This window comes from Allorhodopirellula solitaria, assembly GCF_007859855.1.
GTDB lineage: Bacteria > Planctomycetota > Planctomycetia > Pirellulales > Pirellulaceae > Rhodopirellula > Rhodopirellula solitaria.
The window spans coordinates 357,539-472,881 of record NZ_SJPK01000003.1 but is presented as its reverse complement, the minus strand read 5'-3'; the positions used below and the strand labels follow the sequence as shown (position 1 = coordinate 472,881).

Here is a 115,343-nt window from a genome sequence, read left to right as displayed (position 1 = left end):
GATCTCGCCGCGCCGCCTCGGTCAGCGGATAGTTTTCGCGGTAGTGTTTCCGTAGACGAGATCGCAGATCGCGGTAGGACTGGTTCGCCCCAGCGGTTTCAATGCGAGAGTGCTCATCAGGCGGTACACCCTGGCTCGTGAGTTGCCCGCCAATCCAATCGGTCGCCTCGCTCATGACGACCTTCAGACCATTGCGTAACGCCGCGATCGCTGCGGCGCAGCCACCCAAACCACCACCGATGATCACCAAATCCGCCGAGTACTCCCGCTGATACGCGGACGTTGCCGGCGAGCAAAAGCTTGCGATCGCGCCTCCAGCAATCGTGGAACAAAACTGACGCCGCGTGCGATATTTCTGACTCATGCAATCTTCCACTACTGGCCTTCAAAAATTGGTGTGTCCCCAAACAGTTCCAAACAGTTCTTGCCGAGCGGGGCGTCTTCGGCGTCAGCCTACTCAGGCCACCTCAACGGCGTTTGCGTTGATCCAATCGCTCACCGGCGGGAATGCGTATAGGCAAATTCAAACCTCCACTCGCCGCCAGTTCCTCGAACATCTGATTCCGCAAGGATTCGATCTGATCCTGGTATGCCGGCACATCAATCAGGTTGTGACGTTCGATCGGGTCGGTTTGCAAATCGTAGAAGCTGTCGCGATCCCAATCGCCATGGTAGTAAACGTATTTGTAGCGGTCGGTTCGAATCGCCAGCGTGGTCGGCGTCGCTGGGAAATTCCACTCCCAGTGGTACTCGTACAGAATATGGTCGCGCCACTCCGGGGGATCGCTCGCCGCGTCCCGCCACAGTGGCTGCATCGAGCGACCGTCGAACTTCATTTCCTCGGTCGCCTCGAGGCCGCACAGGTCCAACACCGTCGGCGCGATATCGATGTTCTGAACCAATTGATCGATCTGCGTGCCGGCAGCGATGCGACCGGGAGCGAGCGCGAGCATGGGGACACGGATCGACGTTTCAAAGGCATCTCGTTTGTCGTAGAACCCGTGCTCCCCTAAATGGAAGCCGTTATCGCCCATGTAGATGACGATCGTGTTTTTCATTTCTCCAGCCTCGTCCAATGCCTGGAGGACACGACCGATGTTCTCGTCCAAACCATGCACGGTTTCGCAGTAGTTATGAAACAGTTCATCGAAGTCTGGGACAGGGTCTTTGTCAAAGGCTCCGGTTTCCATGTGATCGATGCCGTGGATACTGTATCGACGATCGAGCACCCACTGCGGTTGAGTGCGATAGTTACGATGAGTGTTTGCCATCGTCTCGGGATAATCGATCGTTTCGTCCTGGTAGAGTTGCGAGTTACGCGGACTCGGCTGGAACGGGTAGTGGACCGCTTTGTAGGATAGGTACATCAAAAATGGGTCTTCCTCAGAGCGATCTTGCTGCAACCAATCCAAAGCCACATCAGTCAGTACATCCGTGGTGTAGCCGTTAAAGTTCTGCCGAGTTCCGTTGATATTCAGAGTGGGATCAAAGTACTGGCCTTGCCCCTGGAAACTGGCCCAAAAATCGAACCCGGGTCGCGGCCCATCATCATCGTGCCCCATGTGCCATTTCCCGATAAACGCCGTCGTATATCCCGCGTCCTGGAGGTGCTGCGGAAAGAACTGCGTGCCCTCCGGGATCGGCCGTTGATTGTCGACCACCCCATGATGGTGCATATAGCGCCCAGTCAAAATCGATGCCCGACTCGGCGAGCACAGCGATGTGCTGACGAACGCGTTGCGAAAACGGGCCCCCTCCTTGGCCATCCGGTCCAGATTCGGTGTCTGCAAAAATTCCGGACAGGATTCCACACAGCTCATGAAGTCGAAGCGATGGTCGTCGCTGAGAATAAAGACGACATTGGGACGCTCGGCGACAGCGTGCGGAAGGCCGACCGACAACGAGACCGCCGCCAAGATCAAAGGAACAAGTAGTCGCATTTCAGGAAATCACGTGGAAGGATTGGAACTGGGGGGTAAAGTCGATTGACGAAGGCTCAACGAGGGCGGTCGCAGGGGAAGGTTAGCAACACACGATGAATAAGTGTCGGTTTTAGAAGTGGACGAGGCGACGAGTCCTGCGGCTTTGGACTCGTCGCCTCGTCCACTACGACAGAAATTGATCGTGCGTTGCTAAGTCGCCAGAAAATCAGGGAGCACTCGTTTCGTGATAGTCTTCCCCCTTGAGGCTACGCACGACTGACTCTTGCCAGCCTTCGAGTTGCTCCTTCATGGCGGCGACGCGGTCGGGCATGTCGCTAGCGAGGTCGTGTGCCTCAGCCACATCTGCCTCGAGATCATACAACTCGTAGCGAAAGTCGTCCTTCTTCTTGTTCCAGCGACGGTGCAGCTTGTAACGGTTGTCAATCCAAGCGGCGTTACCGATCAGTCCGCGCTGAGCGAACTCGTCCAACTGATCATTGATCCGACTGTGGCGGTCCGCCTCATCGTTAATCAGCTTCTGTGCTTTCGCTCCTGAAGATTGCTGTTCCCCGAGCACTTCGAGCAGACGGGTACTCTTCATGCTCTGCCCCGAGGCAAAGTTCGCCCAAAACCCCATCGGCTTCGGACGCACCGAAGATGTCTGGCCGTCGATCCATGGCAGCAGGCTAATCCCATCGAGCGGTTCGGGCTGGGCAGCTATTTCGACGCCCGCGATATCGATGAGCGTCGGATAGATATCGGAGGTATTGGCGGGAACCGAGCTAACCCGATGCTGGGGAATTCTCGCAGGCCACTGAATGATTGCCGGCACGCGTATTCCGCCTTCGTAAAGCGTGCTTTTGCGGTCACGCAGCCCGCCTGACGAGCCAGGACGACTGCGATTCTTTGGACCTTGCGGTCCATTGTCGCTCGTGTACCAGAACAAGGTATTGTCATCGACATTGAGTTCCCGGAGCTCGTGGCGAAGCATCCCAACACTCCGGTCCATCGCAGTGATTTCACCGTAGTAGTGCTGCGCCGCCTTGGGTAGGTCGGCGTACAACTGGCGATCCTTCTCGAGTGCAACGTGAGGAGAATGAGGAGAGCCGAACCAAATCACCGCCAAAAAGGGCTGTTCCTCTTGGGTGCAGGAGCGTATGAAGTCAATCGCCGCCCTCGCTGTCACCTCCGACCCTTCGCCGCTGGTGCTGACGACGCGACCATTGTGGCTCATCAGTGGATCCAGGTCATAAAAGTTCGGACTGGAGAACCACTCGTCGAACCCGGAGGCCCCCGGACTGACGTCGCTGTCGGCGTTGACAGACCCGAGGTGCCATTTCCCGAAATGCCCGGTCGTGTAACCGGCTTGTTTCAACGCTTCTGCGATCGTCACCTCCTGCGGCCTCAGTGAGTTGCCCCACTCGAAACACCCGAAACGGTTCGGGTTGCGCCCCGTCATCACGCTGCCGCGGGTTGGAGAGCAGACCGGAGCGGCGGAATAGAAACGATCCAATCGCAACCCTTCCGAAGCCATCTCATCGAGGACGGGCGTCTTCGCAACCGACTTTCCGTAATAACCCACATCGCCCCAGCCTTGGTCGTCCGCCATGCAAAGAACGATATTGGGGAGCGCCGACTGTGTCTGCTCGGCAGCAGACGATTGCAGGTTTGTTGAAAGGCAAAGGATCGCGAGAAATGCGAAAGCTCGCATCGTAACACTCATGCTTTTACTCCGGATTGGGTACGGGGACTCTGACGTATTTGTACCAGATCAGATGAGCCCCGGTGCCATACCTGAAGCAACTCGCGATCGTCGGGGGAGGCGTTTCTGGGGGAGGCGTGCCAGACCTGACGCTCGTCCGCAAGTGGGCCCCCGTGCACTTAACCTCATGGGATTCAACGTTTTAAAACTAGAAAGCTGTGGTCAAGAGATTCTAGCCAGCGTCAGAGGGTCGTACCGCGTTCTGTAGTTCTTGGCGGTATTCGTGTAGAATGATGTCTATCCATCCCTCGCTGCTCCTGCCCCGATTTTTTCTAATGCTTCGTGAGCCCGCCGCTGCGTTCCTGTCCGTTATCACATGGACACTGATGTTCGTACACCTCGGCGCTGCCGAACCAGCTACGCCAACGGTCGACTTCAATCTCCAAGTCCAACCGATTCTCTCGGACCGTTGTTTTCCCTGCCATGGACCGGACGTGGACAATCAGGACTCTGATTTTCGAGCGGACAGCCAGGAGAATTTGTTCGCGGATCTTGGCGGCTACGCTGCCGTGGTGCCCGGCGATCTGGCGGCGAGCGAATTGCATGCTCGCATTCACGCTGACGAATTCGATGGTCGGATGCCGCCGCCGGACAGCAACCGGGTGCTCAGCGAAGAAGACAAACGCATTCTGGATGCGTGGATCGAGCAAGGGGCGCCCTACGCCGAACACTGGGCATTCACGCCGCCGACGTCTGCGGAACCTCCCGCCGAGGTTTTTGATGATCTGAAAAAGAATCCGCGGTGGGACGATGAAACACGGTCACAGTGGACCGTGAACCCGATCGATGCGTTCATCGCTAGGAAACTCGACGAGGCCGATCTGCCGCCTTCCGCTCAAGCCTCTCCAGCGACGCTACTCAGACGGGCTGCCTTGACTCTGACGGGTATGTTGCCCTCTGAATCCTTGCAGGAGTCGTACTTAGCCGATCCAACGGATGCTGCCTACGAGGCGGCTGTCGACAAATTGCTAGGCTCGATGGCATTTGCTGAGCGACAGAGTTTGCGTTGGCTCGATGCGGCTCGGTATGCCGATACCGACGGCTACCAGAACGACAACGGGAGGACGAATTGGCCATATCGAGATTGGGTCACCCAAGCCTTCCATGAAAACATGCCGTTTGACGAATTCACGATCCTGCAGATTGCAGGGGACATGCTCCCTGATGCGACGGATTCCGATCGACTCGCGACGGCATTCAACCGCAATCATCGCCAAAATGCAGAAGGTGGCGCTCTCGCCGAAGAGTTCTTTGTTGAGAACGTGATCGATCGTGTTGAGACGACGGCCACTGTTTGGCTGGGCCTGACTGCTGGCTGCTCTCGATGCCACGATCATAAATTTGACCCGATTAGCCAACGCGAGTTTTTCTCGCTCTACGCTTACTTCAACAATATTGGCGAACGCGGCATCGGCCCTGGGACCAAAGCCAACCCGACGATGCAGTCTTACTCGCCCTTGGCGGACATCCCCGACGACTTGCTCGCCCGGCGCCGAGCCGCTGAGCAAGCAATCGCCGATGCACGCGGGTCGCTCGACGAGCGCATGGACGAATGGACTCAGTCGGCGGTCGCTGAAATGGGGGTGCGGTCGGACCAATGGGCTACCGGAGAAATTGCCTCTCAGAAGCTGATTGGTAAGGGGCAACTCAAGGTCAACGATGACCAGACGTTGTCGTACAAGGGCAGCGACTCACGAAACGTGACCTACCAGATCGACATCGACGCTGCCGACAAACAAGTTTCCGCAATCATGGTCGAAGCCTTGCCTGAGAAGCGTTTTGGCAAACCACGACAACTCGCACCGAGCGTCAATGGCAACTTTGTCCTAACGGACTGGAACGTCCTCCTCAATGAAAAACCTATCGAGATCGCGTCCGTTGCCGCAAGTTTCGAGCAAGACGGTTTCCCAATCGCCGATGCCATTGACGATGATCGCAAGTCAGGATGGGCCGTGTCTGGGCCGGGAGTCACGTCAGAACCTGTGCAAGCGATCGCGTATTTCGCCGAACCACTGACGGTGCAGGCGTCCGACACGCTCACTGTCGAACTCTACTTTGGCAGCGTCTACGCCGGACATTCCATCGGCAAGCTACAGCTGAGCCTCACGCAGTCTCCCGACAGCGAAATCCCGCAAGGTTTTGGGTTGGATGCCAAAACCTTGGCCGCGATCGGCAAACCGGCCGACAAACGGTCTTCCCAGGATCGCAAGCTGATTCGATCTCACTATGAAAAGATCGACCCACGACTGCGTGCGGCGGTCGCCGAGAACGAAGCAGTGGACAAAGAATTCATGCAACGCGGTATCACCCGCGCCACCGTGATGGTGATGGATGAACAGGACGGCCAACCGGCTCCCGCCTATCTATTGGAACGAGGTGCGTACGACGCACCGGACACCTCGGAAGCTCTGCCACGCGAGGTCCCGGCGGCTCTGCTCCAAAGTGATGATTCGCCGCAACCCAAAGATCGACTGGAGTTCGCCCAGTGGTTGGTTTCCCCTGAGAATCCCTTAACTGCACGCGTCACTGTCAATCGCATGTGGCAGGACCACTTTGGCATGGGACTCGTCAAAACGGCTGAAGATTTTGGTCTGCAGAGCGAACCGCCAAGCCATCCCGAACTACTGGATTGGTTGGCACTGGAGTTCATCCGATCAGGCTGGGATGTACGGGCGATGCATCGCCTGATTGTGACGAGCCAGGCATACCGGCAATCCTCCCACACCAACGAAAAACTCAACGCGGTCGATCCTCAAAATCGACTTTTCGCCCGTGGTCCACGATACCGAGCCGATGGATTCATGATCCGTGACGTCGCACTCCAAGCCAGCGGTCTATTGTCGAAAAAGCGAGGAGGCCCCTCGGTCAAACCCTACCAACCCAAAGGATTGTGGGCGGTCGTCGCAGCGAGTGTGGGCACGAAGTACAACACCGATTCCGGCGACGACCTGTACCGCAAGAGCATGTACACGTATTGGAAGCGAGCGGTGAACCCACCACGGCAAACGATCTTTGACGCGGGGGGACGCGAAGTGTGCAACGTGCGTGTCCGCCGCACCAATACGCCACTGCAGTCGCTCGTGCTGATGAACGACCCGACTTTCATCGAGGCCGCGAGAAATCTGGCCCAAAACATCCTGCAAGAGCCCACCGATGAACCTCGCGTTCAATTGGCGAGCATGTATCGGCGGGCGATGGCTCATCGGGCGAGCAGTGAGACGCTCGATGTGCTCGAAGATAACTTGGGATACTTCCGCGAGCACTACGCATCTCGGCCCGATCAGGCTGCGAAGCTGTTGGCCGTCGGCGAGTCGGCTCGCGATGAGTCCATCGACGTCAACGAGCACGCTGCAATGACAGCAACCGCACATCTGATCATGAACTTGGATGAGTTCATTTGCATTGAGTAGTTATTGGCACTGCGCACGTCCCGATCCACACTGATTTCTTATTTTCCCGGTAACCAATCCCATGAACGCACTTTTGCATGACCATCGATTGCACCTCACCCGGCGCCGTTTCTTCGGTCGATCCGCCTCAGGTGTCGGCATGGCCGCCTTGGCTTCGATGCTGGGCGAGAATGCAAATGCTGCGACTGGACCGGAATCCTCTCCAGCCTCGCAAATACCGCCACCGAGCGGAACGATGCGAGAGTTCGATACGCCGCCGAAAGCAAAACGGGTGATCTACCTGTTTCAGAGCGGCGCACCCTCGCAGCAAGAGCTATTTGATAACAAACCGGCCTTGCAGCAGCATGAGGGAAAAGACCTTCGCGACTATATCGATATGAACCAACGCATCACTGGGATGACGGCGGGGCAGAAGTCGTTTCCAATGGCTGGGTCTCGCTACCAGTTCGCCAAGCATGGCCAGTGCGGTATGGAACTGGGGAGTGAGTTGTTGCCGCACATCGTGACGCTTGCTGACGACATGTGCCTGATTCGATCGATGCACACCGAGGCGATCAATCACGATCCCGCCATGACATTCTTTCAATCGGGCAACCAGCTGCCCGGTCGACCGAGCTTGGGGTCTTGGTTGCACTACGGACTCGGCACGCTCAATAACAACCTCCCCACATTCATCACCATGGTCTCGCGGGGAACGGGACGACCGAACTGCCAACCGCTCTACGACCGACTGTGGGGGAGTGGTTTCCTGCCATCCAACTACGCGGGTGTCAAACTGATGAGCGTGGGAGATCCAGTCCTCTACTTGAGCAATCCAGACGGCTTCGATGCAACCGCTCGCCGCCGGATGCTCGACGACCTGGCGAAACTCAACCAAACGAAGCTCGATGAGTTCGCAGACCCCGAAATCAGCACGAGAATCAAGCAGTACGAACTGGCCTACCGAATGCAAACCTCGGTCCCCGAGCTGACAGAATTTTCCGATGAACCGCAGCATGTGCTCGACAGCTATGGGCCCGACGTGATGAAACGGGGGACCTATGCTTACAACTGCCTACTGGCACGGCGATTGGCCGAGCGTGATGTGCGATTCGTGCAGTTGTTTCATATGGGATGGGACCAGCACTTCACGTTGCCCAAGCAGTTGCCCGGCCAGTGCCGCGATACCGACCAACCGACCCGGGCGCTCGTCAATGACCTGAAACAACGCGGCATGCTCGACGACACGCTTGTTGTTTGGGGCGGAGAGTTCGGGCGAACTTCTTATTGCCAGGGGACATTGAATGCACAAACCTACGGTCGTGACCACCACCCACGTTGTTTCTCACTGTGGATGACAGGGGCCGGGATCAAACGCGGACTGACCTACGGGGCAACCGACGAACTCTGCTACAACATCACGGAAAACCCCGTCCATGTGCATGATCTGCACGCCACCATGCTGCACTTGCTCGGTATCGACCACGAGCGATTAACCTACCGTTTCCAAGGCCGCGACTTCCGCCTAACCGATGTACACGGAACGGTCGTCAACGACATCCTAACCTGAGCTCACGCTCGCGAGCCCAACGGCCGCCCCGGGCATTACCTCCCTACCGTGAACGTACTCGTTCAGTATTCACGGCGGCGGCCAATCAGTTCCTCAGATCGGTCACGAAGGTTCCGGCTGAGCGACCGGTTCGAGGCCGCTCTCGGCCTCCGGTGCAGCCTCGGCCTCCGGCGCGGACTCAGCCTCCGGGGCGGACTCGGCGGTTGGTACGGGCTCAGCATCGGCTGTCCCCTCCGCGTCTCCATCGGTGGCCGGTGGCGATTCGTCGGAACCCTCGGCCTGCTCTTCGGCGGCCGGCGTCTGGCCACCTTTCTCAGCCTCGATCAGGGCAACTTCCAGATCGTTGATGATTCTCGGGTTGATGTGTTTGGCCAGCAGCTCGCGGGTCTCGCTGAACATCTCATCGACTTTACGCGTTTGGTTGGCGTTACGACCGATCGCTTTGAGGAACATGGTTTGCTTAACGCCCATGTCGTTAGCGATTTTCTCGTTCGACGGTTCGTTTCGCAGCGTTTCGAGCAGTTCGTCAGCCGCCTTCAGATTGCCTTCCTTGATCCGCATGTTGATCCGGGCTTTGAACAGTTCGCGAACGGCGACGAGATCGATAATCGCGTTTTGCACACCGCGAATATAGGATTCGGCTTGCAGCCGCATGTCATCACCGGCGAGGTCTGCGACGACCTGTTCGTGGTGACCAGGGACGATTGGCAGTCTCGCGAGAATGGCACCGCCGTTCTTGACATAGAGCAGTCGCAATGGTCGGTCGATCTTTTCTACATTCAATCGCCCGTTCCAATCCGTGCGTCCGACAAAGGTCATGCTGGTGCTATCGAGTTCTTTACCGTGTAACTCGTAACCGATCAACGGTTGGTCAGGCTCACCTTTAGCATGCAAACGCAGCGTCGTGGTGTCTCGACGCGGCCGCAAACGCAGAGCCATGCGGTGGGTGCGATTATTCTTGCGTCCCTGCAGCGTCGTCATCCGGCCCGAATAAAAATCCATCTTGACGGAATGTTTGTCCTCTTCGGTGACATACAGATAGGCAAAATCGAGCGGCCCGATGGTCAGAGGTCGTCCCTTGCGGTTGTCTTTCCGGACCAAGGGCACCAGCACTTCGCCGACGCGAACGTGAATGGGGGAGTCTGGGTCGAGCGCCAACCCAGCAGCGCGAACCAAACCCGTGGCGTTATTCTTTCCCGCGTTGTCGATACGGACAACGGGAGAGAAGGCATCCCGGACCGCGACACCGACGGACATCGCCACTTCGCTCCGCGACACCATCTCGTGGTGCACCACGTCACCGAAATGCTGCATCAGTGTATCGAGTTCCATAACATCGACAGTGCCCGGGGCGACCTTGGTTTGCAGCCGCACGACATAGATTTTGTCAAAGTGTTTGATCGCCTCGATGACCTGTCCTTGGAGCGGTGGGACGATGAGTTTGGCTTCGGGTTCGCTCAGCGAATCGGCCATCCCTCGCGACACCAAGAGCGCCTCGGTTGATTCATTTTTCCATAGATCTCGCAAAGCAACAGCGTCACCCTGGATGGGTCTCAGTTTATCCTTCCACGCAAACTTTGCTGGCGTGGATTTGGACTCTGGGTCTTCTTCGATGCGGCGGAGCACGTCCTGAACCCGCCCCTGTGTCCCGGGAATCCCTTGGAGGAACCGTCCGGCGTCGGAAGCGAAATGGACACGGACCGAATCGGGGTGGTCTCGTTTGAGCGCGATCACCGGGTCGGCTGCGGCAATGGAATCGAAGGTGATCGAGGCGAGATCACGGCGGGCAATCGACGCCACTCCAGGCGGGGCGTCGGCGACCACGGTCCGCCACACCGAACGAAAATCGCGATCGAGGTACTTCATCAAGTCCACCTCGATCGATTGAGCATCGATGCGGGGATCATCTGACGCGACCCAAATCAGCACGCGATAAGGAGAGAAGTCAAAAGGAGGTGGCTCCTCGGGACGCTCTTCGATTTCTGCAAGTAAATCGGTCTGCTCGGCACCATCGCCCGGAGCCGAGGGACCGCCAGTCGCCGGGGTCTCCGTGGACTCCGTATCGGCGGCAGGATCGAGCGCCCGGGATCGGGTGGATCCAAAGAGCGTGAGGGTCAGAAGAACGGCCAACAAGGCCAAAGGTGCTTGGCGATTCATTGGCTCAACCTCCATTTCTCAGCGTTCTGATATAACGAAACCACATCCGATCCGACGCCGAGTAGATTGCGATTGTAGGCGTAGGAATCCACCAGCTGCCAGAGCGGGATAATGGGCAGTTCGTGGTGCACGATGTAGTGCAAATCGAGCAGGCGGTCGCGAGCATCCTTCCAGTTTTTCGATTCTTCCAACCGTCGCAGTCCCAGTCCAACGAGTTGGTCGGTGCTTCCCGCCATGCCCTCGGGCCCGAGGACGCGTCGGGCATCAATGATCGGTTCCCAAACGGCAGCGGCAACATAGGCGAGGTCTGCCGTGCCCGGCTCGGGGAACGCCATACCGACAGGCAACTCGACCAACTCTATCTCGAGATCCAACAACTCCCATTGGCTCTTGATTGCTTCACAAGCGGACCGCGAAAGGTTCTCCGGTGGGTGAGCGAGACGGATCGGCTTGAGCTCGGGCACCGGTTCTTCTTTACGGTTTGCTTGCCCTTCGAGCGTATTGGCGTTCATCGTCATGAGGAGCTTGGCCAACCGCGGTTCATAGCGACGCGGCGCGATCGATTGGTCGTACGCGTAACCGAGCGGATCGTTCTGTTCGATCCCAGCGGGAAAGGGCCCCGAGAGCACGCGGCAGCCGGGAACCTCGAGACCTTCGAGCAACTCACCGCCGAGAATGTCGTTGCGATTGGTGCCGTAGACGAGGGCGCGGCGGAAGGCGCGTTCGGCCAAGTAGACGTGGTCGCTACAAGGGACGAGCATGTGTACGCTCGGCAGGGGATACTTCGCTACTCGAATGTTACGATTGCCTTCGAGACGAACCGCATCGGCGGGGAACAATTGATCGAGCACATCGACCTCCCCTTTGAGCAGTTTGGCGACGCCGTCGGCAGCGCTCTCGGTACGGATCTCGACGATTTCTCGTGGCTGGGTCGCGGTCCGCTGCTCACCCACCAAGGTGTACCGCACCACGTCCCCTTCGATCACGTCGCGGCGATAGTCGCCCGTCGGCGATCCAGGCTCGCCACCGAACCAACTGCCGTCGACCGTCATTTGAATCAGTGCAGACGGCAGCACATTGGGACGGCGGAGGAGACAATCGATCTGTTTGGGACCGTCGAGTCCGATCGCCTGAATCGCCGCTGCCCATGGTGAGAAATACATCGCCGAACTGGGATCCACTCGCTCGGCCAAACGATCGGCGATCAGGAATCCATTGATATCATTGAGCGGTGGCTCGAGCTTTTCCGGTTGCAGCAGCATGGTGAAATCCTGGCGATCGGCGCTCTGTTCGGTCTCCCCAAAGAGGAACTCGTACTCACCGCCTTCGGGACCCGCCCCCTGCATTTCAAAGAGCACGCGATAGAGCAGCCGGCCGGCCCGCCGGGCCGCCCAATTGTCCAATCGGGTTGGATCGGGGTCCTTGGCCGTTTGCAACACGCCGACGTTCACCAGCGGATAGATTTGATCGATCTTGCGAACGAGTTCCTGGCCGTTGGGAATCGACGGTTTGAGGTGAATGCTCTCACGGGAGAGGCGGCGAGCGGTTCGGAAGTCTTCCTTTTCCAGAGCAGCGATCGCAGCATCCTGTCGCTCCTGAGCCATCTCGAGAAACGTTTGATTCCACTTCGTGATCGATGCCAAGCTCTTGCCGCGATAATCACTCTCCAACCGCGCCAAAAGCTGCTGCGCCAGTTCGAGTTTATTCTCATCCATCAACTTCTGCATCAGACGATCGGTCATCATGCCGATCCCCGTCATCACAGCATCACTTTTGTACTCCGGTGCATAACGGTGTAGTTCTTCGAGCATCGCCAACGAGGGCCCCACCTCGCCGTCCTTGAAGCGACTGCCCGCATCGCGGAGCAGGAACTCCGAGCGCAGCGTTCGCAGATTCGGGCGATTGGGATAGTCACGGATCAACACCGATAGAAAAGGATAAGCACCAGTGAAGTCGCCTGCCTTGATCCGATCAGCGGTCTCCCGTTCGAGGCGTTTCTCCCAAAAGTCGATCGATTCAATCTCATCCCACTTGGCAACGAAGTCCTTCGATTCGATTCCGTTGATGCGAAATTTGAGTTGTCCCTTGGGGTTGGCTGGCATGGTTCGACCCGGCAGATCAAGCAACCGCGCCTTCACCCAACCGCCCCCGGCGGCCTCTGTGAAGAAGATGAGGTCATGCGGATCTTCCTGGAGCAATTCCAGACCGGGATCTTCGGGGCGTCCGACTTCGGCGTAATTGATGATCTCCGCGTGGGCTGGCGCAGACATTGCCGCGACAACGCAGGCGAGACCGATCCAGCGCAGGGATCTCCGAAACGTCACTGAAAATCTCGAGCGAGCGGGACGGGAACTGTATCCCGTGGCCGATTTTGTGGGGGAGGCGTTGCAGATCATGATCAGTTTTCGCCTGGGATATTGGTGATGTAGACCACGCCCTCAGCACCGGGGACGAACAATTGGTTCCCCGCCGGCAATGGGCTGGCCGACAGGGGTTGGCCGAGCTCGATCGTGCCGAGGACCTCGCCTGAGGCCGGGCTGATCGCGGCGAGCCAACCGTCGGCTCCCGTCAAAATCCAACGACCTTGGATCGACACCACATCGTCGACAGGCAACCCCTCGACAGGCATCGGAGTTTGAAACGCCTGCTCTCCATCGGCTGTGAATGCTCGCAGGACAGCATCGTTGGTGATCAGCAGAGCGAGCTCCTCACCATCGTCGGTCGTCGCGAGCGTCGGCCCCCATTGGATGCGGCCGTCGAGCAGTTTCTGGAATTTCTGGCCCAGCTCCTCCTCCTCGTATCCGACCAGGAAATCCGCCGCCGGGCCGCTGACGCCGCCGACAAAGACATTCCCAACGCCGATCGTATCGCCCAAGAAAGGAGAGGGCAGGTCGATACTCGAAAGCTTCCGGATCTGATCGCCCACGCGAATGCGATAGAGCTGGTTCCGGCTATCGGTCAGCAACACCTGATCGGCATCGCTGCTGGCGCGAACCGGTGTCGACCAAGAAACCTTGTTCTCGGGATCGGGATCGCTCGCCGGTTGGAAGGGAGCCCCCTTGGAGGCACCGGTTTCCCAGTTCATCAGCACGACGCGGCCTGAGTCCAAGGGCATCAACATACCATCGCCGCTGAAAATCCCCACACCAACTGGTTTCGGGTCAGAGAGATGGTAGGTGACCTTCCGCAATAACTCGCGGCGGCGGGTGGGGTCGTAGACCATGGATTCATTCGGCTGTGACTCGTTGAGCAGCACCCAACGCTTCTCATCGATCGCAATCGGTTTCGTGAAGTTCATCGAGATCGAATTCGCACCTGGATTCTCGATTGGCCCTTGAGTCGAACCGCTCTTGAACGATTCCAGGTCGAGCTGGAAGAGGGCCCCCTGGCTGGTCACGGCATGGAACCCTTCGTCGGCTTTGACCAACATCGAGATCGGGGTACCGACATCGGTTCGCCAGATTTCTTCACCCGTTTTCGGGACTGCGCCGGTCACTCGAATTGCAGAGGTGCCCCGCAGGATTCTCGCGTGGATCAAAATATCTTCCATCGCCAGCGGTTGGCCGATGAAGCGATCGCCTTCCTCCTTGCCCCAATCGAAGACGACACGACCAGTATTAATCTGCAACTCATAGCGACCGACACGCGTGCCGGTGATCCACATCTGGCTGCGGCCGACGGCCATGTCAGTCAGTGTGGGTTCATTGTAGGAGGCGACCTGCTCGGCAATTTTAGAAACCTGTTCCCCTTCAGCGGTGGGTTCAATGTCAAACACGGCGACCTGACCACGATCGGTCAGGACAATCATCCGCCGCTGCTGGATGACGGGCGGCACGAGCACGTTTCCGGTCAAGCGGAATGGTTGCTGAGCAACCTTCAAATCGCCGCCCTGTTCGTTCATGCGGAGGACGTGCAGGTTCGCATAATCAGCCCCCGCATTCTCGATCACAAACAGGTGCCCGAGCAGAGCGACCGGGGCGACGGCAATCGTCCCCTCTTCGTGACCGGTGTAAAAACTCTCAATACTCTTGCCGGTCTTCGAATCCAGCACGTACAGATTGCTGTGATCACCCGGCAAGTAGATGCGGTTGAGCTTGGCATCGATTCCCGCCGGCGCACTGATGGTCTGCGGCAATTGCGTGACCCAATTCGTATCTCCGGTTTCTGCATCGAGTGAGATCAATCGCCCTGAGTGAACAGAAATCAGAATCGAATCCTCCCCCGCGACCGGTTCGACGAAGGTTTCTCCGATTTCCGCTCGCCATTGCAGCTCACCGTCTTTGCCACGATAGCTCTGCACCTCGTTCTTGTTCAGGTCTGACAGCAACACCGACCTGCCGTTGTCGAGCCGAATCGGGGTATGGTCTTCGCCGTAACCGGTGAACTTGCGCCACAACAACTGGCCATCGTAGACAGAGAATGCGAGCACACTGCCGCCCGCTCGCAGATAGTAGACCTCATCCTGCAGCCCTGGGATCGACGGTTTCACTTCGACCCGGTTAGTCAGCACGATCGACTTCAAGGAGCCTTCGTCGATAGGCGTGGTAATGGGCTCGGGCTCATCCTGGGAGAGCGATACCAGTGTTTCCTGGATCGTACTGGCCTCTTCGACGAGGACGGTCAAACGCGGGTCGACGGCAAGCTCGGGGAAATCTCGCAGCAGCAACTTGCGGAGGTCGTAGGCTTCTTTGGTGTTCTGCGACGCCAGAGCCTCCTTCATGGCCGCTTCGGTCTCGTCCAACCGAATATTGCGAACGATATCGCGTTTAACTCGGTTGCGCGCTTCGGTAACCTGCAGGAGACGTCCTTCCATCGTCGTCTTCATCGACGTCAACATGTAATTGGGATTGTCGATCAGCTTCCATTGTTCATCGAGTTGATCGAGCAGACGCTGTTTCTCGGTCGTTTCGGTCGCCTTGCCGGCTTCCACGGCAATGTTCTCCGCGATGTCGACCAACAGCCCCCCCAGGTTCCCGCGTTCGTCATTCATCGCGGGCTCATCGATGATCCGGGGCAAAACCTCCTTCGCTTTCCGCAGACCTTCGGTGGGGTCGGTCATCTCCGCACTGCGGTAGATCTCGGTCATTCCGATCCGGGTCCGCGCCAACGAAGAGTACTGGTTGTCTTCCCCGTATTGAGCCAAGAAAGAGATGTATGCGTCTTGAGCCGGTTGATAGCTTTGGCTGTCGTACTGCTTGTTAGCCGCATCGATCACATCGTCGGCACTCGCTTTACTCAGGATAAAATAGAATCCGTATCCCGCGATGGCTAAAAAGCCAATGATGCCGAGGTAGCCGTAGATTTTGAACGAATCCCAGACCGACTTGTGCTCCGGCGGCGCAACCCGGGCGTTGGGCCGCTTGGGACGCGGGCGTTCGCGAGCGGCATCCGCTTCGACGGGAGCCGCCTCGACCGGTTCCGCTTCGACCGCCATTGCCTCCACTGGCTCAGCGTCAATCGGCTCGGCGTCGAAGACTTCATCGACCATCATCACGTCGTCGTCGCCGCCGATCGAGGTCAAGTCGTCGTCGCTCTCGACCGCTTCGGCAGCATCCTCATAGTCGGCACTGCGGATTTCTCCAATCAGCTTAGACGCTTGGAAACGGGTCAGTTGCCCATTATCAACGAGCAGCTTGGCGACCGCTTCGGGTGTCACCCGAGCCCCACCCTCGGTCAGTTGTTCGCGGAGGGCTTCGATAATTTCTTGGTCGAGCAACCCGCGTCGTTCCAAGAGGTCAATCAGTTCGTTAGCAAGCATATAAGAAAATTATTAGCTGTTTGCTGCCAGCTACTAGCGCCTAGCTAATAGCGACTAGCTCCACAGGCGAAGAGGATGAAAAGAGGGAGTTGTCGGTTGTCAGTTGTCGGAAGCTAGCAGACGTGGACTAATCAAAGCCATCGACCTCAGCGACCTGGATTTCTTGGAAACCAGCGATGGTGCCTGCGTCCATGCCATCGACGAGCATTTGCAATTTGGCGTTCTCGTGCACCTTAATATCGAGCCGCATGCCGTCCTTGTTCGCCCCGATCGCCTGCTTGAGGGCGCTGACGAGGTTTTGTTTGCCGGGCGTCTCCCGCTCCCAATCCGCTGCGAGGACCAGAAAACTGCCGTTTTCCTCGATCTCCAGTTCGATCGGGTCGAGTTCCTCAGTGGGTTCTTCGACATTGGACATACTCGGTAAATCCGAGTTTTGCTTCGGCATCTTGATCGATTTCTGCAGGCTGAAGCTAGCCGTCACCATGAAGAAAATCAGCAACAGGAACGTCACATCGACCATCGGCGTCATGTCGAGTTCGCCGTCATCGCGTTTCTGACGCGGCGGGAGAGCATCGTCTTCGTCGTCATGCAGGAGGGCCGAGGGCGGGTGCTCAGCATGATGCGAAGTGACCGCATTGGCTGGCTGCTGGTTCGGCCCCTGGCTGCCCGACAGATTCTGGGCTGGCACGCCGCTGGGTCGCGGTATCGAAGGTGTGTCGGCGACCGATGCAGATGCCTCGCTAGCGACGGGGATCGCCTCGGCCACCACCTCGCCCTCGTCTGCCTCTTGATCGGCGGGCTCATGCAGCTCCGCCTCCACGGCCGCTGGGATCGTCAGCGGCTGGTCGCATCCGGGACAACGGATCGTCCGGCCAGCCAACCTCTCGTTGACCTTGCGGCGCATGTCGCACGATGGGCACTGGACACTGATCGACATTCGAATGGATTCCCTCTGTTACTTTTCTTTGACGGCGATGTAGGTGAACTGCATGTCGGTGAATTCGTCACCGATGATCTTTTGGACCCGGGTGACTTCAGAGACTTTCACCTCACCGTCCCCCAGCAACATCACTTGATCTTTATTCTTGCTGATTGATTTTTCGAGTTCGTCGGTGACGTACTCCACGATCTCGGTTGCCTGTGCCTCTTCGTCCTTGCTGAACTCGCTCTGGTCGCGTCGCTTCAAAATCGCGGGCGAGTCACCGCCACCGGGTTCGATGAAAATGATGGCAGAATCCTTGGCCGAGACGGCCAGGCCGTTTTGGGCTTCGGGAATGTTGCCGGTCTGGGAGGGGTCCATCTTCGACGCGACCACAAAAAAGATCAGCAACAGGAAGGTGATGTCGATCATCGGTGTGATGTCCATCTCCTCTTCGTCGCGTTTTTTACGCGGCGGGACGGCATCCATTTCGTCGTCATCGTCTTCGATCAATGCATTGCTCATGTTGGGCTGGCTCTACATGGTTTCCGTGACGGTGGCTTGTTCGGTGCCGCCGTCGGTTGCCGCCGCGGCAGGACGCTTAGCGGCGACCGCCAAACCCTCTTTGAAGGCTTCGAAGAACCGGGTCAACCCCGAGCCGACGAGGTCTTCCATCTTCGCGATGCGAATATTAACCGAAGCAACCAGAATCATCAGCGGGATGGCGATCGCCAGACCGCTGGCCGTGGTCACCAGGGCGACTTGAATATCGCCTGCCAGCGCCGATGGTTCGACGCTCTCGGCGGTGGCGAGCGTCTTAAACGCCCCCATCATCCCAAAAACCGTCCCGAAAAGACCGATCATCGGTGCACTCTTGATGACCGTGCTGACCCAACTCAAACGATATTCCAGATCGCTCATCACGTCCCGTTGAAAACGGTCCATCATGATCTGGCGGGCCCGGCGATAGCCTTCGCCTCGATTGTCGATGGCCATGTGCATCATCTGTGGAATCGCCCGGACGTCGCCCTCGCAGTATTCCTCAACGCCTTCAAAATCACCGACTTTGAGCATCTGCTCACAATCGTCCATGAAGGCGTCCTGTTGCTCTTCGGTCTTGAATCGTTTCTGAGCGACACGGGTCCAAACGATGACAATTTGATACAGCCCCCACAACGCCACGATCGCCAACGCACCGTAGGTGGAGTTGGAGATCATTGTGTAGAGGTCAGCGGCAGCGAGAAGTAACAAGGTCAAGTCCTACGGAGGGTTCTAAGAAGAGGGGTCAGGGTCCAGAACGTGATTCGGCTCTGGATGCCTAGCGGTTGGTTCGGTAACGTTGCTCGGTCACTTCAAAGGCAAACCCACTCCCGGCGGGTTTGCTCTGAAAGACGGTCTTGGCGATCTCGGTAACGCTTTGATGCCCTTTGCTACGGGCATACTCTAGTTCAGTGTGGGCCAGTAGGTTTTCCAAATCCGGCGGAATGAACTTGAGAATTTGCCGCCCGCCGGTCTGGATCCCGGCCTGACCGAGAAGCTGGATATCATAGCTCTTCAGAGGACTGGCTGTCGTCCACATGAAATACAGTCTTTTCTCGGACTCACTGTCGTCGCTGTGGCGTGACTGCGGGCGGGTGGAGAGATTCGTGGCGTAATCGACACCCTGGGTCCCTCCGCCGATGGAGCCGAGTTCGATTTTGTAGAAATCGAGTTGCTGCGAATAGGCCTTGATGTTTTTAGCTGAAAAATTCAGTTGCCAGCGTTCAAATCGCGGCACGATGTCTTCGCCCTCGCCTTCGGGCCCCGGCGGTCGACTGTCGCCCTTGCCCGACCCCGACGTGCTCGCCGAGGCGTTGGTATTCATCGTATCGAGCGAGGCCGCCACGCTGCTGACCGCATCGGTGACCGCTTCGATCGTGTCCTGCAGCGTCGGCTCGGTCAACTCCTCGACCTCCTCGGCTCCCGGCGGCTCGAAATCACGCTCAAAACCTTCCGCGTTGTCAGCCCGACCCGCAGCTTCCTCGATAATCGGCGCGATCGGTTTGACGCGGACCGGCATCCGCATCGTCAGCCAAACGACAAACAGCATGAACACGAACACGCCGAGAAACAGCATCACCGCCATGAAGAACGAGGAGACCGAATCAAATTTGCTGGTACGCAGCGCCTCTCGCTCAGCCAAACGTTTCGCTTGGACCGGGTTGAGCTGCGCCGCCGAGCCGTTATCCGAAGAGCCGGAACCGCCGCCTTTTTCGCGGCGCTTAGCATCCTCGGGTTCAACGAATTCGACGCTGTCCGAGTTGGAATCTGGGGGTGCGGCCGTGCCCATGAGAAGTCGCTTTAAAAAAAAGAGTGTGGGGCCGATTGACGTGAACCCACATGATAGCGTAGTTTCCTACTTAGTTGAACAAGAAAGCCAACCGAAGGCAGTTTCCAAACAGCTTGGAACCTACCCGGGCGGCCCATTGTGATGGTTAGATAGCTCAGTTGGTAGAGCACGGCCCTGAAAAGGCCGGTGTCCGCGGTTCGAGCCCGCGTCTAACCACTTCTTTCTTCTCCCTGCCTGCTGCGGCTCCGGCTTTCGCCGTCGAACCGCAGCCTCAGCGGCAGTCACGCTCTTAGCGTTTTCCGATCGCCGTCAAGTAGCGGCGAAGCTCGTCACGAACCTTCGGGTAGAGCAGCACGAGCCCGATCATGTTGGGGAACACCATCGCGAAGATCGCCGCATCGGAAAAGTCGATCACCGACCCGAGTGAAATAGCGGCGCCGATCACAATCACCAAGCAAAACAAAAGCTTGTACGTCAGGTCGGCCACGATGCCGCGGCCGAACAGATACTTCCAGGATTGCAATCCGTAGTAGGACCAAGAGATCATTGTCGAGAACGCGAACAAGATGATCGCGATCGTCAAGACATAGCGGAATCCAGGCAACTTGGCGTCGAATGCGGCCGACGTCAAATCGACGCCACCGAGTCGAACGCCGTCGACAATCACATTTTTAGATTCAACGGCCCCCCATACGAACGAGTCGTCGGCGTTGAAGAACACGATCACGATCGCCGTCATCGTGCAGATCACCACAGTATCGATGAACGGTTCGAGCAGTGCGACGATTCCTTCCGAGGCCGGGTAGCGTGTCTTGACCGCGGAGTGAGCGATCGGGGCCGATCCCGCACCGGCTTCGTTGGAGAAGGCCGCACGCTGAAACCCCTGCACCATCACGCCGACCAAACCACCCAGAGCAGCGTTGGGAGTGAACGCCCCACTGAACATTTGCGAGAACGCCCAGGGGACCTTGTCCCAATTCATGGCGATGATGACGACCGACGCAAGAAAATAGATGATCCCCATCAATGGCACGATCTTTTCCGTCACTTGAGCGATGCGTTTGATCCCGCCAATGATGACAAATCCCACCAGGACCGCGATCACCAGCCCGATCAGCACCCCGGACGAACCGTTGGGCGAGAGCCCCATCAGCGATTGGATCTGCTGAGTGGCTTGGTTGGACTGAAACGCATTGCCACCGCCAAAGGATCCCCCGATGCAGAACAGCGCGAATAACGATGCGAGCACCTTTCCGGTCCGACCGGCACCCATTTCGGACAGCCCGCGTTGCAGGTAGTACATCGGACCGCCGTAGACGACGCCATCCTCGTCGACATCCCGGTACTTCACCCCCAGCGTGCATTCCACAAACTTGGTAGACATCCCGAGCAGACCACAGACAATCATCCAAAACGTCGCTCCCGGGCCACCGGTCGCTACCGCGACGGCAACGCCAGCGATGTTGCCGAGCCCAACGGTCCCCGAGACCGCCGTCGCGAGCGCCTGAAAGTGCGTCACCTCGCCAATGCATTCGTCTTCCTCCTCTGGGTCGGCACCTTCCGCCTTCTCCGGAACGGCTTGCTCGACGTCATCGAACTTGCCCGCGACGACCTGGAACGCGAGCGGAAAGAAACGGATGTTGGGGAACACGAACGCGATCGTGAAAAACGCGGCCCCGCCGACAAGCAGCAGCAGCACGAAGGGTATCGGCCCGACGACCGGAAGGGGCACTTGGAAAAAGACGATCCCGCCCCACGTGTCGGCCACCGGTTTGAACCACTCATCAATGGTCTGATCCAATCCGCTTGCAGCGGGCTCTTCGCTGCCGACCGCGGGGTCGGCTGCAGCGGGGTCGGCTGCAGCGGGATCGGTGACGGCAATTTCGATTTCGCCGGTTGCGGCTGGAGGCGGCGGGTCCTCTGGGGATTGCCCCCAACTCACTGGGGACCCAACACTGAGCAGGATCCCCATCAGCAGGAACAGGAGCACGGGACGACGGCTAACAATTACGGGAGATGTCATAAAAGTGAGAACGTGAGAAAGGTGGTAAGTGCAATTCGGATCGGCCTGTATGGGGGTCGGGACCGCTGACTGGGCGGAAGGATAACATAAACTCGGGTCACGTTCCTCTTGAACGCCTTCCTGGGATGACTCCATCGCCCAATCCCATCATGCCAACGCGCGGCAGAGCGAGGGGAGTAAGGATCTGATTTTTCTAGCGTTTTTCTGAATGTTTTTTTCGCAGGGGCGGTTTCCACGGTCGATGCATCGACCGGCAAGCCCTACAACGGTAAGGGCATTTCGCAGCCACGACCGCCGACCCCATCACGGAAATGAACGAGTCAGCCGACGCCCAGGACCCCGATCAGCCATCCACCGACGCGAGCCCCCCTCCCACGCTCGATGTAGCAGACCCGGGCCAGCCGAGCGATCCATCATCGCAGGATCCCAGCGACCCGCGCGAATCGAGTAGCTCAGGCGAGCAGTGGGGCAGTCGAATCGGGGTGATCCTGGCCGTCGCCGGGAGCGCCGTGGGACTAGGAAACTTCCTGAGATTCCCCGGCCAAGCCGCCCAGAATGGCGGCGGTGCCTTCCTACTGCCGTACTTTATCTCGATGCTCGTCATTGGCGTCCCACTGTGTTGGGCGGAGTGGACGATGGGACGCTATGCCGGGACACGCGGGTTTCACTCCGCCCCCGGGATCTTCAGCGTCGTCTGCCGCACGCCCAAAGCTCGCTACCTAAGCGTTTTTGCACTGCTAATCCCGCTGGTCATCTACATGTACTACCTCGTGATCGAGGCCTGGTGCTTGAGCTATGCGTGGAGCTATCTGACCGGCGACTTGATGCTCGGCGCCGATCCCGATGCCTACAGCGGGTTCTTCGATTCGACCGTCGGAAAGAGCGAGGACGGGTCCGTCTTCGGCCAGAGTTCCTCGTTGCTAATTTTTGTCGGCATCACTTTCGCGCTGAACCTGATCTTGATCTACCGGGGGATTGCTGGCGGCATCGAGACTTTCTGTAAGATCGCCATTCCCTTGATCGTCGTCTGTGCGCTGTGCGTGCTGGTCCGCGTGCTAACGCTGCCTAGCGAAAAAGTCGTCGCGGGACTTGGGTTCATGTGGAACCCACAACCGGAGGCGCTGCTGAATCCGAAAACCTGGTTGGCGGCATCTGGCCAGATTTTCTTTAGCTTGGCCGTCGGATTCGGCGTCATCATCAACTACTCCAGCTACCTGACCAAGAAAGACGACGTCGTACTCAGTGGATTGACCGCGTGTAGCATGAACGAATTCTTCGAGGTCTGCTTGGGTGGTTTGATCACGCTGCCCGCTGCCTTCATGTTCCTCGGTGCCAGTGTCGCGACGTTCAGCACCTTCGGGCTGGGCTTCAACGCGCTGCCGAACGTGTTCGCTCAAATGCCAGCAGGGCAGTTCTTCGGATTTCTGTGGTTCTTCATGCTGTTCCTCGCCGCGATCACCAGCAGTCTATCGATGCTGCAACCGGTGCTGGCTTTCCTCGAGGATGGTTTCAACCTCAAGCGTCACGTCTCCACCGCCGTGCTCGGGATCATGGTGCTCGCCGGGGCCCTTTATGTGATCTATTACTCGGCCGGCTTGAAGGCTCTCGACACGCTGGATTTCTGGGTCGGGACGCTGCTGATTTTTGTGCTCGCGATGATTCAAGCGGTGATCTATGGGTGGGTTTTCGGGATTGAACGGGGTGAACGTGAAGCTCATGTGGGCGCACACATCCGCATCCCGCACATCGTGCAGTTGCTCTTGAAGTACGTCGTCCCTGTCTACCTCGGCGCTATTTTCATCGCGTTCTGTTACCTCAAGGTCCCGGGATCGACCGACCCGGAGACGGGCGAATACATCCCCGGCTACTGGGATCTCATCATGGACGATTCCGTCGTCCGCATGTCGATCCTGTTTATTTTCGCCATGATGGGCTTGCTGCTGGTACTGATTCACTTCGCTGGCAAGAACTGGATCCGCCAAGGAAGGTTCGATTACCTCCATGCCCCGCACCCAGCCCAAACCGACCGCCCCACTGATTCAGGAGAGACCCCGTGATGATGAGTGCCCTAGAGTGCCTACTGGCACTTGGACTAACGCCTGAAGAAATGGCTGAAAATCAGATGACGACGGCTGGCTGGTGCGTGATGACGATCTCGATCACGGCGGTGCTCTCCCTGTTGACCTACTGCTTGTACACCACCCTCTCTCTGCCGCCTCCTCAAGCGGACACCGATGAGCAACTCACCCGCCCGCCAGCCAACACCGAGAACGAGTGATGACGCAGCGATTGTGCATTCTCAACGTCGTGGGGCTGACCCCCGACCTCCTGCGGCACGCACCGCGCCTTTCACAAGCTGGCACCGCGCGGCCGTGGACCAGCCCCGTGCCCGCGGTGACCGCGACGAGCCAGGCGACGATGCTAACGGGACTCCCTCCACGGGATCACGGCATCGTCGGCAACGGTTGGCTGTATCGCGACACCCAGGAGATTCGCTTCTGGCAACAATCACGCACGTTGATTCAAGGCGAACTCTTTTACGAACGCTATGAAACAGCCAAGATGTTTTGGTGGTTCAATCAGGCGACAACGGCGAAGCACGGCGCCACGCCCAAGCCGCACTACGGATGTGACGGTAGCAAGGTATTCGACGTTTTGGACTGGACCGGCTGCCAATTGACCGAGCGGCTTGGTGCGTTTCCGTTTTTCGCCTTCTGGGGGCCAGGTGCGGGGATCGCCGCGAGCGACTGGATCGCCGACGCTACCGCTGTTGTTCTCCGCGAGAAACAGCCTCAGCTGACGCTTTGTTATCTACCGCACCTGGACTACGATTTCCAACGTCTCGATCACCAGGACCCCGCCCGGGTTGCCGAAGTCGATGCTGCCGCCGGCCGCGTGATCGATGCCGCCGAGGCCACCCAAACCCAGGTCGTCGTGGTCAGCGAATATGGACTGACGAGCGTGCAGCGGCCGGTGCACGTGAACCGAATCCTGCGTGCCAACGGCTATCTCCGCACGAGAATGGGACCCTTCGGCGAAGCCTTGCTGGTCGGCGATTGTGACGCCGTGGCGGTCGCCGATCACCAGGTCGCCCACGTCTATGTCCACCGCCCCGAACTCCTTGACGAGGTCGCGGGGTTATTGCGTAACACGCCCGGCATCGCCGAGGTCGTGCACCCGGCGGAACTCGATCTCGACCACGCCCGCAGTGGGGAACTGATTGCATTGGCCGATCCCGATGCCTGGTTTACCTACTACTACTGGGACGATGACCAGGCTGCCCCCGACTTCGCCCACACGGTCGACATCCATCGCAAACCCGGCTACGACCCCTGCGAGTTGTTCATCACCAGTCGCGCTCGAGCCGCAGCAAGATTACTGCAAAAGAAGCTCGGCATGCGCTACAAAATGGATGTCATCCCGCTCGACGCGACCCTCGTTCGTGGTAGCCATGGGTTGCTCGCGAGCGACCCAGGGAGCGGTCCCCTCGTGATTGGCCCCGGTGAACCGCCTGCCTGCATGACCGGCTTCGCAGACTACGTCCACACGCTGCTGTAAAAAGAGAAAACCTACGCGGTTTGCGTAAATTCATGGCGATTGATGGTTCCACCTTGCTGCGGCGCAGTTACACTGTTGGCATAGCCCGTTGAGCTTGCCTGAATTTGCGTCTGGATGGGGTGCGTGGGGTAATGGGATTAGCATGTAACGGCTGCGTATTTCAGCGTTCCTCGCGCCCCATCCAGCCGCAATCAGCAACTCCGGGTTACTTCTTTCCGCTCTTGAGAGCAAGGCGGACGTGCCCGCAGGGTTGGCTGAGAAAACCGCCTTGACCAACCGCTCAGCGATCGGGCGTGTGCCGCTCCCAGCCTGTCTTCACCCCTGTTGGTCCAGGTTTTGCGTATGATGGTGTGAGCAAGTCCGAAAGCTGCCGAATTGGCACCGCCGGGTCTTGCTCGCCCCGATCTTTCTCCTCGTTCGAGCGCTACCATGTTGATGTACCTGTTGTTTGTCATTCCACCGTTTTTGCTAGGGCTCTATGCCCAGTGGAAGGTGAAATCGTCGTTTGCTGCGATGAGCGAGGTTCCCGCCCGCATGTCAGGAGCCACGGCGGCCCGCAAGATGCTCGATGCATCGGGATTGCAATCGGTGGCGATCGAACAGGTTCCCGGCGAGCTATCGGACCACTACGACCCGCGTGCGAAAGTCCTGCGTCTCAGCCCCGACGTTTACAATGGTCATTCGATGGCCTCGCTTGGAGTGGCCTGTCACGAAGCCGGCCATGCGTTCCAAGACGCGCAAGGCTACGCCCCCTTGGTGGTCCGCAACATGGCCGTACCCGCGGCCAATTTTGGCAGTGGAATCGGTGCGGCGATGCTGTTCGCTGGTGCTATCTTCTCCTACCCGCCGTTGATGTGGATCGGCGTGATCGGATTCTCTGCCGTCGTGTTTTTCCAGCTGGTCAACTTGCCCGTTGAATTTGACGCCTCGAGTCGAGCCCGCGAACACTTGGTCAGCGCTGGTTTGATTACCGCTCAAGAGGAACAGTATGTCGCCAAGGTACTCAACGCGGCCGCGTTGACGTATGTCGCTGCGACGTTGCAGTCGATCATGACGCTCGCCTACTACCTCTTTATCCTACTGGGTCGTCGTGACTGAACCTGATTCGGTCTCGCCCGCTTCCCCAGTCGACTACTTCTCCGCGCTTGATCCACCCGAGTCTTTACAGACAAAGGCGGACGGCCCCTCGGGGAAGCTACCGTTGAGCGATGAAATCCTGCGGCAATGGACCAGCGGTGATCTGTTTGGGTTGACGCAGAGTGTCGGCATGGGTTTCGACCCGCGCCGTGTCCTCGGTGATCAGTATCTCGTGATGAGTACCCAGGGCGGTGTGCGCAACCCTGATGGCACCCCGGCGGCCCTCGGCTACCACACCGGGCACTGGGAAGTCGGCATTCTCGTCCGCGCCGCGGCGGAGCAGATCGAGACGCATGGTGGCGTGCCCTTCGCAGCTTTCGTGAGCGATCCTTGCGATGGCCGCACGCAAGGCACGCACGGCATGTTCGATTCGCTGCCTTACCGCAACGACGCGGCAATCGTGATGCGGCGGTTGATCCGGTCTCTTCCCCAACGAAAAGGCGTGATCGGAATCGCGACTTGTGATAAGGGATTGCCAGCCATGATGATGGCCTTGGCGGGCACCGGGCAGCTTGCCAATGTGCTCGTACCGGGCGGCGTGACGCTGCCGCCGACCTCGGGAGAGGATGCTGGCAAAGTCCAGACGATTGGCGCTCGCTACTCGCGCGGGGAGATGTCTTTGGAAGAAGCGTCGGTGGCGGGTTGCCGTGCCTGTGGTACCCCCGGCGGTGGCTGCCAGTTCCTCGGCACGGCGGCGACCAGCCAAGTGGTTGCCGAGGCGTTGGGGATGACGGTTCCCCACGCGGCACTGTCACCGAGCGGTCAGCCCATCTGGACCCGCATGGCGCGAGATTCCGCGTCCGCAGCGGCCTCCATGCATGCCCAAGGGATGTCGATGCGTGATGTGCTGACACCGGCGGCGTTCGAGAACGCGATGCGAATGCATGCCGCCGTCGGCGGCAGCACCAACCTGCTGTTGCACATCCCTGCGATCGCTGCGGCAGCCGGTGTCGCCCGACCGACGGCCGATGATTTCTCTCGCGTCAATCAGCAGGTGCCCCGCTTCGTAGACTGCCTGCCCAACGGCCCCGTCGGCCATCCGACAGTGCGTCTTTTCCTGGCCGGGGGCGTGCCCGAGGTCGCATTGCATCTGCGTCGCGCAGGGTTGTGGAACAGCGACGCCAAAACTGTCAGTGGGATGACCTGGGACGAGCTTCTCGACCAGTGGGAGGCTTCGCCACGCCGCGCTGTTTGCCGAGAGCGTCTGCAGCTCGCCGACGGCGTCGACCCAGATGATGTGATCATGCCGATGGCTCGCGCGAAAGCCGCGGGCCTAACCAGCACCGTCTGTTTCCCCAAGGGCAACCTCTGCCCAGAAGGCTCGGTGATCAAAGCGACCTCGATCGATCCCACCGTGATCGATAGCGATGGTGTCTATCGCAAAAGCGGCCGGGCCCGGGTCTTTACCAGCGAACGCGATGCGATTGCGGCCGTCAAAGGGCAATCCGACCAACCGATTCAGTCCGGTGAAGTGATCGTCCTGATCGGACGTGGGCCGATTGGATGCGGCATGGAGGAAACCTATCAGATCACATCGGCGCTGAAGTACCTCTCCTTCGGCAAGGAAGTGGCATTGATCACCGATGCCCGCTTCTCGGGAGTCAGCACCGGAGCCTGCATCGGCCACGTCGGCCCGGAAGCACTCGCCGGCGGCCCCATTGGACGCGTTCGCGATGGCGATCTGATTGAAATCGAAGTCCATCGTGACACGCTCGAAGGGCACGTTAATCTGATCGCACCGCATGACGGTGGCGACCCCATGGAGACACTGGCGACGCGAGGCCCGCATCCCGACTTGCAAGTCGATGCGGCCATCCCGGACGACACCCGGCTATGGGCCGCACTGCAGCAAATCGGCGGCGGCACTTGGGGTGGCTGCGTGTACGACGTCGATGCGATCCTCGCCACTCTCGAAGCGGGCAAACGGGCACTCGGCGGAAAAGACCAATCGTGAATTCCGACCGCTTGCCGGCGTCCCCCGTCCCTCACGCCGTGAAGCATTTTTCTCTTGCATAAAACGTACTTGCTACCACTACGGGCGGGACGCCCACGCACCGGTACGCGGGCGTCCCGCCCGCATGTATGAATCACGATGAAAATGCTCCACATAGCGTCACCCAATCCCCCTCTAATCGACTATGAATATTGACGACCCGGTCGCCTACACGCCCACCTCCATCGAACGCAGCGGCAACAGCGGTATTCGCATCGTCTGGAGCGACGGCCAATCGACGCAGTGGACCGCCCAGCAGCTCCGCGATGCCTGCCCCTGTGCGACCTGCCGAGAGAAACGCGGCAAGCTGCTTGGCGAAGAAGAGGAGGAGGAGGAAACACCAAAGAGCAAACCCATCGGCCTGCCCGTGCTCAGCGCCGCCGAAGCACAACCGATGCGGATTGAAGGCATGCAGCCCGTGGGCACCTACGCCTACAATATCTCCTTCAGTGACGGTCATCACTCGGGATTGTTTACCTTCGCCCGCCTGCGCCGCGAAGAATCCGAAGGAACACGGGAATCATAAGTGACGCACGACGGTTCGCTGTCCCAAGGGAGAGTGACGTACTCGACACTTTTTGAGTCCTCGTTGGTTACCCCAAGGTTGTGCTGCTCTTGAGCACGGGTATCAACAGTGCCATGACGACGGCGAGCACCATGATCGCCATAATCAATAGCATGATTGGCTCGAGTAGGCGTACAAATAGATCGAGTCGCCGGAAGGTGCGTTTCTCCAATGAGTCAGCAATCTCGGGCAGAACTCGGTCGAGCGAATTGCTCTCTTCACCGACGCGGATCATCTCGACGACCGCCATCGGAAAATAGCCCGAATCGCTAAACGGCTTGGCGAGGCTCTCGCCCGAACGAATGTTTTCAGTGGCGTCGCCAATGGATTGACTGAGCAAGCGATTGCCGGTGGCACTTCGGCTGATATCAAGCGACTTTAGAATGGGGACACCATTGCCCAGCAGGGTGCCGAGCACGCGGCAGAACCGAGCCACCGAGAGGTTCATCAAGATATCGCCGAGAACCGGGATTTTCAGTTTCCAGCGGTCCAGCCGATCCTTGCCCGCCTCGGTCTGCAAGTGCATGCGTATCGCAAAGAATACAGCGATCAATGCCACAATGATCCAGATGCCATAGCTCTGCAGAGTATGGCTGAAAACGAGCAACCATTCGGTGGCAGCAGGCATCTCACCCTTCTTTCGCAGTCGATCAAAAAGCATGTCGAATTTGGGCACCATGAACACGAGCAACCCACTCAGAACCACCGTGCCGACGACGAACAGAAAGGCCGGGTACGCCATCGCGCTGACGGTCCGTCCCTTGAGGTCTTCCTGCAATTCGGTGAACACCGCAACGCGGTCGAGTGCGTCCTCGAGAAAACCGCCCTCGGTGCCAGCCCGAACCATATTGACGGCCATGTCGCTGAACACGCCTGGAAAGCGTGCCATGGCATCGCCGAGCGTCTCACCTTCCTCGACACGTCCTTTGATCTCGCCCATCACCTCGCCCAGAACGGGCGCTGCGGATTGATTGCCGAGCAAGGTCAGTGATCGAATCATCGGCACTCCGCTTCGCAACAGCGATGCGAGCTGACCATAGAAGGTCACCATCACCTGGCCCTTGACCTTCTTCTTACCGCCGGAGAAGAGCGATCGCCCCGCTCCTGCCTGTTCGGTGATCTTGGTCGGGAAGAGGTCTTTCCCCGACAACAGCATCGACGCTTCACGCGACGTGCCGGCTTCGATCGTGCCTGTGATGTTCTTGCCGGTGAGGTCGCGTGCGATGTATTGGAAGGAAGGCATGAAGGCAGAGAGTTCAGGAAGAATGAGTTCGGGAAAGCGGAGCGTTCGAACGGCAGCGGTTGGCGTTGAGAGATGACAACGGGTTCAGAGCATGCCCCTGAACCCCGAGACGTCGGTGCTGAGAACCAATTCGAAAAAGGGACACTCCCTTCTCGAAATGGCATTTCATCAACACTTTTTAGAGTGCTTCACCCTTGGTGACACGGAGGACTTCGTCAATGCTCGTCACCCCCACGAGAGTTTTGTCCCAGGCGTCCATTCGCAGGGTCCGCATTCCCTCAGCGACCGCGGCGCGGCGAATGTCCCAACTGCTGGCTCGGTCTTGAGCGAGTTCGCGGATCGCTTCGCTCGAGACGAGCAGTTCGTAGATACCGAGTCGTCCTGAATAGCCCACGTTCCGGCATTCGCGACAACCGATGCTGCGATACAGCGGGCGGCCTTCGAGTTCGGCAAATGGGAAATCCTTGGGGAGTTCCTCTTCATCGGGATGGTAGGCCTCTTTGCAATGCGGGCACAACCGGCGCAACAGCCGCTGGGCCATGACCGCTTCGACCGTCCCGGCAACGAGAAACGGCTCGACCCCCATGTCGCCCATCCGCGTGAACGCACCGGCTGCATCATTGGTGTGCAGCGTGCTGAAAACAAGGTGCCCCGTCAGCGACGCCTGGGTCGCATTCTCGGCGGTTTCCAAGTCTCGAATTTCCCCAACCAGGACAACGTCCGGGTCATGCCGCAGAATACTCCGCAGCGAAGCGGCAAACGTCAAACCGATCTTGGAATGGACCTGAATTTGGTTGATGCCATCGAGTTGATACTCGACAGGATCTTCGGTTGTGATGATCTTGTTTTCCGGGCTGCGAATCTCCAGGAGACTGCTGTAGAGCGTCGTCGTTTTACCACTACCGGTCGGCCCAGTAACCAGGACGATCCCGTGCGGCATGCGAATGATTTCACTGAACCGATCGTAGATCGCTTCCGACATCCCGAGGCCCTTGAGGTCAAAGACCATCGACGACTTATCGAGCACCCGCATGACGAGCCCTTCGCCGTGGATCATGGGAATCACGCTGAGCCGGATGTCTACCTCGCGGCCGTGGACTCGCAAGCGAATCCGGCCGTCTTGAGGTAGCCGTTTTTCGGCAATGTTCAGCCGGGCCATGATCTTCAAGCGGCTGATGATCGCGGCTTGAAAGCGATTGATCTCAGGCGGGACCGGTTGTGGGTGCAGGATCCCGTCGATGCGGTAGCGTACCACGAGGCCATCGGATTGCGATTCAATGTGAATATCACTGGCCCGCGAGTCGACCGCCTCGGTCAGGATCTCGTTCACCAGCCGAACCACCGAAGCTTCCTGAGCCATTTCGCTCATTTCGCTACCGTCGGTCTCGATGCTTTCGAGCAGTTCGATTTCCTCATCGCCCGCTGCGGCGACGAGTCCCTCGATCGTTTCACTACCCACACCGAGGTGCTTCTTCACCAAGCGGTTGATCTCGGCTCGTTCGGCAACAACCGGAGTGACCGTTTTGCCAGTCGCGGCACAGGCTTCGTCGAGCGGATAAAGATCAAAGGGATCTGCTGTCGCCACCCGCAGTCCGCCATCGTCCCAACCGATGGGAAAGAGTGCATGGCGATAGATCAGTTTCTGTGGGAACCCTTCGAGCGCCGAGAGGTCCACCTCGGACGTCCGCAGATCGATGAAGTCGAGACCGACCTCGTCGGCGATAGCCGTCAGCGCCTCGCGGGCGGTCACGTATCCGAGCGAGACCGCCGTGTCAACGATCGCCGAGGGATCGCCATTGCGGCTCTGTTCAAGCTGTTGGGGCGTCAGCAAACCACGCCGACGCAAAATTTCAGCTGCGTGCATAATCATCGTCCACGTCCTCCTCGTCCACCGCCACCGCCACCACGTTCACCACCACCGCCGCCGCGTTCACCGCCGCCACCACGGCCACCTCGCTCACCCCCACCCCCACCCCCGCCGAATCGGGAGCGGAAGTACTCGATCCGTCGTTGGATATCTTCTTGAGAGCTCGATGAAGCGGCGCTGCTACCTGATGCATTCGATGCGGAAGTGCCGCTCGAACTCGTACTGGAAGTCGTCGTCGTGGCTTTGCCGGTAACCGACTGCAAGGCTTGCAACATAATTTCTGGTCGCACGGATCCGCCCATCGCGACGACTTCCACCTCGTCCTCAGACTCGAGGCCCTGTTGGTCGAGCGCCTCGACGAGCTGACGAACCGCGTCGAGATCTTGTGGGATCGCCGTCACGACCAGCGAGTTGCTGCGTGCGTCGACAGCGACAATGATTTTAGTAGCCTCGCTTTTGGGCTTGGCTTGACCGCCGCCTCCGCCGCCACGAATTGCCTTGATAATATCCTGAGGGCTCGGCTGGCCACCGCGGCCCCCTTCGCCGCCACCCCCGCTATCATCGCCGATTTTCTCAGCGAAGACCGCTGTGACGATCTTGGCAACCTCCGCCGCATCCTGATAGACCACCGGGATCAACGACGGCCGAGCGATCGTCTGGATGGTCTCGGGGCTTTCCTCCCGGTCGATTTCTTGGAGCACGGTGCGGATAAAGTCCAGATCCGAAGGCGGAGCTTGAACGATCAATGCGTTGAGCCGGTTGTCGGGAACAATGTTCACGCTGCCGCGGCTGGTCAGAATCGTTCGCGTTTCCGATTCGTTGCCACCGCCACCGCCTCCCATTCCTAAGAGACCGCCGAGCATCCCGCCGCCCATGCCGCCCATCACGGATTCAGTCAGCGAACCCGCTGATCCACTCGCGTCGGCACCGCCGAGCACGCCAGCGACCAGTTCCGCAGCGATGTCAGCTTTCAGATATCGCAGCCAAAAGATCGTTGGTAGTGCGGAGGTTTCTGCCGATTCAGTACCCATCGATGTGAGTAATTGCTCGAACATGTCCAACGCCCGCTGGTCGCGGGAGGCAATCACGAGCCCCGCAGGGGTCATCTGGATAATGATATCATCTCCGGCGTAGTCGTTTTCAACTGATGGCGACGACGCACCTGAAGACTCGGGTCCCGAGGACGATGCGTTCTGCCACACGAGTGTTTGGAACGCACCACCGGCAGCCGTATTGGTATCGAGCAAATCGGAACGACCGTCCGACCCCGAACCGTCTCGTTGGTTGGAGCGGTCGACTGGAGCGGCCGAGTCAGTGCGATCCTGAGATGCCGATGGAGTGATCACGCGGATCTTGTTATTGCGTCCCGTCAGCGGCCACAAGGACTCGATCTGCTTCAGAGTATCGTTCGCCGCGGTCCCCGTCAGCGGCAGGATCCGGACATTCTCGCCGAAGCCTCCCGACATGGGATCGTCTTCCAGCTCAGCGATCAATCGCTTCACCGACTCGACCTGGTCTGTCGTGCCGCGAATCCACAAACGGCCCGTGGCCGGGTCGCCATCGACGATCGGTCCATTGCCGGTCCCCGCTTCGGTGACACCGAAGAATTTGTTGATCGTCAACAACGCTTGGGCTGGCTCGAGTCGCTTCAAGTCGATGATCGTGAAATCACGGCCATTGCCCTCGAGCTCGGCAATCGTACTGCGAATCTTGTCCTGCATCTCAGGACGCCCGAAGGCAATGATAGCGCCGCGATTGGCGTCCATCGCCAATCGCGCCTCCGGCGTGCCAGCAATCATCGTTTGCAAGACATCGTAAACTGTCTGCAGGTTGGCCGCGGCGACGGAGTGCGTACGAAGCTCTGGGGCAGCGACCGCTTCGTCGCTCGCCTCGCCTGCATTGGGCATCGCACGGTCTGCCTTTTCGACCACGCTGTTGAGCAACTCCAACTTCGATTGGCTGCCGGTGGCAAAGATACGGTCACCATAGATAGAAACCGAAACTCGAATTTCGTCATTGGCATTCGTGCCAGCTTCTAAACCCAATAAAGGGCGAGCTATTTCGAGCACCTCATCTGCCGACCGATGCTCCAAGTTGATTTCGACAACACTCGACTGAGCCTTGGTGGCCGCCTGCAAGACTTCATCGATGACTCGCAGTTTACCCACCGTTTCGGTAACGATGACCTGCCGTGCTCCGGCGAGCACGTTGATGCGGCCCCAGGGGCCAATGACCTGCGACAACTCCTCACGAGCCTCCTCCGGCGTGATCGCACCGAGCGGGAAGACACATCGCACGATGTCGCTGTTGCCACGTTTGTCAAAGGATTCCGGCGTGACCAGTTCCGCCATTTCGCTGATTAGCTTTTCTGCGTTGTCCGCTTCCAAATCAACCAACAACAACATGCGGCCACGACGAACCACGGCCCAGCCGCGATCCAACAGTAAACGGTTGATCAGGTCCAATCCCTCGGGGACCGAATAGAGCTTGTTTGGATCAGAAAAATTGACCGTCCCCGCTGGCATCGTGTCCATTTGTAACGATAAATCCGCTTGTTCCGCAAACCACTGCAAAACATCACTCCAAGGGGCCCCGGCGAAGTTGAATCGCAGGGCGTCCCCAGCAGGCGTTTGAGCGGGCGCGGCTTCGGGAGCGGGCTCCGCAGCAGGCTCACTGACAGGCTCACTGGCGGGCTCATCGGCGGCGTCCGGTCCTGCCTCAGCGGGCTCGGCAGCGGCGGATTCTGCGTCAGCATCCGGTGACGCGGCAGCGGGAGTATCCGAATTCGGCGGTTGCGCCGATGCAGACATGTGGCTCCCAAAAGCCATTATTGCCAGGAAAATCCCAGTGAAAATCAGCTGGGCACAGCGGTTACGAGATGAAGGCGTGAAGAGCATTTCGCAGGGCGATTTTAGAGAAGAGTGAAGCTATACGGACTATTGCGGCCGGGGTGCGAGCGAATAGTTTAATCAGTGGACAGGTTATACCCATCAGAAAAACTGTAGCTCACTATTTGGAACACCACTTTCCCGGCGAAGTTTCGCAGAGCTCACAGACAGCCAGCCCGACTTAGGCCGCTTGACGCTAAATCGCGATTCCACCGGTGGTCAGGTAAAACGTGATCAGCATGCAGACCCACACCAAATCGAGAAAGTGCCAGTACAGGGCAGTGAAATCGACGGGCCAGTGCCGTTCGTGGTCGTAACGCCCCAGTGCCGTCCGCACGCCCACGATGCCGAGGGCCAAGATCCCGCCAGCAACGTGCAGGGCATGCAGGAACGCCAAGACCACCACCATCCCCGCAACCCCCTTGCCAGTCCCACCGCCGAGGGCTGGGCCAGCGAGCAGCTCCAGCATCGAGCGGTACTGGATCATGATGAACACGACCGCTGCCAGCGCAGCAATGCTCAGCAGAACCACCGTCACTCCCCGCTTGCTCCGCCGCACGGTGCGTGTCGCTAGATGCAGCACCACGCTGATCCCAATGAGACACACGGTGCTCGTCAGAAAACTCGCTGGCAGCTCCACCGCCGTCTGCGGGTCATCCTGCCGCGATTCCGCATAGATCCCATAAAGCAACAGGCTGGTTAGGAAAAAAACCAGCAGAGTGCAAAGAAATAACCAGCCACCTTGCTGGTAGCGGAGATCGGGCGGCAGACGGGCAGCGGAATTCGGCAAGTAAATTTCCAGACTTCGGGACCATGAAAGCCAGCGACTCAGTGGAATCGTTCGCTCCACCATGGCTCGATCTCATTTTGCACCCCGAGGCCGTATCTGAACAGATGCGAAACCCACCGATTCACCCGCCATCGCACCGGCCGTCGGGGAAAAAAGTGCGTCAATCCGACTTTGTCGTGAGCCTCGCAGCGGTGCGCCAGGTGTGCGGGATGTCCCAATAGCAGGGCCGGTTCCCACCGGCCACATACGCCGGTCCTGGCGACGCCCAGGCAGTCGCCGGCAAATCCGCGAAGTTGGATTTGCCTAGTCTCCTCAGCTATTTCAGTTCGATCGCGAGCAGTTCACCTTCGGTCGCGGAAATGGTCCGGCGACAATACAGAGTCCCGTCGACCAGGGCAGGCAGCGATCGATAGATACCCGCAGGCAACTCGACTTCGGCGAGAGAACGAAACTTTTTGGGATCCGCCGCGAACAACACCAATCTCCCGCTGACGCACTGGGCCAGCACTCGCTCGCCCGCTGCGATCAAATGAGCCGTCCCCAAATCGGGTTGATTCCAAGCGACTTTTCCATCGGACCAGCGCACGCACATCAGTTCGCCGGTGCCGTAGTCCTCGCGTCCGGTGATCGCGTACAGGTAGTCGTCGATGCGTACAGGCGTTACGTAATGGCTGCTGATCACGTCGCGTGAACGCCAGAGATCCTGCGGTGGGGTGGCGGACATGTCGAGCATCCGGCACCCCACGCCGTAGGCGGCCGTCAAGAAGATTTTTTCATGATCGACGAGCGGGGTGGCGGCGTTGACAGTGGGTCCGCGCTTTCCAAAATCGACTTCCGACAAGACCTCCCCTGTCACCGGATCAAGCATCACAGTTTTCAGCCGCAGCACGGCGACGACGCGAGCTTGCCCCTCGATTTCAATCGTGACCGGAGAAGCATAGGCGGCTTCCTGATCGACGGCCGTCCAACGGGTCTTGCCGGTTTGGCGATCCACGGCAACGAGCCCCGCGTGATTCTCTCCGCCCACTGGCACGATCAGCACCTGCCCGGACAACAGGGGCGACCCACCCGCTCCGAAGTAACCATCCTCGGCGTCGTAGTCGCTGCGCAGTTCACGCGACCACTGCGTGCTGCCATCACTGACGTTGACGGCATGCAGATCTCCGGCCGCCCCATAGACGAATACTTGGTCGCCACTAACCAACGGAACCGAGCGGGGGCCTCGATCGGCGTTGACACCGCCGCGATAAATCGCGGGGAATTCGGCTCTCCATTGGCGACTGCCGTCCGCTGCTGAGAGACAATCCAAGCACTCCGAATCACCTTCGCGGTGCCACAAGAACACACGGCCATGGGCGACCACCACGCCGGAATAGCCAGCCCCACACTTCACTCGCCAACGCACGGCCGGCTCGTCCTGCCAGGCTGCAATCGATTCATCCGCAGCCTGTCCGTCGCGGTTGGGTCCCAGAATCTGTGGCCAGTCACCGGCTTCGACATCACCGGCCCCAATAGCAGCGATGGCCAGGACGACGGCGAAAACCATTCCAAACAATCGGCTACGCAGAATCATGGACCGGTACATCATGGCTTGCTCGCAGTATGGCCGCAGAAGGACTCCAGTGCGGGGGTCGCTCCAGGACATTGGATTGGAAGGGGTGCGGGGAATCCTCGCTATCTTAGTGCATCGCAATGAACCTGGCACGGTAACTCCGGACATTACGGCAACTGTGCTGGCGAGTTGACACTGCTGCACTCCGATAGCTAATTTGAGTCTTCCCAAAATGCTACCTCTCGAGGGTCTCGGCTACGGGATCTAGGCAGCAGATAATCGATTTGGATGCTCAACAGCTATCTCGATTGGGCTCTGGTCAGTACGCCCTCAAGTTCGGTACTAGATGATGAAATTCTTGGACGACCTCAAAAAGTTCGCGCTGCGTGGAAACATGCTGGACCTGGCGATCGGATTCACCGTCGGAGCTGCATTCACAACTGTCGTGAAGTCTTTAGTCAGCGATATCATCATGCCACCCATCGGGTTGCTAACGGGCAACGCCGACCTGACTGATCTGTTTTGGGTGTTGCACGTCCCTGAAGGAGTCGAGAAACCGGCCGGAGGCTACCTCACCCTGCAGGCGGCCCAAGAAGCTGGCGCGGTAACGATGAATTATGGCGTCTTCCTCAACTCATGCTTTGCGCTGCTGATCGTGGCCCTGGCGATGTTCCTCGTCATCCGGATGATCAATCGGGTCGACGAGCAACTCGATGAAGCTTTTGGCGAACCGCCTCCGCAGTCGGAACCGGCGGACAAGAAATGCGATTTCTGTCGTTCTACCATCCCGTTTCGGGCAACGCGGTGCCCGCACTGCACGTCTGAACTGACCATTCCGGAAGTGAGCAGTGACAACAAAGCCGCCGCCCGCCCCACGTCCTGATCGGCGGCCTGAAGGCACCGGGAACGGTACCACCCACCGTAGACCTGGGCTGCTCCAAATCTGGGCTTGCTGCCGGTTTCAGTTGATTTGAATGGAGGTCGTTTCTGCCCTGAACTTCACCCTCCCGGGCGCAGCGGGGGAGGGTCGAGATACGAGCCTTCAGCGAGTTTCTCGGGGAGGGCTCAGTCACGGTTTCACGGCCATGCATGCGTTTCCCCAGTGCTCGGCCCCTGCCGGAACTTCGGAGACTGCTGAAATAGTCGGTATTCCAGGTTTTTCTGCCACAAGACAAGCCCGAAACGCTAGCGAGTGGAGTCAGGTAAACCCTCGCTCGCGCGTCGGGCTCGTATTTCAGTCGTGCTCGCTTAAGCTCAAGCCACCGGCTATTTTCTTCAACGCCGTCGGCGTAGGAAAACTGGTTCATCCGACGGAAGCGTGCGCAGAGCACCGCGGAAGTTTTTTTGAGGCATGGCTTAGTATTCAATGATCGTTCAAAAATGCGTCCCTGATGAACAAACGCTCGCCAGGGACCGACAACACCATGGGCGTACCGCTTTTGCAGGGAAACGCTGGCGACCGAGATATCACTTGCCAAGCCAGCACCTCTGCAGAGCTCGGTTCCGTTTCTCCCGGCAGTGCCAGTCTAACATTGATAATCACATCCCACAAATAAATCCTTGGATACTGGAGCCATGCCTTGAAAACCTCGGGCGCTCGCTTCCGTCGGATGAACCGGAAAACTTGCGGGGAATCCACAGCTCGCCCCCTCGCCCTCGACGATACTGATCGCCGCGTTTCTCTCTCGCTGACGACTCGGCGATGCTTACTCGGCGCTAATGTCGTAGCAGAAGATGCTATCGTCTTCGCGGAGGTAGAGTCGCCCGTTAGCGATCGACGGCAGCGCCCAGGCGGGGCGGTCGCTGGTCGAGGGCGTTTCGAATTCACTGACCTCGACGTATTCCTCGGGGTTGGCTTCAGCCAGTACCATGGTGCCGTCGGAGAAGTGCAGATAGATGCGTCCTTCGGCAGCGGCTGCGGAGATGGAGTTGCGTCCTGCGCCGCGGGCCTCCCACTTGACGTCGCCGGTGATCAATTCGATGCACAGAACTCGGTTGCTGCCATCGGCCCCGCCGTAGACGTAGTCACCGAGGAGCACCACGCCGCCTTGCTTATTAGCCAAGTCGGGTTTGGCAGGGTAGATCTCCTCGACTTCGAATTTACCTTCACCTCGGGGGACTTGGCGAACCAAGGCACCACCGAGTCCATAGCCAGCCGTTGAGAAAACCAAATCATCTTTGATGACGGGCGATGGAATGAAAGCTGTCGGCGGTTCCATCTCGTAGGACCACAGCAACTCACCGGATTGGGCATCGACGCCGATCGGGCCGCCGCCGGTGTTCTGCACATAGATCTTCTTGCCGCCTACTTGGGCGGTGACGATCGAGGAGTGCCCGGCGCCTTTGTCACCTGGATGGACTGCTTTCCAGATCGTGCTGCCGTCGTTCTTGTTCAGGGCAATCACCGTGGCTTCTTCGCCGCCAGGCGTGCAGACAACTTGATCACCGTCGACAAGTGGAGACTCGCTATATCCCCAACTATCTGCTTTCTTACCGCCGAAGTCCGCTTTGACGTCGTGCTGCCATAGAATCTCGCCATCGGAGGTGGCACAGCAGTAGATCGTGCCTGCAGGCGTCAGGACGAACACCCGATCGCCGTCCACGGTGGGTGTGGCTCGCGATCCCTGCCAGGTGGGCTGGCCCTTGTTCCAAGCCGAACCGGTTTTGGTGGCCCACACCAAACTACCATCTGCATCACTGAAACAGCTCAGGTACTCGTCCTTGTCATCGGCCAAGGATGATCCGTCACCGAGCGTATAAACGCGTCCGTCGGCAATCGCGGCGCTGGCGTATCCACGGCCTGCCCCCTTGGCCTGCCACAGCAGCGTTGGTCCTGACTCGGGCCATTCCTGCAACAGGTTGTTCTCCGCGGAGATGCCAGTGCGTTCTGGGCCACGGAAGGTAGGCCAATCAGCGGCAAAGAGTGGGGCGGCGCCAATGACGAGTGCACAAGCAAACGCTGGCCAAAGTCGACTCGATCGCATAGTAATCACGTGGGGACTCCACAAACGAAACTGAGAGTTGGTAATCTGAACGCCGTGCCTGGCGGCCACGTCAATCCCGCTGAGGGAGTGCTGATCGCGACAACGGTTATTCATTGCTGCCAGTGTATACTATACGATCCTTGTCTCGCAGGCACGCAATCGCGCTGGGCCCCTGTTTCAGATTGGATCGGACTGAGCCCGGTCGCTTGAAGACGCGTCCTTGCTTGAATTTTGAATCATATGTCGAACCCATCCTGGATCACGAGAGAGACGATGAGTACTTTTCAAAAGCTGCAGCTTTTTTCCTTGACGACCGTTGCCGCGTTTCTAGTGGCACCGCTGCAGGCAGCCGATCCGCTGCCTTCCTGGAACGACGGCACCACCAAGCAATCCATCGTTGACTTCGTCAACAAAGTCACCGAGGAAGGCTCGGGCGACTTCGTACCGGTCGCTGAACGGATCGCTGTCTTCGACAACGACGGCACGCTGTGGAGCGAAAACCCACTGCCGTTTCAAGTGATCTTCGCTGCCGCTGAGATCAAGCGTCTCCTGCCCGAGCACCCCGAGTGGAACGATAACGCCGCCGTGCAAGCGTTCATCAAGTCTGATGTCGCAGCGCTCACCGCAAACCACAACAAAGGCTTACTCGAAGTGCTCGCACTGACTCACGCGGGAATGTCCACCGACGCCTACGACCAACGTGTGAAGGACTGGCTCGCTACAGCCGAGCATCCACGCTGGAAAAAACCCTATTCCCAGTGCGTCTACCAACCCATGATCGAACTGCTCGAATACCTGCGTGCCAACGATTTCCAAACCTGGATCGTCTCCGGTGGTGGGCTCAGCTTCATGCGGGTTCTCTCCGAACAGACCTACGGGATTCCACCGCAGCAGGTCATCGGCTCGCACGGCCAGGCGACCTTCGAGATGAAAGATGGCGTCCCCACACTGACCAAAACACTCGAAACGGTCTTTGTCGACGATAAAGCCGGTAAACCCGCGGGCATCTATCAATTCATTGGACGCCGCCCAATCGCCGCGTTTGGAAACTCAGACGGTGACCAAGCGATGCTCGAATACACGACCATCGACAATCCCCGCCCCAGCTTCGGGATGATCATTCATCACACCGATGCCGAGCGTGAATACGCTTACGATGCCAAACCTAAAAGCAGCGGCAAGCTGATTACCGCGCTCGAGGCCGCGCCCACTCATGGTTGGACGGTCGTCGACATGAAGAAGGACTGGGAAACCGTGCTGGCCGAGTAAGCAAAGCCTGAAAAATCGGCTCATCCGACGGAAGCGTGGGCCCGAGGTTTTCAAGGCATGGCTCCCGTATCCAAGGATTTATTTGTGGGATGTGATTATCAATGTTAGACTGGCACTGCCGGGAGAAACGGAGCCGAGCTCTGCAGAGGTGCTGGCTTGGCAAGGGATATCTCGGTCGCCAGCGTTTCCCTGCAAAAGCGGTACGCCAATGGTGTTGCCGGTCCCTGGCGGACATTCGTTCGTCAGGGACGCATTTTTGTAAGATTAATGGATACTAGTGGTCTGTCACGACTTATTCTTAGGGTAGTGGACGAGGCGACGAGTCCTGAACTGGCGTCAAATCCAAGGACTCGTCGCCTCCTGTTGATTACCCACAAGTTTGCTCCCCCGTGTGCTTGTCACACGGGAAGCGACGTTTTGAAATTAGAAAACCGCGGTATCGACACACGTTCCCCTGTCAGCTTGTCTGACAGGAAACCAAGTCGATAAACTTTGCTGTCATGCGGGGCAAGCCCGCATGGGAGCGGGGTGAATGCTCCATCTTGATCTAATCACAAAACGGTGATTCCTGTCAGACAAGCTGACAGGGGATCTGGTTTTGTGGGTAATGACCAGCTCGTCGCCTCGTCCACTACGATCAACCCTAACTTTTAACTGTGACAGACCACTAGAGCCATGCCTAGAAAAACTTTCCCCCTGTGCTCCGCGCACGCTTCCGTCGGATGAACCTACATTTGTAGATGCCCGAAAAAACGGACTCAGGCAATGCGGGGACGCAGGCCTGGAAAGGGATAGTGCGGTTGATGCTCGGCAAGTTCACGTTTGTCGGGCATCCGTTTTTCGCTCACTGGACGCAGGAGCCCATGCCTCAAAATCCAACATCCTAGATGCCTGCCTCTCAATTCCGAGAAGAACCTTTCGGGATGCTTGTGGGGAATCGACAGCTCGTCCACTGCGATTCAACGTTTCTGCGCAATCGCTAGAAAAGTGTGATCGGGTCAGCCGCGTGGGCGTGGGCTTGGTAGGCGAGCAACGCGTTGAGTAGCTCGATCGCGACGCGGGATTCGAGCGTGACGCCGGCGCGGACGCCAACGCAGGGATCGTGACGTCCTTTGGCGAGTTCAAAGTCGATGTCGCGGAGGTCTTTTGTCACAGATTGTTGGGGCAGGTTGATCGTGGAAGTGGGCTTGAAACCGACCCGGGCGACGAGCGGGCTACCGGTCGTGATGCCCCCGATCAAACCGCCGTGCGTGTTGGACTGGTACCCGGCGTGGCGAATCGGATCATTGTTGACGCTGCCTCTTCGCTCGATCACGTCGGCGCCAGCGCCAATCTCGCAGGACTGGACAGCATTGAGTCCTCCGAGTGCGCCCATCAATCGGACCTTCAAACTCTGGTACAGCGGGTTGCCCAGCAGCGGCGGCACGCCGACAGCGACGACCTCCACAGCGGCCCCGAGGGAATCACCGCCTTTCCGGGTCTGCTTGATCAACTCGCCCGCGGCGTTGGCGAAGTCCGAGTCGATCGATGGGATCTCAGCGGCATCGAGCTGCTTCGCCGTGGTGTCGGCGTTTTCAATCGTGAGCGAGTCAGCCAATCGCTGCGACGCCTGGAGCGTACCGACCTGGCAGATCGAAGAGAGGATGCGGACGCCGAAGAGCTGCTGCAGGACGATTCTCGCGACACTGCCGCCGATCACATCGCTGATCGTGCTGCGGTAGCTCGAGCGGCCACCGCCACGGACGTCGACGTACCCTTGGGACTGGTGAAACTTGACGAGGTCGGTGTGGCCGGGCCGGACCTCCCCATCTGGGCCGCTGAACTGCGTATAGTCACCGGACTTTTTGCTGGTCGAAAGCACGATCGCAGCGATCGGTTCACCCGTGGTGAATCCGTCTTCGTATCCCTCTGTTTCGAATGCCGCACCGTCGACATCGACCGATAGCTTGGCACCGCCTAGCAGCACGTCGACATCATCACGGTACAAGCCCGATAGAAAGACAACTTTGTCCTTTTCGTTACGTGGCGTGCCGTGTTTGTTGCCGCCGGGCCGGCGACGATCGAGATACGGCTGAACGTCGGCGCGGACGATGCGGTGACCGGGCGGGCAGCCGTGGATGATTGTCGTGACGGCGGGTCCGTGCGACTCGCCGGCCCCGGCGACGGCGTAGTGTGGGCCGCCTAGAACTTCCATTGCAGCCCGGCTCCAGCCAGACGTTTGGCAGTCTCGGCCATTAGGGCGTCCTCCGCCGCTTCGTCTTCGGCCATGTACGTGACACTGAACCGGAGGAAGGATCCCGCGTCGTCCCATGGCACGGTGACGATACCGAGCTCTTCGATGAGGAATCGCGTTGCGTCCTCGGCCGCGGCGAAGGTTTCACCGGAGGCGGCCGAAGTCGGTGTTTTGGTGTAGAGGAAATAGGTTCCGCCAGGCACCGAAGCTTCGAAACCCGCGTCGTTCAAGACCGCGACGAGTTTCTCCATTCGGCGGCGGTACTTGGCACGGATTTTCTCGGGGATCGAATCATCATCGAGCGCGGCCGCGGCTGCTTTTTGCGTGGCGATGAACTGACCGCTGTCGCTATTATCTTTGACGTCCGCAAAGGCCTGCACGACCAATGGATGCCCAGCCACAAATCCCATTCGCCAGCCGATCATGTCATAGCCCTTGCTCATCGAGTGGACTTCGACCCCCACGTCGAGAGCGCCGGGCGTCTCCAGAAAACTGCGGGGCTTGCCATCGAAAGTCAGCATGATGTGCGCGGCGTCGTTGACGACGACGAACTCCTTCTCCTTGGCCAGCTGGACCACTTTCTCGAAGAACTCCGCCGGTGCGGTACCACCGGTCGGCGAGTTGGGGTAGTTCAAAATCATCAGCTTGGTGCGGCGAAAGATGTCATCGGGAATGACATCGAGATCGGGCAAGAAGTTATTCTCGGCGAGCAGTGGCAACTTGTAGACGTCACCCCCGTAGTACCGTGTGTGAGTGCCCGCGACGGGGTAACCAGGGACGGTCATCATCGTGATGTCGCCGGGGTTGATGAAACAAGCCGGTAACATTGCATATGCGGGTTTGCTGCCGATGCAGTGGTTGATTTGCGTCGCGGCATCGAGCTGGACGCCGAAGTTCCGCTGCATGAACCGCGCTGCGGCATCCTTGTACTCGGCGACGCCATTGTCGGCATAGCCTCGGTTTTCGAGGCGGTCGACCTCCTGCTGCATCGTTTGGCGGACGCTGGCGGGGGCCATCGAATCGTTCTCGCCGATGCCGAAATCAAGCAGTTGACGGTCGGGGTGATCGGCGAGTGCTTTCCGCTTGGCCCGTTTGATCTTCTCGAATTTGTAGATCTCGGTGCCTTTGCCGTACTGGGCCCCGCCGATCCGCTCGGCGAACAGAGATTGAATGTACGGGTCGTTCGTTTCGGGCTGGGATGCGGCTGCGGTCGACATGATGTAGAAGAAAGGGACAGAGAACAGTCGGACGGGTAGCTGGGCCAATAGTTGTAATCGGCAACGGGAAATTCGTCGAGGGTGACGCTATTTCAGTGGCGAGACGCTACAATTCGCCGCAGCAGTCCCACGCCTGAAAACGACGGGCGATTTTCCGCGAGTTCCCCCATTGATCCGATGACGCCCCCCTCCTCCGATTCGCATTCTCGCACCGACGACCGCGCCCGGGATGCCGCTCGCCATCAAGCGGCGATGGATGAGGTGCAGGGGCAATACGAGGAACTCGCTGAACTCGCCGGGTCACTCGCCCATGAAATCAAGAACCCGCTGTCGATCATTCATATGAATATCGAGCTATTGAGCGAGGATTTGGTGGAGATGGATACATCGGCCAGCCGTCGCTGCTTGCCGCGCGTCGACATGGTCCGTGACCAGTGCGAGCGAATGGAGTCGTTGCTACGCGATTTTCTGCGATACGCACGGCTGCGACACATCGATCTGGTGTCCGGCAGTTTGAACGACCAAGTGCAACAAGTGCTCAGCGTCTACCAAGCCCAAGCGGATCTCCAGAAGGTCGATTTACAGCAATACCTCGACCCGGACCTCCCCTCGATCCGCCTACACAGCGACTCGCTGCAGTCGGCATTGATGAATCTCGTCAAAAATGCCCTCGAAGCGATGCCCGACGGCGGCCAATTGTGGGCCCGCACCTATAGCAATCGCAACGGTGTCTGCATGGACCTGATCGATACGGGCAGCGGTGTCGACGACAACACGGTGCTGCACATGTTCGAGCCCTTCTACAGCACCAAGGATGGCGGCTCGGGGCTGGGCCTGCCCACGGCGAGAAAAATCATCGAAGCTCACGGTGGCCGCATCAGTGTGCAGAGCGAACTCAACCGGGGAACGAAATTCTCCCTGCAGTTCCCAGTCCCACCCCGGCTGGGGTGAATACGCCGACGCCGGTCCATGACCGACGCTTTCCAACCAGAGTGGTCGGGCAGTTTTTATGTGATTGGAATCAATGATTGCCTTCACCCGCCCGGCGAAGCTGGGAGGGTCGGATGACGAGCCGTTAGCGAGTCATCCGGGGAGGGCTGACAGCGCCACGGACCGTCCCCAACCAGCGTGCGCCCCCGCCCCCAACTTCGGAGACTGCTAAAAGAACAAGCCTGACGCGCAAGCAAGGGTTTCCCCGTCTCCACTCGCTAGCGCTTCGGGCTTGTATGGCGGCAGAAAAACCGAACCCCGACTATTTCAGCATTCTCCTTCGTCGAGGGCGGGTGAAGTCTTGCAAACGCTTGCCTACCTCAATCTTTCTGCGCCACCCGTCCCAGCGGAAAAATCAGCACATAATTGCAGTTGATTCCCGCCACGCGACGATTCTACAAGGAACACTTCCGTAGTCGCTCCTTTCGTTTCCCGTGGTAGACCCAGAATGACTTCCTGCACATTGAATTGGTTCATCCCCAGTCGCACACGTCGTTTGGGCTGCATCGCTGTCGCTGGCGTCTGCCTGGCAGTTGGCTCGGCCCCGTCCGCTCAGGCGCAAAACAACACGCAGCGGGGAGCAACACTGGGCGGCCTGACGGGCGCCATCGCGGGTGCGATCATCGGGGAAAACAACGACGAAGCGGGCGCTGGTGCGGCGATTGGCGGCGCCATCGGAGTGGTTGCCGGTGGACTGCTCGGCAACGCCAATGACAAAGACGCCGCCTATCAGAGCCAGCAATACGCCCAGCAGCGTCAAATCCAACAGCAGCAAATGGCGACGACGACCTACACGCCGCAGACGGTGCCCACCGGTGCGGTGAGCTACAGCGACGTGATCGCGATGTGCCGCAGCGGCGTCAGCCAAACGGTGATCATGAACCAGATCTCAACCCGGGGTCTGCAGCGCCGACCCGCCGTCTCAGATATTATCTCTCTGCACGAACAGGGTGTGAACGAAACGATCATTTCTGCCATGCAGCAAGCTCCGCTGGCCAGCCAAATCACTGGCGGAAACACCACCTCAACGACCACGGTCGTCGAGACTCCCGTGTACGTGACCCCGCCCCCCCAAACGATTCACGTCCATCGCCGCTACCGGGGTCCGGTATACCGCGGCCGGCCTTACTACTACGGCCGCTGAACCCGGAACTCATCGGGAATTCCCATTTTCCCCCACGATCGGGCTTTACCTGGATTCACCTGGGGCGATAAATTGTGCTGTGAAACCCGTTTCGGCGGGTGATCGACATTGGAATCGCCTGACGAGGAGTTGGGCTGTGTCGATCGGGACCGCAAAGACTGTCTTTGCCCGTCCCAATCATTCAACACAGCAAAGGATTGTGCCATGAGTGGCGCTGTGATGCTTTTGATGGCTGCGACTGTCGGGATCACCTATGGGTGGACCCCCGATGACCGGGACGGCGTGAAGTACATCATTCAAATTCCGCCGGATAAAATGGAACAAGTCGCCCGCACGGGCGAGATTTCCAGTCAAATCCCTGCGGAGATCCGCTCGCACGTCAGCGAAGTCGTGATCCGCGTGGGCGAGGGCAGTGTCCCCCGGATCACCCCGGAATATCTCTCCAGCCGCAGTGCGTCCGCCCCCTCCTCGTTCGCTGCGTCGGATCCTGATCAGATCCCCGTTCCGATCCCTTCGATGGGCAATCCCACGGAACTGCGCCCCATCGGAGCAACCGGATCCACCACCACGGCGATGATGAAACCGGCGCCGCAGAGCGGTGGCATGAACATGCCCGGCGGATATGGCATGACCCCCGCATCAAGCGGTGGGAACGCCTCCCAGCCAAGTACATTGCCGCCGAGCACGTCGCCACCGAGCACCACCTACAGCGGGACCGGCTATGGAAACACCAATCCGAGCGGTACCGGATACAACAGCGCCAGCCTGGAGCAGGCGGCGCGAGATGCCGCCAATCAATTCAATTCGGCCACCGACGCCAGCCGCCAGCAGATTCAACAGAACATCCAGAACGCCGCCAAGCGAATGGAGAACTCGACCAACGCGCAAGTCCAAGCGGCTGCCAACGGTGTCCAGGATGCAGCCAACCGGGCGATCTACGGCCCGGCCCTGCCACCGAACACTGGCGGCTCGTCAGCCAACGGGCCCCCACCATCATCCTACGGGAGCAACCCGAATCCGACCAATACCTACAGCAGCACAACGGGCTCTGGATCACCCCCAGGGTACGGGACGCCCCCGAGTCTGACATCATCGCAACCTTCGACTTCGTCGACGAATGCCAATCCATACAGCGCGTCGGGGCCTCCCTCCACGTCGCCAGCACAAGATCCAGATTGGTATGCGTTGCAAAATAACTCGGGTAGCCGACCTTCGACATCACCCGTCGGAGGCGCCGGAGGTGCCTTCGCAGGAGGCAACTTCGCACGCCTGCCCGCTGGACTGCAGGCCCCCCCGACCTCCGTTGCAACTTCGTCGAATCCAAGTGGAGGGCAATCGCCCTCGCCCTACGCGAGCGACACCACACAAACCGCATCGTCGGGCAATGGGCTGGACTACGACCCCAATTTGAGTCCTGCCCAGGCGGCCCAGCTTCCCAAGAATGGGTATAGCTACGACGCCGAGGGGTATCCTGTGGACCGCGAAGGCTATCGCGTGGACCATTATGGCCGACGGATCGACCGACAGGGGCAATTGATCACCGCAGAGGATTCCATCGGCGCCCCCCCATCACCGATTGGTAGCCCTCCTCAAGCCTCGCGCCAGAGTATGGCGAACCTGGGGTCAAGCATGGGTCGGCCAAACCTGGGCTCAAGCATGGGACCAAACTTGGGATCGAGCATAGGACAGGCAGGCCGGAACACGGGAAAGGCAGGCCGGAACATTGGAAACATGGGCGGAAACCTGGGCGGAAACCTGGGACAGGCAGGCGGCAAGGGGATTGTCAATCATCCGGCGGATCGCAATTCCTCATCGGGCTCGTCCTTGGTGCGACCGCCGCTGGACCTCCCCGCGGCCGGAGGCCGTGGCCGGGACGGGTTTGCATCGGATTCGGATTCCCGCTTGGCCGGCCTCGACGGCCGTAACGGCGGCGATAACCTTCTCCCCGCCAACGCAGGCAGAAACGATCGCCTATCGGATCTGACTGACGACAGCTCGCGTGCTTCCGCCGCGGATCGTTTCGCGCGTGACCGAGACGATGACAATCAGGCCTCAGGCAGAGGTGGTGCAAGCAAAATCGAACGACCTGCCGAGCAAGTCGCCGCACAACCCATCTTCAACGCTCTGTTATTGCTATCAGTCGTGGCGAACGTATACCTGCTGTTCTGGCTGAAGAACCTGCGAGTGCAATTCCGCGACATGGTCGCCGCCAAGCGAGCCTCGGCGAGCGGGTCGCTGGCAACGGGAGTCTGAGGCAGCGGCGGTTTTCGAAACGACGCGGCTGTCGGTTACCCAAAAGTATCCCGTCAGGGATGATCTTCAACCCCATTCGGGGTTGGCTCTTGCGTTTCGCACCTTTTCCGGTGGTGTTCGCTGTGCTCGACCACCGGCTATTTTCTAAAACGCCTTCGACGTAGGGCCCTCGGCTCACTATCGTCGCGACCACGTCGATCAGCTCGACTGCCCGCTTTGCAGGTAGGCGATGACCTCCGGACAAGCAGCGGCGATCATGTCGACGACGTACTCGAACCCCGCGGCGTCCCCGTGATAGGGGTCGGGAACATCGACGGGCCAGGAGTCATCGAGGAAGGTACTGAGCAAGCGAATCTCCGCTCGCTCCTCACCACCCGCCGGCGAACGAAGCCCCTCGATCCCCGCCTGATTCTCGCGATCCATGGCAATGACCAGATCGAAAGCCTGGAGATCACGGGCAGACAATTGACGAGCCCGACTGTGCAGAGCAACCCCGCGTCGCTCGGCTGCCCTCTGCATTCGCGCGTCGGCCGGTTTTCCAATGTGATAGCCTGCCGTGCCGGCCGAATCGACCGTGATGGCATCGCTCAATCCACTCTCAGCGAGCGCATGCGTTAGCATGCCTTCCCCCGTCGGTGAACGACAGATGTTGCCCAAGCAAACAAATAGAACCGATTTGGGAACGGTGTTTGGAGGCATTCCTTGCTCAGCCATTGATGATGCTGCTGATGTCGATGTGGTACATCTGGCGACCGTTGTTGTGAGGTGAATCGATCACGACCGACTGCCCATCATTGCTGCTGCGTGGATGGGTATCGCATCGCCATTCTCCGGTGTAGGCGGGTGGTGAGGGGAACTTGCCCAACGACACTCGGCGGTTACTCGGAACATGATACAGATACGGGTTTTGCTCGCGGTTCTGGCCCTGGGGGTACGTGTCGTTGAGGATCCATTCGTTATCCGTTTGAGGTACATAGGTATTGTGACCGTTGGTGGACATCACGCCCTCGCCGACGACGTGGATGTCGCGACTGCGATCCTTCATGAGATAAAACGCCCACGGTTTGCCTGCGGGGCGGGTCCATGCACAGACATGATTGGGGTCACGCCAAATGAAGTGCGACGTATGCCCGGCGGGGTCGAGGATGTAACGCTCCGAGCCATCCATGTTCACGGTGAACATGCGAGTCGAGAACCCGCCCACAGGCTGAGCCTCCCGGCCCGAACCGCGATTGTCTCGCCAGCGATGCAGGACGATGAAACGCGACCCGTCGGGACTGACGAGAAGGTGATTGAAGTAGTTCCATTTATCGGCGAGCGACTTGCCCTGATAGTCGATCTGCGCCGCATCGGCGAGCGAAAAGATCAGTTTCGTCTCGCCGGTTTCGAGATCCATTCTCCACACCCCCGATTCCTCGGGAGCGCGTTCGTCGGCGCAGGGATCGGGCAAGCCGACGTAACCGTAGCCGCGACGCATGCGTTGGATACGGGCAAAATCAGCCGTGATCGCGTACTTGCCGCCGGGGCTGAGGGCGTAGATCGGGCGGGGCAACGTGCGCTGCTTTTTCGTCTTCACATCCAATAGCCGGCTGACGTGTTGGTCGCCCTCGCGATCATTCCAAATCACCTCCGACTCCGACCCCGGGCGCCACTGCAACATGCAACCCTGCTGCCATCCCCAGGCGTTGCTCCGCCCCAGCGGGATCCATTTGTCGTTGTCTTGAGTGTCGACCATGCCCACTCCGATCGTGTCCTCCGGTGCGGGCGTGCGACCTTCAAAACGGAGTTGGTTGGACAGTACCAATCGATTGCTCGGATCGAATTCGCGTTTGTCGTAGTAGCCGAACCAATGGTTCAGCGGGCCGTGGGTCAATTGCCGTACCGGCGGAAGCTTCGCGTCTGATTCGGCGCACGCGACCGGCCCCAATGCGGCCAACGAAGCGGCGGCGGACAGCCCACCGAGAGCCTGACGGCGGCTTAGTCGAGGATGTAGCGATCGAGCATCACGGTGTGTCATGAAGGTACTTTCACGAAGATGGAACAATGCAATCCGCAGCGAATGAAACAACGCCACGTTGAAATCAATGCACTAGGATAACAGTCCACTCACCTGTCTGGGGCGTGACGATGCCAGGCCGCATCTTTGCCACGTGCAGAACCGCCCAGATACCTTCCCTTCGCAGCGCCATCGACTACGGGATCTTAACGCGTCCCCAAAACGGGCGTTTGCGATCGGCGCGGCTACGGACGTCCTCGAGCATCGTTTCGAACTCGCCGGTAAAGCGGAAATTACCGCGTTGACCACGGTACCGGACGGCGATCTGGGATCGGAAGTCCAACGGCATCTGAGGCGACAACCAGATCGTGAAGGCGATCGCGGGGGCCTGGGAAATTTGGATCTCATTATTGGCACCGATCCGCGCGTCGACCTTGGCCGCCTTGATCCGTTTCGCCTCTTCCCACAGGATCGGGTTGATCACCGTCTCGGGCAGGGATTCATCCCACTCCAACCACCAGAAAAAGCGGTCGCCCTGCCGCATGGTAACAACGTCAATCTCCTGCGGAAAATCCGCCCGGCGGTGCTCGGGCGTCTTCATCCAGTCATAGATGCGTTCGCTCTCTTCGTAGAAAAACTCTTTCCCCCGCCCGCGATACATCACCACCATGGCATCGTGCTGGTAGGTCATGTAGTCATCGTAGACGGCGCCATTGCGTTTGAGCGGCCGGCCGTCTTTTTCACCCATCACGAGATAGGTGGGTACGTAGACCGCATTGACGTCATAGTGCAACAGCGTCTTGCGGGGTTCGGCGCCGATGGCGATCATCCCAGCCCAAATGTCAGGATGAGACAGAGCAATGTCCCATGCCGCAGTACCGCCAGCCCCGTGGCCGCCGATAAAAATCCGATCCGCGTCGATCGAAAACCGCCGCATCGCTCCGCGGACGCTGCGGAGAACCGCATCGTGTTCCCGCATCGTGTACTCGTAACTCTGTTGGCCACCGCGAGTCCAGCGTGGCGTCACCACGATGAACCCGTTCCGGGCAGCGTGCCCCAAACGCATCGCCTTGGACTGTGGCGACGCCATCTCGCCCTGAGCCTCCCGATCGCCCGGCTCGGACTCATCTCCTGCGCCTACCGCCGCCGAGGCGGGATCGGCTCGGTCATCCTGGACGGGACTGAGGAACCGTTCGGTGGCCACGCCTGCCCACCAATTCAGTTGCGTCTCGGCGGGAGCACCCGCGGCGTGCAGGGCAACGATACAGGGATACTCGCGGAGCGGATCGTACTCAGGCGGTAGCTGCACCAGATAGGCAGCGTCCGGGACGGCCATGGGATCGGCTGCTTGAGCGGCCTCAAACGCTTCCTCGTCCGGGCCGATGTGATACATCCCATGGACGAGTTCGTCGGCAACGGCGCCGACTGGCACATGGAACGATGACGCTTCCGATTCAGCCTCAGCGGCTTCGGCACCGCGATGAATCGCGATCGCTTGGTCACTCGCCAGCGGCGGTGGCATCAGCGGCAGCATTTTCGCAATCGCCTCGGCACTGGCGCCTTCGAGAACTCTCAAATTTTCCATCAAAACGGCGCGAACCTCGGGGTCGGGGTGTGCGAGGTATTTTGCCACCAGATCTCGGACCTCCACCCAAGAGATTACGATCACCAGGTTTTGTTCCCCCGAACCGCTCCCCAAGATCCAACCGGCAACCGCCAGTGCGACCCGCCTCTGCACTGGGATCGTTTCGTTTTCACCGAGCCGAATGAAGTCACTGAGCCGGCTGAGCGTATTGGGTGAAAGGTGCTGATCGATCTCGTCGACGACGCCGGCCAACGCGTTCTGGTCCGCGGGCGCGAGTTCGTCGACTAGCTTCCGCAGGTTGGCAACAGCGTCGTCCCGCTGCGTTTGCAGTTTCCTGATCTCGCCGAGCTCGTCTTCCACCCGCAGCCGGGTTACGCGACCGACACGGCCGAGCGGGAAGTTGTTGAGGATTGCACTGGCGAGCGCGGGCTGGCCCGACTCCCGCCGCAGCTGCGCTTGCTCGAACAACTGCATCGCCTGCCTCTCGACGAGGGCTGTTAATTGCGGTTTCAGCTCCTGCTGCTCAGGGAACTGCTGGAGGATCGCCTGCAACTCTCGCCTGGCATCTCCATAGCGTTCCGCTTCGATAAAAAACCGCACCTCTTCGAGCCGCGCATCGGGATCATCTTGATCGAGCAGTCTGCCGAAGATTCGCTGCAATGCAGGCGTGTCAATCGACTCCGTGGCCACGCGCATGTCCAACTGCATCGGGGAGTCCGATTTGAGGGCCTCGAGCTTCGCATAGCGAGACGTCAGCTCGGTTAGGCCCTGATAGATAATCGTGGGCGAACCATCGGTGCCGCGGACGCTCATCTGCCGCCGCCCGAACTCGTTGAGCGGCGTCACGCCCAAGATCTGGCCGAGCGCCCCGACCTCGTTGGCGCCCTGGGGGATCGGTTGCGGAAACTCCATCCTCAACCCCAGATCGGGAACCTCGACCGGTTCATTGTTGACCATCCCGCGCCGATGGACATAGGTGCGACGAAGCCCATCGTCGATCATCCAAATCGGACGCGTCTGAATCCCGCCATCGGCGCCAAGCGACGCTGAATTGTGATTGAGTGTAGGCAGCTCGATGTAGATGCCCTGCAGGGTGACACCATTGCGAAGCGTGATCAATTGCTCGGCAGGACATCGCTGGGGTTGCCCCAGCACGACGACCATCCCTGCGACCGCCAGGCCAATGGCTCGGTAGATTCGGCGCCGAACAGAACAGCTCATCATGCGATTGAACGATGCTGACGCTGCGTGAGCGTGGTGGTTTGATCCAGTTGACCGGAGGTTCCTGCATCGATGGATGACCGATACTCGCCCGCCCCATCTCTTCCCAACTCCCCGGGCTCCGCCCCCGGAATCAGGCTGGTCTGTGCCACCTCACACTGAAAAAGTTCGGCAACCCGGTGAAGGGTCGAACTCAAGGGTTTGATACCCGAGTGAAGGTGCCCCAGTGCCGGTGAGGTCTGTTGCATCCAACGATTCAGCGGCAGGGCGCGAACTCCCTCGACACTCAATCGTGTGTGGAGGAACGCATTGAGCGATGCCCATTGCCAATCGTGGGCCGGAGCCCCACTGTGCCGCTGGACATCTCCGCCCGCGGGTAGAGGCTCAACGACCGCGGGAGCCGGCGAGAGCAGATGGCTGCCGGGTACCGATGCCAGCGGCGAAACCTGCGAGGGACTGCGGTTTGCAACGATCAAACAACCGAGCAATAACGCAGTGGCCACGACGCCCACGGCCGTACGCCGCCCGGGGCGGAATTCCGCCGCCGAGAGCTGGGAATCGTCTGCAGAAATCACGGCGCTCGCTGGGGCCACGGCGCTCGCTGGGGGCATTGATCCCACCTCGGACTCGGCTGCCCGGAGCGTGTCCTGCAGGCCGCGTTTGGCCCGTCGGACCCATGTCTTGACCGTTCCCATGGGACGGCCCATCACCCGGGCCGCCTCGGGATAGGTGAGTTCACGTTGATGGATAAGCTCAAAGGCGTGGCGTTGATTGGCGGGCAATCGCTGCAGAGCAAGATCGAGTTGCTCGCCGAGAGAGAGTCGGTCAGCATGATCATGCTTACGATCGCTGGTGACCTTCGTCTCCTCCAGCGAACCGATGGAACGGTCACCCTGCCGGCGCGACAAAAAACTCCGGCAACGATTGGCCGCGATCGTGACCAACCACGGTTCAATGGGACGCTGCGAATCGACTCGCGAGATCGCCGCAGCCGCCCGGCGGAACGTCTCCTGTGTCATGTCTTCAGCGTCGTGATGATGGCCGACGTAACGCAGGCAAACACGATAGATCAGATCCCGGTGCCGCTTGAAAATTTCAGCGAAGGCGGGTTCATCACGGTGCTGGCAACGATCCACCAAAGCCGCGTTGGTCGCAGCCGAACTCGATAGTATGGCAAAAGAATCGGTGGACAGGCTCATGAGGGCGTTTGCCGGAAGGTGCAACGAGGCAGAGAGTATCTAGCGTCCGCTGAAGAAACGCTTGAGCGCATCATCGGCCGCGTCTCGCGAAGTATCCAGCAGGTCTTTCTTCACGCCCTGGGGGAGTTTTCCCGGTTTTTGTTTTTCAGGACGCTTGAACTTCTTGGCCTTCTCGCCCTCTTCCCCTGCTGCTTCTCCCTCCTTGTCGTCCACTTTTTTGGTGTCCGAGGTAGGGTTCGCCACAGTTGTCGAGTTGATCGATAGGTCGCCGCTATCGGCGTCTTCCTGCTGTTCCTGCAGAGTCAGATGACGCGTCTCAGGATCGTTCATTTTGCGAACGCGATCGATCGCATCGGCCTCGTCGAGCCAAGAACTGACGTCCACTTCTTCGAAGCGAGAATCCGACGATCCCTCGGCGTGGGCACGAGCGGCGGCGTCGGCCACACTCTTGACCTCAGGTTTCTTGGCCGCGTGCAAACCATGCTCGATCACCACACCGAAACTGAGCTTGCCCACCCGCAGGACATCACCGTCCTTGAGCACTTTGGCTTTATCCGGTGGCAAGCGTTTTTCGTTGACGAATGAACCGTTGCGGCTTTTGAGATCCTGCACCAATACGCGGCCATCCTGGACCGCAATAATACAGTGCTTGCGGCTGACGGACTCACTTTTCGGACGTAGCTGGCAGGAATTGCTGCGGCCGATCAGAAATTTCTCCTGGCCTACTTCAATTTCCTTGCCTGCATGGCTGCCTGATTCAACACGGAGTCTGATTTTCATGTTTCCCCTTCGCGAGCAACGAAGATTCCGGTAACGGTCATTCCTCAACCCATCATACTTAACGTCGCCGCGTTAGGTTGTGGCTGCAGGACCCACAGCGTAGGGGATTTTGACTTTCGATACCACTGCGACCTGACAGACACCCCCATTCCCGGGGAGCAGAGTCACCCATTTTACTTCGCAGGTGGATTGAGCTCTTGGAGAGATTTCCCCAATCGCTTTTGGGAGGTTCCCTTGCGAGAAACCCGTTTTCGCTTGGTCGTCGTGCTGCTGCCGGAATTAGCGTCCCCGAACAGGGCAGCGACCTCCGGGTTGATTTCGGCTGCATTGTCGGGCGTACCGATCTGCTCGACAGCATCGCTCACGCCGAGCAATACGGATTGGCGGACGCCGTCACGGAGCCAGTCAAAAAAGTTGAAGTTCATGGTTTTTCTCTGCAAAACAGAAGCGTGGGAACCGCTCCCCAGAGGGACCGATCCGCTCGAAATCAGGGTATTTTGACATCATTCTCCCCAGCGGTCCGGGGAGGGTCAGTGCCGTACTCGGATGGGATCCGACATCACGGGCATCTCGCTTTTAGGAAAGCGGAAGGAACGATGTCTAGAGCGCAAGACCGGTCTCGAGCGCAAAACCACGAATCTCTCGAGAGTTTCCCTGACAACGCCGTTGTGACGCTAATAGTTGTTTGGTAGCCTACCCCGCTAGGCGCGGCCTCTAGACGCTGCCTCCCGAAACTGGTCCCTCTTTTAACAACTCCCCTCAACCCCAATCGGGGTGAACCGCCGCGAGCGAATCGGACCGGTGCTCGCTTGCCGCTTCACCCCTGGTATTGATTCATGGTCAACCGCAACCTCATCCGTTCACTTGAAGACGACGATATCCTCGCAGATTTGGCCCTGATGGCTCCGGAGGACGAGGTCGAAGAATGGATGATCGAGAATTTTGCTGCCGAGCAGCAAGATTATAATTCCGGAAATATCGTCGAAGGCCGGATCGTTGAAATCAACGATGAATGGGCACTTGTCGACGTCGGGTTCAAGAGCGAAGGCACCGTGGGCCTCGACGAATGGGGCCCAGAAGAAGAAACACCGAAGGTCGGTGACGTGGTCAAGGTCCTCATCGAAGAGATGGAGGACGAACTCGGCGCCGCCGACGATCCTTACGGCATGATCTCGCTGAGCAAGCGAAAAGCCGAAAAGATCATCGAGTGGGAAGAGATGATGGAAACGGTTGCCGAGGGCCAAGTGGTCACCGGTACCGTGATTCGGAAGATCAAGGGCGGTTTGCTCGTCGATATCGGCGTCAACGTATTCCTCCCGGGCAGCCAAGTGGACATTCGCCGCCCCGGCGACATCGGCGATTTCATTGGCCGGGTCGTCCAAGCCGAAGTGCTCAAAATCGACGACACCCGCCGCAATATCGTCATCAGCCGCCGCAGCCTGATCGAACGGCAGCGTGAAGAAGACCGCACCTACCTGATGCAGGAACTCGAAGTCGGCCAGATCCGCACCGGGATCGTCAAAAACATCGCCGACTTCGGTGCCTTCGTCGACCTCGGCGGCATCGATGGACTGCTGCACATCACCGACATGGCCTGGGAACGCATCGGCCACCCCACCGAAATGGTTTCGATCGATCAAGAAATCGAAGTCAAGGTCCTGCACATCGACCGCGAAAAGCAAAAAATTGCTCTCGGCCTGAAGCAGAAAGACCGCAACCCGTGGGAAAACATCGAGGGCAAGTACCCTGTCGAATCACGGCATCCTGGCGAAGTTGTCAACGTGATGAGCTACGGTGCCTTCGTCAAACTCGAGCCCGGCATCGAAGGTTTGGTCCACATCAGCGAAATGAGCTGGACCAAACGCGTCAATCACCCCAGCGAATTGGTGAACATCGGTGACAACATCGAAGTCATGATTCTCGGCGTCGATCCCGAAGGACAGCAACTGTCCCTCGGCATGAAACAGACCCTGAAGAACCCATGGGACGATGTCCTCGAGAAGTACCCCGAGAGCAAGGACGTCACCGGCAAGGTGCGCAACCTCACCAACTACGGGGCGTTTATCGAACTCGAAGAAGGGATCGATGGATTGCTGCACGTCAGCGACATGTCGTGGACCCGCAAGATCGCTCACCCCAGCGAAGTGCTGGAGAAGGGACAGGAAATCGAATGCCGCATCCTCAGTGTCGACGAGCAACGTCGCCGTATCGCACTGGGTCTGAAGCAACTCGACAACGATCCTTGGGATGGCGATATTCCAGACAAGTATCAACCCGGCCAGTTGGTCAAGGGTGAAGTCACCAAGATCACCAACTTCGGCGTCTTCATCGGCCTCGAAGATGGCCTCGAAGGCCTCCTCCACGTCAGCGAATTGGCGGACCACAAGGTCGAAGACCCTGAAGAAGTCGTCAAAGTCGGCGACTCCATCGAAGTCAAAGTGCTCCGCGTGGACACCGACGAACGCAAAATCGGCCTGTCGCTCAAACGAGTCGGCTGGAGCGAAGAGCAAGAGAAGTCGGCTGCCGCCGCCGAAGCCGCCGAGTCCGGTGTTCCGGCAACACTCGACGAAGGCAGCCTCAAGGGTGGTCTGGGTAGTGCTGGCCCGCTCTTCCCAACCGGCGACGATTCCTAAGCCCGCCCTCGCTTACGGATAACTCCAAAAGGCCCGATCGAACTTTTCGATCGGGCCTTTTCTCATGGCCTCCATCGCCGATCGTCGACCGACGGCTCCGCCCGTCGCGAGCGTTCAGCCGATGTGCGCTTCGCACGAGGCGCACCTCTCTCATCACCAGCCAGGCGCCCTCAAAAGCATCCAACGCCTGCGAGCTGCCCGAGAAACAAATGGCGCATCCACTCGATTTCACCCGGCAAGCGAACCAACAAATCAGCCATCCCGAACTGCTGACCTAACACGGTCTGGGTTGCCGCATACGTCTCGTGCGAAGCGCACATCGACTATGACCGACCGGCAGAGCGGTCGGACGACTATAGAACCCACCAAACACAAGTCCATTGTCGACCGACGGCTCTGCCCGTCGCGAGCGTTCAGCCGAGGTGCGCTTCGCACGAGGCGCACCTCTCTCATCACCAGCCAGGCCCCCTCAAAAGCATCCAACGCCTGCGACCTGCCCGAGAAACAAATAGAGCATCCACTCGACTTCACCCGGCAAGCGAACCGACAAATCAGCCATCCCGAACTGCCGATCTAACGCGGTCTGGGCTACCGCAAACGTCTCGTGCGAAGCGCACATCGACTGTGACCGACCGGCAGAGCGGTCGGACGACTATGGAACCCACCAAACACAAGTCCATTGTCGACCGACGGCTCTGCCCGTCGCGAGCGTTCAGCCGAGGTGCGCTTCGCACGAGGCGCACCTCTCTCATCACCAGCCAGGCCCCCTCAAAAGCATCCAACGCCTGCAGCAGAGCCGTTCCGCCGGCCGTCCAACGCCTGCAACCTGTCCGAAAAATGGAGGAGTATCCACTCGACTTCACCCGGCAAGCGAACCAACAAATCAGCCATCCCGAACTGCTGACCTAACACGCTCTGGGTTGCCGCATACGTCTCGTGCGAAGCGCACATCGACTATGACCGACCGGCAGAGCGGTCGGACGACTATGGTACCTACCAATCGCAAGTCCATTGTCGACCGACGGCTCTGCCCGTCGCGAGCGCTCAGCCGAGGTGCGCTTCGCACGAGGCGCACCTCTCTCATCACCAGCCAGGCCCCCTCAAAAGCATCCAACACCTGCGACCCGCCCGAAGAACAAATAGAGCATCCACTCGACTTCACCCGGCAAGCGAACCGACAAATCAGCCATCCCGGACTGTCGACCTAACGCGGTCTGGGTTGCCGCATACGTCTCGTGCGAAGCGCACATCGACTGTGACCGACCGGCAGAGCGGTCGGACGACTATGGGACCCACCAAACGCAAGCCGATTGTCGACCGACGGCTGTGCCCGTCGCGAGAGCTCAGCCGAGGTGCGCTTCGCACGAGGCGTCCCTCTCTCATCACCAGCCGGGCTCCCTCAATAGCATCCAACGCCTGCGACCTGCTCGACGAACAAATAGAGCATCCACTCGACTTCACACGGCAGGCAAACCAACAAATCAGCCATCCCGAAATGCTAATCTAACGCGCTCTGGGTTGCCGCATACGTCTCGTGCGAAGCGCACATCGACTGCGACCGACCGGCAGAGCGGTCGGACGACTATGGGGCTAGGTTCCGGGGAACTGGAAGCCGCCTGGCAATCCGAACCCGGTAGCCGATGGTGGCGTGCTCGGTGGAGCGGCTGCGGGGCTTGTTTCGGCCTCGCCAGTCGCTTTGTCCCCCGGTGTTGCCGGTGTGGCGGCAGGCATCTGAGTTGGCACGGGCGTGGTTGCCGCGCCACCTGCAGCAGGCGTGCTCGCTGGCGATGCTCCGCCGTCGCTCGGCAACTGGGGAGCCATGTAGCTGCGCGGATCCTGGTAGCTAACGGGTGTCATCGGAGTGCCCGATTTTTGCTGCGGCTTCATTTGCCCGAGCACTTGGGGTGCTTGATTGGACCGATGTGCTGGCGCGGCAGCAACGATGGCGGCAGGTCCAGCAGCGGGACCGACTTCGCCAGGCAGATCTGTTGGTTGGCTCGGCACGCTTGCAGGCGATTGGCCACTGGCGTCCATCTGAGCGAGCATTTCACGCGATCGATCGATCGCCCGTTTGGTCGCGGGATCGGCCGAGGCCTCGTTTTCGTGGGCAAGCGACTGCGTCAACTGCGACTTCGCGTTGGCGATTTGCCCCTTCTTGTAGAACAGGAACGCCATATTGAAGTGAGCGACAGCGGCTTTATTATTTGCTTTCAAGACCTCGAGGGCCTGATCGGTTTTCCCCGACTCAAAATGCACGCTAGCGAGATTATTGGCGTAGCGTGACGTCCCTGGGGCGAGTTCAAGAGCCCGCTGCAGTGTCTGCGCGGCCAGCTCATGCTGCTCCAACTTGCTCAGTGTCAGGCCGAGGTCGTTGTAGAGGGCTGCGTCCTGCGGATTCTGCGAAATGGCTTTCTGGAAGTATTCCGCCGACTCGGGGTAGCGGGATTCGCGAAAGTGCAGGCGAGCGATACTCGTCAGAGCGGGACCGTTTTCCGGGTCACTCTCGAGAGCTTTCGCGTAGCTTTCCATCGCCTTGGAAAGATTTCCGGTCGATTCCCAAAGCTGGCCGTTGGCTACGAAAACATCCGGCTGCAACTGCTCGGGATCACTGTCCGATGCCACGGAATCGTTCTCGCCGGCTGGCTCGCTATCGCGACCGAACCAACTGCCGATCTTGCTGGACGTCTTGGCGACGAGATTTTTCGAAGCCGTCACCGTGCCCGACGCCATCTCGGTGGTCGAGGAAACCAACTGGTTGGGCGTTTCGGCGGCGGTGGTCTCGCTGGGCTCGGCCTTGAATGGGTTCATCGACGCCAGCGACATGGAACGTCCGGCGCACCCGACGGAAGACAGACTGAGCGTCCCGCCAATCAGGAAGGTCGCTAGCAGTTGCCGGCGATATTGGCGGCAGGAACGCTGAACGGGATCGCGGTGTGACCGCGGACCGTGTTGAGAGATGTGTGCGTCATCCATGTTTCACACTTCGTTGAAAACGAGTTATTTTCGATCGGTTGAATCGCTCTATCACCCTCCTCATCGGCAACCGCTCGCGGAATGCTTGACCACCTTTTCCGATTCTTCCTCTTTTTTCACAAAATCCCCCAATCCGGGTTTTGCAAATGGCCCGGGTTGCGACGGACCGGATCAGGGCGTCTCGGCCGCCGGCGACGCATTACGCCATCGCGACGGACCGGTTAAATTACTCCGAGCGTGGCCCGAGCTGCCGTCCCGGAATCGACAACCAGCCGACCTTCCCCTCAAAGCATGACCGACAACGTCCCCCTCTCTTCACACGTCCATGATGGTTTGACCATCGAGGGATACTCTCGCGCCGCAGTGCAAACGTGTTGGCGTGTGAACGAATTGAAGCTGCTGTTCGATGCCGGTGCCCAGCCATGGGATTTCATGGGCACCCCGACGATGTTCATCTCGCACGCGCATTTGGATCATATTGCTGCGTTGCCCGCCTACGTCTCCCGCCGGCGGATGATGAAGATGGACCCGCCGGTGATCTATCTTCCTGATTGCGCCGTCGATCCAGCCTGGAAAATGCTCCAGCACTTTCGCTCGCTCGACCGCGGCGCCATGCCCTGCGAATTGATCGGCTTGCTCGGTGGAGACGAAACCCCAATCGGCCGCGAGATCATCGTCAAGAGCGTCGCGGTCAAGCATACCATCGAAGCCCTTGGTTTCATTGTCTACCAGCGGCGGCACAAGCTCAAAGCGGAGTATCTCACCCTATCGGGCGAGGAGATCCGAGACCTGCGGCAGGCCGGTACTGAGATCACGACGGAAATTCGTGTGCCGCTGTTTGCTTACACCGGCGACACGGCCCCGCAAGGACTCGATGACAATCCGGAATTCTATGATGCCAAAATCCTCGTTAGTGAACTGACCTTCGCAGCTCCCGAACACCGCCGCGCCAAGATTCACAAACACGGTCACATGCACGTGGACGATTACCGCGATCGTCAAGACAAATTCAAGAATGAACTGGTGATCGGATCCCACCTTTCGACTCGCTGCAGCGACGCGCAGATCAAACGCTTCGTTAAAAAAGCGCTTCCGGGCATGCTCAATAACCGCTTAAAGCTATGGTTGCCGTGATACCTCGTGCCCCTCGAGCTGTTTTTTTCACTGCGAGTCTTGGCAGCCACCACTCCCACTGCGCAGACAACTGAGCCATGTGGTCTTCACGGCTGTTCTGGAAAATATTTGCGGTCTACATCGGACTCAGTTTGGCATTAGCCACGGGAGTACTCTATGTGGTCAATGCATCGCAGCGTTACGAACTCAAACATCAAACCGAGCAACGGCTCTATGAGACTGCCATTATCCTGCGCAGCCATATTCGCGACTGTCTCATCGGTGATGCCCCGGCGGGGGATCTGAGCGACCAGCAAGCGCAGCTGCAATCCTTGGTCCAGCGTCTGGCGGATCAAACCCAATTGCGGATCACGATTGTGGACTCCTCCGGCGTGGTCCAGGCGGACTCGGAGCGCAGTCCCCGATTGATGCTCGATCACGGCAATCGTCCGGAACTCATCGAAGCCGCTGACGAGACCATGGGCACCGCGACTCGGCTGAGCCCAACGCTGCGAGTGGAGATGCTCTACGTGGCTCTGAAAACGGAACTCGACGACGGCTCGCATGCATTCGTCCGGGTCGCCGCGCGGATGGATGCGATCAGCGAGCGAATGGCGAACACGCGGCGATATCTGTTAACCTTTACGCTTCTGTTTGGCTTGCTCACGACGGTCATCACCTACCTGCTGATCGGCCGAATCATTCATCCGCTGGCCCTTCTCACCCGGAATGTTCAAGCGATCTCGGACGGCAAATCTCAAGAACTCGCTCGTGTCCATAGCAGCGATGAAGTTGGGACGCTGTCGGCAGCCTTCAACCAGATGCAATCGGAGCTCGCCACCCGTTTCGGCCAACTCCGGGAGCGCAACGAGCAGCTATCGACGGTACTGGGCAATCTGCTCGAAGGCATCATCGCCGTCGATGCCAACGAGAACGTGGTAATGGCCAATGACGCCAGCCGGCGGATGCTCAGTATGCCCGAAGCGGTCGGCCGGCCCCTACTGGAATTGACGCGCTGCCGCCCGCTCCACGATGCCGTGAGGAAGTGCCTGAGTACGGGAGCGACGGTCAAGACTGAGTTTGTTTCCGAGGGTGCCGTCCGGCGGGATCTCGCCTTGCGAGCGACTCGTTTGCCGGGCTACCCATCCCCAGGCGTGCTCGTCGTGCTGCACGACATCTCCGAATTGCGGCGACTCGAGAGTCTCCGTCACCAGTTCGTGGCCAACGTCTCTCACGAACTGAAAACCCCATTGGCATCCATCAAAGCCTACGCCGAAACACTCCGCAACGGCGCCATTCGCGATGAAGAGAACAACCTCATCTTCGTCAACCGAATCGAAGAGCAAGCCGAACGCTTGCACCAGCTGATTGTCGACATGCTGCATATCGCTCGGGTCGAAGCAGGTGAAGAAGCGTTTGATATTACACAGGTGGCTGTGCAGAACGTTGTCGATGCCAGCGTGCGGATGAGCGCCCAGTCAGCGAAGCAAAAAAACATCCGCCTGCTCGTCGAACCACCTCCCGAACGCGTTGTTGTCGTCGCGGATGAGAACGGTTTGCGGACGGTACTCGATAACCTGCTCAGCAATGCCGTTAAATACACTCCGGAAGATGGGAAGGTCACCGTTCGCTGGTCGGTAGAAGATCAGCAATGCATCCTCGAGGTTCAGGACACTGGGATCGGGATCGCGCCGGAGCATCAGAAGCGGATCTTCGAGCGGTTTTACCGGGTAGACGAAGCCCGCTCTCGCGATCTGGGGGGGACTGGATTGGGGCTGTCAATTGTCAAGCATCTTTGCCTTTCCTTTAACGGGTCCGTCGAACTGCAGAGCGTCTGGGGAGAGGGCACTACCTTCCGTGTCAGTTTGCCGGTGGCGGCGGATTAGGCGGGCGCCCCGGCGATTAGTTTCACTCAGCGATCACCGTTTCTTAACGCGTTCTTCATCCTATTGCTTTACGATCTCGCCGTAACTTCAAGGCACAGCACAGCAAAGCAATACGGACCGGAGAACGAACCATGACGCTCAGACGCACCGGCCCGTTGAGGGTTTACCCCCTACCGGCTCTCGCCCTGACGAGTTCTCTCGCCATCCTGATGTTTCTCGGTGGTTGCCGCGATCGCTCTGAACGAGCCCCTCTGGATGATGCGCTGGCAACGGACGCGTTGGCCAGTGAAGTGAAGGATATCGAGGGGTCGATCAGCATCGATGGTTCGAGCACGGTCGCCCCAATCAGTACGGCAGCGGCCGAAGCGTTTGAAAAGGAGTTTCGCAACGTCCGGGTGACTGTCGCGATTTCAGGCACCGGTGGTGGCTTCGGTCGCTTTGCCCTCGGCGAGACCGATATTTCCGATGCATCGCGTCCGATCAAACCCGATGAGCTGGCTGTCTGTCGCGAGAACGGTGTCCGCTTTGTGGAGTTGCCGATCGCTTACGATGGACTCTCCATCGTCGTCAACAAAGAAAACAACTTTGTCGACTCCCTGACCATTGACCAACTTAAAATGATCTTTCTGGAAGAGGGCGGGGCGAAAACATGGCAAGACGTCAATCCAGACTGGCCTGACACTGAAATCAAGATCTATGCCCCCGGGACAGATTCAGGAACGTTTGACTATTTCTTTGGCGACGTGGTCGCCAAAAATGAAGAGATGGAGCATCCCCGAGACGACATGTCCGTGAGTGAAGATGACAATAATCTCGTCAATGGTGTCGCCGGTGAGAAAGGCGCAATTGGGTTCTTCGGCGCCTCGTATTACTTCACCAACCAAGACAAAATCAAAGCAGTCAAGATTGTCAATCCAGAAACCGGTGAGGCCGTCGCGCCGACATCCGAAACGATCGAAGATGGCAGCTACGCTCCATTTGGTCGTCCATTGTTCCTGTACATCAATGTCGCCTCGCTGAAGCGGCCGGAAGTGAAGCAGTTCCTCAAGTTCTATCTAGCGAACGCCGGTAATCTCGCCGAGCAGGTCAACTACGTGGCCCTGACTGATGAGATCTATGAGCGAGGAACCGAGCATGTTGAGAATCGGCTCGCGGGAGTCCATTTCCTCAACGAGACAATGGAAAAACAGACAGGCACTCTTTCTGAGCTCTATCGTACCGACAACCTCGTTGGCGCGGAGTAACCCTCTTGTCCATCGGCATCTCTGCAAACGACATCTCGCATCTCGTTCATCAGCCATCGCGGCGTCGGTCGCGTGCCGCAGCCCGGTTCCGTGACCGCTGCGTTCGAGGCATTTTGTTCGCCTGTTCCGCGTTATCGGTATTCATTACTTTCACGATTATCGTTGTGCTGCTGCGGGAATCGATTCGATTCTTCGGGCTCGATGGCGTCGACTTCTCTAATTTCATCAGCGGCACGAAATGGTCGCCTTTGATTGGAGGCGAGATCGGGGTCTGGCCGCTTATCTGCGGAACGCTGCTCGTAACGGGGATTGCGATGCTGGTCGCTCTGCCGCTCGGGATGGTCACAGCGATTTACCTGAGCGAGTACGCATCGAGTCGTTTGCGATCGATTCTAAAACCAACCCTGGAGGTATTGGCGGGCGTTCCCACGGTGGTCTATGGCTACTTTGCCCTGATGGTGATCACTCCCGGACTGAAGTTCTTTCATGAAGGTTTCAATATTTACAACGCGTTGAGCGCCGGGATCGCGGTGGGGATTCTCTGCTTGCCGACGGTCTGCTCACTTGCCGAGGATGCACTGCGAGCGGTGCCGCGTAGCCTTCGAGACGCCGCCTACGGTTTAGGCGCAACTCGCTTCGATGTTTCGACAACCGTGGTGGTTCCCGCCGCTCTCTCGGGCATTGTTTCTGCTTGCTTGTTATCTATTTCCCGAGCGATCGGTGAAACCATGATCGTCGCCTTGGCAGCGGGAGCCACCGCTCGCATGACGCTCGACCCACGTCAAGAAGTACAAACCATGACCGGATGGATCGTGCAGATGTGTTTGGGCGACGCTAGCCATCAAGGCATGGGGTACTTTTCCATGTATGCGGTCGCCGCGGTGCTCTTCTTAATGACGTTTACCTTGACCGTCATCGGGTCGCTGGTGCGAAACCGATTTCGGGAGGAGTACCAATGAGCTTTCTTCGCGAGGATCCCATGCCATCGGCAATGATCCCAGGGCCATCTGCCGAACCGCCCCGAGCGAGCGAGTCACAGCATCGCTCACTCTCCCGGCGTCACCGTATCGATCGGCTATTCGTGTACTTCTGCATGTTCACGGCATTCGCTTCGATCGTGATCCTAGCCGTGCTGCTGGGGTCGATCCTGTACGCAGGGTTGCCTGGCATGAATTGGCAGTTTCTCCGATCGGCACCGAGTTCGGTGGCTTCGGAGGCAGGGATCCAGCCAGCCATGTTTGGTTCCATCTGGGTGTGCGGCGTCTGCGGACTCTTCGCTCTCCCCATCGGCGTAGCGACGGCGGTCTTCTTGGAAGAGTTTCCTGCCCGGGGTAAGTTCGCCAGGATGTTTCAGAGCTTCGTGCAATTGAACATCAGCAACCTGGCGAGTGTTCCCTCCGTTGTGTACGGGATGCTCGGCCTGACGGTCTTTGCGGGAATGTTCGGCCTCACCGGGAGTGCCCATCAACCCATTTTTGAAGTCGGTGCCGACCACTACCACCAATTCCTCAGCGAGGGAGACCGCATCCTGCGTGTTCCCGTGCCCGACCGGCAAGCTGCCGCGACTGTCGTGAAATCTCCGATGACCGCATTGACGAGCGCCGGTGCCTCCGTCGAGGTCAACGTGATCGGACCACGAGAGTTGCTACCGAAGTCTCCGGAACTGCGCGCTGTCACGCTGCGAACGGATGCGGAGTCCGGGATCATCAGCGACAAAGCCTGGTACTACTTCCGCTTTCCGTTCGGTCGCGGAGTGTTGACCGGCGGGCTGACTTTAATGCTTGTTGTCTTGCCTGTTGTGATCATTGCCGCGCAAGAAGCGCTCCGCGGCGTCCCAGAATCACTGCGAGAAGCGTCGTTGGGAATCGGTGCCACACGTTGGCAGACCGTTCAAAACGTCACGCTTCCCTGCGCCATCCCAGGGATCATGACAGGATCGATTCTCGCGATGAGCCGCGCGATCGGGGAGGCAGCTCCCATTCTCATTATCTGCGGGATTATCTATGTCGGATCGAGCCCTGCAAATTTGATGGATGATTTTTCGGTCATGCCGTTGCAGATTTTCAATTGGGCTTCCCAACCTCAGCAGGAATTCCATGCAGTCGCTGCCCAGGGAATCATCGTGCTGTTAGGAATCCTACTCTCGTTCAACGCCATCGCCGTGTTCATTCGCCAAACCACACAGAAGTCACTGTCATGACCTTCACCAAGACAAAACAGGCTCCGGCAGAAACATTGAAACCTGAACGCATCCCAGCCGCAGATCCACCAGCGGCGCTGCAGCCGACAGGGGCTCGGAATCCGTTGTCAGAACCATCCCGGCCGGAGTCATCTCCCCCCATCGCTATCTCCTTCGACAGTTTCAATGCGTTCTATGGCGACTATCAGGCGATCGATCAAATCAACCTGCAAATCCCGTCGAAACAGGTAACTGGGTTTATCGGCCCGAGTGGCTGCGGCAAGACGACGTTGTTGCGGTGGATCAATCGCATGAACGACATTGTCCCGACTGCTCGGTCGACGGGACAATTGCACCTGCACGACCTCGACGTATTGGCGTCGAGCACGGATGTCGTGGAACTTCGCCGCCGCGTCGGAATTGTCTTTCAGAAACCGAACCCATTTCCCAAGTCCATCTACGACAACGTTGCCTACGGCGCGCGGCTGCATCTGAAGCTAACACGAACAGAGCTGGATGCTTTGGTGGAGTGGTCCCTACGCAAGGCAGCGGTGTGGAGCGAGGTCAAAGATCGGCTTCATAAACCAGCCCTGGGTCTCAGCGGAGGGCAGCAACAACGAGTCTGCATTGCCCGCACGATCGCGACAGGCCCTGAGGTGCTGTTAATGGATGAGCCCTGCTCAGCTCTCGACCCCATCTCGACGAGCGCGATCGAAGACCTCATCTTCGAATTGCGTCAACAGTTCACGATCGTGATCGTGACGCACAACATGCAGCAAGCGTCGCGAGTCTCCGACATGACAGCATTCTTTTATCAGGGGAAGGTTGTTGAATTCGGCACGACCGACCAAGTCTTTACCTGCCCCACGGAAAAGCAAACCGAAGACTACGTCACCGGTAAGTTTGGATAATTTAGGATGACCAAACATCTCGATCGGGACATGGATCGACTGCACCGTGATATTTTGTCGCTATGCACGATTGTCGAAGACATGATTGGCAAAGCTGCCATGGCCTTGCGCGACGGTAGGCTCGAACTCTGCGACGAGGTGACGGCGGAGGATGAAACCGTCGACCGCTTTGAGGTAGCGATCGAAGAAGAATGTTTAAAGATGCTGGCACTGCACCATCCGGTTGCTGTCGATCTCCGCCGCATTGCAACTGTCGTGAAAGTGAATAATGACCTGGAGAGGATCGCCGACTTAGCGGTCAATATCGCCGATCGAGCTCGGGGTGTACGCGAGTATCCAGAGTTCAAGATTCCCAAGGCGGTCGATCCCATGGTCGCCCATGTGCGCAGTATGGTACGGGGCGCGCTAGACGCTTTCGTGCACCTCGACACCGCTGCCGCCCGTGAGGTCATTCAACGAGACAATATCGTCGACGAACTCAATGAACACCTGATCGAACTGTTGCAAAACTCGATGCAGACGCGGAGCCAATGGGTGGTGCCCGGCCTGCATTGCTTTTCCGCCATCCGACACCTTGCGAGAATCGGTGATCTGGCGACCAATATCGCCGAAGATGCGATTTACTTGGTCGACGGCGAGATCGTCCGCCATCGCTGATTTTCGCTCTCCAGCGATTCCGATAGAATTAAGAATGCGACTCATCCATCTGCCACAGCCCAATCCAATCCCATGCCGAAACCAACCGTTTTATTGATCGAAGACGATTTCTCCTTGGCTGAAATTGTCACGTACAACCTACAGCGTGAGGGATATGAAGTTGTTCTTGCTACCGATGGAGAAGAGGGGCTCCGACAAGCAAAGCTGAAACTCCCCGGGGTCATCATTCTCGATTTGATGTTGCCCGTTCTCGACGGATTGGAAGTCTGCCGGCGACTTCGCGCCGATTCAGCAACTACCAACATCCGAGTGCTGATGTTGACAGCCAAGGCTGAGGAAACGGATCAGTTGATTGGGTTTTCCCTGGGCGCCGATGACTATGTGACGAAACCGTTCAGCGTGAAAGTGCTGATGGAGCGTGTCAAAGCGTTATGCCGACGAGAATCCCAGCCTCCCGGCGAGGCAATGATCGAGAGCCAAGGGATCTGTATCGACCCCATCCGGTATATCGTCACGATCAATGGCACACCCGTTCGTCTGACGCGCAGTGAGTTTCGTTTGCTGGAGTCGTTGATCCGGCAACCGGGGCGTGTATTCAGTCGCTTTGAATTGATCGATGCGGCCCTTGGTGACGATACCCTCGTGCTCGAACGGACGATCGATGTCCACGTGCGGTCTCTGCGCAAGAAAATGGGCGATAGCGCCCATCTCATCGAAACGGTTCGCGGTGTGGGGTACAACTTTCGCGATCCCTCGAAACCATCCTCACAGGGTGATGAGCAGCGAGACGCTAGCTGCGCCGAGTCCGCTGATTCTTGAAGATTCTCGCTGCTTGACGCCTCCGTTCTGAGCTTGGCGAGGGACACATCGCGTGTTCTGAACTTTGTTTGTAGCAGAGGATCGCCAACGCTATACTGCGACGTCCGCAAGAACTTCAACGCATCCCGGGCGACGTGCTGATGTGGCAGGGCAATCGCCTGAAGGTGTTCACGTGAGACTGTGAAGCGGTCGTGGACAATAGCCTGCGGTTATTGAGTACCCTAGCTAACCGATTGCACTCGCCCAACCTGGAATAGAGTCCCCGCATGATTCCGCTATCTGCCCAACCGAACCGTGCGACGGGGTGGACCGACTGCCGCCGTCGCGGCCCGCGTCCAGTACGACATCGATTGACAACTCTCGTACTGGCGAGCTTCGCAATCCTGTTGCCGCCAACGATTGAGTCCACATCCCTTCACGCTGAATCGAGCGCATCTCCCAATGTCATTGTGATCCTTGCCGATGACCAAGGTTGGGGCGATTTGAGTTTGCACGGGAACCCGAATCTGTCGACTCCGAGGATTGACTCTTTAGCTCGTGATGGAGCCCAGCTCGAAAACTTTTATGTGTGTGCGGTGTGCTCACCCACACGAGCGGAGTTCTTGACGGGGCGCTACCACACGCGGATGGGCGTCTACAGCACGTCGTCGGGCGGGGAGCGGTTCGACGCCGATGAGCGAACGATTGCCGACCTCTTCGACGAGGCGGGATATGCCACGGCCGCCTATGGCAAATGGCATAGCGGGATGCAGTGGCCCTATCACCCCAACGCTCGCGGGTTCGAAGACTACTACGGGTTCTGTAGCGGTCACTGGGGCAACTACTTTGATCCGATGCTCGAACACAATGGCCGCATTGTTCAGGGGAATGGGTTCCTTCCTGATGACTTGACTCAACGTACGATCGACTTCATCGGCAACCATCGTGACCGCCCCTTTTTCGTGTACTTGGCGTTAAATACACCGCATTCACCGATGCAGGTTCCGCAGGCCTATTGGGACCGGTTCGCCGACCGGGAAATCGTCCCCGATCCTGTGGCCGCCAACGCCGAACGTCAAGACGACGCGCACACCCGTGCGGCCTTGGCGATGTGTGAGAACATCGACGACAACGTGGGTCGGCTGCTGGACCATCTCGACGAGACGGGACAGGCCGAGGATACCATCATCGTCTATTTCAGCGACAACGGCCCCAACGGCTGGCGGTACAACGGCGGTATGCGAGGTCGCAAGGGCGCGACAACCGAAGGTGGTTTGCGGTCGCCCTGTTTGATTCGCTATCCGAACGGCATCGCAACTGGGACGAAGGTCCAGCCGATCTGTGCGGCCATTGACCTGCTACCAACCCTCAGTGAATTCGCGGGAATCAACTGGCGGGCTGAGCAGTTGCCGGGCAAACCAGTCGATGGCGTTTCGCTGGTGGATCGATTAACGGGAGCCGCGGTCGAAGCCTCCGCTTCATCCCGGTTGCTGTTTAGCTACTGGCGCAATCGGTTAACCGTCCGATCCGAACGTTTCCGCTATCACAGTGATGGCAGGCTGTTCGACATTGCCGAAGAGCGGGGCGAGACAACCGATCTGCGCGATAGCCACCCCTCGATCGCCAAGCGGTTGGACAAACAGTTGACCGCGTGGAAGGCGAGTTGGCCGGAAACAGGTGACGAAATCAATCGACCTTTCCCAATCGGGCATCCCGAGGCGACCTGGACCCAGCTGCCCGCCCGAGATGCCGAATTTCGTGGCACGATCGAGCGTAGCAATCGCTTTCCCAACTGCACCTACCTGAAGAACTGGACAGACACCGACAGTGAGATCACTTGGGACGTCGACGTGCTCGGTTCGGGCAGCTACGAGGTGCAGATGTACTACGCGTGCCCCAGCCAAGAACTTGGGTCGACTGTCGAACTATCACTCGGGGAACAATCGATCCTTGCAAAGATCGAGCGTGCCGTGGAAAGTCCACTTATCGGGGCGGAAGAAGATCGCGTGCCACGTCAGGAATCCTACGTCCGCCGCTGGGAACCGATGACACTCGGCGTGATCGAATTGACACCCGGACGAGCGAAACTTCGCTTGCGGGCAAAGAAAGTGGTGGGCGCGCAGGTGGCTGAGATGCGTCTACTGATGTTTCGCAGATTGGAATGAAGCGAACCCTCCCCGGGGGAGGATCGTGCGTACCTACGGATCAGACCAAATCCTGTTTGCGTTTGGTGCGTCGGCTACCGGTGCAGTCGCGGCAGGTTCCGTGCACGATCAAGCGGTGGCCGGTAACGCGAAATCCGTGCTCTGCGGCGACATTGTTGCGGATTTCCATCAGCGGTTCACTGCGGAATTCGATCAGTTTTCGGCACCGGGTGCAGTACAGGTGGTCGTGTTCGGGATACCCGTAATCGAGCTCGTAGACGGTTCGACCATCGAGCTGGAAGCTGTTGAGCAGCCCCGCGTCGACGAATTCACGCAGCGATCGGTAGACGGTCGCGGGGCTGACGTAGTCGGGCTGACCTTTGCGTGGCAGTTTCTCGATCAACTCATCCGCATCGAAGTGGGAATGTTGCGAAAAGATATTCTCAACGAGAAACTTTCGAGGCTTGGTTTGGCGCTGGCCCCGGCTCTGCAAATACTCCTCAAATCGCTGCTGGGGAGTGAGGGCGACATCGAGGCGTTCGAGAGATTCGGCGCTGGACATGGGGGATCGTTGCAGAAGATTCAGAAAAGAAGGAGCATTTCGTAGAATAACAAAAAAAAGGCTCGATGCCTCTAAGAAAGAAGCATCGAGCCTAAGTTGCGTTGGTTTTTCGCGATTTTCTCCGCGGACGATTATTTGTCCGTGAAGTCCAGGAACCACCAGCCGTCGTCCCATTCGAGGCTCACCTTACGCCATCCCAATGGGACTTGTGGGTAGGGATAGAACGGTCCGATGAATGGGAACGCCGAAGGGCTGTACTGTTGCGGATAGGAAACAGCCGCATAGTTGCTGTTGGCGGCGTAACCAGGCCAAGCGTAGTTGGGCAGGTTCGGCGAATCGTAGCGGGGAGCACCCGCTGGAGCGGCAGCAGCCATCGGCACGGGTTGCCCCATCATCGGGGCACCGCCGGAGTACTGGCCATTGGCGGGACCGCCGTAGGTGTTGCCGGTCGGTCCGTGATTGACGATGCTGCCGGGCACGACCCGCTCACCGTTGATCACCTGTGGGTTCCCGTAGGATGCCGCCTGGGCAGGCACGCCGCCTCGCATACGCATTTGAGCCTGCATGGCTTGCATTTGCTGTTGCCGCTGCATTTGCTGCTGCGGAGTCATCTGACCCGGCATTTGCCCTGGCATCGGACGTTGCATCGCTGAGCTTGGCGGCAGCGGTTGCAATCCACCCGACGAAGCCATTTGCTGCGTGTTGGTGCGGTGTGTGGCCGGTTGCACGCGTGTCGAATCGACAGCACCGTTACCCTGAATCTCGATGTGATTGCGAACGCCGCGTGCCCCCGGAGCGTGCTCCGCCACCTTGGCGATGAACTGACTTTGCTCCTGCGATGCCGCATGCCCTTTGAGTTCGATCATGCCGTTGGAAACGTTGACGTCCACGCCAAAGTTCTTGATATAACCTTCGGTTTGAGCGCGTCCGATCGCACGCACGACAGCTTGAGTGAGCTGCTCGTCTACCATCGAGGATTGCTGCGAATCGCCAGCCGGTGCGGGCATTGGCAGATTCAGTTCCGCCCCTTCGTAAGCGGCAGTCGGCTGAACCGTGCCCGGCACAACTTCCTGGCCTTTCTTCGGCACGAGCTCACCCGATTCCGCGGGGCTGGCGAGTGCATGGGCGAAGTCGAAACCGCTCTTATCCTGCTTCGCGAGGGCGGCCTGGGGAGCTTCCTCAGCAGCAGTTTCGACTGGTTTGGCAGCCGATTTCGAGCGATAGATCTTCGCCGGTTTGGAAGCGGCGACCTGGGCAGCCGCGACTTCGAGTTCATCGACCACGTCGCGGATCCCTTCAATGCCCTCGGAGGCATCCAAGACGAGTTTCCGCTGTTGATCGCCCACGACCTTTCCGCGGAAGAGCACGACGCCCTCGTCGACCTTCATATCCAGCGAAAAGTCTTTCAGTTCACCGGCGTCGCGGCTTTGCTTGAGTCGTTCCATGATCGACTGCGCGATCTCTTGGTCACCACCATAAACCTGAGCAGGGCCCAGGGTGGCAACGGCAGCCATCGCCAGTCCAAAATATTTGCGTCGCATTGAAATGCCTCCCTACGGCCCTATTTAGTATTGTCCGCACGGTCTTGGACCCATCATTTTCGACGAAAGACGTCCGATCATGATGCGGAGATTGCGAGGATCGCCAACCGGTCCAAACGGTGCTACTGACTGTTTCGGTTGTGCGGGGGTGGCATCGGCAGGTTTTTTCGGATTTTGTCGGTAAATCCAGCTTGACGTACCGCGAAGCGTTTTCTTTGGACGTGTTCGGCAGGAGATTTTTCACCGCGAAACAACTCCTCGACAGGTGCCGCTTAGTTCTCGCCGGCCCCGCCACCATCCTCTTCCACGGCCGACCGCAACTCCTCGAGCGAGATTCGCAGCTGCTTGCGGGCCCGATTGAGGCGACTGCGCACGGTCCCGATCGAGAGATCAAGTATCTCTGCGATCTCGTCATAAGAGGCGTCGTTCATTTCCCGCAGCACGAGGATCCCACGATGCTGCTCACTGAGACCGCTGAGGGCCGCCTGCACCAAACTCACTTCATCTTGGCGGATCATGTTGGCATCGACCGCCTCACCGCGATCGACGACGTCATTGCCGAGTTCCTCACGCTGAGTATCGAGTGAGATTTTGACGCGTTTGCGTCGTTTTCTCGATAATGCGATGTTGAACGCCACGCGGTACAGCCAGGTGAAGAACTGGCTATTTTGTTGGAACGTGTCCAATTTCAGAAATGCCCGGATGAATGCCTCCTGAGTCACTTCCTCTGCGTCGTGAACCGAACCGGTGACGTGCGTCATCGCATGGAACAGCCGATCTTGGTGCTGAAGAACAAGCGATTCAAACGCCTGTTCCTCGCCCGCCAACGCTCGGCGAATCAAGTCGATTTCCTCACTCTCGGTCAATTCGCTGCTCGATACCTGGTGATGGGTCATGGGGTGGAGGGGCGTGGTCCCATTTTAGCGGGTCACGCAACCAAAGTGGAATCAGAAGCGTCCCTAAACCATACGCCATGATCAGGCCCGGCGATGAGTGTTCTCCCGGCCACCACCCCGATTGTGACAGCGACCGCCACAGCACAATCTGGCAAGTCAGTACAACCGGTAAACACACAGCCAATCTCGCCAACGCGTTGTGTCGATCGGCCACCGCGACGTCCTGCTCAATGATCCGGCCCCACAGCCACGCCAGCCCGGATGCGGCGACCAGCACGCCGCTGGTCGCCTGCCAACCCACCATCAGCGAAACCACCGCGATGAGCAGCGTCAGATCGATCAGCCGACCGGTTTGTTCCCCCATCGGGTCGAGCTTCAGGTCAGCGTGCGGACAGCATGCCCTAGCCAACACCCGGGCAAAAAATGCGGCCGCAGCCAACGCCGTCAACAGCCGCATCAGCGCGTTGGTCACCATCGCCGAATCGAACGTCCATTGCCCCGACTGCAGCCAATCCGCTGGCGGCCAATCCGTCGGCACCGTCATCTGCCAAGGCACAATCCCCAAGGATGGACACAACAACTGCCCGCCCATCAACCAAACCGCAGCAAAGATCACCAGCGGGCTGGGAATGCGATTGCCGTCGTAGCGAATCAATCCCATCGCCCAGGCAACCGAAAGCCCCACCAGATGATAAATCGCAGTCAAGAGCTGGGTGCCGCTGACCCGTGGTGAGTCCATCGACCAGCGAAACGGGGTCGATTGAAACGGCAGGTTCCACCCATACAGCTCAACCGTGCCGACCAGGGCAAAGGTCACCGCCAGACAGGCCTCGACGATGGGATAGCGTGGGGAGATCGGCAGTCGACAATCCCGACAACGCCCTCCCAACCACAACCATCCAAAGACCGGAACATTGTCGCGGACGCGTAGAGTATTGCGACAGCGCGGACAAAACGAGTGTCCGCCCACCCCGAGCCCTTGAGGCAGTCGCCACACGACCACGTTCAGAAAACTACCCACGCTCGCACCGCAAGCGGCAAAGAACGTGAATACCACCACTTCGTTAATCCGTGGCAGAAGTGCATCCTGAAAGGCTCCTTGCCAGCGTCCCGTTGCTGGCAATCGCCCGGTCGACACCGCCCACGCAGTCGCGACCACATACAGGGCCGTAACGGCGAAATAGGTCGCTAGAATGAGTGCGGCGAGGTCGCGATAAGGATGGCGGCGGCGAGACAAGCGTCGTGGTTCCGATGGACGTGATCGTGGACTCCCCAACTCAGGACGCCCCCAGGATAATTCATCCGCGATATCGTGACGCGAAGGGCTTTGTTTGTCGAGGACATCGAGTCCAGCCGGGCGGTTGCCCCGTGACCGCCTAACAAGAAACGATTCATCCCGGCATACTCGCTTGGGCGGCCCACGCCCCAATTGCTGGCGGACGGGAGAGGCGCTTGGTAGCCTAGCAAGCATGAATGTTCCGGATGATATCCAGTCGATGCGATACACCCCAACGGAGGCCTGCGCCAACCAGGGCGATCTCGAGACGTCCGCTATCGAGACGTCCGCTGCTGAGCCGCAGGCCGATGGCGATGTTCGAGCCTCTCGCCCACCGAGAATCATCGCGGAAGTGCGGAAGATCGAAACGGCGTCGACCGGGGGCACGGCCAAACTCCTCTTACTACTGATTTCGCTCGCGCTCTTCGTGGGTGCCGGCGTGCTCTGGTGGAATGTGAGAATGGTATTGATTGTCGTGACCGTGCTGCTATTCCACGAAGCCGGGCACTACGTCGCGATGCGAGCATTCGGATACCGCAATGTCAAAATGTTCTTCGTGCCCTTTCTCGGTGCTGCCGTCAGTGGTCGGCACTTCCACATTTCACCTTGGAAGCAATCGCTCGTCTATTTCGCTGGACCGGTCCCTGGGATTCTGCTCGCGTTGCCGCTGCTCGCAGTGGGCCAGGCGGCGCAGTGGCAATGGATGTTCGAACTGGGCGCCGTTGGGTTGGTTTTGAACCTGCTCAACCTACTCCCCATCATCCCACTCGACGGCGGCTGGATCGTGTACCGAGCGATCCTCTGCCGCTCGCCCGTTCTCGATCTGGTCGCGAGGATCGCGGGCATCGGCTTGATGTTCGTCTTCGCCGTCTTCTTCCACAGCCCCATGATCCTGCTCATTGCGATTCCCATGATGCTGTGGCTACCGACAACCTTTCGCGTCGCCTCGCTGATCCATCGACAGCGTGGCCAACCGATTCCCCCGCCTGTCCACGACGAGATTCCCGGGCCGGCGATCGAACTCCTCGATGGCAAACTGCAAGCAACCCCGATGTCCGAATTGCCCACCCCGGTCAGGGCCGCCTGGATCGTAAAAATCTACGAGTCCCTGACGGTACCGCCACCAAACCTGATCGTCACGCTAGCGATTCTCACGCTCTACCTAGGAATCATTCTGCTGGGCGGCCTGGGAGGATACGCGATTTTCCAGAGCGGTAATGGTCTGGAGTGAAACCGGCTGGTTAGAAACATCGTAGGTGGCGGTGGGCCGACCTACGGCTATTTTCGATCACCCCTTCGCGATACTTGTGGGTGATGACCAACTCTCAAGGTACCGCGAAAACGCTGCACGGCCGGTCAGCCGCTCAGTGAGTGACGGCAAACTACTCCTTCGAATCCGCTTCGGGTTCCGGCGTTGGCATGGGAGTGAATGCGGCTTCGAGCTTGGATTCGCCGCCGACGACGGGGAGCGTCAACTTGGTTCCAGCGAGGTCAACGGTCAACTCGGTGCCGGGATCGGGCCAGAGCGTGAATTCGCGATCGCTCGCCATGATCAACAAGCCGATCTTTTGTCCGGCAGGGATGATCTGATCATCGGGCTGGAGGTTAAACGTCATGTCGATAAACTCGCCGGGGACGAGTGGTTTGCTTTCGCGAATCGATTCAGCGTTCTGTGGATCGGCCCAGCCACGCGTGATCAGGTTGTCGTTGATGTGCCCGCCACGTTTCGGATTGGTCCAGGGCAGCGACACCACCCAGACTGACAAATTCGTGGCGGGACGGTCGCTCGCCAGTCGGATCTGGATCGACGCGGTCCCCGACAGATGCACGGGCTCGGACAATTCCGGCGAGACATAGATCAAACGATGCTCGGTCCACTCGGCTTTGGCCAGTGATTCGCCATCGAAGGAGAAATTATCGATCAGTGTTTCCTGGCCCGTAGATTGATCGTCCGAGAGCGACAGCGTGCCCTGCTCGGGGGCGCCGCCGCCGAGGTGCAACTCGACCCCAGCAGCATCGGGATGGGGATAGTCCGCGTAGGAGGTGGGTTCGTCATGCTTCTTGCCCTCGCGGACGATCCAGGATTTAGGATCTTCCTCGACACCATTTTCAATGCCGCAAAGAAAGTGTGAGAACCAGCGGTTCACCAACTTCATGGGCGGTGGGCCGCCGTGTCCGTCCTGATGGTAATAGATCTGAACGGGCACGCCGCGTTCCTTCAGTGCTGCCGAGATCCGCGCACTGTGCGACGGCACCACGTTCCAGTCATTGAAACCATGCGACATCAGTGTTGCTGCGTGGACGTGATCGAGTTGATTCAAATAATCACGGCCCGCCCAAAAGTCGTTGTAGTCACCCGACTCGCGATCCATGTTCGCCAACATCGTCTTCTCTCGGATGATGCAGTTGCAGTGTTCACGGCGCTGTGGGTTTCCGCTATGGATGAAGTCGTATAGCACGTCGATGTCTTCACCCATGTACCCGCCCGGGTGACGAACCAAGCCGTTGGAGCGGTAATAGTGATAGTACGAAGTATTGGGAGCGACCGGGATGATTGCCTTGAGCCCCTCGACGCCGGTGGTGGCCGCGGCGAGCGGTAGGGTGCCGTTGTACGACGTCCCCGTCATCCCGACTTTGCCGGTCGACCAATACGCGGAGACGGGTTCGTCACCGTCAGGCGTGGTGAATCCGTTGTCGCGGCCCGACAGCCATTCGATCACTGCCTTGGGCGCCAATGCTTCATTGGCGCCGCCCACCGTGGGACAGCCTTCGGAAAGCCCGGTCCCCGGTGAAGAGGAATGGACGACAATGAACCCTCGCGGCACCCACTCATCGACAAAATCCTTGGAGATGATCGGTCGCACACCGCTGCGTTCAAACGGACCAATCGTCGGTCGCGGTTCCGGCGTTTCCCCGAGCTCCTGGCGAGGCGACCACATCGAGTCGTCCGAATCGGGGGCCGTGCCAGCAAAATAGGGGCTGGTCGCATAGATCACGGGCAACTTCAAGCCTTCCGATTCCGTCTGGCGTGGCCGCGTGACATCCACATGCATGCGATCTGGTTTGCCGTCTTCGTCGGAGTCGAAGTCCGTTTGCACCCACAGATCGTGGCGGATCCAGTAATCGGAATCAGAAAAGGCAGGAACCTTCACGGCCTGCCCATCTTTGAACTTCGGCTGGGCAGCCTCTTGATCGTTTCCTTCCTCGCCCAACACGGCCGGCGAACCGGCCGCGCCGATTCCGGCGACTGCAAGAGCGGTGACAAGGAAGCGAATATTGTTGGGAATACGCATGGATGTGGATCGTTAAGGTGAGATACTCATAAAGCGGAGCCTGGGCATCGCCCAATGCCACCATAATAACTCACTTCCCAACCAAAGATAGCAATGCGTCCCGCCTGCGACAGCAAGTCGTTCGCCCTTGAGCTCAATCCAATTCTCAGCCCCCAAACATTGCGATGGCGGCGTCGATTTCCGCAAGCGTCAACGAAGATTCGCGGCGGGTCGCCGGCGTGACGCTGGAGTAACCGAGCAGAGAACTGTCGAGGCTGCCGAGACCCCGGTGGCGTGTCTTCTCAAATCGTTCGACTCCATGCTCCCGCAGCGTTTGCTCAATCGCCGCCGCATGTTCGGGGCTAGAGGCAACGGGCCACTGACCGACGTCGAGGTCAGCGGAATCGGGCAGCCGAAACACGAACATTGGCGGCCGCACGACGCTCAACCGCCCGGTTCGAATCAACTCGGGAGCGAACCGCCGGAAGAAAGCCATCATGAGGACGCCGCAGTGAATTCCGTCGGCGTCTGGATCCATCAGCAGTATGAGCCTGTCGTAGACACAGGCCGCTGGATCGGCCAAACGCTCACACAGGACACTCGCGCCGCACGTGCTGCTGGCTCGATATCCCAACAGTGTCTCCAAAATCCGCTGGAAAATCGCGTTTCTCATCGCGGTTTGACGCGAGGCTTTGACAGCGTTGAGTGGTTTGCCCTGCAACGCCAAGATCGCTTGCTGGCGGGCATCCCGAACCTGGTCGACGGATTTCGCGGCACTATCGCCTTCGACGATCAAGCATTCGGTGTGGGAACTCGGCGGCAGAGAGCGTTTGCTCATCGCCGCCGCACTCGGCCGCACGGGCCCCACCAGTTCACAGGCATAGTGAACCGGCTGTTTCCCGTATGTGATCAAACAAGGTCTTTCAAGTCGGAAATAAAATCTCGCATCGACTGATACCGATTCTCAGGCCGCTTCTGCAGCGCCTTGCCAACAATATCGTCGACTGCTTTGGGGATATCGTATTGAGGGGAACGCTCGCTTGGAGGTTCGATCTCGCGGTGGCGAATATTGTCGAAAGTCTCGTCGATGGTTTTTCCACGGAACGGTTCGCGGATCGCCATGACTTCGTACAACACGACTCCGGCGCTGAACACGTCGCTGCGTTCGTCGATCGTTCGATTCCCAACGATTTGCTCGGGCGACATATAAAGCGGGGTGCCAGGCCGCTGGCCGCCACCGGTCAGCGTTTGCAGTTGGGGCTTCTCAATTTCCTCCCGCACGGCTTCCGGGCGGATCGCCTGGGAACTCTGCAGGACGGGTACATTGTCGTCGGCATGCCCCCACACCTTGGCAACGCCCCAATCGAGGAGAATGACTTCGCCGAAGTTTCCGACCCAAATATTCTCGGGTTTGACGTCCCGGTGGATCACGCCCCGCGCATGGGCGTAAGCCAACGCTTGGCAGGCTCCCGCAACGATCTCCAAACGCCACGAAATTGGGTAGGCCTCGATTGCCTCGGCGTCCCCTCGCGCGATCCGCTTGAGGATTTCAAAGAGATTCTCACCTGAAATTCGTTTCATGGTGAAAAAAATGCCGTCGACATCATCGTCGCCAATGTCGTAGACGGGCACGGTGTTGGGGTGCTGCAGCTGGGCCGTCACGCGAGCCTCACGCAGCATCCGCCGCCGCTCGAGTCGGTCGAACTTCTTTTCTGGCAGCAGTTTCTTGATCGCGACGGTACGACCGGCGACGGGATCGAAGGCGGACTGCAATACCGCGGTCGCCCCCCGCGCCATCTCTCGCAATCCAGTGTATCGTTTCAACCCAGCGGGTACCGGACTGGGCAGGTCTGGATCGGTGCCAGATAGAATAATGGTAGGTTCGTTCATGATATCCTGATTGTACTCTTTTCGAGCCAGCCCATGCGAGGAGTCGTCAGTCCAAGACGAGCATCCGCGGCGGTTGGCCCCGCCGACTTCACCACTAGCTGAAAGTAACATGATGCCCACCCATGACAATGACGACCAACTCAACGACGCTAATCTCGTTTCAGTGGCCGAGCGGAGCAGCGAGATCGCCGCCAGCGTGATCGTCAATGTCTTGGCCGATGAGGGAATTCGCGCCACTGCCGTGGGCGGGTTCACGGCTGGGTTTCGTGCCGAGGCACCGGGCTGGGTCCAGGTCAAAGTGCTCGAACGTGATGCCGCGCGTGCCAAAGAGATCATTGCGGAGATCAAGCAAGAGCATGAGTGACTCGTCGACAAAACTCGCAATCACGATGGGCGAGGCCAGCGGCGTGGGGCCTGAGATCGCACTCCGCGTCTGGCAGCGTCCCGAGGTTCGCAGCCAAGGGATGCCCCTGCTGATGGGCGATGCCCGTCTATTCGAACGGGTCGCCCATGCCCTGAATCTTCCGCTGCCGCCCGCAATCGCTCTCGATCAAATCGGGACGATTCCTCCCGATGCCGCGGGATTCATTGTCGATTGCGGACATCTCAACGCGGACGATGTCGTGCCCGGCCGGTATGGTGCTGAGACAGGCCGGGCCTCCTATCAAACCGTCTGCGAGGCAATCGATGCGACCGCTCGTGGTGACGTCAGCGCCATGATCACCGGACCGATTCAAAAGGAAGCGTGGATGCAGGCGGGCATCGAGTTCCCCGGGCATACTGAATTGCTCGCCCATCGCGTCGGCACTGCTCTCGGTGCCGGCGGCACCTCTCAGATCGCCCCAGCGGACGTTCGCATGATGCTCGCCAGCGACACGATTGCCTGCGTGCTCGAAACGATTCATATTCCCTTGGCTGACGTGCCCGGCCTGCTCAATCCGGTATCGTTGGCGCGGACGATCGGCATGGCCGGCGAGGCAATCGGCAGACGCAACGCGCATCGCGGCAGCTTGCTGCCGCCCCGGATCGGTGTCTGCGGCTTGAATCCACACGCCGGGGAACACGGTATGTTCAGCCACGGGGAGGAAGATCGGATTGTGATCCCCGCGATCGAAGCGGCCCGCGGCCAAGGTTGGGAGGTCGTGGGCCCCCTGCCGCCGGACACCGCCTTCACACCCGCTATGCGAGAACGCATTGATGTGTACGTGTGTTTGTACCACGACCAAGGTTTGATTCCGCTCAAAGCACTCTCCTTTGACGATGCCGTCAATGTCACCCTGGGGCTGCCGATCGTCCGCACCAGTGTCGATCATGGCACGGCGATGGACCTCGCCTGGCAGGGAAGGGCGTCGATCGAGAGCATGATTGCTGCGATTCGAATGGCCGCCGAATTGGTTGAGTCCGTGCCGTGAGTTCAAATCCCTCGTCGCGATCGACGACACCGTCACTGAATCCGCCGCACGCCGATCGACCACCATCAACGCCATGGCAGCGTTCGAACTGGCTATTGGCGTGGTTGACCGTGGTCGGTCTGTGCTTCGTCTATGCCGGGGACGCACCGCCGGGTGTCAACGAAGCTCATTATCTCGCCAAAGCAAAAAACTTTTGGAACCCGGCTTGGTGCAGTGAGGACCTCTTTGTCGCGTCCGGAAAAGCGCATGCTTTGTTCTACTGGGTCTTCGGTTGGCCGACACAGTGGTGTTCGCTCTCCACCACCGCCTGGATCGGACGATTGATCGGCTGGGGCATGCTCGCCGCAGGGCTGGTTCGGCTGTGCTCCGCACTGCGCGTCCCCGCGGCGTTCGCGGTCATCGTGGCAATTGTCTGGATCGCGGGAATAGAACAGGGCAATCTCGCCGGTGAATGGGTGGTGGGTGGCATCGAAGCAAAAGTACCCGCCTACGGATTGGTTTTGCTGGGGATCGCCGAGTTGCTGCAGCGGAATTGGAATCGGGTTTGGTTGCTCTTCGGCGCCGCCGCTGCCTTTCATGTGCTCACCGGCGGATGGGCTGTTGTGGCCGCCGCACTCGCCTTTGCCTGGACCGAACGGGTGCGCCGCGATCCTACCCAAGAGAAAGCACGGTTCTTCACTCCAGCGTTATTTGCAGGCGGTGCTATTTCGCTGATAGGACTGGTACCCGCCATGGCTATGTCATGGAACGCTTCGCCTGCGGAGTCCACTTCAGCGGCGCGTGTGTATACCTATTTCCGGATCTCCCATCACCTGTTGCCCTCGGCGTTTCACCGCGACTGGTACGTGCGGCATGCTGTGCTCTCACTGATCACCCTGGTGTGTCTCGAAATACAGCGGAGGCTTGCTAAGCGACACGATCCTTCGTCTCCCGCTCAGATACACGCGTTGCGGTCGTTGGCGGCGTTCACCGTTGGAGCGATGTGTATCAGTATCTGCGGTCTGTTCGTGGGAATTCTTCCAGCGGTTGCACCGGACTTGGCTGCGAAGTTGCTGCGATTCTATTGGTTCCGGCTCGCAGACGTGACCACACCGTTGGCTCTCGGTTGTAGCATCGCTGTCATCTTGTCGTTCACGCACGCGCACTATCTCGCATCGCGGCGATCAATCTGGGAGCAACCATGGGCTTCGCTCCGAGTGGACGCTCGCGGTGCCGCTTTCTTGGCGTGTCTGATGACCGTGCTGATGGCGGGCGGCTTGGTGGGTCTATCCACCTGGCAACGAGTCCGCGCTGGGGTGCCGATTTCTCACAGTAATAACCTGCTCGGCCTGCGGCGGGGAGCGAACTACGCGGAGCAACGGCAGACGATGCAGGACTGGATCAATGTCTGTCGTTTTGTCCGTGCCAACACGCCCGAACAGGAGGTGTTGCTAACGCCCCGGCACCAACAATCATTCAAGTGGTACGCCGAGCGCGCCGAGGTGGTCAACTGGAAAGACATCCCGCAGGATGTGGCCACTCTGCGGGAATGGGCGCGGCGGTTTGTCGAAATTTTCCCCTTTGAACTGTCAACCATGCGCGTGACGATTCGTTACGATCGACTGCGCGAATTCCGCAGGAAGTACAACGTTAACTGGATCATCGTCGACCGCCGAGTCGTCGGCCCTCAACTTCCCTTGGTTCAGGTCTATCCTTTGGACGACGAACGCAATGCCACCTATGCGGTCTATCGCTTGCCGTCGGAACGCTAAACGGCCCCGCGCCGACCCCAAGAGATTCGCCGATGCATATCTAGATATTCTCAACGATACCGGTACTGTCGCCGAACCGGTCTGTGGCGACCCCGAGTCGCTGCAGCATGGTGACGTACAAGTTCGACAACGGCACGTCGACTCCCTTTGCTTCATCCTGCCACGGTTCGCCCTTGCCCAACCACGGGCCGCCTTGGAAATTCATCCCGGCATGGTTGATGTACTGCCCGTGCTTGAATCCCATTTGCTTGCCCCCAGCAAGGATCAGGGGGTAATTGCGAGAGAGATGGAAGGCGCTCGATGCCGATCCAAACAACAGCAGTGTGTTGTCGAGCATGTTCCCGGTCCCCGCCGGCTCGGGGGTCTCCTTGAGCTTGCTAACCAGTCGTCCAAACTCCTCGTTTAGAAACTGACAATAGATGCCAAACCGCTTCCAGCCGTCGGGGTTTTTGGTCTCGTGCGAAAGTTGGTGTGCGAGATTGAATCCGACCGCACGGGCGAGATGGTCGCTGCGACCAACACCGTTCTCACGACCGATCTGGTAGGTGGCCACCCGTGTCGAATCCGTTTTGAACGCGAGGTAGATGAGATCGAACATCGTCCGCAAGTACTCACGAGGCTCTTCAGTCGTCAACTCCAGATTGGGCAGATCGCCGTCCAACTGGGGCATCGGAGCATCGAGCCATCGCTTGGCCTTTTCCACTTTCACTTCCGCCTGCCGCACCGACTCGAGGTATTCGTCCAGACTCTTGCGATCATTGGTTGAAAGGGTCTGTCGTAGCGAATGCGCATCGGCGAGCATGTCATCGAGGGCGCTGCGACTGAGGCCCAATCGGCGGGCCGAGTCGCCATCGCTTTTGACAAATAGCTGGTCGAAGATCTGCTTGGGCCGATGCTCCGCTGGAATTGGGCGACCATTGCGATCGAACGAGAGCGTGTGCGTGCCTCGCGCGGTGCCAATTCCCCCATCGGTCGACATCACCAAAGACGAAAAACGCGTGCGGTCACCGACATGCCTGGCGTACGCTTGGTCGAGTGAAATCGTATTCTCATACTCGCGGTCGCCGCCTCCCGTTGCCGCCGCGGTCAGGAATTGGTCAGCATTGTTGTGCCCGTGCACATCCCGCGATTTGGGATGCGAAAAACCTGACAGAACCGTCAAGTCACCCTGCAGCGGTTGCAGTGGCTGCATGCACTTAGAGAACGTGAATTCGTTTCCATTGCCGTGGGGAAACCAGGACCAATCCTGATAAGCGGGGTCTTGGGGCAGCGGCATCGGCACGCCATCAGGGAAATAGAAGCAGCCGAGCCGCTTTGGATTTTTGACGACCTCGTCCCCGCCCGTCGACGAGGAAGCAGTCGACGAGGAGGCAGTCGACCCGAACAGAGGCAACGCCAAAGCGACACCACTGCCCCGCAGGAACCGTCGTCGATCGATGTTGTTCATATTCCATGCCATGTTTCTGTCCTTCGTTAAGGGTCTCATTGAAAATGATCAAACAGCGTGCAGAACTATCTGGATTGAAACAGTTCACTGCTCACGATCTCGTGAATCATGGTCCCAAGCCCGTCACCTTGAGCACGAACCTCAGCGGTGATCGCATCCACGTCGGCGCGGTCGGCGAAAGTGAGCGGTCGCCCCAGGGCGTAGGTTGAAAGCTTGTGGACCATCGCCTGCACGAATTGGTCCTGTCGATTCTGCAGCAGAAATCGCTTCAAACCGTCCATGCCGTCGAGCGTCTGATGGTTGAACAACTCGCTCGATGCGTCGACCGGCTTGCCTCGAATCTCGTCGCGCCATTGCCCGAGAGCATCGTAGTTCTCGAAGGCGATTCCCCACGGATCGATCTTCACGTGACAGGACATGCAAGCGGCATGGTTGCGATGATCCTCGATTCGCTCCTTCAGTGTCATCTTGGCGATCTCTGGATCCGCCAGATCGATCTGTGGCACGGCGGGTGGTGGTGGCGGTGGGGGATCGTTCAAGAGGCTCTCCAATACCCAAATCGCGCGTTTGAGCGGGTGGGAGTCCGGCCAATCGGAATTCATCGCCAGTAAACCCGCTTGAGTCAACAGACCGCCACGCTGATAGTCTCCCCCCAGGTCCACACGCTGAAAATCATTACCGAAGACACCACGGATCCCATAGTGTTCGGCGAGTCGCTCGTTGGCCATCGTGTAATCGCAGTGAATGAAATCCAAGACACTGGCGTCCTCACGCAGCATCTCCTCGAAAAAAGCGATCGGCTCGTGCTGCATCGCTTCTTTCAACTGGGGGTCAAAATTTCGAATGTGCTGCTTGAAATTCATGAAATCCAGCAACTGCATGTCGAGCCACTGATGCACAAAGTGACGCGTGAACCGCTCGCTACGAGGGTCCGCCAACATCCGATCGACCTGTGACGCCAGGACAGCGGGCTGAGCAAGCTGGCCTTCTTCGGCTAGCTCCAACAGCTGATCGTCGGGGACGCTGCACCACAGAAACATCGCTAAGCGTGTTGCTAACGCGTAGTCCGTCAGCGTGGATCGTTGAGGTGTCTCCGCCGATGGCATCGACGCGGTGTCGTTGGAAACGTACAGAAATTGTGGAGAGGCCAACACGGTCGCTAAAACTTCAACGATCGCTTCTTCGAAACTCTCGCACTGGGGGCGCAGATCGGAAAAGAGTTCGAGCTTGCGATCGATCTCCGCGTCGCTAACGGGCCGACGCCAGGCACGTGTCAGGAACGCGGTGACAATCTCTTCCGCGTAGGCCAACTCATTGTCGGCATGCTCGCTCGCGAAGAAAATTCGCTCGTGTGATGCTGGGGGCCACTGATCGTAGACAGGCGCCGCAACGCTCACATAGTCCACCTGGATATCGTTGGCCGAGGCGGAGCTATTGGCAATGCGAATGTACTCCGAGGGACTGGGCATCGCCCCCATCGGTGAGGTCTTGCGGACCGAGTTGCGAGGATAGATCTCGCCGAGCGGCACATCCCACTGCACCCACTGAGAGTCATCGGGCCCAGCGGTTATTTCCGTGTCGGCTTGACTGACACGCAGCAACGCACGCCCTTCGTTGCTCGCCTGCCAACCGAACATCAGCTGCATACTGGGAAAGTGCTCGCCATCGACCTGCACGCGCGATGCTCGCACTCTCACTCGCATGTTGCCCTCATCGGGCAATTGGTTCCCCAATTCGAGAATCAGCTTCTGCTGGCGGCCCGCAGGCAGGATGGCGACACGATCGAGAGCGTCGGGGATGCTTGGTGGCTCATCCGTTGGGGCGTACGCGTATTTGGCACCACGGTACTGCCACTTCGCCACTGCCGTTCGACCGCTCGATCGCTCTTTGAAATAAGCGGTGCGGTGCGGTTTCCGAAAACTCTTCTCCAATCGATCGAGTTCGGCCTTCAGCTTCTCGGGATCCTCCTTGAGCTCCTGCTTGGCATTCTCAATCTGCACGGCTTGATTGGGCAATTCTCGATCGGCAGCATCTTTCATCGAGATCCCCCAGTAGCGTGTGGGCGGGCGTGCACCGGAGACCGTCGCACGTTCCAACGCGCTGCGGGCAATCCGGCGATACGTCTCAAACTGGGAAACCGTCACATGCAGAAGCTCGGAACTGTTCTGAAAACCGTCCTCGGAGTGCGATTCGGGCGGCAGATCTTTGGCAAAATCCCAGGGCAACCCGAGCAGGTCTTGCAGCGCGTAGTTGTACTCGTAACGCGTCATGCGTCGGAATGCGGAATGCCCGCCGGAGCTGCGACGCACACGCGACGCCGTCTGCAGTTCGGTGGCCAACCAGTCGACGATCCGTAACCGATCCGCCTCCTCCAACTCACTCGCATCAGGCGGTGGCATCTCACCTTTGGTTAACACCGCAAAGACCTCTGCCCACCAATCCGTGTCACTGCCCGAGACCAGATCAGGATCCATCGTGTCGATTCTGAAGTTTCCTTCGGTCGCGTAGGGGCCGTGACAATCAGTACAGTTGAGCTCCAACAGCGGCCCGATCGTCGACTCGAATTCGGCCAAGTTCGCCTGGGGAGCCGGCACGCTCTGGTCACCTACCGACTGCGGGTGTTGCGGGGCGACAAAACTCTTGAAACGCGAACGCTCGAAGCCACCCCGTTTCAACTGCTCGAGGTCTGGGGCCGCGTCGGCCGCTTCCGAAACGGAAAGGTTGGACTGTGTTGGCGGCTGTCCGACCTTATCGGGTTCGCTGGCGTCGAGCACCGCCGCCAGCGAGGCAACGGCACAAACCACGAGCGCAGGGCAGCATATTTTCACAATGGATATTGGCATGAGGCGGGCAGACCTTGTCGTTCAGGTCGGAGGATGCAGGCGGGGTCCCGACTCGGCTGTGGCGGTACAACGCTGCCAAAGCGGCAACCGATAACGGCTGGCCTCTACCAAGTCTGGATGACACCATGATAACACATGCAGGCCCGGGCGCACGCCTAAAATCTCACAGCCACCGAGTCACGCCAGTTCACCGGCTACAGGCTTTCAAGGGGCTGCACGGGGCGGTTAAAGGTAGATATTGCGCAGAAACTGGAGCTCGAATTGCTTGTTCTCCTCAGTGGCGGCGCCACTGACGTGATGACAGCCAGCGAAGCGAGTCCGCGAATTGGGGCGCAGCGTGTGATTGCCCAGTTGACTGCCCAGTCCTGAAAAGCCGACGGGTGCGTCTGCATCGCAGAGGCGAATCGGTCGGAGCAGTGCCATCTCAATCGTGGGGCACGACTTTACGCGGGCGGCGTCGAGCGGGCCGCCGTGATGTTGCCAGACGCGATCGGATGCGGGGATGGAGATCGAGAGCTCTGAGCCCTGCATTCCAACCCTTGAACTTGCAGCCTCGCGTGGACGTGGCACGCGGGCAGTGATCAAGGCAAAAAGAATCCGAATGACATTTGAACGCGGTTGGCGTGGCCGGCTGCGCCGCTGACGTCGGTCCGCTGGCCGTAGAGATACTCGATGCCACAGAACACGCGTTCATAAGGATTCGCGATCAAGTTGACGGCGAAGTAGGTCGTGTTTCGGAGGTTCGTGGAAGCTTGTCCTGCAATATCATCCAGGTAGAGCGCACTGTACGTAAAGTTCGTCGTCCAGCGCTCCGTCAAGCGATGGTGAGCACCAATCATCCAACCGAAAACGGGTAGCAGTGACGCGGTGCTCGGCCCCGTTGCAACGACGTCTGGCGAACCGCGGTAGCTTCCGATGCCGTCACCAAACATGATCTGCGAATAGACTTTCGTGTCCTCGTGGAACACGGCGGATCCGGAAAAGTTGAATCCGGAGGCAAAACTCTTGATCAGGGGAGCGTCCTCCGGCTGGAAGCCGATTTCTCGCATCAGGTAGGCGACCTGAAACTCCGTTCTGTCTCGTTCGTAGCGAATGCGCGATATGAAATCGGGAGTCTCCGTCCGGGCTTCGCCTGTCACCAGGACCGGTGTAATGAAATCGACTCGAGGATTCTCTACCGACACGGCAACGCTCCAGCGATTATTAATGGGTTGGTCCCATCGCACGAGCCCCTGCCTCCGGTTCACGTTGGAAACGCCGCCTTCAAAATCGAGCGTTTGCGGAACAGCGGAAGGGTCAGTGAATGTGGTCCAGGTTTGCCCGGCCGTGAAGCGGCCGATATTACCGTAGGCATGGCGCAGGCGGTACAGACTCACCGTGCTGTCGGTCGTCCCGCCGAAGAAATCGCCTTCGATATAGGCCCGCGCAATTCGATCTTCGATACGCCAACGGGTATCGAAGCTCAGTCGCGATTGACGGGCATGAAAACGTGCTCTCTTGCCCGACTCTCCATCGGTCGGAATCGCGGTCGTCACGAACGAATCAGGGGAATCAATTGGATTGTAATCTTGAATCAAGTCCGCCTTGACGTAGCCACCGATCTTCATGGCCACATCGCCAGAAATGATCGAGATTCCTCCCGCAAAATCGGGCTGGGCAACGAAGTTGTTCTGCAATTCCCCGCGTGACTCTCGCTCGTAGGCCGTCGTCTGGAACTCTTGCGAGAGTTCGGCGGCATCCGTCGCGAAGACAACATCATCGCTATCGGGCAGAGAGGTGGCGGCGGGTTCGGACACCACCGGTGGCTCGAGCGCGTCGAGAGCGGCCGAACTGTCGTCGGCGCTCGATTGCGCGTCATCGATGAGGTCGATCGGGGCCTCTGGAGTCGATTGCCAGTTGACGTGATGGAGCAGAGTTTGCAGCGTCGGCCGTTCAGCTTCGGCATTCGATCCCACCTCGATGGGAGGCAGTCGGGTCGGCGACTGCGCAGTCGCCTTGGTAAGCATCAGGATGCTTATTGCCATGAATGCGAGTTTGCAACGTTTTCGCCCGTACACTTCTAATCCCAGTACGTAGGGTCGCCGGCAGTACTTCATCCCCGACCTAGCGGGCAGCGGCCTATCTTGTAACCCGACCTGAGCCCCTGAAAGTACGCGGCTATCACCCAAGGGCGACGCACACGCTCGTTCGAGCAAACGCCCGGCTTTCAGAGAGGTCCTAAGCAATCCATCGACAAAACAGGCGTTAAGGTTTAACGATTATCCGGGTTCGTTAGAGTTTTCGGTCTGAGAGGGATTGGGCGATGCCTCGTGGGCAGCCGCCAGGAGCCCCATGACTGCTTTCGGCAGGAGCTTTGTCTTGTAGACCGCACGGGGCAAACCGAGGTCGGGGATCGCTTCGTCAGCATGCTCTGCAACGGCGAGCAGGATCCGCCCATGGTCAGAGAACTGGGCCAGTCGCTGAGCCTTCTCGCGCAGGTATTCCGGTGTCCAGAAGCCGATGATCTCGAGCAACATCTCGCCATGATCGGGGTGGCGAAACGTGAAGTCGGGCATGAAAACGTTCTGACCCGAGTGCAAAACAGTGGACTCGCGTGCGATCTGCCAATCGCCGGTGTCCGATTCGAGCCAACGGCGGTGAAAGGTCTCCTCCAGCTCGCTATCGAAATCGCTGGGGGCCACTTCGCTGCGAAGTCCATCACGGCTGGATAGCTGGAGGGCAAACCGGCGTCGCAGCGGGCCAATCACGATTGCACGCATCCGCCAATCATCCGCGGCGAGGAGTCCTGGCAAGAACCGAGCCATGGCGACCCCGTAGCGGCGAGTCTCGCGAACGATTGAGGCGGGACCGTTGAAGCGGAGGGTGTACCCATTGCCTTGCCGGGAGATAGTATGCATCAGCCGGGCAAGTTTGGCATAGCGGAGAATGGTCTTGAAATCGCGGCCCGCCAGGACGGTCAACTCCACCGCCGAGTACAGCGCCGTTTGGGTTTGCGCAACGTTGTATCGACTCAACAGCGCGGCGGCATCGATGCTAGCATCGGGCGGTGTTTTGAGACGATGAAACTCGATCACATCGGCGAACAGTTCCGCTTCGATATCCGGCCAGGAACGCCCGAGCTGGTCGGCGATCTTCTGCTTGACCTCCGCTTCGCTCGACGCAAAGAGATGGTCCGGCGCATGGACGAGGGGATGGTACGCGGCAGCGAGTGTGAAGACGCGTCGACGAAGCGTTGCGGCCGCGCCGCTACGATCCTGGTCAAACTCACTGGCGTCGTCGAGGAGCTTGCAAAACGCTGACATGCGGACGCTCGAACAGTCCTCCAGTTCTTGCATCGTTCGCTGCACAAGCGTGTGCAGCTCCCGCCGGGTCCGCCCCACTTGATCCCGGTAAATGCCGAGGATCTGTTCCACGGCAGGGAGGTAGGGGGAGTGTGTTTTCCGGGTCAGTCGATCAGGCAGGACAGCTTGACGCGAGAAATCGAACTCGAGAATGGATTCTTGTTTGGTCAGCATGAGGATCCTTATTTCTTGAATGCCTCATCGCGGCGCCGGTCTCGCGAACGCTGTTCATCGCGCGTCCCGGCCGTGACAATTTCATAGAAACAGGCTCGTCCGAAAGCGTTTTTGCGTAGCACACGACCGAGTCGCTGGATCGCCTGCCGCGTGCCGCTGCCGCCACCGATCACGATCGCCACATTGACCTCCGGCAGATCGACACCTTCATCGAGCACGCGGTTGGCTACGAGCGCAGGATATCGCCCCTCGCGGAGGCCCATGAGAATTTCTTGCCGTTCGCGTTTGCGGCAATGACTTAGCAAGCAGGGAATCAGGAAGCGAGTCGAGACGTCGCGAGCCATTGCGTTGGAACCACAAAATACAATCACTGGTTCGCCGGCGTGCAGACGGAACAGGTCTTCGACGATCCGGAGCTTCTCGGCGGCACGATCTTCGATCGAACGCTTGGCATGGAACGCCTGCATCGCCGACCGCGCCCCAGGATCGCGACCGCTTTCGCTGCACAATGTCTGCCAATCATAGTCGGGCTCATCCTTGCGTCGCTCGGCAATGTAGTCACGGACGCGGCGACCGAGAGCTTCATACCGACTCCGTTCTTCATCCGATAGATGTACTGAGATGCGATGCACATCATATTTAGCCAACGTCTTACCACGAGCCGACGCGATAGCTTGCGTGTACACTCGGGGGCCGATCAGTTCATCGAGCAACGCGTGATTCCCATCGCGTCGATCAGGGGTCGCGGTCAATCCCATCCGAAACGGCGCGGCACTCATCCGGGCAGCGTCTTGACGCATTGCCCCGGGCAAGTGGTGACACTCGTCGAAGAGTATCAATTGAAACTGATTACCGAGTCGCGGCATATGCATCGCCGCACTGTCGTAGGTCGTCACACTGATCGGGCTGACCCGATGCACCCCATCGCCGATGATACCCGCATCGATTCCTGTTGCGGCGAGGATGCGGGAATGCCACTGATACATGAGGTCGCGTACCGGTGAGACCACGAGAGTCGCACACTGACATCGAACCATCGCGTGCAGAGCGACCTCGGTTTTGCCAGTGCCCGTGGGCATCACGATCACGCCGCGGCGACGCTCCATCCAGGAATCAATCGCTTCGCGTTGGTCGGGCCGGGGAGCGTGCAGGTCACAGCGTGGAAAATGAATCTGGTGCCAGGCGGGGACGTCATCTTCGACTTGTGTGGAGGAGAGGGCACGCTTGAGATCATCGCGGACGCGGTCGTAGTGCAGCGCGTCGGTACGCCAATGCCGAACCGAGGAATCACGATTGGATGATTCCATACCACAGGTGCGATTGTCGCCGCGAGGATCATAGGTCCAGAGGTCGACGGGCCAAACCCGCTCGACAAAGTTCCGCGCCACTCCGCTGAGCAGCAGGGTTCCTTGATCAAAGGCTAACCGTACCGATGAATCGTCGGCAGTGTGACGCGGTGTGCCGTCAGGCATGAGCGGATCGAAAGCGGGTACAGAAATACGGGATGACGTGTCGCGAAATGGCCGCGACACCTCTCATCGGGAGACCCGCCGTTGCGCTCGGTCATCAGCCAGTTCTGCCATTATAAAGGTTCATCCGACGGAAGCGTGCGCAGAGCACAGCGGAAGGTTTTTTGAGGCATGGCTTAGTATCCAATGATCGTTCAAAAATGCGTCCCTGACGAACAAACGCTCGCTAGAGACCGACAACACCATTGGCGTACCGCTTTTGCAGGGAAACGCTGGCGACCGAGATATCCCTTGCCAAGCCAGCACCCCTGCAGAGCTCGGCTCCGTTTCTCCCGGCAGCGCCAGGCTAACATTGATAATCACATCCCACAATTAAATCCTTGGATACTGGAGCCATGCCTTGAAAACCTCGGGCGCACGCTTCCGTCGGATGATCCATTATAAACGAGCTTCGACTGGCGGGGAGCCTGCGGTTGAGTTTTCCAGGGGCATTCCGGCGTTCCCGCCATGTCTTAACCGGTAGTGTTCGCTTACGCGCAAACCACCGGCTATCTTCTATCATCCCTGACGGGATACTTCTGGATACTGAGCAGCTCATTGGTTCCTCCAATACGACACTCATTACTCTCCCGTTCCTAACTGACAGCATCATCGATCCCTCCCACTCGCTCATGCCGCTTCGCTGGCGAGTTCATCACGGCCATCCGCTGCCAAATGGGAATTCGGTTCCGGGCCCACGCTCAGTCCCAGGGCTGCGGGCGTGGTGCGGACATGCAGATCACGCTGTGGGAACGGAATCTGAATCCCCTCGGCGCGGAAGGCCTGGTTGATCGACGTGTGCAACTGATGGATCACCTCGAGCCGATTGTCCAGAGTAGGTAGATAGACGCGCAGAACCATATTGAGTGCGCTATCCCCAAATCCTTCGAAACAGGCGATCGGAGGAGGATCTTCGAGGACGAGCGGATGATCGTTAGCGGCCGCCAGCAACAGTTCGCGGGCGCGTTCGGTGTCCGACTCGTGGCTAACCCCAACGTTGACGACGATGCGGTTGACCTTGTCCGAGAGAGTCCAGTTCAGCAAGCGTCCCGTGATGAATTCTTTGTTGGGAACCACATACTCCTTGCGATCCCAGTTCGTGATCGACGTGGCTCGGATACGGATCCGGGAGACCACTCCGCTGACGTCATCGACCGTCACGATATCACCGACCCGAATGGGGCGTTCGAGCAGAATGATCAACCCAGCGACAAAGTTGGCGAACATCTCTTGCAGACCGAAGGCCAGACCAAACGTCAGTGCGGTAGCCAACCACTGGATCTGGGACCATTTCAAACCGATTGTGGAACAAGCAGCGATGGTGCCAACCAAGACAATCGCATAGCTGACCAGTGTGGTGATCGCGTATCGCACCGACGCATCGACAGGCAGCTGCTGTAGGACGGTGATCTCGAGCAAGCCGGGACCGTTTCGAAACAGCACGATCATGACGACGACGATCAAAATCGCCAGCACCAAGTCCGACAGAGTGATCACATCCGCCTCCTGCAGACCCGGGGTCAAGATGACGTCGCGGTCGGCGTCACTCTCACTGCCCGAGGACGGCATCATCGCCGCCACAGGCGACGCGGCAGGCACTGCCCCGCTCGTCGAGGCGACCGGCGTCGCGGACCACAGCGGATACTTATCAAGCATGCTTAGAGCGGGCAACACCTGCACCCATATCATCCACAAACCGACGATCGAGCACGCGATCATGCCAGTGTTGATCAAGCGTCGTGACTGCTCACTGTGAGCCGAAATGTCTGCCTTGGCGTCTTCGGCGACGATCCCAGCGACCATGGGTGACTCGGGCTCGTCGCTGGACGCGAGTGCTGCCGCCCGCTGCCGCGACTGTTCAATGCTCAGGTACCGCCTACGCAACAGGAGCATGCGGAACAAGAGTGAACGGACCACAACCAAACCCATCAAAAATCCGATGGTCTCAAAGAGTCTCCACGACAACACTTCGGCGGTATAGAAGAAGCCTGCGATCGCAAGTCCTGCCAGGGACAGGGGAAGGCAAATGCCCACGAACGACCAGAGGTACTTACCTCGATCGCTCCAAGTGGACTCGCCCAAATTGAAGTAATCTCGGAGCACGCCGCTGGGGGTCAAGATGCGATACACGACGAACGCGGCCAAGCACATTGCCGCCACGAAGAACAATCGCTCCGGTGAATCGCGACCGTGGGAGTGCTCGCTGACACACAGCGTTCCGGTGGCCAAAGTGAGCGGAAAGGCGATCAGGGCCGCCGATCGCAACCCGCTGCGCAGAGAAGATGTCGCGTGCGCCGACCAACGAAAGTGTGCCTCGCCCAAGCCCATCGGGCGGCAGGCTTGCCGAACGAGTTCAGTGGCAAACCAGACAAGAGTGAGGGAATAGAACCCGTTGCTCAGAGCGGCCAAATACTGTGAATCGCCCCCAATTCCGCTCAATCTCCAGGCAATGAAGGCGCACGCCGATGGCCACACCAGCGAGATGACCACGGTCAGGAGAATGGTCCGTAGGGTCGGTACGATCGAGCGACAGTTCACTCGATTGGCCTCTTCGCCGAGCTTGGTGATCCGTCGCCGCAGAAAGCTGCCCCGGGTGAGCAGCAAACACCACGGGATCACTGCGAGTAGATACCAATAGCACCGTGATCGAACATCCGACGCCACCAGCGATGCCACTCCCATCCACTTCGATGGGCTCGTCCACCAAGTCTCCGACAAGCCGAGATCAAAATCGGAGGTCATGGGACGGCTACTGCGAATCCATAGCACCCGTTCGTCAATGTACGTTTCGTATTCGACAGCGAGTTTGCTCAACTGTCGGTCGGTGGTGTCGAGTTCGATCAGTTCATTGAAGTACTGTTCGTTGCTGCGGATAAGCGTGTCGAGTGTTTCCGAACGGCGGGCGATCAAGTCCTCTGCCGCCGATTCGATCAATGCGGCGTCGAGGGCCGAGGTGGGGGAGGTTGCACCGGCGTCGCCCGTGTCCTTGGTGAGTTCGGCGAGCAGTTCTTTGGCACCACCGACCTCTTGGCGTTGGTCCTCGTACTCGAACATCGAGTACTGCGTTTTACTGATCAGAGGTTGTCGCTCGGCGATCGCGTCACGCCGCGCCGACAGATCGGGCAGGCTTTTCTTTTCCTTCCGCAACAAGGCACCCACGGAACCGGTCATGCCAATCAATTGGACTTTCGTGCGCGTTCGGTGGAATTGGCTGATGAGTGACTCGTAGACCTCAGCAGCGTGTTTTTGATCTCGCTGAGCTTTCACGAGTGCATCGGAGATGGACTTCGTTTTCTCAGCGAGCTCCTGGTTCTTCTCAGCATAGTTTTTCAGCACGGGGGCTGCCGCGATCGCTTCGTACCTAGCCTGACGGATCGATTGCTCCGCAGCGGCATCTCGCGCCGAGTTAATATGTTGCTGTAGCAGCTCGATGCACTTTTCCCGGTGCGAGGCCTCCGCCGTCGCCACGTCGAAACGCACCCGCTGCAGATCGCAGGTGTCTTCGGCATCGTATTTGGAGAGTTCCGCTTGCAAGGCTGGCAATTCCTTGGTCAACGTCAAACGGCGGGTCAGCAGCCGGGCCGTTAACGATTTGGAATGCTGCGAGCCCTCGGCCGAGGCGAGCGTCTGCAGTTGGGCTGTCGCGTCGGCAAGCCGCTGCTCCTTGCTCACCATCAATGCTCGAATCTCTTTACGCCGTTGCGAGCGTGTGTGAATCTCCGATTCAGCCGATTGCCGCGCTTTTTTGTGCGTCGCCAACAGCAGCTCCCACTGCGTCAGCAGTTGCTCCATCTCCTGTAGCTTCAGCCCCTCTTCGACGGTGGGCTCGAGTGACTTCAGCGCCACACGCTGTTGCTTGAGTTCTTCGACCCGAGCGGGCACCGATTCGGTTTCATGTACGAGAGCGAGGTGGCGTGCTTCGTTCTCAGCTGCTGTGCGGAGATTGTTCAGCGCCGATTGATAGTTCTCGAGAGCCTGAACGCGTTTTTCGGGATCGATGTCCGTGCGGCTGTTCAACTCCGCGATCACCCCCTCGACGGACTCGATCGAAATTGCGGCCTCGGTCGCCGCCGCTTCTGGAACGGGAGCGGGAGCGGGACCGGGCGGCTGATGGACGTCCGGCGTTTTCGTATCGGCAGCGCTTTGCTCAGGGGGGAAGGTCCCTGGCCGGCTCGTCTCGAAATGGTTCGTTACGGGGCTATTGAGTTCCTGGCCGCACAGGGGAATCAGTCGCCCCTGCGGGAGAAACAGTGCACTTATGAGCACCAGTGCGGTTAATCGGAACTGTCGCGACGAAAACAAAATGAGCCACCTGAAGAGCGAGAAGAGACGTGCGATCGGACGCTACGACACGCCTCTGGCGCGAGTCAATATCGCTCCAAGAGGAAGTCATCGACGGGCGTCAAAGACGACCCTAGCAGTTCTCCGCATCTCAGCTCGGGCGGGCGACTCAGTTCTCTGCAGCCTCTCGCCGGGCTTCATCCACGCGGTACATCTCCTGCCACGGCAATTGGATACCGCCATCGATCGTCAGGGTGCTGCCGGTCACGTACTGGCTGCCGGGATCACAGAGGAACACGACACCGCGGCCGATTTCGTCAGGGCGTCCGAGTCTCCCCCAAGGCAATTTCGCCGCACGGCTCTGCAGCGTCTCCTCGGTAAAGAATTTGCGTTCGCCGGGGGTATCGATCCAGCCTGGATGAATCAGGTTCACGCGGATTCGGTGCTGCGCCAACTCCACGGCCGCGGTACGGGCCATTTGATCATTGGCGGACTTGGCCATGTTATACGCCATCGCGCCGGGCATCGCGATCTTGGCGTGGGGGCTACTGATGACGACGATGTTGCCGCCCGCTCCCGCGTCGACCATCTTTTGGGCGCCACAGCGGACGAGATGAAAAGCACCCCACATGCTGACGTCGATTGTCTTTTCGAACTCACTGAGATCCGACTCCAACATCAGATGGCGGTCGCTGTAGGCCGCATTGCTGACGACGATGTCGAGCCCGCCCATTTTTTCGGCAGCGGCATCAATGAGTTTCTCAACGGATTCCCGATCGCCCATGTCGGCGGGCAGGGTGTGAGCAACGGCGCCATGGGATCGACATTCTGCCGCCACCTCATCGGCCTCTCCGGCGTGAGAGTGGTAGTTAATTGTCACCTCGGCTCCGGCCTGGGCCAACGCAACGGCGATCCCGCGACCGATTCCTCGCGAACTGCCCGAGACGATCGCACGCTGGCCCTGGAGCGGGCGGGTACCCGGGAGCGGTTGGGAAGCCGGATGGGATTCAGGTTGTGCAGCAGACATAGGGGGGATACCGGAATCGAAACGTGGTGGGAGTTAACGAATGATTGACAACGGACAGGGTAGCGAGAATCGAGAGAGCGTCGAGCAGGCGGGGCCACCGATCCCCCGTCCTTCCACCTGTCCTTCGCGGTCGGATTGGGGGCGGTAATTCAGGCGGCATGGGACCGTCGCTCACCGATTTCCCGGGGTATCTTACCACCCGCAGGCCTAGAAATTCACTGCCGACTCGCTAATCTCATGCATTGTTCCGTTTTTTGGCGACGATGGCTTAGCTTAGGAGATCAGGACGCGTGGGGATATTTATTGGAGTGGACGTAGGCGGCACGACCTGCACCGTTTGTTTGGGGGATGCAGAGGGCCGTTTGATTGAGATCACGCCTCAGTTTGCGACCCGCAGCGACGAGGGACCGGCGGCCACCATTGCGGACATCGCGTCGGAAATCGTTCGTGTTTTGGGAACACACGGTAAAGACCTCCATGACGTCGCCATGGTGACCATCGCGACACCGGGCCCGGCTACGAGCGAGGGGGTGCTGCTGTCGACGCCGAATCTCAAGCACAGCGAGTGGAAGAACTGTCCCGTCCGTGAATTGCTCGAGTCAAAACTGCGTGCTGAGGCGAAAAACCATCCGCGAGTGGATGCTGCGATCCAAGAGCTTGCGGTGCGGTATCTCGGCGACGGTCAAGCTGCCGCATTGGGTGAGTTTGCTGTCCGCCGCGGTGACCTTGAAGTGTGCCCGGAGATGGCGGCTCAGCTGAACATCCAGATGCAGGATGCCGAGCCCGATTTGAACTCGCTCTTCATGGTTGCTGTGGGCACCGGTTTGGGCGGAGGCGAGGTTCGCAACCGGGCCGTGGTCTGTGGCAGTGAAGGCCGCGCCGGGCACGCCGGGCACCTGATGCTGCCCGCCGACGCGTTCCGTTACCCGCATGACCAAGAACTGCGTGTTGGCAATGCCTACTGCACAGTCGAGTCCGCAGTCTCCTTGACCGCCCTGACTCACCAATTGGCCTATCGATTGGAACTCGACCAATGGAAGGACCATTCGCTGCACGCTGTGAAAGGAACCACCAAAGACCGCGCCAAGAAACTCCGTGAACTGGCGGCCGAGGGAGATGCCCTGGCCCTGGAACTGTTCGATGATCAAGCCACCGCGTTGGGGATCGCGTTGTTGATGATTCAGTACATCGGAGACTACGACGAACTCGTCATCGGCGGCGGCGTGTGTGATCTCACCCCAGCGATTCGCGAGCGTTACTTGAAGACGGTCCAGGAAGCGTTTTACCAACGCGCCCTCGACGGGTTCCGTAGTTTTGACTCAATTACATTTTCACATTGTGGCGACCAAGCATCCGTAATCGGTGCGTACGTCGACGCGCTCGTTCAAACCGGAAAAACACCTGTCTGATGAAAATCTCTCGAATTTCTGCATACCGTGTCGAACTGCCACTGATCGAAGGCTCTTACAAATGGTCAGGCGGCAAGTCCGTCACCGTATTTGACAGCACTGTCGTTGCGGTCGAGACGGACGAGGGTCTTGTCGGCTACGGGGAAGTCTGCCCGCTCGGTCCGTTCTATCTCCCCGCCTACGCCGAGGGCGTCCGCGCCGGAGTGCGTGAACTGGGACCGCACTTGATCGGCCTGGACCCCCGTGAGCTGAGTGTCGTCAATCGCCATATGGACGCGGCCCTCAAAGGGCACCCCTACGTCAAGTCGGGGATCGACATCGCCTGCTGGGACCTGTTGGGCAAAGCCACCGGGATGCCGGTTTGCGAGTTGATGGGTGGACGTTTCGGTGATTCGGTGCGGCTGTACCGAGCCATCTCACAAATTGAACCCGATGCGATGGCAGCGAACGTGGCCGAGTATCGAGATCAGGGGTACACGCGATTTCAGTTGAAGGTCGGCGGCGACCCGGACATCGACATGGAACGCATCCACGCCGCCCGGAGCGTTCTGCGGTCGAGCGATCGACTCGTCGCCGATGCCAATACTGGATGGACGCAGCACGAAGCCGTGCGGGTCGTCCGCAGTGTGCGAGACCTCGATGTCTACATCGAACAACCTTGCCTGAGCTACGAGGAGTGCCTCGCCGTTCGCCGCAACACAGGCCATCCTTTCATCCTCGACGAGAATATCGACGGACTCGAGATGTTCTTGCGTGCCAAAGCGGATCTCGCCATGGACGCAGTGAACCTCAAGATCAGCAAACTCGGCGGTTTGAGCAAGACGAAACAGATCCGCGATCTCTGCGTGGCAACAGGCATCGCCATGACCCTCGAAGACAGTTGGGGAGGTGACATCACCACCGCGGCGATCGCGCATCTCGCCCACAGCACACCCGAGGAACTGCGGTTCACAAGTACTGACTTCAATAGTTACGTGAGCGTCAGCAATGCCGAGGGAGCGCCACGCCGCGAACACGGATTCATGAAAGCCAGTGACACTCCTGGACTGGGGATCACGCCGCGTTTTGATGTCCTCGGAGACGCCGTCGTCGAAGTGACTTAGCAACGCACGATCAATTTCTGTCGTAGTGGACGAGACGACGAGTCCCAAGCCGCAGGACTCGTCGCCTCGTCCACTACGAAAACCAACACTTATGGTTCATCGTGTGTTGCTTAGGGCTTTTCAACCTGCAGGAATGCGACGATGTGCTGGTCGTCGACCAGATGATCGGAATCTCGCAACATCTGCCGTCCGAGACCAAAGGTTGGTTCGCTCTCGGATGGCTGGGCCACCGGAGCGATGACCAGGGTGGCACCGGGCTGGGCGGTCCAGGCGAGATTAAGATCGCTGAGTTCCCAGCGTTCTCGACCGGCCTGAATCCGGACAGCTGCGTCGCTGCTGATGAATTTTTGCCGAACGGCTCCGTGCTGGATCTCGGGTCGCAGGTGCAACAGAGCCTGCCCCTGGCGGGTCCCTTTTTGAGCGGTGATGGCGAGCAAGAATTGCGGGGATTCGACGGCCTTGCCGATCAGGCCACCGGTGTCCTGCAGCAACACCGTCGTGTTACCGCTCAACGCGGGCGCTAAGGGCAATTCGTGCCGCCGGGTTGGTCGCAGGGGAATGATTTCTCGGCCATCGGCTTGGCCACCGAGCACCTTCGCACCTGCAAACAATTCATTGATCGGATCTGATAGCGGTTTGCCCTTGCCCTGGGACCCATTATCCGAAGGGGGGTTCACGTCATGGAGCACCCCAACGCGCAGTCCATTGGCTAGCCAAGCCTGGCGGACGCCCGTCTCGAACACGGTTTCGTCAATGCTGCGCCACATCGTTTCGCCGAGCACCGAAGAGGGGACATGGCGAAACTCCACCGCGAGCGAAATCGTGTCGCGAGATTGATGCGTCAGCGAGGAAACGTTGTGATGGGTGGTGTGGGTTGTTGCCTTGGCCTCGTCGGACGACTCGTTGATGCCGGCCAAAAGCTCCGTGTCGGACCACACCCCCGAGTTCCAGAGCGTGCACCCAACGCCCGTTGAAACTGCAATCCACGCGATGAAAAACCCGAGGAACTGCATTTCGATCTTCGCAGATTTCATCGTGAAGGCTTCGTCGGTCGAAAAGTAGCGTGCTGGGTAAACGACAGGGTTGGCCAGCGTCGACACGTTGTCCGCAACGTGGTGAGCACCCACCCGAGCATGCGTCTATACGAATCCAGCTCCCTGTGTGTCAACGTCCAGCGGCCAGCAATGCCAGGAATTGCCGACAAAAGTCGGGCAGATCGTCCGGTCGGCGACTCGATACATGGTGCCGATCGACCACCACGGCAGCATCTTCGAAAACGGCACCGGCGTTGGTCAGATCATCGCGGATCCCCGGTGAACCAGTGACCCTCACGCCCTGATAGACCCCCGCGGAAATGGGGATCCACCCACCGTGGCAGATTGCGGCGATCGGTTTGCCCGCGGCGTCAAATTCCCCGACCAGCCTCAAAACGTCTCGATCGCGTCGGAGCTTATCAGGCATGAAGCCGCCCGGGACGAGCAGCCCGTGGAAATCACCGCTCGAAACGTCCGAGATCGCTGCATCGCTGACACAGGGATACCCCAGTTTGCCTTGGTAGGATTGGCCCGCCTCGGGTCCGGCGACAAGCACCTCTGCTCCCGCCTCGATCAGCCTCAGTTTCGGATACCAGAGTTCCAGATCCTCGTAGATTTCGCCCACAAAGGCGAGAACTCGCACACCGGACAACGAGATCGGCGAGACGTGTTCGGTGGGGGGGAGGGCATCCATCGTGTGTTTTTTCCAATAGAAGGCAACGGATTGGCAAAGTGATCGTGCGACTTTGCCGGAAACAGTTAAACTAGTAGATTCGTGAGAAACAAGCCGCCCCTTCCTTTTTTCGATAAAGACCGCCGTGGACGCCCTGGCTCGCCCCAAAGACGATCTATTTGACAACTCGACCATGACCGTGCGCGAGCACCTCGAAGAGCTTCGGGGTGCGTTGGTCAAAGCCATCATTTGGTTGGCGATCGGGCTCGCCATTGGACTCATCTTCGCCAGTCGGGTGGTTCGCTATGTGCAAGAACCGTTGAAAGAGGCGATTGTGAACTACAACGCTGACCGCGACTTGGTCCTGCTGGGGCTGCCCGATCGCGATGACCCGGCGGTCAGTCATTTGCACCGATTTTTGGCCCAGAACTCGTTGGTGGCCGAATTGGTCTACGCGCTGCCGGGGGCGCTGAGCGAAGCCGAAGCAACCTCTTTGGCGGCAGCAAAGAACGAGGATGCGGTGGCGGCCGACAACGCGGCCCAAGCCGATGCGGGCGAAACCGCCAAACCCGTCGACTCGACACGCCGCATTCATACCGCCGATCTGATCGCAGCGATCGGCCAGGTCCCCAATCCCGATGACATGGTGCCCACGATCCAGTTTCGGCGGAGCGAACAGGGGGTCAGCTCGTTGAAGGTCGAGGAGACCTTCATGATCTGGTTCAAAGCCGGGTTGATCGTCGGCGCCGTCGTGGCGTCACCGATGATCTTCTATCATCTATGGAGCTTCGTCGCCGCTGGGCTACACTCGCACGAGCGAAAGTACGTTCGCATCTATTTGCCCTTCAGCGTGACACTGTTCGTCGCCGGAGTTTCTCTCGCGTTCTTCCTCGTGCTGCAGTATGTGCTGAAATTCCTCCTCGATTTCAACAGCAGCATGGACGTCGAGATTGAGCCGCGATTGTCGTATTACGTCAACTTCGTGCTGATGCTGCCACTTGGATTTGGCATCGCCTTTCAATTGCCGCTGGTGATGCTGTTTTTACAGCGGATCGATCTGATCCAGACCAAGGACTATATCAGCAGTTGGCGAATTGCCACGTTGGTGATTTTCATGATTTCAATGGTGGTCACCCCCGCCGACGTCACCAGCATGGTCGCCCTGGCAGTCCCACTGATGTTCCTGTACTTCCTCGGGATTTGTTTGTGCAAGTACATGCCGCGTGGACGCGGGATGGGCAACAATGCCTACGACCCCGCATAACGACAGCGAGAACCACCCGCTGCGTCGAGTGGCGTGGACTTCGTGAGCCGACGGCGCTAGCGGCGGGTTCTTCATACCGCTATTTCCGTGCAAAATCCGCGGCTAGCGCCGTCGGCTCAAAATCTAGAACCGCTTCGGTCCACGCCATTCCCCGCATCGCTCACTATTTCCGACTTTCCTGAGACAGCATCTCATCCCATGGCTCACCGCATTCGACTCCGCAAACCGTGGCAGCGGCGGGATCATCTCGTCGGGGGCGAGTGCGATCCTGATCACCTTGGCAGTGAGGGAGCGAACACTGTCGCAGCCGATCGAGTCGATGTCCCGGATCCACAGCCAGAGGAATCGGGAGGGCAGCCGACCGATCGAGCCCGAGTGGACCGCGTCAGCTACGTCCGACAGTTTCACCGACCCAGTGGTCTGGAGCGGCACGACCGCGTGATCCTTGAGATTGGTGCGGTGGCAGGCAGGATCTCTCGGCTCAGCATCAACAACCTGAAGATCTCCGGCTTCAACGATCAGGCGGTGGATGATCAGGGACTCCCCAGCGAAGGGCAGGCGGGTTTGCGGGTCGACCTCACCGACCAACTCGTCGATCACAATGAACTCGAGATCCACCTCGTCGCAGCATCCGATCCTGCGGGGCCGCCGCGTTTGGTGGGCGAAGTGAATCTGTGGATCATCGAGGCGGGGTGAGCTTTAACAGATTTTTTTCTGGCGATGCCACGCTATTGGTATTTGCGGATCCATTCGTCGAGTGTTTCGTCGCTGATCATCGTGTCGGCTTGTGCGTCGCTCGGGTCCGGGCTGCGGCGCCGTTCGGGCGGACGAGGTTTCCCGGTCGTGTGCGACGGGGACGGTTTCGGCTTTCGTGCTTTCGGGACCTTGATGAGCTGAACATGGCCGTCGAGTAGACGATCGAGCCAATCGGCGGCATCGAAACATCCCGCCCGCCGCCGCCGTGCCGCGGTGCCGATGCGGTGATCCGATGAGACCACACTGAGGGTCTTCGGCGCCGGATGAGCTGCGATGAGTTCCTCGAGCAAATCATCCGCTTCGCAATAATCCACGGCGAACCGAACGTCGATGCCCTGGTGTTCGAATCGCGAGGGAAGATTGGGCGGCGCGTCCTTGGCGTCGAAAACCACACACGTCCGCAGTCGCACGTTTTCATCGAGATGCTCAGCGAGTCGGTCGAGAAGACGCTGGCGTTCGATCGCCAACCAACGCGGCGGTTCATCGTGCCCCAGCGGATTGCTGCGGCCGGCACGCGGTTGACGGCCCGGCGGTGCGACGGGGCCGATCACGTTGTATCCGTCGATCAGTAGCACGATCGACACGGGGGGCAGCCTCCGATAGGGGGCGGGGAAAGATGGGCGTCGTTAGGACCTGAACAAGCGATTCATCCGCCATGATAGCAGCAAACGCAAAGACCGTGACAACGCGAAATCGATCAGCCCGGTTGTTGCCCGTGCTCTACCGCCGACGATCTAAAAGGTGTCTATGCAATCGCTACTCGCCTTCTCGCCCTTCCCGGATGGACCGCTGCCATGAAACTGAACCGCAATCGCTTCTTCCTACTCGGGACGCTGCTCGTTCTGATGGGAGTACAGTTTCGGATGGTGGATTCCTTCGTACTCAATGAGCGAACCACCCGGACCTTGGTTAAAGTGAGTCAGAAGGCCGGTGCGGCCCAGGAGAACTCGATGGACAACATGATGATGCAGGTTCATCCAAACCCGACCAAGCAGGTTCATCCACCCCGTTGGCTGGGGCTAGCCATGATTGCGGTGGGCAGCGTCGTGAGCTTGCACGCCCTGGCGATGCCCCGCCCAGAATGACCGTCTTAGCGGTTCAGTTCGATGCCGAAAGTGTAACCGAATGCGAGATAGCTTTGATCTTGCCGTCCGGTTTCGACCGATGGGGTCACTAGCCCGCCGGTTTGCTCGGCTAGGTTGTGACTCGACCGCCACACGCCGCTGGCAATATCGACGACCTGCAGGCCGCATCGCACATTGATCATCTTGGTCAACTGATACCCCAGTTCGGCACGAGCATCGAAACCGATGACGAACTCACTGTTGCTATCGAACTGAGTCGTGCTCGTCGTGGTGGTATCCAGCACGACTTCGGCACCTTCGTCGAAACTATCATAAACCGTGGTCGCTTCGGTACGTCGGCTCGAGTACGCCTGGGAACTCACACCGGTGAAGCCACGAAACTCAGCTGAGTATCGCCAGCGATTCTGGAACTTGAAGTACCGGAAACCGGCCTGCAGAGCATAGATATCGTTTCGAATCTGCACACTGTATGTGTTCAGGCGATCCAGCGGTGTGGCATCGGTACCCGGAGGATTGGGAATGATGCTGACGTACGGCGAGGTCCCAATACCGATCAGGGCGAGGTTGGGGTCGTCGAACGTGTAACCATAGGTCCGCAAGGATGCTTGATCCTCTGCTTGAATGAACCGAGCACCGAGCATAGGCTCGAGGATCCCACCGTAATGGTAGGGCTCCATCCGCCATGTCTTGCTCAGTTCGTAGCTCCGCATTTGCATCGAATTGAGCGTCAGCCCGACGGAATAGAAGCGTCTGGAGTACCCAATGACGTTCCCGTCCGTGTCGCGGAAGACGTCGAGCCCAAACCGGTTCGGGTCGGGATAGTTCGGGTCGCCTTGGAAATCATTGACGTTGATTCGATTGAGCCGATCGACGTAGAGTGAATCGATCTCAGTAACGTCGTTCTCGAGATAGGTGAAGAGCATCCCGGAATCAGCGTCGGGCCGCATGTAGCCGACATCGTAACGGTGGCCGCCGCCGTAATCGAGACGATTGCCGTCACCGGTATCCTCAGGATTGTCTGGGCGTGAACCGTACAGATGAAGCCGGTCATAGGTTGCAAACCAGCCTGTGTGAGCCCGTTTTTTGGGCTTCATATCCAAGATGTCTGCGTCATAGACCGGCTCGAACCATTGAAAGTCCGGATCAAATGCGAACGGATCCGCAAGTTGATGGTTATGATCTTGTGCCGATGCGGAGACGCCTCCGGTCACCAAGACCAGTAACATCGTCAGTTTCGTCGTCAGCTTCCGTACCGACATCGTAATTCCACCGTCATGCTAGGAGTTGCCGCCCGCGCCTTGAGGACCGATCATCCAGCGATGCCAACGAAAGCCGTTGACGCCACTACGATCACCAATCCTGCCCCGCGTGGCTGCGGGTCGCTTAAATCAAACCACAATCCGGCACGCTGTTGTGTGCCTTTCATATCGGGTTGTGCAGGTAGTATCGGCCGAGACACCCTCGGTGCCTTAGCCGGATTACAGTTGGAAACCGTAAATCCGCCAAAATAGTCAGAAGCCGAACGGACGCTGCCAGCTTCGCTATCTTGCTCAGCCGGTAGGACCCGTCACCAATCGCTGGCGTTCTCGCTCGCCGACGCCTCTACTACAGAGAATCGCCCAGACCGGACTGCGCAAGGGGGTATGCTTCCACCGAGTCATTAGGAACGCGAAAAAGGAGGCTGACGTGCGGCCTCGTTTGAGTTAAACTATCAATTGACGATTCGGGGGGCCGCCAACGGTCCGCCCCGAACCCCTCCCGGATACCGCCTGTCTTGTCAATCAAACAGGTATCCGAATCACTCCTCTCTTCTCTCCTACCTCCGACCGGTTCTCCTCCTCATGGAACCCTCCACCCCGCCTCGGTCGGCGCGCGATCCGCGCCGCAGACCACCCCGCATGCGCCATCCCGATCAAGCTGTCGATCAGCGGGTGCGCGAACTCGACGCCGAACGCGATCCGCTTTCCCTGCCCGAAGAAATTGTTAGCGAAGTCACCAAGGCGGGCGGACGCGTAGGAATCCCGCAGCCCGACACCAACGGCGCTCCGGTGAATCTCGTCGAGCTGCAGAAGATGTCGCATCCCGACTTGATCGCGATGGCTGAGCAAGCCGGGATTCCTGACGCCGGCAGCATCGTCCGCCAAGAACTCGTCTTCCGCTTGCTGAAAGCGAAGATGAGCGCCAATGGTTTGATGTACGGTGAAGGCACGCTCGAAATCCTACCCGACGGATTCGGTTTTCTACGCAGCGCGCAGTATCACTACCTGTCATGCCCCGACGACATCTACGTCTCGCCGAGTCAAATTCGCCGCTTCGGACTGCACACCGGCAGTCACGTCGCCGGACAAATCCGCCCACCGAAAGAGAACGAACGCTATTTCGCGTTGCTGCGAATCGAAGCGATCAATCACAACGAACCGTCGCGTCGCGGGCGCCAGGTCCCCTTCGACGAACTCACGCCGCTGCACCCCCGCACCCGGATCGTGATGGAGCACGCAGCCAACGAAATGAGCACGCGTGTCGTCGATCTCGTCACCCCCATCGGCTTCGGCCAACGCGGGCTCATCGTCAGCCCGCCACGGGCTGGCAAGACCATCCTGATGCAACAACTCGCCCACGGTGTGTTGGCAAATTACCCGTCCGCGTACGTCTTTGTTCTGCTGATCGACGAGCGGCCCGAAGAGGTCACGGACATGGAGCGAGAAATCCGCTCCCACCAATGCGAAGTGATCAGCAGCACGTTTGACGAGCCAGCCTCACGGCATATCCAAGTCGCTCAGATGGTCGTTGAGAAAGCCAAACGAATGGTCGAGTCGGGGACCGACGTCGTCATTTTCCTGGACTCGATCACGCGTCTGGCGAGAGCCTTCAACAGCGACGCTGAATCGGCGACCGGCAAGATCCTCAGTGGCGGTTTGGACGCTGGAGCGATGCAGAAACCCAAGTCGATTTTCGGCTCGGCGCGCAAAGTCGAAGAGGGCGGTTCTCTGACCATCCTCGCCACCGCTTTGGTCGATACCGGCAGCCGCATGGATGATGTTATCTTTGAAGAATTCAAAGGCACCGGCAATCTGGAAATCGTCCTGGACCAAGAACTCGTTCACCGACGGGTTTGGCCCGCCATCGATCTATTCCGCAGTGGCACGCGGCGCGAAGAGATTCTCTTCGACAATGAGGAATATCAGCGGATCCAAACGCTCCGCCGTTCCCTCGCCGACCTGTCGCCGAGCGACGCGATGATGACCCTGACGAAGAAACTCGGCGCGACGCAGAACAACGCGGAGTTCCTGATGAGCATCCCACCTGACGCTTGATAACCATCGCGTTTCCCCTTCCCTCCCACACCGACCCCTCGCAGAGATTCTCAGCCGTGCCCCAACCTATTGATGGAACGACCGGTGCCTTGCCGTCTGGCCGGATCGCGATTGTCGTCAGTCGCTACAACCCCGGCATCTGTGACTCGATGTGCCAGGCTGCTATCGAAACACTTACCCAGGCCGGAGTCAGCGAGGAACGTCACTGGGTCATCCGTGTCCCCGGCGCCTGGGAGTTGTGCTGGGCCGTCGAACAAGCTCTCCAGCACTCCGATGTCACCGCCGCCATCGCACTGGGTTGCGTCATCCGTGGCGAAACCACTCACGACGAGCATATCAACCGTACCGTCAGTGCCTCATTGATGGACCAAAGTCTCAGCAGCGGTCGGCCAATCGGTTTCGGTTTACTAACATGCAATACGCTTGAGCAGGCGATCCAGCGGAGCGGCGGCAACGTTGGAAACAAAGGCCACGAGGCAGCCGACGCCGTCCTCGAACTACTGCGTCTCGCACCGAAACTCCGCTGATCGACCGCGACTGAGCTAACTTCACGACTGAACCAACATGGAACAATCTTTTCTCGCCTACCTCCGCGGCCGCACCCGAAGCCTGCCTAGCGTTGCCGTCGGCATTGGCGACGACGCTGCCGTCATCGATCCGCCGGCCAGCGGTTTGGGTGCCCAGCAGGTCGCATGCACCGACCAAATCATCGATGGTGTCGACTTTGATAGTCAATCTCAGCCTCTGGCGTCGGTCGGGTTCAAATCCATTGCGATCAACCTGAGCGATATCGCCGCGATGGGAGCGACACCAACGGCGGCGCTCGTGACGCTGGCGTTACCCGCCGACAATGCGACAGAGATCGCAGGCGAGGTCTACGAGGGCATCCTGGAAGCCTGTGGCCAGTTCAACGTCGCGATCGCCGGTGGCGATATCTCCACCTACGACGGGCCACTGGCGATTAGCGTCTGTTTACTCGGTATCGTCACCGATCCGTGGCTGCGCAGTTGCGCCCAAGAGGGCGATGCCATTTTCGTCACCGGTGCGCTCGGCGGCAGCCGACTCGGTCACCACCTGCGTCCCACCCCGCGAATCGAGTTCGCGAGACGATTGCGACAACATGCCGATGTGCATGCCGCTATCGACATCAGCGACGGGTTCAGCTTGGACCTCGATCGGATGCTCGCCGCCAGTCGCGTGGGAGCCGAACTCGATATGGACCGGATCCCTCTTTCCGAAGCCGCCGAGGCGATGTCCGCCAACAGTGGTCGCACGCCGCTGGAACATGCGTGGAGCGATGGCGAAGACTTTGAGCTGATTTTCACGACAAATGAATCCGACGCGGCGAAGATCGAAGCGCTCTCTGCAGACGATTTATCCGTCAAAATCACCCGCGTGGGCAGCGTTGTCGGACGCACCGGTTTGTGGAAACGCATCACCGGCAGCAAACTTGAGCGTGTCTTCCCGCAAGGCTACGTACACGGCGAAACCGATGGCTGATTCGTTTACCTTCGCCATGGGTGACTTCGAGGCCGAGTTCCCCGCGAGTTATCGATACGCAAAGAACCACATGTGGGCGTTACCAATGCCCGCGCCGGAGAACGCAGGCCTGACGCGTTACCGATTCGGCTTGACCGCCTACGCCGTGCGTCTGCTGCAAGACGTCTATTTCCTCGATTGGACCATCGACCCGCCCGCCACGCTCACTCCGCGGATGTTGATCGGATCGATCGAGAGCAAGAAGGCCGAGAGCGACCTCTTCACACCCCTGGCCGGAACGCTCACGGCGATCAATGACGACGTACTCAGTGACCCATCGCTGATCAACGCCGATCCATACGACGCCGCCTGGCTGATCGAGATCGAAGCGGATCTCGATGCCGCAGCCGTTCTGCTGTCACCCGATCAGTACGCCGATCACCTCGTCGAAGCCTGGAAGGTCGCTCAGCGCACGATCAAGGGCCAAGCGAACACGTAGCATCGCATGTTTATTCAAGCAGCCAGCCAAAACAATCGCTACCGGCCCCCGCACTAATGAGCCGAGTGCCGTCAGGCCAACGCCATCTACTTTCGACCGTGAAGCGGTCTTGGTAACCCGACGCGTCAGCGAGGATTACTTGTTCGCCACGCAAAACACTGCTTTTTCCTCGCTGACCGGCGTGTTGATTTAGTGAGCGGCGAGGCATTCTCACTTCAAACGTCACTTCGGCGTATGCCACGCACACGAGCGAGCAAACGCGAGCAAAACAAAATGGCAGTGAGCCTCTTGATCGGCGTTCACGGACTTGCTGCTTCATCCGCCTCGACGTAGTACACATTTTCAGCGGCGTCGTAGCGGAGGATACGGATACGTGATCCTTTTGCGATCGGCTGGCCAGAGGTGCGGATATCGATCAGCAACGGGGCTGCATTGGTGGCGTAGCGAGCGCGGCCAAAGGTATCGTCGACGGTGCTGGTTTCGACCACCGCTGTGCCGCCCACCAACGCGGTGCGGTGCAGATGGGTTGGTGGGATCAGCAGCCGGTGGAGCGGCGCCGTCGTGAAGCGGGTTAACACCACCGCAATGACACCGTTGCGAATCGTCAATAAGAGACTGGTCCAAAGCGTGGGCCGATAATGCCGCACGTCAAACTCGAACCACAACACGAAACTGAGCACCCAGAAGAACAACGCGAACACAGCCAGCCACACCATCAGTGGGACTCTGTCGAGATGAACGGCCCGCATCGTCGCCGCAGTCAACCCGCCCAACAGGTCGCCGGAGACGTGGTGTCCATGCCCATCGACCCCGGTCCCCATCTCGCCGCCAGCGTCCACGGGGACGCCTGCGTCAACGTCCACTCCTGGATCGATGTCCACGCCGGCATCCAGATCCACACCCGCGTCGAGATCCGGTCCCCCCAAACCAAAGTCTGGTGAAAACGCTCCGAGCAGCGAAATGAGGACGAGCGCCAGCACGACCGCCGCGAGGATGCTGGCGGGCCACACCGGGCCGACGAACAGATGTTCGAGCAATGATTCCAACCAGGAGACGCCGTCGGCGAGCAGCAAAATGGTCACGGGCGAACCTCGGGAAAAAAGTGTTGATCAGGCGATGCGATGATGTGGCATCCACGCCCAATGATGCCAAATTTTTGAGTATAGGCTTTCAGGCGGAATCGCGGGGGAAATCGGGCGCTGCGAGCGATGGTTCTTTCCATCTCGTTCGACGACGGCGGGCCGTTCTTAGGATGTCGCTTGGCAAGCGGTGGTGCCGCTGGCGCGACGAGGTGTCGATTTATTCGATGTTGGCTCGGCAATGGTGATATGGGTATTCGGCGGCGATTCGGTTATACCAAGATAATGAACACTCCTGATTCAAATAGTTCGCCTGCCAAGCCTGACGAGGGGGACACCCCCTCACGGACGGCTACCGCCTATCACGAGGCAGGGCACGCGGTGATGGCCGTTTCCTTGGGCCGGCAAATCCACAAGGTCACGATCGCGCCGGGAAAACAGGCCTTTGGTGGCACACGGTTGGGGCATTGCGAGATCAAAAAAGGCCGCACCAAGGGCGCCAACGACCAACTCGAAGACGACGTCCTGATCCTGTTAGCGGGAATGGTCGCCGAGGCCAGGTTCACGGGCCAGTACTGCCATCGAGGTGCGGATCGCGATTTAAAGGATGTCGCGAATTTGCTATGTACCCGGGCGGCTTCGTCGCGCCAACACGTCACGCTGCGGCGACGGATGCTCGCGAAAACAGAGCACATCCTCAGCGACGACGCTCACGTTGCCGCCATGACCATCATTGCCGACGAGCTCCTGGAAAAAACCACGATCAGCGGGCGTGCCGTTCGCCATCATTTTCATCAAGCCCAACAACAACATTCCTAACGATCCATCCATGGCCAACTCTTCCGTCACCGATCCGATCATCACCGAATCCATCGCCCGCGAACTCGCCTTGCCGCTCGACCAGGTCACCTCCGTCGTCGAACTGCTCGCCGCCGGGAACACGATCCCGTTCATCGCCCGGTATCGTAAAGAGGTCACCGGCGGTCTCGATGAAGTCGCCCTCCGCACGATCGAAGACGCCCTGGAAAAGGCCAATGCATTGGCCGCTCGCAAGCAAACGGTACTGAAAACAATTGATGGCCAAGGGCAATTGACGGACGCCTTACGCGCGAAAATCGAAGCCTGCCAGGACCTGCGGACGCTCGAAGCGATCTACTTGCCCTTCAAACCCAAGCGGCGGACTCGCGCAACGATCGCCCGTGAACGAGGCCTGCAGCCGCTCGCTGACCTGTTGATTCAACAAAACCGACTCGACCGCTCGAAATCTGACGTCCTTGCATCCTTCGTCAACACCGATGCAGACGTACCTGATGAGGAATCGGCTATCGGGGGAGCAATCGATATCATCGCTGAGCAGTGGAGCGAGGACGCCCCGATGCGAGAGTGGATGTTGGAAAAGGGCATGAAGTTTGGCCAGATCACCTCCCATGTCAAACGTGGTAAGAAAGAGGAAGCCGCGAAGTTCGAGCAGTATCTCGATCGCCATGAATCGGCCGCTCGGATTCCCGGCCATCGCTTACTCGCTATGCTGCGTGGTGAATCCGAAGGCGTGCTGCGCGTGGGGCTGGCGATGGAGGATGACCGCGCGATCTCGCA

Annotated in this window: 84 protein-coding genes and 1 tRNA gene (2 of these 85 running past the window's edge); 39 read left to right on the top strand and 46 right to left on the bottom strand. The window is 58.9% G+C overall.

All coding sequences use genetic code 11. The features are described from left to right. From CA85_RS08000 to CA85_RS07990, 3 genes are all read right to left on the bottom strand, one after another. Nucleotides 1–364, bottom strand: partial view of an FAD-dependent oxidoreductase gene (locus CA85_RS08000; RefSeq protein WP_146390772.1) — the 5' end (the start) only. It extends 1,331 nt beyond the left edge of the window; only the first 364 of its 1,695 coding nucleotides appear in the window; it begins with the start codon at nucleotides 362–364; the stop codon falls past the left edge of the window. A gap of 103 nt (nucleotides 365–467) precedes the next feature. Beyond that, nucleotides 468–1,940: a sulfatase family protein gene (locus CA85_RS07995; protein WP_146390771.1), complete on the bottom strand. Its 1,473-nt coding sequence runs from the start codon at nucleotides 1,938–1,940 to the stop codon at nucleotides 468–470. Between the two features lie 208 nt (nucleotides 1,941–2,148). Further along, complete coding sequence (locus CA85_RS07990) at nucleotides 2,149–3,645, bottom strand: sulfatase family protein (protein ID WP_246112594.1); 1,497 nt, start codon at nucleotides 3,643–3,645, stop codon at nucleotides 2,149–2,151. 314 nt (nucleotides 3,646–3,959) lie between these two features. On the opposite strand from CA85_RS07990, the gene CA85_RS07985 reads away from it, so the two are divergent. Together CA85_RS07985 and CA85_RS07980 are read left to right on the top strand one after the other, a co-directional pair. Then, the gene (locus CA85_RS07985; protein WP_246112593.1) at nucleotides 3,960–7,094 is read left to right on the top strand and encodes a PSD1 and planctomycete cytochrome C domain-containing protein; all 3,135 of its coding nucleotides are present in this window, start codon (nucleotides 3,960–3,962) and stop codon (nucleotides 7,092–7,094) included. 61 nt (nucleotides 7,095–7,155) lie between these two features. Then, on the top strand, nucleotides 7,156–8,643 hold the full coding sequence (locus CA85_RS07980; RefSeq protein ID WP_146390770.1) for a DUF1501 domain-containing protein: 1,488 nt from the start codon (nucleotides 7,156–7,158) through the stop codon (nucleotides 8,641–8,643). A 102-nt stretch (nucleotides 8,644–8,745) separates the two neighbouring features. Here CA85_RS07980 and CA85_RS07975 read toward each other — a convergent pair whose 3' ends face one another. The 7 genes from CA85_RS07975 to CA85_RS07945 form a co-directional block, all read right to left on the bottom strand. Beyond that, entirely contained in the window at nucleotides 8,746–10,800 is a 2,055-nt protein-coding gene (locus tag CA85_RS07975; RefSeq protein ID WP_186774810.1) for a hypothetical protein, read from the bottom strand. Next, nucleotides 10,797–13,070: an ABC transporter substrate-binding protein gene (locus tag CA85_RS07970; protein ID WP_146390769.1), complete on the bottom strand. Its 2,274-nt coding sequence runs from the start codon at nucleotides 13,068–13,070 to the stop codon at nucleotides 10,797–10,799. Before CA85_RS07970 ends, CA85_RS07975 begins: the two co-directional genes overlap by 4 nt. A 128-nt stretch (nucleotides 13,071–13,198) precedes the next feature. Next, entirely contained in the window at nucleotides 13,199–16,558 is a 3,360-nt protein-coding gene (locus CA85_RS07965; protein ID WP_146390768.1) for an outer membrane protein assembly factor BamB family protein, read from the bottom strand. Between the two features lie 127 nt (nucleotides 16,559–16,685). Then, nucleotides 16,686–17,495 (bottom strand): biopolymer transporter ExbD, encoded by an 810-nt coding sequence (locus CA85_RS07960; RefSeq protein ID WP_146390767.1) that lies wholly within the window; start codon nucleotides 17,493–17,495, stop codon nucleotides 16,686–16,688. An 18-nt stretch (nucleotides 17,496–17,513) separates the two neighbouring features. Beyond that, complete coding sequence (locus tag CA85_RS07955; protein ID WP_146390766.1) at nucleotides 17,514–18,002, bottom strand: ExbD/TolR family protein; 489 nt, start codon at nucleotides 18,000–18,002, stop codon at nucleotides 17,514–17,516. 12 nt (nucleotides 18,003–18,014) lie between these two features. Continuing rightward, complete coding sequence (locus CA85_RS07950) at nucleotides 18,015–18,695, bottom strand: MotA/TolQ/ExbB proton channel family protein (RefSeq protein WP_315852704.1); 681 nt, start codon at nucleotides 18,693–18,695, stop codon at nucleotides 18,015–18,017. A gap of 100 nt (nucleotides 18,696–18,795) precedes the next feature. Next, nucleotides 18,796–19,806 (bottom strand): hypothetical protein, encoded by a 1,011-nt coding sequence (locus tag CA85_RS07945; protein WP_146390764.1) that lies wholly within the window; start codon nucleotides 19,804–19,806, stop codon nucleotides 18,796–18,798. Between the two features lie 143 nt (nucleotides 19,807–19,949). On the opposite strand from CA85_RS07945, the gene CA85_RS07940 reads away from it, so the two are divergent. Then, nucleotides 19,950–20,022: transfer RNA gene (locus CA85_RS07940), tRNA-Phe, on the top strand. Nucleotides 20,023–20,095: 73 nt separating this feature from the next. Here the strand turns inward: CA85_RS07940 and CA85_RS07935 are convergent. Further along, nucleotides 20,096–21,829 carry an alanine/glycine:cation symporter family protein gene (locus tag CA85_RS07935; RefSeq protein ID WP_146390763.1) on the bottom strand — a complete coding sequence of 578 codons (1,734 nt, stop codon included), beginning with the start codon at nucleotides 21,827–21,829 and terminating at the stop codon, nucleotides 20,096–20,098. A 311-nt stretch (nucleotides 21,830–22,140) separates the two neighbouring features. Between CA85_RS07935 and CA85_RS07930 the strand changes: the two genes are divergently transcribed. From CA85_RS07930 to CA85_RS07905, 6 genes are all read left to right on the top strand, one after another. Beyond that, complete coding sequence (locus tag CA85_RS07930; protein WP_146390762.1) at nucleotides 22,141–23,886, top strand: sodium-dependent transporter; 1,746 nt, start codon at nucleotides 22,141–22,143, stop codon at nucleotides 23,884–23,886. Beyond that, nucleotides 23,886–24,107, top strand: coding sequence for a hypothetical protein (locus CA85_RS07925; protein WP_146390761.1), 222 nt, complete (start codon nucleotides 23,886–23,888; stop codon nucleotides 24,105–24,107). Before CA85_RS07930 ends, CA85_RS07925 begins: the two co-directional genes overlap by 1 nt. Continuing rightward, nucleotides 24,107–25,387, top strand: a complete 1,281-nt coding sequence (locus CA85_RS07920) for a nucleotide pyrophosphatase/phosphodiesterase family protein (RefSeq protein ID WP_146390760.1) — start codon at nucleotides 24,107–24,109, stop codon at nucleotides 25,385–25,387. Before CA85_RS07925 ends, CA85_RS07920 begins: the two co-directional genes overlap by 1 nt. A gap of 429 nt (nucleotides 25,388–25,816) precedes the next feature. Next, complete coding sequence (locus CA85_RS07915) at nucleotides 25,817–26,485, top strand: zinc metallopeptidase (protein WP_186774809.1); 669 nt, start codon at nucleotides 25,817–25,819, stop codon at nucleotides 26,483–26,485. Continuing rightward, the gene (locus tag CA85_RS07910; RefSeq protein WP_146390759.1) at nucleotides 26,478–28,478 is read left to right on the top strand and encodes a YjhG/YagF family D-xylonate dehydratase; all 2,001 of its coding nucleotides are present in this window, start codon (nucleotides 26,478–26,480) and stop codon (nucleotides 28,476–28,478) included. Before CA85_RS07915 ends, CA85_RS07910 begins: the two co-directional genes overlap by 8 nt. 184 nt (nucleotides 28,479–28,662) lie before the next feature. Beyond that, nucleotides 28,663–29,043, top strand: coding sequence for a DUF971 domain-containing protein (locus tag CA85_RS07905; protein ID WP_246112592.1), 381 nt, complete (start codon nucleotides 28,663–28,665; stop codon nucleotides 29,041–29,043). A gap of 67 nt (nucleotides 29,044–29,110) precedes the next feature. Here the strand turns inward: CA85_RS07905 and CA85_RS07900 are convergent, their stop codons facing one another. The 5 genes from CA85_RS07900 to CA85_RS07880 form a co-directional block, all read right to left on the bottom strand. After that, nucleotides 29,111–30,325 (bottom strand): type II secretion system F family protein, encoded by a 1,215-nt coding sequence (locus CA85_RS07900; protein WP_146390758.1) that lies wholly within the window; start codon nucleotides 30,323–30,325, stop codon nucleotides 29,111–29,113. 178 nt (nucleotides 30,326–30,503) lie between these two features. After that, nucleotides 30,504–32,195: a GspE/PulE family protein gene (locus CA85_RS07895; RefSeq protein WP_146390757.1), complete on the bottom strand. Its 1,692-nt coding sequence runs from the start codon at nucleotides 32,193–32,195 to the stop codon at nucleotides 30,504–30,506. Then, entirely contained in the window at nucleotides 32,192–35,002 is a 2,811-nt protein-coding gene (locus tag CA85_RS07890) for a secretin N-terminal domain-containing protein (RefSeq protein ID WP_246112591.1), read from the bottom strand. The genes CA85_RS07895 and CA85_RS07890 overlap by 4 nt, the downstream gene beginning before the upstream one ends. A 274-nt stretch (nucleotides 35,003–35,276) precedes the next feature. Continuing rightward, a complete protein-coding gene (locus tag CA85_RS07885) occupies nucleotides 35,277–35,870 on the bottom strand; it encodes a cytochrome c oxidase subunit 3 (RefSeq protein WP_246112590.1) in 594 nt (197 codons plus the stop codon). A gap of 316 nt (nucleotides 35,871–36,186) precedes the next feature. Continuing rightward, the gene (locus CA85_RS07880) at nucleotides 36,187–37,443 is read right to left on the bottom strand and encodes a PQQ-binding-like beta-propeller repeat protein (RefSeq protein ID WP_246112589.1); all 1,257 of its coding nucleotides are present in this window, start codon (nucleotides 37,441–37,443) and stop codon (nucleotides 36,187–36,189) included. 325 nt (nucleotides 37,444–37,768) lie between these two features. On the opposite strand from CA85_RS07880, the gene mscL reads away from it, so the two are divergent. Next, a complete protein-coding gene (gene mscL, locus CA85_RS07875) occupies nucleotides 37,769–38,305 on the top strand; it encodes a large conductance mechanosensitive channel protein MscL (protein ID WP_146390753.1) in 537 nt (178 codons plus the stop codon). An 823-nt stretch (nucleotides 38,306–39,128) separates the two neighbouring features. Here mscL and CA85_RS07870 read toward each other — a convergent pair. Continuing rightward, nucleotides 39,129–40,406 carry a PQQ-binding-like beta-propeller repeat protein gene (locus tag CA85_RS07870; RefSeq protein WP_146390989.1) on the bottom strand — a complete coding sequence of 426 codons (1,278 nt, stop codon included), beginning with the start codon at nucleotides 40,404–40,406 and terminating at the stop codon, nucleotides 39,129–39,131. A gap of 273 nt (nucleotides 40,407–40,679) precedes the next feature. Here CA85_RS07870 and CA85_RS07865 point away from each other — a divergent pair, with 273 nt between their 5' ends. Next, nucleotides 40,680–41,675: an HAD family hydrolase gene (locus CA85_RS07865; RefSeq protein WP_146390752.1), complete on the top strand. Its 996-nt coding sequence runs from the start codon at nucleotides 40,680–40,682 to the stop codon at nucleotides 41,673–41,675. A gap of 979 nt (nucleotides 41,676–42,654) precedes the next feature. Here CA85_RS07865 and CA85_RS07860 read toward each other — a convergent pair. Next, on the bottom strand, nucleotides 42,655–43,869 hold the full coding sequence (locus CA85_RS07860; protein WP_146390751.1) for a chorismate synthase: 1,215 nt from the start codon (nucleotides 43,867–43,869) through the stop codon (nucleotides 42,655–42,657). Further along, on the bottom strand, nucleotides 43,857–45,125 hold the full coding sequence (locus tag CA85_RS07855; RefSeq protein ID WP_146390750.1) for an LL-diaminopimelate aminotransferase: 1,269 nt from the start codon (nucleotides 45,123–45,125) through the stop codon (nucleotides 43,857–43,859). The genes CA85_RS07860 and CA85_RS07855 overlap by 13 nt, the downstream gene beginning before the upstream one ends. Nucleotides 45,126–45,302: 177 nt before the next feature. Between CA85_RS07855 and CA85_RS07850 the strand changes: the two genes are divergently transcribed. The 3 genes from CA85_RS07850 to CA85_RS07840 all read left to right on the top strand — a co-directional run bounded on the left by CA85_RS07850 (nucleotide 45,303) and on the right by CA85_RS07840 (nucleotide 49,512). Next, nucleotides 45,303–46,076, top strand: a complete 774-nt coding sequence (locus tag CA85_RS07850) for a sensor histidine kinase (protein WP_146390749.1) — start codon at nucleotides 45,303–45,305, stop codon at nucleotides 46,074–46,076. 487 nt (nucleotides 46,077–46,563) lie between these two features. Then, complete coding sequence (locus CA85_RS07845; protein ID WP_146390748.1) at nucleotides 46,564–47,259, top strand: glycine zipper domain-containing protein; 696 nt, start codon at nucleotides 46,564–46,566, stop codon at nucleotides 47,257–47,259. 204 nt (nucleotides 47,260–47,463) lie between these two features. Beyond that, nucleotides 47,464–49,512 carry a mu-protocadherin gene (locus CA85_RS07840; protein WP_246112588.1) on the top strand — a complete coding sequence of 683 codons (2,049 nt, stop codon included), beginning with the start codon at nucleotides 47,464–47,466 and terminating at the stop codon, nucleotides 49,510–49,512. Between the two features lie 198 nt (nucleotides 49,513–49,710). Here the strand turns inward: CA85_RS07840 and CA85_RS07835 are convergent, their stop codons facing one another. The 6 genes from CA85_RS07835 to CA85_RS07810 form a co-directional block, all read right to left on the bottom strand. Then, a complete protein-coding gene (locus CA85_RS07835; RefSeq protein WP_146390747.1) occupies nucleotides 49,711–50,211 on the bottom strand; it encodes a low molecular weight protein-tyrosine-phosphatase in 501 nt (166 codons plus the stop codon). A 7-nt stretch (nucleotides 50,212–50,218) separates the two neighbouring features. Beyond that, complete coding sequence (locus CA85_RS07830; RefSeq protein ID WP_246112587.1) at nucleotides 50,219–51,529, bottom strand: hypothetical protein; 1,311 nt, start codon at nucleotides 51,527–51,529, stop codon at nucleotides 50,219–50,221. A 175-nt stretch (nucleotides 51,530–51,704) separates the two neighbouring features. Further along, on the bottom strand, nucleotides 51,705–54,317 hold the full coding sequence (locus CA85_RS07825) for an alpha/beta hydrolase (protein ID WP_146390746.1): 2,613 nt from the start codon (nucleotides 54,315–54,317) through the stop codon (nucleotides 51,705–51,707). Further along, nucleotides 54,314–55,513, bottom strand: coding sequence for an RNA polymerase sigma factor (locus CA85_RS07820; RefSeq protein ID WP_146390745.1), 1,200 nt, complete (start codon nucleotides 55,511–55,513; stop codon nucleotides 54,314–54,316). The genes CA85_RS07825 and CA85_RS07820 overlap by 4 nt, the downstream gene beginning before the upstream one ends. 39 nt (nucleotides 55,514–55,552) lie before the next feature. Next, the gene (locus CA85_RS07815) at nucleotides 55,553–56,293 is read right to left on the bottom strand and encodes an FHA domain-containing protein (protein WP_146390744.1); all 741 of its coding nucleotides are present in this window, start codon (nucleotides 56,291–56,293) and stop codon (nucleotides 55,553–55,555) included. Nucleotides 56,294–56,466: 173 nt separating this feature from the next. Then, nucleotides 56,467–56,718 carry a hypothetical protein gene (locus CA85_RS07810; protein WP_146390743.1) on the bottom strand — a complete coding sequence of 84 codons (252 nt, stop codon included), beginning with the start codon at nucleotides 56,716–56,718 and terminating at the stop codon, nucleotides 56,467–56,469. Between the two features lie 411 nt (nucleotides 56,719–57,129). Between CA85_RS07810 and CA85_RS07805 the strand changes: the two genes are divergently transcribed. After that, nucleotides 57,130–58,926, top strand: coding sequence for a 30S ribosomal protein S1 (locus CA85_RS07805; RefSeq protein WP_146390742.1), 1,797 nt, complete (start codon nucleotides 57,130–57,132; stop codon nucleotides 58,924–58,926). A gap of 1,590 nt (nucleotides 58,927–60,516) precedes the next feature. Here CA85_RS07805 and CA85_RS07800 read toward each other — a convergent pair. After that, nucleotides 60,517–61,899, bottom strand: coding sequence for a tetratricopeptide repeat protein (locus CA85_RS07800; protein WP_246112586.1), 1,383 nt, complete (start codon nucleotides 61,897–61,899; stop codon nucleotides 60,517–60,519). Between the two features lie 291 nt (nucleotides 61,900–62,190). On the opposite strand from CA85_RS07800, the gene CA85_RS07795 reads away from it, so the two are divergent. From CA85_RS07795 to CA85_RS07755, 9 genes are all read left to right on the top strand, one after another. Beyond that, nucleotides 62,191–63,033, top strand: coding sequence for an MBL fold metallo-hydrolase (locus CA85_RS07795; RefSeq protein WP_146390741.1), 843 nt, complete (start codon nucleotides 62,191–62,193; stop codon nucleotides 63,031–63,033). A gap of 77 nt (nucleotides 63,034–63,110) precedes the next feature. Next, the gene (locus CA85_RS07790; protein WP_146390740.1) at nucleotides 63,111–64,898 is read left to right on the top strand and encodes a sensor histidine kinase; all 1,788 of its coding nucleotides are present in this window, start codon (nucleotides 63,111–63,113) and stop codon (nucleotides 64,896–64,898) included. 131 nt (nucleotides 64,899–65,029) lie between these two features. Next, nucleotides 65,030–66,142 (top strand): PstS family phosphate ABC transporter substrate-binding protein, encoded by a 1,113-nt coding sequence (locus CA85_RS07785; protein ID WP_146390739.1) that lies wholly within the window; start codon nucleotides 65,030–65,032, stop codon nucleotides 66,140–66,142. A gap of 5 nt (nucleotides 66,143–66,147) precedes the next feature. Then, nucleotides 66,148–67,101 (top strand): phosphate ABC transporter permease subunit PstC, encoded by a 954-nt coding sequence (gene pstC, locus CA85_RS07780; protein ID WP_246112585.1) that lies wholly within the window; start codon nucleotides 66,148–66,150, stop codon nucleotides 67,099–67,101. Beyond that, nucleotides 67,098–68,342: a PstA family ABC transporter permease gene (locus tag CA85_RS07775; RefSeq protein ID WP_146390738.1), complete on the top strand. Its 1,245-nt coding sequence runs from the start codon at nucleotides 67,098–67,100 to the stop codon at nucleotides 68,340–68,342. The genes pstC and CA85_RS07775 overlap by 4 nt, the downstream gene beginning before the upstream one ends. Further along, nucleotides 68,339–69,232: a phosphate ABC transporter ATP-binding protein PstB gene (gene pstB / locus CA85_RS07770; RefSeq protein ID WP_146390737.1), complete on the top strand. Its 894-nt coding sequence runs from the start codon at nucleotides 68,339–68,341 to the stop codon at nucleotides 69,230–69,232. Before CA85_RS07775 ends, pstB begins: the two co-directional genes overlap by 4 nt. Nucleotides 69,233–69,238: 6 nt before the next feature. Beyond that, the gene (phoU, locus tag CA85_RS07765) at nucleotides 69,239–69,889 is read left to right on the top strand and encodes a phosphate signaling complex protein PhoU (protein WP_146390736.1); all 651 of its coding nucleotides are present in this window, start codon (nucleotides 69,239–69,241) and stop codon (nucleotides 69,887–69,889) included. A 72-nt stretch (nucleotides 69,890–69,961) separates the two neighbouring features. Further along, entirely contained in the window at nucleotides 69,962–70,708 is a 747-nt protein-coding gene (locus tag CA85_RS07760) for a response regulator (RefSeq protein WP_146390735.1), read from the top strand. 266 nt (nucleotides 70,709–70,974) lie between these two features. Next, nucleotides 70,975–72,852: an arylsulfatase gene (locus CA85_RS07755; RefSeq protein WP_146390734.1), complete on the top strand. Its 1,878-nt coding sequence runs from the start codon at nucleotides 70,975–70,977 to the stop codon at nucleotides 72,850–72,852. Nucleotides 72,853–72,892: 40 nt separating this feature from the next. Here CA85_RS07755 and CA85_RS07750 read toward each other — a convergent pair whose 3' ends face one another. From CA85_RS07750 to CA85_RS25955, 4 genes are all read right to left on the bottom strand, one after another. Further along, nucleotides 72,893–73,393, bottom strand: a complete 501-nt coding sequence (locus CA85_RS07750) for a Fur family transcriptional regulator (protein WP_146390733.1) — start codon at nucleotides 73,391–73,393, stop codon at nucleotides 72,893–72,895. A 131-nt stretch (nucleotides 73,394–73,524) separates the two neighbouring features. Next, on the bottom strand, nucleotides 73,525–74,934 hold the full coding sequence (locus CA85_RS07745; RefSeq protein WP_146390732.1) for a BON domain-containing protein: 1,410 nt from the start codon (nucleotides 74,932–74,934) through the stop codon (nucleotides 73,525–73,527). Nucleotides 74,935–75,206: 272 nt separating this feature from the next. After that, nucleotides 75,207–75,830: an RNA polymerase sigma factor gene (locus tag CA85_RS07740; RefSeq protein ID WP_146390731.1), complete on the bottom strand. Its 624-nt coding sequence runs from the start codon at nucleotides 75,828–75,830 to the stop codon at nucleotides 75,207–75,209. Next, nucleotides 75,787–77,067: an A24 family peptidase gene (locus CA85_RS25955; protein ID WP_315852701.1), complete on the bottom strand. Its 1,281-nt coding sequence runs from the start codon at nucleotides 77,065–77,067 to the stop codon at nucleotides 75,787–75,789. The genes CA85_RS07740 and CA85_RS25955 overlap by 44 nt, the downstream gene beginning before the upstream one ends. Nucleotides 77,068–77,299: 232 nt before the next feature. On the opposite strand from CA85_RS25955, the gene CA85_RS07730 reads away from it, so the two are divergent. Beyond that, entirely contained in the window at nucleotides 77,300–78,337 is a 1,038-nt protein-coding gene (locus CA85_RS07730; protein ID WP_146390729.1) for a site-2 protease family protein, read from the top strand. A gap of 151 nt (nucleotides 78,338–78,488) precedes the next feature. Here the strand turns inward: CA85_RS07730 and CA85_RS07725 are convergent, their stop codons facing one another. From CA85_RS07725 to CA85_RS07715, 3 genes are all read right to left on the bottom strand, one after another. After that, nucleotides 78,489–80,399, bottom strand: a complete 1,911-nt coding sequence (locus CA85_RS07725) for a Xaa-Pro dipeptidyl-peptidase (protein WP_146390728.1) — start codon at nucleotides 80,397–80,399, stop codon at nucleotides 78,489–78,491. Between the two features lie 145 nt (nucleotides 80,400–80,544). Then, nucleotides 80,545–81,216 (bottom strand): toprim domain-containing protein, encoded by a 672-nt coding sequence (locus CA85_RS07720; RefSeq protein ID WP_246112584.1) that lies wholly within the window; start codon nucleotides 81,214–81,216, stop codon nucleotides 80,545–80,547. Between the two features lie 71 nt (nucleotides 81,217–81,287). Next, on the bottom strand, nucleotides 81,288–82,271 hold the full coding sequence (locus tag CA85_RS07715) for a serine/threonine-protein kinase (RefSeq protein WP_146390984.1): 984 nt from the start codon (nucleotides 82,269–82,271) through the stop codon (nucleotides 81,288–81,290). Nucleotides 82,272–82,377: 106 nt separating this feature from the next. Here CA85_RS07715 and CA85_RS07710 point away from each other — a divergent pair, with 106 nt between their 5' ends. From CA85_RS07710 to CA85_RS07700, 3 genes are all read left to right on the top strand, one after another. Continuing rightward, on the top strand, nucleotides 82,378–82,632 hold the full coding sequence (locus CA85_RS07710; protein ID WP_146390726.1) for a putative signal transducing protein: 255 nt from the start codon (nucleotides 82,378–82,380) through the stop codon (nucleotides 82,630–82,632). Beyond that, entirely contained in the window at nucleotides 82,625–83,680 is a 1,056-nt protein-coding gene (gene pdxA, locus CA85_RS07705; RefSeq protein WP_146390725.1) for a 4-hydroxythreonine-4-phosphate dehydrogenase PdxA, read from the top strand. The genes CA85_RS07710 and pdxA overlap by 8 nt, the downstream gene beginning before the upstream one ends. A 110-nt stretch (nucleotides 83,681–83,790) precedes the next feature. After that, nucleotides 83,791–85,431: a DUF6798 domain-containing protein gene (locus tag CA85_RS07700; RefSeq protein WP_391564849.1), complete on the top strand. Its 1,641-nt coding sequence runs from the start codon at nucleotides 83,791–83,793 to the stop codon at nucleotides 85,429–85,431. A gap of 40 nt (nucleotides 85,432–85,471) precedes the next feature. Here the strand turns inward: CA85_RS07700 and CA85_RS07695 are convergent, their stop codons facing one another. From CA85_RS07695 to CA85_RS07660, 8 genes are all read right to left on the bottom strand, one after another. Beyond that, the gene (locus CA85_RS07695; RefSeq protein ID WP_146390724.1) at nucleotides 85,472–86,890 is read right to left on the bottom strand and encodes a DUF1552 domain-containing protein; all 1,419 of its coding nucleotides are present in this window, start codon (nucleotides 86,888–86,890) and stop codon (nucleotides 85,472–85,474) included. A gap of 53 nt (nucleotides 86,891–86,943) precedes the next feature. Then, nucleotides 86,944–89,721: a DUF1592 domain-containing protein gene (locus tag CA85_RS07690; RefSeq protein WP_146390723.1), complete on the bottom strand. Its 2,778-nt coding sequence runs from the start codon at nucleotides 89,719–89,721 to the stop codon at nucleotides 86,944–86,946. Between the two features lie 225 nt (nucleotides 89,722–89,946). Continuing rightward, nucleotides 89,947–90,252 carry a hypothetical protein gene (locus CA85_RS07685; protein ID WP_146390722.1) on the bottom strand — a complete coding sequence of 102 codons (306 nt, stop codon included), beginning with the start codon at nucleotides 90,250–90,252 and terminating at the stop codon, nucleotides 89,947–89,949. A 50-nt stretch (nucleotides 90,253–90,302) separates the two neighbouring features. After that, on the bottom strand, nucleotides 90,303–91,745 hold the full coding sequence (locus tag CA85_RS07680; protein ID WP_146390721.1) for a DcaP family trimeric outer membrane transporter: 1,443 nt from the start codon (nucleotides 91,743–91,745) through the stop codon (nucleotides 90,303–90,305). 234 nt (nucleotides 91,746–91,979) lie between these two features. Then, a complete protein-coding gene (locus CA85_RS07675) occupies nucleotides 91,980–93,236 on the bottom strand; it encodes a DUF790 family protein (RefSeq protein WP_146390720.1) in 1,257 nt (418 codons plus the stop codon). 8 nt (nucleotides 93,237–93,244) lie between these two features. Next, nucleotides 93,245–94,708 carry a DEAD/DEAH box helicase gene (locus CA85_RS07670; protein ID WP_146390719.1) on the bottom strand — a complete coding sequence of 488 codons (1,464 nt, stop codon included), beginning with the start codon at nucleotides 94,706–94,708 and terminating at the stop codon, nucleotides 93,245–93,247. A gap of 666 nt (nucleotides 94,709–95,374) precedes the next feature. Then, complete coding sequence (locus CA85_RS07665; RefSeq protein ID WP_246112582.1) at nucleotides 95,375–99,010, bottom strand: mechanosensitive ion channel domain-containing protein; 3,636 nt, start codon at nucleotides 99,008–99,010, stop codon at nucleotides 95,375–95,377. 184 nt (nucleotides 99,011–99,194) lie between these two features. Continuing rightward, the gene (locus CA85_RS07660; RefSeq protein WP_146390718.1) at nucleotides 99,195–100,052 is read right to left on the bottom strand and encodes an SDR family NAD(P)-dependent oxidoreductase; all 858 of its coding nucleotides are present in this window, start codon (nucleotides 100,050–100,052) and stop codon (nucleotides 99,195–99,197) included. A gap of 290 nt (nucleotides 100,053–100,342) precedes the next feature. Between CA85_RS07660 and CA85_RS07655 the strand changes: the two genes are divergently transcribed. After that, nucleotides 100,343–101,461 carry an ROK family protein gene (locus tag CA85_RS07655; RefSeq protein WP_146390717.1) on the top strand — a complete coding sequence of 373 codons (1,119 nt, stop codon included), beginning with the start codon at nucleotides 100,343–100,345 and terminating at the stop codon, nucleotides 101,459–101,461. Further along, entirely contained in the window at nucleotides 101,461–102,564 is a 1,104-nt protein-coding gene (locus CA85_RS07650) for a cis-3-hydroxy-L-proline dehydratase (protein ID WP_146390716.1), read from the top strand. Before CA85_RS07655 ends, CA85_RS07650 begins: the two co-directional genes overlap by 1 nt. A 110-nt stretch (nucleotides 102,565–102,674) precedes the next feature. Here the strand turns inward: CA85_RS07650 and CA85_RS07645 are convergent, their stop codons facing one another. Next, a complete protein-coding gene (locus CA85_RS07645; protein WP_246112581.1) occupies nucleotides 102,675–103,691 on the bottom strand; it encodes a hypothetical protein in 1,017 nt (338 codons plus the stop codon). A 37-nt stretch (nucleotides 103,692–103,728) separates the two neighbouring features. Next, a complete protein-coding gene (locus CA85_RS07640) occupies nucleotides 103,729–104,292 on the bottom strand; it encodes a type 1 glutamine amidotransferase domain-containing protein (RefSeq protein WP_146390714.1) in 564 nt (187 codons plus the stop codon). Nucleotides 104,293–104,416: 124 nt separating this feature from the next. Here CA85_RS07640 and tatC point away from each other — a divergent pair, with 124 nt between their 5' ends. Together tatC and CA85_RS07630 are read left to right on the top strand one after the other, a co-directional pair. After that, the gene (tatC, locus tag CA85_RS07635; protein WP_146390713.1) at nucleotides 104,417–105,535 is read left to right on the top strand and encodes a twin-arginine translocase subunit TatC; all 1,119 of its coding nucleotides are present in this window, start codon (nucleotides 104,417–104,419) and stop codon (nucleotides 105,533–105,535) included. Between the two features lie 198 nt (nucleotides 105,536–105,733). Beyond that, nucleotides 105,734–106,231, top strand: coding sequence for a hypothetical protein (locus tag CA85_RS07630; RefSeq protein ID WP_146390712.1), 498 nt, complete (start codon nucleotides 105,734–105,736; stop codon nucleotides 106,229–106,231). Between the two features lie 32 nt (nucleotides 106,232–106,263). Here CA85_RS07630 and CA85_RS07625 read toward each other — a convergent pair whose 3' ends face one another. Continuing rightward, nucleotides 106,264–106,875 (bottom strand): NYN domain-containing protein, encoded by a 612-nt coding sequence (locus CA85_RS07625; protein WP_146390711.1) that lies wholly within the window; start codon nucleotides 106,873–106,875, stop codon nucleotides 106,264–106,266. A gap of 210 nt (nucleotides 106,876–107,085) precedes the next feature. Between CA85_RS07625 and CA85_RS07620 the strand changes: the two genes are divergently transcribed. Further along, entirely contained in the window at nucleotides 107,086–107,376 is a 291-nt protein-coding gene (locus tag CA85_RS07620; RefSeq protein ID WP_146390710.1) for a hypothetical protein, read from the top strand. 5 nt (nucleotides 107,377–107,381) lie between these two features. On the opposite strand, the gene CA85_RS07615 is transcribed toward CA85_RS07620, so the two are convergent. Next, entirely contained in the window at nucleotides 107,382–108,635 is a 1,254-nt protein-coding gene (locus CA85_RS07615; protein WP_146390709.1) for a hypothetical protein, read from the bottom strand. Between the two features lie 639 nt (nucleotides 108,636–109,274). Here CA85_RS07615 and rho point away from each other — a divergent pair. From rho to CA85_RS07595, 4 genes are read left to right on the top strand one after another with little or no spacing between them, the layout of a single operon-like run. After that, a complete protein-coding gene (gene rho, locus CA85_RS07610; protein WP_146390981.1) occupies nucleotides 109,275–110,690 on the top strand; it encodes a transcription termination factor Rho in 1,416 nt (471 codons plus the stop codon). Nucleotides 110,691–110,746: 56 nt separating this feature from the next. Next, nucleotides 110,747–111,217: a 6,7-dimethyl-8-ribityllumazine synthase gene (ribH, locus tag CA85_RS07605; RefSeq protein ID WP_146390708.1), complete on the top strand. Its 471-nt coding sequence runs from the start codon at nucleotides 110,747–110,749 to the stop codon at nucleotides 111,215–111,217. 37 nt (nucleotides 111,218–111,254) lie between these two features. Continuing rightward, entirely contained in the window at nucleotides 111,255–112,190 is a 936-nt protein-coding gene (gene thiL, locus CA85_RS07600; protein ID WP_146390707.1) for a thiamine-phosphate kinase, read from the top strand. Next, complete coding sequence (locus tag CA85_RS07595) at nucleotides 112,183–112,668, top strand: glycine cleavage system protein H (protein WP_146390706.1); 486 nt, start codon at nucleotides 112,183–112,185, stop codon at nucleotides 112,666–112,668. Before thiL ends, CA85_RS07595 begins: the two co-directional genes overlap by 8 nt. Before the next feature lie 299 nt (nucleotides 112,669–112,967). Here the strand turns inward: CA85_RS07595 and CA85_RS07590 are convergent, their stop codons facing one another. Continuing rightward, nucleotides 112,968–113,750: an OB-fold-containig protein gene (locus CA85_RS07590; RefSeq protein WP_186774808.1), complete on the bottom strand. Its 783-nt coding sequence runs from the start codon at nucleotides 113,748–113,750 to the stop codon at nucleotides 112,968–112,970. A 126-nt stretch (nucleotides 113,751–113,876) separates the two neighbouring features. Between CA85_RS07590 and CA85_RS07585 the strand changes: the two genes are divergently transcribed. Further along, complete coding sequence (locus CA85_RS07585; RefSeq protein WP_246112580.1) at nucleotides 113,877–114,566, top strand: FtsH/Yme1/Tma family ATP-dependent metallopeptidase; 690 nt, start codon at nucleotides 113,877–113,879, stop codon at nucleotides 114,564–114,566. Between the two features lie 10 nt (nucleotides 114,567–114,576). Next, nucleotides 114,577–115,343, top strand: partial view of a Tex family protein gene (locus tag CA85_RS07580; RefSeq protein ID WP_146390705.1) — the 5' end (the start) only. 1,396 nt of this gene lie beyond the right edge of the window; the window shows 767 of its 2,163 coding nt (coding positions 1–767); the start codon lies at nucleotides 114,577–114,579; the stop codon falls past the right edge of the window.

Coding starts and splice junctions, on each gene's coding strand:
- CA85_RS07595 (WP_146390706.1), top strand. CDS start 112,183: ATGGCTGATTCGTTTACCTTCGCCATGGGTGACTTCGAGGCCGAGTTC.
- CA85_RS07860 (WP_146390751.1), bottom strand. CDS start 43,869: ATGGAAGTTCTAGGCGGCCCACACTACGCCGTCGCCGGGGCCGGCGAG.
- CA85_RS07880 (WP_246112589.1), bottom strand. CDS start 37,443: ATGATTCTGCGTAGCCGATTGTTTGGAATGGTTTTCGCCGTCGTCCTG.
- CA85_RS07740 (WP_146390731.1), bottom strand. CDS start 75,830: ATGACCCATCACCAGGTATCGAGCAGCGAATTGACCGAGAGTGAGGAA.
- pstB (WP_146390737.1), top strand. CDS start 68,339: ATGACCTTCACCAAGACAAAACAGGCTCCGGCAGAAACATTGAAACCT.
- CA85_RS07615 (WP_146390709.1), bottom strand. CDS start 108,635: ATGTCGGTACGGAAGCTGACGACGAAACTGACGATGTTACTGGTCTTG.
- CA85_RS07915 (WP_186774809.1), top strand. CDS start 25,817: ATGTTGATGTACCTGTTGTTTGTCATTCCACCGTTTTTGCTAGGGCTC.
- CA85_RS07805 (WP_146390742.1), top strand. CDS start 57,130: ATGGTCAACCGCAACCTCATCCGTTCACTTGAAGACGACGATATCCTC.
- CA85_RS07820 (WP_146390745.1), bottom strand. CDS start 55,513: ATGAGCCTGTCCACCGATTCTTTTGCCATACTATCGAGTTCGGCTGCG.
- CA85_RS07895 (WP_146390757.1), bottom strand. CDS start 32,195: ATGATTATGCACGCAGCTGAAATTTTGCGTCGGCGTGGTTTGCTGACG.
- CA85_RS07955 (WP_146390766.1), bottom strand. CDS start 18,002: ATGAGCAATGCATTGATCGAAGACGATGACGACGAAATGGATGCCGTC.
- CA85_RS07750 (WP_146390733.1), bottom strand. CDS start 73,393: ATGTCCAGCGCCGAATCTCTCGAACGCCTCGATGTCGCCCTCACTCCC.
- CA85_RS07790 (WP_146390740.1), top strand. CDS start 63,111: ATGTGGTCTTCACGGCTGTTCTGGAAAATATTTGCGGTCTACATCGGA.
- CA85_RS07870 (WP_146390989.1), bottom strand. CDS start 40,406: ATGCGATCGAGTCGACTTTGGCCAGCGTTTGCTTGTGCACTCGTCATT.
- phoU (WP_146390736.1), top strand. CDS start 69,239: ATGACCAAACATCTCGATCGGGACATGGATCGACTGCACCGTGATATT.
- CA85_RS07760 (WP_146390735.1), top strand. CDS start 69,962: ATGCCGAAACCAACCGTTTTATTGATCGAAGACGATTTCTCCTTGGCT.
- CA85_RS07795 (WP_146390741.1), top strand. CDS start 62,191: ATGACCGACAACGTCCCCCTCTCTTCACACGTCCATGATGGTTTGACC.
- CA85_RS07660 (WP_146390718.1), bottom strand. CDS start 100,052: ATGTCTGCTGCACAACCTGAATCCCATCCGGCTTCCCAACCGCTCCCG.
- CA85_RS07890 (WP_246112591.1), bottom strand. CDS start 35,002: ATGTCTGCATCGGCGCAACCGCCGAATTCGGATACTCCCGCTGCCGCG.
- CA85_RS07755 (WP_146390734.1), top strand. CDS start 70,975: ATGATTCCGCTATCTGCCCAACCGAACCGTGCGACGGGGTGGACCGAC.
- CA85_RS07650 (WP_146390716.1), top strand. CDS start 101,461: ATGAAAATCTCTCGAATTTCTGCATACCGTGTCGAACTGCCACTGATC.
- CA85_RS07960 (WP_146390767.1), bottom strand. CDS start 17,495: ATGTCGATCAGTGTCCAGTGCCCATCGTGCGACATGCGCCGCAAGGTC.
- CA85_RS07975 (WP_186774810.1), bottom strand. CDS start 10,800: ATGAATCGCCAAGCACCTTTGGCCTTGTTGGCCGTTCTTCTGACCCTC.
- CA85_RS07855 (WP_146390750.1), bottom strand. CDS start 45,125: ATGTCGACCGCAGCCGCATCCCAGCCCGAAACGAACGACCCGTACATT.
- CA85_RS07905 (WP_246112592.1), top strand. CDS start 28,663: ATGAATATTGACGACCCGGTCGCCTACACGCCCACCTCCATCGAACGC.
- CA85_RS07845 (WP_146390748.1), top strand. CDS start 46,564: ATGACTTCCTGCACATTGAATTGGTTCATCCCCAGTCGCACACGTCGT.
- CA85_RS07825 (WP_146390746.1), bottom strand. CDS start 54,317: ATGATGAGCTGTTCTGTTCGGCGCCGAATCTACCGAGCCATTGGCCTG.
- mscL (WP_146390753.1), top strand. CDS start 37,769: ATGATGAAATTCTTGGACGACCTCAAAAAGTTCGCGCTGCGTGGAAAC.
- CA85_RS07935 (WP_146390763.1), bottom strand. CDS start 21,829: ATGACATCTCCCGTAATTGTTAGCCGTCGTCCCGTGCTCCTGTTCCTG.
- CA85_RS07785 (WP_146390739.1), top strand. CDS start 65,030: ATGACGCTCAGACGCACCGGCCCGTTGAGGGTTTACCCCCTACCGGCT.
- CA85_RS07835 (WP_146390747.1), bottom strand. CDS start 50,211: ATGCCTCCAAACACCGTTCCCAAATCGGTTCTATTTGTTTGCTTGGGC.
- CA85_RS07920 (WP_146390760.1), top strand. CDS start 24,107: ATGACGCAGCGATTGTGCATTCTCAACGTCGTGGGGCTGACCCCCGAC.
- CA85_RS07730 (WP_146390729.1), top strand. CDS start 77,300: ATGAATGTTCCGGATGATATCCAGTCGATGCGATACACCCCAACGGAG.
- CA85_RS07710 (WP_146390726.1), top strand. CDS start 82,378: ATGATGCCCACCCATGACAATGACGACCAACTCAACGACGCTAATCTC.
- CA85_RS07865 (WP_146390752.1), top strand. CDS start 40,680: ATGAGTACTTTTCAAAAGCTGCAGCTTTTTTCCTTGACGACCGTTGCC.
- CA85_RS07985 (WP_246112593.1), top strand. CDS start 3,960: ATGCTTCGTGAGCCCGCCGCTGCGTTCCTGTCCGTTATCACATGGACA.
- CA85_RS07675 (WP_146390720.1), bottom strand. CDS start 93,236: ATGCTGACCAAACAAGAATCCATTCTCGAGTTCGATTTCTCGCGTCAA.
- CA85_RS07970 (WP_146390769.1), bottom strand. CDS start 13,070: ATGTCTGCGCCAGCCCACGCGGAGATCATCAATTACGCCGAAGTCGGA.
- CA85_RS07690 (WP_146390723.1), bottom strand. CDS start 89,721: ATGCCAATATCCATTGTGAAAATATGCTGCCCTGCGCTCGTGGTTTGT.
- CA85_RS07745 (WP_146390732.1), bottom strand. CDS start 74,934: ATGCGACGCAAATATTTTGGACTGGCGATGGCTGCCGTTGCCACCCTG.
- CA85_RS07585 (WP_246112580.1), top strand. CDS start 113,877: ATGGTTCTTTCCATCTCGTTCGACGACGGCGGGCCGTTCTTAGGATGT.
- CA85_RS07620 (WP_146390710.1), top strand. CDS start 107,086: ATGAAACTGAACCGCAATCGCTTCTTCCTACTCGGGACGCTGCTCGTT.
- CA85_RS07815 (WP_146390744.1), bottom strand. CDS start 56,293: ATGAAAATCAGACTCCGTGTTGAATCAGGCAGCCATGCAGGCAAGGAA.
- CA85_RS07640 (WP_146390714.1), bottom strand. CDS start 104,292: ATGGATGCCCTCCCCCCCACCGAACACGTCTCGCCGATCTCGTTGTCC.
- CA85_RS07685 (WP_146390722.1), bottom strand. CDS start 90,252: ATGCAGGGCTCAGAGCTCTCGATCTCCATCCCCGCATCCGATCGCGTC.
- CA85_RS07965 (WP_146390768.1), bottom strand. CDS start 16,558: ATGCTTGCTAACGAACTGATTGACCTCTTGGAACGACGCGGGTTGCTC.
- CA85_RS07800 (WP_246112586.1), bottom strand. CDS start 61,899: ATGGATGACGCACACATCTCTCAACACGGTCCGCGGTCACACCGCGAT.
- CA85_RS07830 (WP_246112587.1), bottom strand. CDS start 51,529: ATGACACACCGTGATGCTCGATCGCTACATCCTCGACTAAGCCGCCGT.
- CA85_RS07925 (WP_146390761.1), top strand. CDS start 23,886: ATGATGAGTGCCCTAGAGTGCCTACTGGCACTTGGACTAACGCCTGAA.
- CA85_RS07775 (WP_146390738.1), top strand. CDS start 67,098: ATGAGCTTTCTTCGCGAGGATCCCATGCCATCGGCAATGATCCCAGGG.
- CA85_RS07810 (WP_146390743.1), bottom strand. CDS start 56,718: ATGAACTTCAACTTTTTTGACTGGCTCCGTGACGGCGTCCGCCAATCC.
- CA85_RS07990 (WP_246112594.1), bottom strand. CDS start 3,645: ATGAGTGTTACGATGCGAGCTTTCGCATTTCTCGCGATCCTTTGCCTT.
- CA85_RS07945 (WP_146390764.1), bottom strand. CDS start 19,806: ATGGGCACGGCCGCACCCCCAGATTCCAACTCGGACAGCGTCGAATTC.
- thiL (WP_146390707.1), top strand. CDS start 111,255: ATGGAACAATCTTTTCTCGCCTACCTCCGCGGCCGCACCCGAAGCCTG.
- rho (WP_146390981.1), top strand. CDS start 109,275: ATGCGCCATCCCGATCAAGCTGTCGATCAGCGGGTGCGCGAACTCGAC.
- CA85_RS07695 (WP_146390724.1), bottom strand. CDS start 86,890: ATGGCATGGAATATGAACAACATCGATCGACGACGGTTCCTGCGGGGC.
- CA85_RS07850 (WP_146390749.1), top strand. CDS start 45,303: ATGACGCCCCCCTCCTCCGATTCGCATTCTCGCACCGACGACCGCGCC.
- CA85_RS07995 (WP_146390771.1), bottom strand. CDS start 1,940: ATGCGACTACTTGTTCCTTTGATCTTGGCGGCGGTCTCGTTGTCGGTC.
- CA85_RS07980 (WP_146390770.1), top strand. CDS start 7,156: ATGAACGCACTTTTGCATGACCATCGATTGCACCTCACCCGGCGCCGT.
- CA85_RS07930 (WP_146390762.1), top strand. CDS start 22,141: ATGAACGAGTCAGCCGACGCCCAGGACCCCGATCAGCCATCCACCGAC.
- CA85_RS07720 (WP_246112584.1), bottom strand. CDS start 81,216: ATGAGCAAACGCTCTCTGCCGCCGAGTTCCCACACCGAATGCTTGATC.
- CA85_RS07840 (WP_246112588.1), top strand. CDS start 47,464: ATGAGTGGCGCTGTGATGCTTTTGATGGCTGCGACTGTCGGGATCACC.
- CA85_RS07670 (WP_146390719.1), bottom strand. CDS start 94,708: ATGCCTGACGGCACACCGCGTCACACTGCCGACGATTCATCGGTACGG.
- CA85_RS07630 (WP_146390712.1), top strand. CDS start 105,734: ATGGCTCACCGCATTCGACTCCGCAAACCGTGGCAGCGGCGGGATCAT.
- CA85_RS07725 (WP_146390728.1), bottom strand. CDS start 80,399: ATGCGTATTCCCAACAATATTCGCTTCCTTGTCACCGCTCTTGCAGTC.
- CA85_RS07950 (WP_315852704.1), bottom strand. CDS start 18,695: ATGATCTCCAACTCCACCTACGGTGCGTTGGCGATCGTGGCGTTGTGG.
- pdxA (WP_146390725.1), top strand. CDS start 82,625: ATGAGTGACTCGTCGACAAAACTCGCAATCACGATGGGCGAGGCCAGC.
- CA85_RS07900 (WP_146390758.1), bottom strand. CDS start 30,325: ATGCCTTCCTTCCAATACATCGCACGCGACCTCACCGGCAAGAACATC.
- CA85_RS07680 (WP_146390721.1), bottom strand. CDS start 91,745: ATGGCAATAAGCATCCTGATGCTTACCAAGGCGACTGCGCAGTCGCCG.